Raw genomic sequence first — 82,642 nt, 5'->3', positions numbered from 1 at the left:
GCATAATTTTTTGATGTGATTACTCTAAAAGGGCATCAACTGATGCCCTTTTTGTACGTTGTTTATAAGAACCTATCTCATCAATAGTTGTTTTTAATTATTGGTGAGATAGGCTCTGATACAACGAATTGGCTATATATCTCTCAGATATACAATGTCATACTGAATTATGGTGCCAAGTCAGATACAATCACTCAAATTTTTTGGTTCGGTCTGATTTGTTTTGCTCTTGCGAGGCAAGCTGGCTATCTATTTAAATCATAGTTACAGGTTGGTTTATGAGTGCGAATAGCGATGCTCAAGAAAGCAGGCGCGGTCTTGAGGTAATGAAATGGCTATTAGTGGCAGCTTTATTAACAGTTGCTATCGTTGGTAACTACCTTTATCGGGAGTATAGCCTTCCTTTGCGCGCGATAGCGGTTGTTGTTATTGTTGCTCTTGCGGGAGCGGTTGCGCTCTGGACAGCGAAAGGTAAAACCACACTGGCCTTTGCTCGTGAAGCCCGCGTTGAAATGCGCAAAGTCATTTGGCCAACTCGCCAGGAAACGTTGCACACAACTTTGATTGTGGCAGCCGTGACTGCATTGATGTCTTTGATCCTCTGGGGTCTTGACGGCATCCTGGTGCGTTTAGTTTCATTTATTACAGGCCTGAGGTTCTAAGATGTCAGATTCCCCAAAAAAACGTTGGTATGTCATACAGGCATTCTCCGGGTTTGAAGGTCGTGTTGCACAATCTTTACGTGAACATATCAAACTACATGATATGGAAGATTCTTTTGGCGAAGTGATGGTGCCAACAGAGGAAGTTGTTGAGATTCGTAGCGGCCAGCGTCGCAAAAGTGAACGCAAATTCTTCCCTGGGTATGTGCTGGTACAAATGATTATGAACGATGCAACATGGCATCTTGTTCGCAGCGTACCACGTGTCATGGGTTTTATCGGTGGCACATCTGACCGTCCGGCACCAATCAGTGATAAAGAAGTTGATGCAATTATGAATCGCCTTCAGCAGGTTGGTGATAAACCGCGGCCAAAAACATTGTTCGAACCAGGCGAGATGGTCCGTGTCAGCGATGGCCCATTTGCAGACTTCAATGGTGTTGTGGAAGAAGTCGACTACGAGAAAAGCCGCCTGAAGGTATCGGTTTCTATCTTTGGTCGTGCAACACCTGTTGAGCTGGATTTCAGTCAGGTAGAGAAAGCTTAATTTTTAGGCGTATCTTTTGCCGGCTTGCAATAGGCGTGAAATTAACATACAATTTCGCGCCTTTTGTTTTTAGTGGCTTGGCCTGAAAAGGCGGGGCTGGAATAACAGGGAAGCCTTTTAAATAGGCGATATCACCCACATAGAGGAAATTATCAATGGCTAAGAAAGTACAAGCCTATGTCAAGTTGCAGGTTGCAGCTGGTATGGCTAACCCAAGCCCTCCAGTAGGTCCTGCTCTGGGTCAGCAGGGTGTTAACATCATGGAATTCTGTAAGGCGTTCAATGCTAAAACTGATAGCATTGAAAAAGGTCTGCCAATTCCTGTTGTGATCACTGTTTATTCTGATCGCTCTTTCACTTTCGTGACTAAAACCCCACCAGCCGCTGTTCTGTTGAAAAAAGCTGCGGGTGTTAAATCGGGTTCCGGCAAACCGAATAAAGAGAAAGTTGGTAAAGTAACCAGCGCTCAGATTCGTGAAATTGCTGAAACTAAAGCTGCGGATATGACGGGTGCTGACGTTGACGCAATGATGCGTTCAATCGAAGGTACTGCTCGTTCCATGGGCCTGGTAGTGGAGGATTAATCGATGACTAAACTGACCAAGCGCATGCGCACAATCCGTGAAAAAGTTGATGCAACTAAACAGTATGACATTAACGAAGCCGTTGTTCTTCTGAAAGAGCTGGCAACTGCTAAATTCGTAGAAAGCGTTGACGTTGCTGTTAATCTCGGCATCGACGCTCGTAAATCTGACCAGAACGTACGTGGTGCAACCGTACTGCCTCACGGTACTGGCCGTTCCGTTCGCGTAGCTGTATTTACCCAAGGTGCAAACGCTGAAGCTGCTAAAGCGGCTGGCGCAGAACTGGTAGGTATGGAAGACCTGGCTGAACAGGTTAAAAAAGGCGAAATGGACTTTGACGTTGTTATCGCATCTCCAGATGCAATGCGCGTTGTTGGCCAATTAGGTCAAATCCTGGGCCCACGTGGCCTGATGCCAAACCCTAAAGTGGGTACTGTAACGCCTAACGTTGCTGAAGCTGTTCAGAATGCTAAAGCGGGTCAGGTTCGTTACCGTAACGATAAAAACGGTATTATCCACACCACCATTGGTAAAGTTGACTTCGACGCTGACAAACTGAAAGAAAACCTGGAAGCTCTGCTGGTTGCATTGAAAAAAGCAAAACCATCTTCTGCTAAAGGTATTTTCATCAAGAAAGTTAGCTTGTCCACGACTATGGGCGCAGGTGTAGCGATTGACCAGTCTGGTCTGAGCGCTTCAGTTTAATTTGAACTGAATGTGATTACCGCTTTACCTTGGCGTCAGATTTGTCTAAAATTTGGCGCCTTATGTTTGGTTGGTAGATTATTTATTGGCTAAACAAACAATTTTCGGTTGGAGCTTGGCCTAATCCAAGCCCCGTCCAAGACCGCAGGTGTAAGTAATTACTTAATATCCCTGCGTAGACGGTGACAGAGCCAAATGAAATTTATTTCTGGATTCTGCTCACCGTGTTTTAGAGCTCAGACACCGTTGGTGTTGTGAGTGATGTGAGTTCCGGGTACTTCCCGGTTAATCCAGGAGCAAGAAGCTAATGGCACTAAATCTTCAAGACAAACAAGCGATTGTTGCTGAAGTCAGCGAAGTAGCCAAAGGTGCGCTGTCTGCGGTTGTTGCGGATTCTCGTGGCGTTACTGTAGATAAAATGACTGAACTGCGTAAAGCAGGTCGCGAAGCTGGCGTTTATATCCGTGTTGTTCGTAACACACTGATCCGCCGTGCTGTTGAAGGTACTGAATATGAGTGCCTGAAAGAAGCGTTTGTTGGTCCAACCTTGATTGCTTTCTCTAACGAACATCCGGGCGCAGCTGCTCGTCTGTTCAAAGAGTTCGCGAAAGCGAATCCAGCATTCGAGATTAAAGCAGCAGCCTTTGAAGGTGAGTTTATCCCTGCGGACAATATTGACCGTTTGGCAACACTCCCAACTTACGAAGAAGCAATCGCACGCCTGATGTCAACCATGAAAGAAGCCGTTGCCGGCAAACTGGTTCGTACTCTGGCTGCGTTACGCGAGTCACGCGAGCAGAAAGAAGTAGCTTAATTGCCGATTTCCTTTGTTGCTTTTTAACGTATAAATTATTTCTGAATTTTAGGAACACTTGTTATGTCTATCAATAAAGAACAAATTCTGGACGCAGTTGCAAGCATGTCCGTTATGGACGTTGTTGAACTGATCACTGCAATGGAAGACAAATTCGGCGTTTCTGCGGCTGCGGCTGTAGCTGTAGCAGTAGCTGCTGAAGCTGTTGAAGAAAAAACTGAGTTTGACGTTGTGCTGTCTGCGATTGGCGGCAACAAAGTTGCTGTTATCAAAGCAGTACGTGGCGCAACTGGCCTGGGTCTGAAAGAAGCGAAAGATCTGGTTGAAAGCGCTCCAGCAGTACTGAAAGAAGCTATCAGCAAAGATGATGCTGAAACACTGAAAAAATCTCTGGAAGAAGCAGGCGCTTCTGTTGAGATCAAGTAAGTTCAGCGTTAAGTTAGCAGCCTGACTTTAGAGGCTGACGGCTGGTGATTAAAAAATCACCAGCCTTTTTGCGCTGTAGGGCATTAGTCGCATTTCCACTGTTTGGCTACTAATTAACCCCTAAATACTTTTTCCTATTGACGACTTAATATACTGCGTTCTCAGCTACGATCCACTCGGGTAGCTCGGTAGTAAGGTAGCGCAATGAAATGATTTAAGAGTAATAGCAATGAGTACTACGGAAAATAATTCAATTTTCTGTTCGAAAAAACAGTGTCGTAAAGAGCTGTCCTTTAGGGCGGACAGAGTGGGTCACTGATCAGCGAGCTGAGGAACCCTATGGTTTACTCCTATACCGAGAAAAAACGTATTCGTAAGGATTTTGGTAAACGTCCACAAGTTTTGGATATACCTTATCTCCTTTCTATCCAACTTGACTCGTTCCAGAAGTTTATCGAGCAAGATCCAGAAGGCCAGAATGGTTTAGAAGCGGCATTCCGTTCTGTATTCCCAATTCAGAGCTACAGTGGCAGTTCGGAGCTGCAATACGTTAGCTACCGTCTTGGTGAGCCAGTGTTTGATGTGAAAGAGTGCCAGATTCGTGGTGTCACTTATTCTGCACCTCTGCGCGTTAAACTGCGTCTGGTCATCTATGAACGCGAAGCACCGGAAGGCACAGTCAAAGACATCAAAGAACAAGAAGTCTACATGGGTGAAATTCCACTCATGACTGACAACGGTACTTTTGTTATCAATGGTACTGAGAGGGTTATTGTCTCCCAGTTACATCGTAGTCCTGGTGTATTCTTTGACAGCGATAAGGGTAAAACTCATTCATCCGGTAAGGTGCTGTATAACGCGCGTATTATCCCTTACCGTGGTTCTTGGTTAGATTTCGAATTCGATCCAAAAGATAACCTGTTTGTACGCATTGACCGTCGCCGTAAATTGCCGGCAACTATTATTCTGCGTGCAATGGATTACAGCACTGAAAACATCCTGAATCTGTTCTTTAGTAAGACTGTTTTCGCAATTCGTGACAACAAACTCCAGATGACACTGGTGCCAGAGCGTCTGCGTGGTGAAACAGCTTCTTTTGATATTGAAGCAAACGGCAAAGTTTATGTTGAAAAAGGCCGTCGTATTACCGCACGTCATATCCGCCAGTTAGAAAAAGACGAAGTGAACCGCATTGAGGTTCCTGTTGAATACATTGCGGGTAAAGTTGTTGCAAGAGACTACATTGATACCAATACAGGTGAAATTATCTGTGCGGCTAACATGGAACTCTCTTTAGATCTGTTGGCACGCTTAAGCCAGGCTGGTCATAAATCTATCGAAACCCTATTTACCAACGATTTGGATCACGGTGCATATATCTCCGAGACTCTTCGTGTTGACCCAACCAATGATCGTTTGAGCGCTTTGGTTGAGATTTATCGCATGATGCGTCCTGGTGAGCCGCCAACTCGTGAAGCAGCAGAAAATCTGTTTGAAAATCTGTTCTTCTCAGAAGATCGTTATGATCTTTCTGCGGTTGGTCGTATGAAATTCAACCGTTCACTGAGCCGGGAAGAAGTTGAAGGCTCTGGTATTCTGAGTAAAAATGACATCACTGATGTTATGAAGAAACTCATTGATATCCGTAACGGTAAAGGCGAAGTCGACGATATTGACCACTTGGGTAACCGTCGTATCCGCTCCGTAGGCGAAATGGCAGAAAACCAGTTCCGTGTTGGTCTGGTACGTGTTGAGCGTGCGGTTAAAGAGCGTCTGTCTTTGGGTGATCTGGATACCCTGATGCCTCAGGACATGATCAACGCTAAACCGATTTCAGCCGCAGTGAAAGAATTCTTTGGTTCCAGCCAGCTGTCTCAGTTTATGGACCAAAACAACCCGCTTTCTGAAATCACTCACAAACGCCGTATTTCTGCGTTGGGCCCGGGTGGTTTGACCCGTGAGCGTGCAGGCTTCGAAGTGCGTGACGTACATCCAACTCACTATGGTCGTGTATGTCCAATCGAAACTCCGGAAGGTCCGAACATCGGTCTGATTAACTCATTGTCTGTTTATGCGCAGACTAACGAGTATGGTTTCCTTGAAACCCCATACCGTCTGGTTCGTGATGGTGTTGTGACTGATGAAATCCATTACCTGTCTGCGATTGAAGAAGGTAACTTCGTTATCGCACAGGCAAACACCGTATTGGATGATGAAGGTCACTTCGTTGAAGATCTGATAACCTGCCGTAACTATGGCGAATCCAGCTTATTCAACCGTGAACAGGTTGAATATATGGACGTTTCCACTCAACAGGTGGTTTCCGTCGGTGCTTCCTTGATCCCATTCCTGGAACACGATGACGCAAACCGTGCATTGATGGGTGCAAACATGCAACGTCAGGCTGTTCCTACTCTGCGCGCTGATAAGCCGCTGGTAGGTACAGGTATGGAACGTGCTGTAGCGGTTGACTCAGGTGTAACTTCTGTTGCTAAACGCGGTGGTGTGGTTCAGTACGTTGATGCATCCCGTATCGTTATCAAAGTAAACGAAGACGAAATGTATCCGGGTGAAGCGGGTATTGATATCTATAACCTGACTAAATACACCCGTTCTAACCAGAACACCTGTATTAACCAAATGCCATGTGTTTCTCTGGGAGAACCTGTGGAACGCGGTGACGTACTGGCTGACGGTCCATCCACTGATTTGGGTGAGTTGGCGCTGGGTCAGAACATGCGCGTAGCGTTCATGCCGTGGAATGGTTATAACTTCGAGGACTCCATCTTAGTTTCTGAGCGTGTTGTTCAGGAAGATCGCTTTACAACTATTCACATCCAGGAACTGGCTTGTGTATCTCGTGATACCAAATTAGGGCCTGAAGAGATCACCGCTGACATTCCTAACGTGGGTGAAGCCGCGCTCTCCAAACTGGATGAATCCGGTATCGTTTATATTGGTGCAGAAGTTACCGGCGGTGACATTCTGGTTGGTAAAGTGACACCTAAAGGTGAAACTCAGCTGACGCCGGAAGAAAAACTGCTGCGTGCTATCTTCGGTGAGAAAGCGTCTGATGTGAAAGACTCTTCTCTGCGCGTACCAAATGGCGTATCCGGTACGGTTATTGACGTACAGGTATTTACCCGTGATGGCGTCGAAAAAGACAAACGTGCCCTGGAAATCGAAGAGATGCAGCTGCGTCAGGCTAAGAAAGACCTGACAGAAGAGTTGCGGATCTTTGAAGCTGGCTTGTTCGCCCGTATCCGTTCTGTCCTGATTTCTGGCGGCATCGAAGCTGAGAAATTGGATAAGCTGCCTCGTGAACGTTGGTTAGAGCTGGGTCTGGCGGATGAAGAAAAACAGAATCAGTTGGAACAGTTGGCTGAACAGTATGACGAACTGAAAACTGAGTTCGAGAAAAAACTGGACGCTAAACGTCGTAAGATCACTCAGGGCGATGACTTAGCACCGGGTGTGCTGAAAATCGTTAAAGTTTATCTGGCGGTTAAGCGTCAGATTCAGCCTGGTGATAAAATGGCGGGCCGCCACGGTAACAAGGGTGTTATCTCTAAGATCAACCCGATTGAAGATATGCCTTACGATGAAAACGGTACTCCGGTAGATATCGTACTGAACCCACTGGGCGTACCATCACGTATGAACATTGGTCAGATCCTGGAAACTCACTTGGGGATGGCTGCAAAAGGCATTGGTGACAAGATCAATGCGATGCTGAAACAGCAGCAGGAAGCAGCCAAACTGCGTGAATTTATCCAGAAAGCTTATGACCTAGGTGATGAAACCCGTCAAAAAGTTGATCTGAACACTTTCTCTGATGAAGAAGTTATGCGTCTGGCAGAAAACCTGAAAAAAGGGATGCCAATTGCAACACCAGTATTTGATGGTGCGAAAGAGAAAGAAATTAAAGAACTGCTGAAACTGGGTGACTTGCCAACTTCTGGGCAAATTACTCTGTTTGATGGTCGTACTGGTGAGCAATTCGAACGTCAGGTTACCGTTGGCTACATGTATATGCTGAAACTGAACCACCTGGTGGATGACAAAATGCATGCTCGTTCAACCGGTTCGTACAGCTTGGTTACTCAGCAACCGCTGGGTGGTAAGGCGCAGTTCGGTGGTCAACGCTTCGGTGAGATGGAAGTGTGGGCATTGGAAGCATATGGTGCTGCATACACCTTGCAGGAAATGCTCACCGTCAAGTCCGACGATGTTAACGGCCGTACCAAGATGTATAAAAACATCGTGGATGGTAACCACCAGATGGAACCTGGTATGCCGGAGTCCTTCAACGTATTGTTGAAAGAGATCCGCTCTCTGGGGATTAACATCGAGCTGGAAGACGAATAAACCGTATTCCCGCTGGTACTGCCCTGAATGGATATGACGGGCAGTTTACCAGCCAGTGGTTGCACTGGTCATAGGGGAGAGTGGCATGGGCCATTTTCCTGACAGGTCTAACTCCGACAGGAGCCATTTCGTGAAAGACTTATTGAAGTTTCTGAAAGCGCAAACTAAGACCGAAGAGTTTGATGCGATCAAAATTGCTCTGGCCTCACCAGATATGATCCGTTCGTGGTCATTCGGTGAAGTGAAAAAGCCGGAAACTATTAACTACCGTACGTTCAAACCTGAGCGTGACGGCCTTTTCTGTGCCCGTATTTTCGGACCGGTGAAAGACTATGAGTGTTTGTGTGGTAAATACAAACGCTTAAAACACCGTGGTGTAATTTGTGAGAAGTGTGGCGTAGAAGTTACCCAGACTAAAGTTCGTCGTGAGCGTATGGGTCACATTGAACTGGCTTCTCCAACGGCACACATCTGGTTCCTGAAATCATTGCCATCCCGCATCGGTTTGTTGCTGGATATGCCACTGCGTGATATTGAGCGCGTACTGTACTTCGAATCCTATGTGGTTGTAGAAGGCGGTATGACCAGCCTGGAGCGCAGTCAAATCCTGACAGAAGAACAATACCTGGATGCACTGGAAGAGTTCGGTGATGAATTCGATGCGAAGATGGGCGCGGAAGCTATCCAGTCTTTGTTGAAAAATCTCGATCTGGAAAATGAGTGTGAAACTCTGCGTGAAGAGTTAAATGAAACTAACTCTGAAACCAAACGTAAGAAGTTGACCAAGCGTATTAAGTTGTTGGAAGCATTTATTCAATCTGGTAACAAACCAGAATGGATGGTTCTGACCGTTCTGCCAGTTCTACCGCCTGATTTACGTCCACTGGTTCCATTGGATGGCGGCCGTTTTGCCACGTCGGATCTGAACGATCTGTATCGTCGTGTTATTAACCGTAACAACCGTTTGAAACGCCTGCTGGATCTGGCTGCGCCGGATATCATCGTTCGCAACGAAAAACGTATGTTGCAAGAAGCGGTCGATGCCCTGTTGGATAACGGTCGTCGCGGTCGTGCAATTACCGGTTCTAACAAACGTCCTCTGAAATCCCTGGCTGACATGATCAAGGGTAAACAAGGTCGTTTCCGTCAGAACCTGCTGGGTAAACGAGTTGACTACTCTGGTCGTTCTGTAATCACTGTAGGCCCTTACCTGCGTCTGCATCAGTGTGGTCTCCCTAAGAAGATGGCACTGGAACTATTCAAGCCATTCATCTATGGCAAGCTGGAACTACGTGGTTTAGCGACGACGATTAAAGCAGCCAAAAAGATGGTTGAGCGTGAAGAAGCGGTGGTATGGGATATCCTGGATGAAGTGATCCGTGAACACCCGGTTCTGCTGAACCGTGCACCAACACTCCACCGTTTGGGTATTCAGGCATTCGAACCAGTTCTGATCGAAGGTAAAGCGATTCAGTTGCACCCACTGGTGTGTGCGGCATATAACGCCGACTTCGACGGTGACCAGATGGCTGTTCACGTACCGCTGACACTGGAAGCCCAGCTGGAAGCGCGTGCATTGATGATGTCCACCAACAACATTCTGTCTCCTGCGAGTGGTGAGCCAATCATCGTGCCATCTCAGGACGTTGTTCTGGGTCTGTACTACATGACCCGTGACTGTGTTAATGCTAAAGGCGAAGGCATGGTACTGACCGGGCCTAAAGAAGCAGAACGCGTATACCGCGCAGGTCTGGCTTCTCTGCATGCCCGTGTTAAGGTTCGTATCTCAGAAGAAGTGAGAGACGGCGAGGGTAATATCACCACTAGCACTGGTTTGGTTGATACTACCGTTGGGCGTGCAATCCTGTGGATGATCGTCCCAAGAGGTCTGCCTTACTCACTGGTTAACCAACCATTGGGTAAAAAAGCGATCTCCAGAATGCTCAACACTTGCTACCGTGTGATGGGCCTGAAACCAACCGTTATCTTTGCTGACCAGATCATGTACACCGGGTTTGCCTACGCTGCACGTTCAGGTGCATCTGTTGGTATTGATGACATGGTTATCCCAGAGAAAAAAGCGGGGATCATTACAGAAGCAGAAGCAGAAGTTGCTGAAATTCAGGAACAGTTCCAGTCTGGTCTGGTAACAGCTGGCGAACGTTATAACAAGGTTATCGATATCTGGGCCGCAGCAAACGAGCGTGTTGCTAAGGCGATGATGGAAAACCTGTCCACTGAGACAGTCATTAACCGTAACGGTGAAGAGGAGCAACAAGTCTCCTTCAACAGCATCTTTATGATGGCTGACTCCGGTGCGCGTGGTTCTGCTGCTCAGATCCGTCAGTTGGCGGGGATGCGTGGCCTGATGGCTAAACCAGACGGTTCCATTATCGAAACACCAATCACTGCGAACTTCCGTGAAGGCTTGAACGTACTCCAGTACTTCATCTCAACCCACGGTGCTCGTAAGGGTTTGGCGGATACCGCACTGAAAACGGCAAACTCCGGTTACCTGACCCGTCGTTTGGTTGACGTTGCGCAGGATCTAGTTGTTACAGAAGACGACTGTGGTACTCACGACGGTATTCTGATGACGCCGGTTATTGAAGGTGGTGATGTTAAAGAGCCACTGCGTGAGCGTGTACTAGGTCGTGTAACGGCAGAAGATGTTCTGAAACCAGGTACCGCAGATATTCTGGTTCCACGTAACACATTGCTGAATGAAAAATGGTGTGATCTGTTAGAAGAAAGCTCCGTTGACAGCATTAAAGTGCGTTCCGTTGTAAGTTGTGAAACTGACTTCGGTGTTTGTGCGAACTGCTATGGTCGTGACCTTGCCCGCGGACACATCATCAATAAAGGTGAAGCGGTTGGTGTTATTGCGGCGCAGTCAATCGGTGAGCCGGGTACACAGTTGACGATGCGTACGTTCCACATCGGTGGTGCGGCATCCCGTGCGGCAGCGGAATCCAGCATTCAGGTTCGTAACAAAGGTAGCCTGAAACTGTTTAACGCGAAATCCGTTACCAATTCCGCAGGTAAGTTGGTGATTACTTCCCGTAACACCGAACTGTGCCTGATTGACGAATTCGGCCGTACTAAAGAAAGCTATAAAGTGCCTTACGGTGCAGTATTGGGTAAAGGTGATAGTGAAGCAGTTAATGGCGGCGAAACCGTTGCTAACTGGGATCCACATACCATGCCAGTGGTCAGTGAAGTCTCCGGTATCATCCGTTTCGCTGACATGGTAGATGGTCAGACCATTACCCGTCAGACGGATGAGCTGACAGGTTTGTCTTCACTGGTTGTTCTGGATAGTGCAGAGCGTACTGGTAGTGGTAAAGACTTGCGTCCGGCACTGAAAATCGTTGATGCCAAGGGTGACGATGTATTGATCCCAGGTACTGATATGCCTGCTCAATATTTCTTGCCAGGCAAAGCAATTGTTCAGTTAGACGATGGTGTCAGCATCTCTGCGGGTGATACGTTAGCACGTATTCCTCAGGAATCCGGCGGTACGAAAGATATTACCGGTGGTCTGCCACGCGTAGCCGACCTGTTCGAAGCACGTCGTCCGAAAGAGCCTGCAATCCTGGCTGAAGTTAGTGGTATTGTCTCCTTCGGTAAAGAAACCAAAGGTAAACGCCGTCTGGTTATCTCCCCGTTAGATGGTGGTGATGCTTACGAAGAGATGATCCCTAAATGGCGTCAGCTCAACGTATTCGAAGGTGAAGTTGTTGAGCGCGGTGATGTGATCTCCGATGGTCCAGAGTCTCCACATGACATCTTGCGTCTGCGTGGTGTTCATGCGGTTACCCGTTACATCACCAACGAAGTTCAGGAAGTTTACCGTCTGCAAGGGGTTAAGATTAACGATAAACACATTGAGGTTATCGTTCGTCAGATGCTGCGTAAAGCAACCATCGAAAGTGCAGGCAGTTCCGAATTCCTGGAAGGCGAACAGGTTGAATATGCCCGGGTTAAAGTGGCAAACCGTAAGCTGGAACAGGAAGGTAAAGTCCCTGCAATTTATGGACGTGATCTGTTGGGTATCACCAAAGCGTCTCTGGCGACTGAATCCTTCATCTCTGCGGCATCGTTCCAGGAAACGACCCGCGTGTTGACAGAAGCGGCGGTTGCGGGTAAACGTGATGAATTGCGTGGCTTGAAAGAGAACGTCATCGTAGGTCGTCTGATCCCAGCCGGTACGGGTTATGCTTACCATCAGGATCGTATGCGTCGTCGTCAGTTGAATGAACCGTCAGAAGCACCGCAAGTGAGTGTCGATGAAGCAACTGCAAACCTGGCAGAACTGCTGAATGCCGGTTTTGGTAGCGATAAGAAGTAATTCTGTAGAGCAGCACCATAGCTAATTAAATGCCCTCCTTTTCGGAGGGCATTTTCAGATTGTTGACCAAGTACTGGTTTTTATCCGGTATTTTGTTTTAATCAAATTCCGTTCACCATGTTAAAAACACTCTCTCCCCAAACTTTTCCTCCTGAAAAAAGTGCGCTTGAAGAGCGTGTTTCTCACAAGAGCAGTTGCCCTGATATTATGGATTATTTTGAGTCTGTTATAAGCTATAAATAGCAGGAATAAATCTCTATGCGTTTATTTTACATTTACCTAACCTGTCATAACCATTTAAAAACGAAAATAGAGGGAGATTAAAGATTTTATATAAAAGCGGATTTAACTTAATAAATGTACTTTTCAGATAGATCGTGAATTGCGTTTTATCGAAGTCCATTAAACATTAGCAGAGAGTTGAAAAGAAATCAGTATGTGAAAGAATATGATTTTAATAGGCCGATTTTAAGGTGTTTTCTCGCTGTTATTTTACGAAGAAATCTATAGAAAATACTGCAATAAAAAAGTGATAAAACGGTTAATTTTTCAGGATTTAAGCGATGAAAAAGATATTGATTATCCGAAAAAACAAAGGGTGGCGATTTATTAAAACTGCTTAGGATTGCCGGTAAAACAGCGTCAGTAAAGATAGAAAGTGGATATGGTTAACGTTGGTTAAACATAAAACACGATATTCTATAATGATTAAACTTAATAAAAAGCAGATGTTAAAAGTGGTAAAAAAAACCGTTAAAACTCTATATTGATTAAAACCATAACTTTTAATCACAGTTTAAAACCTGCTCATTATAAAGCTTATCAGTGAAAAATAATAAACAAAAACTGGTTTTATTAATGTTTATTTATAACCGATGGAAAAAGGGTAAATAAAAAATGAATTGGTTAATCAGATAATCTATTTTGCAAAATAAACGGTTTTAATAATTTTTCAACTGGGGAATGAATTTTTTCATAAACCAACTAAATCATCAATTGTGAAAAGTTGAAAAAAAGACATCCCCGAATAAATGATTTAACAGAATGCAAAATGAGTTATTTTAAACATTATTATGTTGCATTTTTTATGCAAAACCATGATGCTTTAAATACTCCTGTTTAAACTTGATTTACATTGCTTTAATCCGTTTAATAGCGTTGCTTTTCTACGGTTTGATTTAAACCATTCCTCTTTTTATACCTTTAATGTGATTTAATGATAAAATCAATTTATATCGTTATTTTTTCACGCTATTTTCGCGTTCTGTTAACACTTAAATACCTGTCCAACCGTTATTCCCTTTCTGGCTGATTAATCTGCCAGACCTTTTATCATCGTTGATGCAATCAGGCGTTAATGCCCTCCTTTTCGGAGGACATCTATTTTGCGTTAAACAAACTAATAGTACATTTAGTACATTTACCATAGCCAACATAGGTAAATGGTTTATCCCTTGTTTTTGAGACTGTTGATAAACGTTTCTCGTGCAGTTGAGGATCCAAGGCGTTCCGCTTCCTCAAGCAGATTCAACGCTTTATCAATATTGCCGTTATTAATTTCCTTTTTAATTGCATCACTGAAATAACGTTCTGTGTCGCTCAGGACAGGTTTGGTTTTCAGTGGTATGCGCTGGGTTGCGGTAGCTTGTGTTGACCCAACAACGACTGGCTCCGGTGCCGGGCCTGATAAGACTTGACCAATAGTGATGTTGCCGGCATTTTGTTCCGATTTCACTTTCAGCTTCAACGTACCGGTTTCTGTATGACGAGCAACGGGATCTGGAATGGCAGGAACGGCGTTGCCGACTCCTTGAGCGTAAGCTTTGGCTGGATCAATCATTTGTGTCGATTTTTGCAAATCGGTACGAGTGGTGTAGACCAGTACATAAATTTGCTGCTGCCCCAATGCTGGCGTCAGCTTTAATGTGCCTTCCAACCGATCTGTGGACATCACCCCTGGACGTTCATACGGAAAATAGTCACTTGGATAAAATGCAGCGGGGTGTAATCCCTGATCAAGCACCAGAACATTCGGTGCGTAAACTTGTTTATCTTGTACTAAACTGCTCAGCATAATGTCCAGTGAGCCCCGGTTTGCCGGAATTGCGAATGCAGCTATCGGCCCTTGGATATTTCCTTCATTAAGGTGCTGGGATGTGGCATTAAGGATAATGGTCTGTGTACCGCCGGCGCTAATCGGCTGCCAGTTTAGTTTTTGCAGTGCTGCTGTTGAGAGGGAAGGTGCAACAATATCTTGAGTTGTGGTTGCCTTAGTTGTTGTAGTGATAGGTGTTGCGTAGCTTATCAGAGGAGCTGTGCTACAGAGTAAGGCACTAAGACAAAATGAGATAAGTTTGGTTTTCATTTCTTACCCTTGTTCGGTTGAAAAAAAGAGACTGATATCCACGGGCAAAAGGCATATCAGTCCAAGGCGCTAAAAGTGGCTAAATAATCCGGTTGATCTAAAACCAGCAGTTTTTAATAGCATTACCACCAGGCTTCGAATTGTGCACCAAAGGTGAATTCATCATCGTTGCCACGGCTGAATTTATGTGTTGCTGTATCGCTGTAAGCCATGCCATCAATGTAGCCGTCGTTTTTATTCGCGTTTTTATTCGCATTACCCCATTTTTCATCCCATTTGGCATAGGTGACGAACAGACGGATAGCCGGACGAGACCAAATGCTATCACCAGCCTGCCATTGTTGGGCTAGGGTGATTTTGTATTGATCGTTAGTGTCATTGGTACGCTGGGATTTGACGTTATCATAGCCAATGTCCATCAGGGTGCTCATCGTTGGTGTCCATTTGTACATTGGACGCACACCAACGGTATACCATGTGTTGCCGTTGTTGTTATCACGGTCAGTATCCTGATACATCGCCACATACATGAGATCCCATTTTTCTGCGAGATTAATCGCACCATGATTCAGGATCCGTAGCATATGACCATCATTGTTTACGCTGGCACCTTCAGAGCGACCACTGTTGGAGGAGGTCATGGAATCGGTTGCATACTGAACGACAAATTTGTTAAATCCTCCTAATATGCTCTGTATATGCTCGGCGGTAAACATGAAACCATCTTTGGAAGCATTACGGTCAAGATGGTAGTGGTCTCGTGCATTGGCGCGCCCATAGTCAAAACCAAGCTCCAGGCTACCGCCTGGGTTAACTTCCAAGCCAGATAGACGTATATCGAAGACATCATTGGAAGTGGAGATTTCGTCACGCTGACCAGCAATCCAGCCATGAGAACCACCAGATTCGGTATTGCGGGTAACAGCCAGAGAGAGCTTACTAAAGCCGAGGTCGATATCTTGCAGGCCAGCGCCCGGACCAGAGATATCCCAATAGTAGAAATCGATCATATGCACGTCATGGCGCTGGTAGAAGCGTTTACCTGCCCACAATGTTGAGCCGGGTAACCAGTCGATGACGTTCTTCGCCTGGACATTGACTTCACGGAAAGCAGGATCGGTGGATTCCCAATCTTTTTCTTGCGCCACGGAATAGGCTACGTTGGTATCGAGGTAGAAGCGCTTATCGCCGTCTTTCCATAGCTCCTGACCCAATTTAAGTTCAGCATAGGTTTCACATTCATTACCTAAACGATATTTGCTCTGTGCACCGGTGCTTTGGAAACACTGTTGCTCGCCACCGCTGCCGGTCCAGCCAATACCAGAACGGGCATAGCCGTGGAATTCTACGGCTGACGCTTGCATGGACAGTAATCCAGCCATAACCGTTAATGATATAGGTAATATACGCATTGATTTCATCAATTATTCTCCTGTTGTTTTTTAATTGGCTCAGGCTCAAACACCGGGTTCTTTATGCAAACGCTGGCATGCTGTTCCATCTTCCCGGAATAAATGGCAGCGGTGGGGAGGTAATCCGATGGTGAAGGAGGCCCCTTCTTCCACGAGCACAACATCAGGCTGGCGATAAACCAGATTTTGACGAATAGCCGGGATTTCAATGTGAACTTGGGTTTCATTTCCCAGTTGTTCAACAACCTGAACTATGCCTTCCAGCGTGACATCTGCGATATCACTCGGAAGGAGGTGTTCTGGGCGTATTCCCAGAGATACATTGCTGCCTACTTTTACCCCTTGGCTTTCTACGGGCAGCCAGATTTGCTGGCGATTGGGTAGAGTAATTTGCACCTGATCGACGGCGGTGGCTGTTACTTTAACCGGCAAGAAATTCATTTTGGGTGAGCCAATAAAGCTGGCAACAAAACGATTAACGGGATAGTGGTAAAGCTCAAGTGGTTTACCGATCTGGGCAACATCCCCGCCATCCAACACCACGATTCTGTCGGCCAGCGTCATTGCTTCAACCTGATCGTGGGTGACATAAATCATTGTACGTTGCAGGCGTTTGTGCAGGCGTGAAATTTCAATGCGCATTTGGACGCGCAGTGCAGCGTCCAGATTGGAGAGTGGTTCATCCAATAGAAAAACATTTGGTTCAGCGACCAGAGTACGGCCAATGGCGACACGCTGGCGCTGCCCACCTGATAGTGCTTTAGGGCGGCGATCAAGCAGATGAGCGAGTTGAAGCATCTCCGCAACTTGCTTCACGCGCTGCTGAATGTCACTTTTTTTGGCACCGGCCAGCTTCATACCAAACGACATATTGTCTGCAACAGACAGGTGGGGGTACAGTGCATAGGACTGAAAAACCATCCCAACGCCACGTTTGGCGGGTGGTACATCGTTTATACGTATATTGTTGATCAGCAAATCACCAGAAGTGATATCTTCCAGACCTGCAATCATCCTTAATATTGTCGATTTTCCACATCCTGATGGACCGACAAAAACCACGAATTCTCCTTCTTGTATCTCAAGGTTGATGTTCTTAGAAATAATAGTTTCACCATAAGCCTTAGATACATTACGTAGTGTGACGCTCGACATGTGTTCCCCCGGACTATCACCGCAATCCGCGGTGAAAAACAATAAGCCAGAGTGTGTTTAAGATAGTGGGTGAGTAAATCCTCCATACCCAAGTTTTTTATGGGGGAGGAGTCAGGAGGATGAGATAAGAGTTGTTGAGGCGGTTAGGTATGAGCTGCTGGATAAAGTGTGATCTTTACTACAAAAAAAGATGTCTCTTTTTGTGGTCAACAACACGGTTCCTCTGTTTTTGCAATGCAGATCACACCCATCTCAGTTGGGGCGTAGAGCGGGGGAGGATGAGTATTTCTATTGTCGGTTGCACACTAACTTCGCACTCTCTGCCAATGTAACAAAACAGTTCACCCTGAACCTATTCAAACTATAAGTAAAGGACGGAATGATGACAAAAACAAACTTGAAAATGGGTGCCCGCACCCTGGCGCTTTCTGTTTTAGCCACTCTTGTGCTTTCTGCCTCTGCTTTGGCAAAAATTGAGGAAGGTAAGCTGGTTATCTGGATCAACGGCGACAAAGGCTACAATGGCCTGGCGCAAGTCGGTGAGAAATTTGAAAAAGATACGGGTGTCAATGTGACTGTTGAACATCCAAACAAGTTTGAAGAGAAGTATTCACAAGTCGCAGCAACTGGTGATGGGCCAGATATTATTTTCTGGGCCCATGACCGCTTTGGGGGTTATGCACAGTCTGGTCTGGTGGCGGAAATTACGCCGGATCAAAACTTTAAGGACAAACTGTTTCCGTTCACCTGGGATGCTGTGCGCTATGACGGTAAATTGGTGGGTTATCCTATTGCGGTTGAAGCCCTCTCCCTTATTTACAATAAAGACCTTGTGAAGACACCGCCCAAAACTTGGGAAGAGATCCCGGCTCTGGATAAGGAACTGAAGAGTAAGGGCAAAAGCGCCATTATGTTTAATTTGCAAGAGCCTTATTTCTCTTGGCCGCTGATTGCTGCTGATGGGGGATATGCTTTCAAGATGGAAAACGGCTCATATAACGTGAGAAATGCCGGAGTCAATAATGCTGGCTCTAAAGCAGGACTGAATTTTATTATAGATTTGGTAAAAAATAAGCATCTGAGCGTGGATACTGATTATTCTATTGCCGAATCAGCGTTCAACAAAGGTGAAACGGCTATGACTATTAATGGTCCGTGGGCGTGGGCTAACATCGACAAAAGTAAGATAAATTACGGTGTGGCGTTGTTACCAACCTTTAAAGGTAATCCGTCTAAGCCGTTTGTCGGCGTATTGACGGCAGGTATCAATGCTGCCAGCCCGAATAAAGAGCTGGCGAAGGAGTTCCTGGAAAACTATTTGCTGACCAATGATGGTCTGGATATGGTGAATAAGGATAAACCGTTGGGAGCCGTGGCGCTGAAATCCTATCAGGATATTCTGGCCAAGGATCCCCGCATTTCTGCCACTATGGAAAATGCTCAAAAAGGCGAAATCATGCCGAACATCTCACAGATGAGCAGTTTTTGGTACGCCATGCGCAGTGCCGTTGTTAATGCGTTGGCTGGCCGTCAGACCGTTGATGCTGCACTTAGTGACGCAGAAACCCGTATGACCAAATAACTTGTAGACTCTCTTCTTCCGAAGGGAGTTCTTTCCAGCAACAGTAAGGATGCTTGTTTGCAGGAAGATTGATCAAACTATCCGCAAGCTGTTACAGCCGCAGTAAAAAAAGAAGAACATTATGTCAGCGACGCTCAAAGAAACATCATGGTGGCAGAGTTCTGCTCTGAAATGGTTTGCAGTGAGCCTGTGTATACTCTTTACCGGTTATTTGGTGGTATTGATGTATTCTCAGGGAGAGTATCTGTTTGCAATGCTGACACTGGTATTGTTGGGAACGGGGATTTACGTTTTCGCTAACCGTAATACTTATGCTTGGCGCTATGTTTATCCAGGTATAGCGGGAATGGGGCTGTTTGTGTTGTTTCCGCTCATTTGCACCATTGCCATTGCCTTTACCAACTATAGCAGTACTAATCAACTGACTTTTGATCGTGCGCAATCTGTCCTGATGAGCCGTCAGTATCAGTCAGGGCAAACATTCACTTTCAGGCTCTATCCAAAATCCGATCTATGGATTCTGGCATTGGATGCGCCGGGTCAGACTAAGCAACTGGTATCGGAGCCGTTTTCTCTGTCAGTAACGGAAGAAACGACTTTACGTTTGTATGAACAGGATACCGCTCAGAGCGGTGAAGCGGCGACATTGCGTATTATTACCCAGAATCGACAAGCGCTGAATCAGTTGGTTGCTGTTTTACCGGATGGTCAGTTACTGAGAATGAGTTCGCTTCGTCAATTCTCTGGTGTACATCCTCAATACTCTCTTGGGGAAGATGGCAAGGCTCTTACTAACAATCAAACAGGCACGCTTTACCGTCCTAATACCGATACCGGTTTCTATCAGTCTGTTAATGCTGAGGGACAATGGGGAAATGAGACGTTAACGCCGGGATTTACTGTTTCCATTGGCTGGAAAAATTTCCTGCGTGTGATACAGGATGAAGGTATTCAGAAGCCGTTTCTCTCTATTTTTGTTTGGACGGTTGTGTTTGCTCTGTTCACTGTGGTGTTGACTGTTGCTGTCGGCATGGTTCTGGCCTGTATCGTGCAGTGGGAAGCATTGAAGGGCCGTGCTGTTTATCGCGTGCTGTTAATCTTGCCGTATGCCGTGCCATCGTTTATTTCTATTTTGATTTTCAAAGGGTTATTTAACCAGAGTTTTGGTGAGATCAACCTGTTGCTTAACGGTTTGTTCGGTCTTAAGCCCGCTTGGTTTACCGATCCGACATTGGCGCGAACCATGCTGATTGTGGTGAATACCTGGTTGGGGTATCCCTATATGATGATTCTCTGCATGGGGTTGTTGAAAGCAATACCGGATGATCTGTATGAAGCATCAGCGATGGATGGTGCAGGCCCGTTTCAGAACTTTTTTAAGATTACCTTCCCGCTGCTGATTAAACCGTTGATGCCGCTGATGATTGCCAGTTTCGCTTTTAACTTCAACAACTTTGTTCTGATTCAGTTGTTGACTTATGGCCGGCCGGATCACATTGGCACTACGACGCCGGCGGGCTATACCGATTTACTAGTGAGCTATACCTATCGTATTGCTTTCGAAGGGGGGGGTGGTCAGGATTTTGGCCTGGCTGCAGCGATTGCCACCATTATCTTTTTGCTGGTTGGCGCACTGGCCATTATTAATCTAAAAACCACCCGCATTAAATTTGACTAAGGAGGGAATACAATGGCGATGATTCAATCCAAATCGCAGAAATGGCGTTTGTTGGCGACACATTTGTTGATGTTAACCTTTATTGCCATAATTTTGTTCCCGATGCTGATGGTTATTACCATCTCCCTGCGGCCAGGGAATTTTGCCACTGGTAGTCTGATCCCGGAAAGTATCTCTTGGGAGCACTGGAAATTGTCGCTCGGCTACAGTGTGGTATCACCGGATGGTCGTGTCACTCCGCCACCTTTCCCGGTTTTGCTATGGCTTTGGAACTCTATTAAGGTTGCCTTTATTACCGCTGTAGGTATCGTTACGTTATCGACCACCTGCGCTTATGCCTTTGCCCGTATGCGTTTTCGCGGTAAAAGTGCTTTACTGAAAGGCATGTTGATTTTTCAGATGTTCCCGGCGGTTCTTTCCTTAGTGGCGTTATATGCCTTGTTTGACCGGTTGGGGGAGTACTTACCGTTTATGGGCCTCAATACCCACGGCGGCGTTATCTTTGCTTATCTAGGTGGCATTGCGTTGCATGTCTGGACGATTAAAGGTTACTTCGAAACCATTGACGGCTCTCTGGAAGAGGCTGCTGCGCTTGATGGTGCGACACCATGGCAGGCGTTCCGTATGGTATTGCTACCGCTCTCTGTACCGATTCTGGCCGTCGTGTTCATTCTTTCCTTCATTGGTGTGATTACGGAAGTGCCGGTTGCTTCACTGCTTCTTAGAGATGTGAACAATTACACTTTGGCTGTGGGGATGCAACAATACCTTAACCCACAGAACTATCTCTGGGGCGATTTTGCCGCCGCTGCGGTACTCTCAGCGCTCCCGATTACCATAGTCTTCCTGGTTGCTCAGCGTTGGCTGGTCAGTGGTTTGACAGCGGGAGGAGTAAAAGGCTGATAATGCCTGCCGCCTGGACCTTGTATTCCACAAACGTTTGTAGTTGCCGCCACGCCAACGGTGCAATCTTGCCCTGAGTCGTTTTCCGGCTTTTATTCGCGCTCGAATATGGGTCAGATTTTCGAGAACGATTATCCCCACTCCGGCTTCGGTGACGGCGGCTACGATAGCTTTACTCGTTTCATGATTTATCTGTTTTACCCGTCTCATCTCCTTGCCAGAGACCTGCCGCAGCTTTTGTTTTGCACTTTGGCTGCCATTGGTGGGCAAGGTGACGGGCGCGCTGTTCTCGCAGTTGCTCGCCGCCAAAAACCCTGCCCAGACTGTGGGTAGCGAGATTATTTTCCCCGACATCAACACCCAGTGTTTTGTCGGAAACAACGGGCGAGCATTCTGTCTGTTCAACAACGAGGTTGAAAAACCAGACACCTTTACGGCAGATCAGTTCAGCTTCTTTGGGCTGACCGGCGTCCAGAATGCGGCGCTGATGTGCCCCGAATATCATCGGGATATGAGCGCGACCGTTAAGTGAGCAGTCACTTGAATAATCAAATTACTCTCGAAAACTGTCGCTGGCGGACCTGCTGGCGCAGGTAAATATCAAAGCACATACAGATGTTACGGATAAGCAACCGGCCCCGTGGTGTCACCCGGATCTGTTTTTCATCCATTTCCACTAGCCCATCGTCAACCAATGGTGCCAATAATTGCAAATCTTCCGCGAAATACTTGGTAAAACTCAGATTATATTGTTGCTCAATATCAGCAAAATTTAGCCGGAAATTACAGATCAGCGCTTTAATCACATCACGACGGATACAATCATCCTGAGACAGGGTTAAACCACGCCACAGGGCATGCCCCTGTTTTTCGACCTGCGCATAGTAGGTTTTTAACTCTTTCTGGTTCTGAGAATAGCTATCGGCCAACATGCTGATAGCAGAAACGCCTATTCCCAGAAGATCACACTCTTCCTGAGTGGTATAACCCTGAAAATTGCGGTGCAACCTCCCTTCCCTCTGAGCTACCGCCAATTCATCATCCGGGCGCGCAAAATGGTCCATGCCAATAAACTGGTAACCATTTCCCGTCAGTGTTGCAATGGTTTCTTGCAAAATATCTAACTTTTGTTCGGCACTTGGTAAATCATGCTCTTTAATTTTACGTTGGGCGGCAAACAAATTCGGTAAATGAGCATAATTGAAAACACTCATTCTGTCCGGTGATAACGCTAATACTCGTTTCAAAGTGAAAGCAAAACTTTCAGGTGTCTGTTTCGGCAAGCCATAAATCAGGTCAATACTGGTGGAATTGAAACCGGTTTCACGGGCTCGTGTTACCAGAGCAAAGATAACACCTTCATCCTGTTCTCGATTAACCAGATGCTGTACTTCTTTATTAAAATCCTGCACTCCCATGCTCAGACGGTTAAAACCTTCACTGCGCAGGTGATTAATCACATCCAGTTCAATTTCACGCGGATCGATTTCAATAGAAATTTCAGCATCCGGTAAAAAATTAAAATGGTGACGCAACATTCCCATCAATTTACTGATTTGGTTTTTATCAAGATAGGTTGGCGTACCACCACCCCAATGCATCTGGCTAACGTTGCGGCCAAAAAACAGTTTCGAACGCTCACGGATTTCACGTTCAAGCAATTGCAAATATTCATCTGCTTTATGCTTCTGGCGAGTCACCAATTTATTGCAACCACAGAAATAACAGAGTTTATGGCAAAATGGGATATGGACGTAGAGAGAAAGCGATCGTTCAGGGTAACAGGCAGCCGCCTGTATAAATGCTGCATTATCATACTGTTGATTGAATTCCAACGCCGTAGGGTATGAAGTATAACGGGGGCCGGAGTAATTGTATTTCTGGATCAAAGGCAGATCCCAAACTATGGCTTGCTCAGACATTCTTATTCCTTCCGATGTTCCTGTCTACCAAAACGCAACGCTTGCAATTGTTTGATATGTTGCGCCGTGGTGACTCCGCGCAGCCGGGTTTTACGCCGCGACAATCGCCATAGTTTACCCAATAACCACAGCAGATAACATACTAACAGTGTGGTTATAAGGGTTAATCCGCCTTTGATCATGGAGGATTAAATTAATTGCCTTTCAGCAGTTGCATAATGTCATCTGGTTTCTCTTCTTCGCCTTCTTCCTCACCTGGATCAATCCCCAGCTCTTCCATCAGGGCATCAATGCGATCTAGTGTAGCGTCAACATAAACATTATCTTCTTCAGACAGTTTTTCGCCATTTTCCAGACGTTCCAACAATGCATCCAAACGGTCATCATTTTCCAGCATTGCCAGCTCTTCCTGTGGCGACAGACGCGGTTTTGTCTCAGCTTTAGCTTTGACCGCCACGGGTTTCACCGATGTCTCTCCGACAATCAGTGGAACAAGCACTTTACTGCCAAGACGTGGATCACGCTGCTCCCTGCCTGCTTGATGTTTGTCGCTGCTTTGTTCCTTATGACGGCTACCTGCCGGATTACCACTGTGCTTTTTCTGGCGCTTACGCTCACGCCCTTCCGCATTCAATTCTTCGCGGCTCTTTCTTTTCTGTTTACCAGCAGATGCTTTCGCCGGTGCTTTTTTCTTTAACTGGTTCATAGCCCGTTACTCAGTTTAGTTTATCAGGGGATTGCTGCGGCGGAATCTAGCAGAAACCACACGTATAGAAAAGCGCCACAGATAATTCTTTCTCTTTAAAAATCTAGCCAAAGTCCTTTATTATTCATGATTGGTTTAACCATCAGCGAATATTCTATTAATCTTGGCTTTCAATAAGTGATGAATTGATATGCTTTTTTCTGATACCTCTTCCTACAAGCCCGTCTATTTATGGGTAATTAGTTATGCTTTGTTGTGGATTATCGTGGGTTATTCATTTGATCCAACTGTCCCCTATGATGCCGTAGAAGCATTGAACTGGGGTAAAAACGGAGAATGGGGATCACCTAAAAATCCGTGGCTGGTGGGCGCAATGATGCTGCCTGCTATCCATATAAGCGGTATTTCATTAAGTTTTTACTGGTACTTCATACACTTTATCGCTATCGCTGTTGGTATGCTGGGTGTATGGCATCTGGCGTTCCGGCTGACAGGGAAAAAAGAGCTGGCATGGCTTGCCATGCTGATATTGAACCTATCCGGTATTATTAATTTTGATATTATTCCTTACAATGATAATTATCTACTGATCATGCTATGGCCGTGGACTATGCTGTTCTTTTTGCGGGCAGTGTATGACAACCCATACTGGTGGATAGCATTTGCACTCAGTTCCGGGCTGGCAACGATGGGGAAATACTCCTCCCTGGCACTGGTTGGTTCGGTTTTTCTACTGACATTGTTTGTACCCAAAGTTCGTCAATGTTACCGCCAACCGGCTCTCTATATCGCCCTGGTTATCTGGTTTATGCTGGTGCTGCCTAATGTTTGGTGGTTGTGGAACAATGATTTTGCTGCCTTCAAATGGATAGATTCACAGATTGATCGCGGTTTTAATCTGCATACTACCAGATCGTTATTATCCGTGTTTTATCCACTGATTATTGTTGGCATCATTATCTACACTCTTGGAGGCCGTATTGGCTGGCCAAAAGAGCAACCGAGCCGACTGGCAAACATGGTTATTCTGTTGCCATTACTGATTATCTATTGCTGGTTCTCATTCAATGAGGGCGGAAGAATGACTGAATGGTTGCAGCCCTTTATGTCTGTTTCGTCAGCGCTGTTTGTCGGTTCTATCACCCGTTTTCCACAAAAATCATTACTCAGCACCCTGCGCGGATTGGCAGTCACCGCCGTATTGGTTTTGATGGGATATGTTTTTGTTATGGCCGCTAATGTCCGTGGTGCCGGACATGAATTTGAAGGTATCAAAGATTTTTCCTGGCAACTGGATCAACGCTGGCATGAGCTCTATTCAACACCTTTACATTATGTCGGGGGCGAATACTTGCATCAGTGGCTAACTTTCTACGCACCAAGTCAACCAGATACGATCCAACCTTGGACGTTGGAAGGGCAAGCGCCAAATGTCTATAACCGCCATGTTAAAGCAAGTGATATTGTACGCGACGGCGCTATTTTGATCGGAGGAAAAGGTAAAACCTGTGAACAGGAAGATTTTCACAGCGTTTTACAAGACTGGCCCAAACTGAAAATAAACAGCACTGAAGAGTTTCTTTTCCAGCCTGAACCTGAAACGAAACCAATACTGATCTGCGTAGGTTTTGTGTCACCGGAAAAATATCAGTAGTTTTCTCTGAAATTTGAAAGCCTGATTTAACAGGCTTTCAACATTTCATACGCCTTTAACATAATGGCAATATACAGTATTGTCTACAGAGTTATATGTAATGTTGTTCTTTGTCGGAAAACCTTACTCAACGCTGCTGTCTGTAAGAATGCCAAATCGTTGTTGAAGTATTGGCCCAATCTCTTTAAGTGGGCCTTCACTTAACATACTATCGTGGGAACAATTAATATCATACAAGGCGATGTTTCCTTCAACATACTCCCCCCATAAGTGCGGATCGTAATTAACATTATCGGCTTCGCTATGGCTTTGTAGTGCCCTAAAGAATACGAGGTCACCTTGGAACTGGCTGGGTGAAAATTCGCTGAGTAAATGCGGTGCATCTCGGAACTCGGCAAGAATACGTTCGAAAATATTCTGATCAAGGCTTGCTAATGGATGCTCGATCTCAGACAGCCGTTTTTTCAAGCCAGCCACGCTAAACTGCTGCTCGTTTTCAGGTGCCGAACCGGTAAATGCCTCAAACATTGCACGCAGGCTTTCCCGATCGGTGCGTACCATGTCTCTGTAAGTCTTCCACAATGGATAACCATCCATAAAGATCAGGACATTGACCGCTTTATTATCCTTTTGCAGCAAGGTGGCTATTTCATGCGCGAGATGGCAACCGAAAGACCAGCCCAGCAATGAATAAGGCCCCTCTGGCTGGATCTTATAAATATCTGCCAGATAATTTTTCGCCATGTCATAAATCGATGTTGGTACAAGGCCGGTGCTCAACCTGCGTGCCTGAATGCCATAAAGAGGTTGCTGCTCGCCCAGATACGGGATCAGCCCCGCATAAGACCAACTCAATCCTCCCCCGGGGTGTAAACAGAACAACGGCGTTTTTTCGCCAGCCGGTTGCAATGGCAGCATGACGTCCAGAATATTGCCACACGAGTTGCTTTCAAGACGCCGCGCCAGCAGTGCAACAGTGGGCGATTCAAACAGGTCACGAATAGTCAGCTTCTCATCCAATTCTTTTTCGATACGCGCAATCAGCCGTGCTGCCAGCAGTGAATGCCCTCCCAGTGCGAAGAAGCTGTCATCAATGCTGATGTGTCCAACACTCAATAGCTCGCAGAACTGCGCGTAAAGCCATTTCTCGCTTTCAGTCTGTGGTTGGCGTCCTTGCCGCGAACCGAAGTTTAGGTGTGGCAACGCGACAATATCCAACTTGCCGTTGGCGTTTAATGGCAGTTCTGTCAGCAGCATGACCACAGTAGGCACCATAAAATCAGGTAAATACTCACGCGCATGCTGTTGCAGTAACACCGGTAGATCTTCGTGGCTTGCAAAGGGCACCACATAAGCGACCAATTGTTTATTGCCCGAATGATCCTCACGCGGAATGACCACCGCTTGCTGCACGGCGGTGTGCTGTTTCAGCACGACTTCAATTTCCCCAGGTTCAATACGAAAACCACGAATTTTCACCTGCTGATCGCGGCGGCTAACAAAGTTGAGCACGCCATCACGCCGCCATTTCACCAGGTCCCCGGTGCGGTACATGCGGCTGCCCGCAGGCCCGAAGGGATCGGCGATAAAGTGTGCCGCACTTTGCCCCGGACGCTTAAGATAGCCACGCGCCAAGCCACGGCCGGCAATGTATAGTTCTCCTGGTGCGCCAACGGGTACCGGCTGTAAAAATTCATCTAATACATAGAGGCTGGTATTATCCAAAGCGGTGCCAATAGGAACGTCCAGATAAGGAGCATCTGTTTTGGTGATGGGGTAATCCGTGGCATAGGTAGTGGTTTCCGTTGGGCCATAGATATTCATCAATTCAAGATTGGGCCAATGTTCCCGCACCGCCTGCACCGCGCTGGCAGATATCTTTTCACCACCGGTGAATACCTTCTGCAAAGAACCTAGGCATTGCGGATGTTCTTCCGCAATCAGCCTAAATAACCCTGATGTCAGAAATGCGGCGGTTACCTGTTGCTCAACGATGGTCGATGTCAACAGATCCAGATCGAGATCGTCGTCCGGTACGATGACGGCCTGATGGCCGTTAAGCAGAGTGGCCCACAGCTCATAGGTTGAGGCATCAAATGCGTAGGGGGAATGCAACAGAACACGCTGGTGATGTTCGCTGCGCCAGCGCCGATCGAGAGCCAGGGTAATGACGTTATCTTGCGTGGTGGCGATCCCTTTGGGCTGCCCCGTGGAGCCTGAGGTAAACATCACGTAGGCCAGATTCTGGGCGCTTACCGGCTCGCTGACCCACGCAACAGTGTTCTGGGTACTGGCGTTGCCTACGGTTTCCACCTGTAAACCAGCTGGCAAAACCACATGGCTATGTGCATCATCCACCAACGCAACCTGTACCCCGACTTGATCCACTATATGCTGCCAGCGTTCCAATGGATCGCTGGTACGCAGCGGCACATAGAACCCTCCGGCCTTAATTACCGCCAATATGGCGATCGCGAGCGACGGCGAGCGCTCCATCAGCAATGCAACGCCATGTTCCGCTTTCACGCCAAGCTGTCGCAGGCGTTGTGCCAAATCATTTGCGCACGCGTTCAGTTGTGCATAGGTAAGTTGCTTATCACCACAGCTCAGAGCAATATGTTCTGGTGCCGCTGCCGCCTGTTTTTCAAACAAGCTGGCCAGCGACGCTATCGGCACTTTCTGTTCCGTGGCATTCCACTCGGTTACCATTTTGCATTTCTGCTCGGCTGTTAACAGTGGAATATTCGCCACTGGTGTGTCTGGTTCTTCTGCAATGAACGACAGCAATCGAACAAGGTATTGCGCAAGCGCCGCCACCGTACCGCGATCAAACAAATCGACGGCATACTCAATCTGGGCATTGAGTGCACACACCTCGCCATCATCACTATAGACTTCATCAAAATTGAACGTCAGATCGAATTTGGCAGGGACAAAACCAACCGGTTGCGGCTTTGCCTGCAAATTGGCAAATTGTCGGGTGTTGTCGCCGTTATTTTGCAATACCAACATTACCTGGAACAACGGATGTCGTGAGGCAGAACGCTCAGGGTTAAGCGCTTCTACCACCCGATCAAAGGGCACATCCTGATTTGCATAAGCAGAAAGCATGAACTCACGCACGCTAGCAATCAACTGATTAAATTCAGGGTTACCCGCGCAATTTACTCTCAGCACCAGCGTATTGACAAAGAAACCAATCAAATTGGCCATGGCCTCTTCGGCTCGCCCAGCAACGCCTGTGCCCAACGTAATATCATCACCAGCCCCCATCCGACTAAGCATGACGGCGACCCCGGTTTGTAGCAACATAAATGGCGTTACGCCCTCATCACGCGCCAGTTTTTTCAGACGGCCATAAAGCGCTTGGTCAATCGCATAGCTGACCCGAGCACCTTGTTGGCTCGGTACGGATGGACGCGGGCGATCGGTAGGTAGATAAGTTTCCTGGGGCAATCCTGCCAATGCGCTACGCCAAAATTCGATTTGTTGTGCGCCGCGTGTGGAGGCATCCTGCACATCTTCCAATAGTTGGCGCTGCCATAACGCATAGTCGGCGTATTGCACGGTTAATGGCGCCCACTTTACTTCCTGACCCGCACAGCGCGCTTGATAGGCCAAAGATAGATCGTGCAGCATTGGCCCTAACGAACCGCCGTCACAGGCAATGTGGTGAATGACCAGCAGCAGCACATGTTCGTTCTGGGCCGGTAAGTGGAACAGCCACCCACGCAGCGGTAAATCATTTGCCAGATCGAACTGCCAGGCGGCGGCCTTGTCGATGCTTTCCGGCAGCTCTTCCTGCGTCACATTGCCGATGATCAGAGACGGCACCACGCTATCAGGCACTAGAATATGCTGATAAGGCTGATCAAGATGCAGAGGATATAGCGTACGCAGAACTTCATGGCGCTGTACCAGATCGCCCAATGCCTGGCGCAATGCTTCATCATTGAGCGGCCCATTCAGCTTCAGAGCAAGCGGCATATTATACGCTGCATGATCGTTGCCAATGTTATCCAACAGCCACATTCGCTGCTGGGCAAAGGAGAGGGGTAAATATTCCTCGCGAGCCTGGCGCGTGAGCATTTCACGGCGTTGAGTGCCCTTTATCGCCAACTGCTCGGCAAACTGTGCCACGGTTGGGTAATCAAACAGTGTGCGGATCGGCAACTCAATGGCTAATGTGCTGGATACGCGGCTAATCAGGCGCATCACTAACAGCGAGTGGCCGCCCAACGCAAAGAAGTTGTCGTCCATGCTTACCGTTTCTAGCCCCAGCACCTCGGCAAACAACCCTACCAGAATTTCTTCCTGCGCCGTGCGCGGCTGGCGCCGTCTGCCACCATGGTTGAAGTCTGGTGCCGGTAATGCGCGTTTATCCAGTTTCCCATTGACCGTCAAAGGGAAACACTCAATCTGAAGGATGGCCGTAGGTACCATATAGTCAGGGAGTTTTGCCGCCACGCGGTGGTACAGTGCCGCCGTGTCAATAGAGGCGTCACTATCGCTGGTGATATACCCCACCAATTGTGGATTGCCAGGCTGATCTTTACGCATTAGCACCACGGCTTGGGTGACCTGCGGGTCATCCGCCAGAGCCGCTTCAATTTCCCCCAGCTCAATGCGGAAACCTCGTAGTTTCACCTGCTGATCGGCTCGACCTATATAAATCAGCCCGCCTTCTGGTGATCTGAAGGCCAAATCTCCCGAACGGTACATACGGGAACCCGGTTCACCATACGGGTCGGCGACAAAGCGCTCGGCACTTAACCCCGAGCGGTTCAAGTAACCGCGTGCCAGCCCGGCACCAGCAATGTACATTTCCCCTTCAACACCTATAGGAACGTGGCGTAAAGCGTTATCCAACACATAGATACGCAGATCGGTGATCCCAACGCCAATCGGGCTGCCGGATTGGTTGCGCATCATTGCCGGGGTCAGCGCCTGATAGCTGACGTGCACGGTTGTTTCGGTAATGCCATACATGTTGATTAATTCAGGCGCTGCCGAATCGTGGCGTTGGTACCAACGTTCAAGCTGGCTAAGATCTAGCGCTTCCCCACCGAATACCACTTTGCGCAGCGCCAGTGGATATTTCTTCTCGCGATCGTTTTGATCCGCTTCTATCAATTGATAGAAGGCAGAGGGCGTCTGGTTTAATACCGTGACTTTCTCTTCGCTCAGTAGTTTGAGGAATGCTTGAGGATCGCGGCTCACCATAAACGGTACGATGACCAGCCGGCCACCATATAACAATGGTCCCCAGATTTCCCACACTGAAAAATCAAAAGCATACGAATGGAACAGGGTCCAGATGTCATTACGGCCGAAATTGAACCACGATTGCGTTGCTGTAAAGAGCCGTAACACGTTTTCGTGCGGGATCAGCCCCCCTTTCGGGTTCCCCGTAGAGCCAGAGGTGTAAATGATATAGGCCAGGTTTGCCGTACTAACTGGGCGTAAAAGTTCATCGGGTTGAAGGTCCCGTTTGCTGAACGGCGCCAGACGCTGCTGATATTCAGGCATATCAACCACCAAATCAGACGTGGAGCCGCTTAACGTGCCGGCATTTTCTGCGTTGGTGATGATAAGCGTCGGTTTGGCATCTGACACGATAAAACTAAGCCGTTCGGCAGGGTTATGGAGATCCAAAGGTAGATATGCAGCGCCAGTTTTTAATACGGCTAACAGCGCAATCAGTGTATCCATCGAACGTGGCAACGCCAATGCCACGATATCCTCCGCACCAATGCCGCAGTTCACCAGATAACGAGCCAACTGATTGGCCCGCTGATTAAGTTCGCTATAGCTCAGGCGATCGTTGCCTAAGCTCAGTGCAATCGCATCTGGCGTTTCGCACGCGCGTTTTTCAAACATTCCGTGGAGTGTATCGGCTGGCAATGATGCCAGCACAGGGTAAGGTTGAACCATGGCCTGAACTTCTTGCGCCAACAGCAGCGGTACGCTGCCAATAATCGTCTGCGGATCGTCAATAATGGCATGCAGTATCAGCATAAAGCGCTCAGCCAGATTTGCCACCGTTTGATCGTCAAACAAGTCTGGCAATGAGCTGAAGCGCAGGGCTAGCGTTTCACCCGGAACCGCCACCAACCCAAGCGGGTAATGCGAGGCATCCCCGCCATGGTGCACCGTTAGCGAGATGTTCAGCGCGGTATCAGATTGCCCACTGCTGCCTTCTATGAGCGGGTAGTTCTCGAACACCATCAAGGTATCAAACAGCTCGCCGTAACCGGCATCCGACTGGATGGTTGTCAGGTCAAGATATTGGTAATCAAGCAGCCGGGTTTGCTCTGCCTGTAAACGCTGCAAAAGCGCAGTAAACGTCTCCGCCAGGCTGAACGTCAGGCGTAATGGCACGGTATTGATTAGCAGCCCAACGATGCTTTCCACGCCGGGTAATTCACCCGGCCGGCCGGAAACCGTGACGCCGAACACCACATCGTTACGCCCTGTCATCCCGCCCAGCAGTACGCCCCATGCGGCTTGGATCAGTGTATTTGCCGTCACGCCAAGCTGTTTGACGCGTAAGTTCAGCCGCTGCGTGTATACCGCATCCAGATGTTTATGCAACAGATTCGGTTGCAGATTTTCCGTAGTGCGCCCCTTTGCCAAGCAAGTTGGTGCCACCAGGCCACTTAGCGTTTCGCGCCACACGGCTCGCATTTCATCAACATCACGCGCCATAATCCATTGCAGATAGTTGCGATAGGGAGTGATCGCCGGCAAGGTGCTGCCTTGCACATCGCCCAGATACAGAGTGCATAACTCTTGCAGCAGAATAGGAATTGACCAGCCATCCAGCAACAGGTGATGGTTGGTAAAGACCAGATAATGCTGCTGCACTGCCAATTTGACCAGGGTGAATCGCAGCAACGGCGGATCGTGTGGATCAAAGCGCTCATCATAATCGGCCTGTAACAGCGCGGCGAATGCCGGCTGTTGCTGCTCTGGTGATAGATGACTCACGTCTACCTCACGCCACGGCAACGGTAACCCCGCCAGGATCAGTTGTACCGGCGTTTCTACGTCTTCGTACTCAAACCCCGCGCACAAGTGCGGGTGACGTTGCAGTAAGGTTGTGACGGCCTGTTTCAGCTTTTGGCTATCTAAAACGCCAGCAAGCTGGAAAACCTGCTGCACCTGATATGCATCGCTGCCTTGGGTATCGTACAGCATATGGAACAACAGACCTTTCTGTAATGGCGATAATGGTAGTATTTCTTTAATTTCCATATTTATTTTTTCTTCTTCCACTTAGCTTGAAGTTTTTCCAAGCTATTCTGTTTAAGCGATAGCATCGTGATGTCCGATGGTGTGAATCCCCCCGCGTCAGGCACCGTAGAAAGCTGTGACATTGCTTTTAGCCAACGGAACCAATGGTTACCCAACACGCTAATGCGCTCTTCAGTGTGCAGCGCTCTGGCCCATGACCAGTTGGAGACCAGAACCGGCCCTTCCGACCGCTCTTCTACCAACGCATTGAGTGAAAGCGCATGAGGAAGCGCAAAATTGTTGTCAGCCGTTGTATCCAGCAGATTCGCCTCCGCGGCCACCTGCCAGTCGCGATCGCCGCCCACAGCCATGCGGCCCAGATAGTTGAAGCCAATCTGGGCCTGCTGCTGCTGTGACAAAACCTGCTGTGTTTGCGGATTCAGATAGCGTAGCAACCCATATCCAAGGCCGTTCGCGGGCACCTGGCGCAACTGCTCTTTAATGCGTTTTAGCGCATGACCTAATGAATAAGGGTCTGCCTGCTGCGTAGCACCCGGTTCGAGCCGCACAGGGTACATGTTGGTGAACCAGCCAACAGTGCGCGACAGCTCCGTGCCGGGAAGTTCTTCACGCCCGTGCCCTTCAAGATCCAGCAGGACATCCGTCTGTGAAGTTTGCCGCCAGTCATTAACGGCCAGAGCAAAGGCGCAGAGTAGCACGTCGTTGATACCGGCATGGAAGAGCGCCGGTATTGTCCCCAGCAACGGTTGGGTAAACGCCGCCGGTAACTCGAGCCGCAGTGAATCGCTGGCCGCAACGGTGTCTTGCGTCCCGTCTAACGGGCGGGAAGTCAGCAACGTATCCGGCTTCGCCAGCACCGTTAGCCAGTAATTCAGTTCGTTACGCCGCGCATTGGCCTCTTGCTGCAATTGATACGCCCACGCACGGAAAGAGGTACCAACCGGCAACAGCTCCGGCGTTTTACCCGCACTCATGGCTGCCCAGATGTTTTGCAAATCCGGCGCTAAAATACGCCAAGAGACACCGTCCACCACCAAGTGGTGAAGTACCAACATCAGCCGGCCCGGCTGCCCGGCTGATGCACGGAACCAAACCGCCTGTAGCATTTTGCCCGCAGCCGGATCGAGGCGCTGTTTTGCACGTTGGCTTTCTGCCTTGATGCAGCGTTGCAGTTCCGCCAGCGTGAACGCCTGGCAATCCACAATGCTCAATGCACCATCCACGATGTCTGCCATCATTGGTGGAATGGTCAGCAGGACATCACCGCTCGTGGCGCGATTCGCCACCAAGCGCAAGGCATCGTGCTGCTCTAACAGCAGCGTCAGCATCTGCCTAAGTTGTTTCTCATCCAGATGCTCCGGCGTTTGCAGCAACGTTGCCTGGCTGAACCCGTTGATGTTGCCGGGGTTTTCCATCAACCAATGGATAATTGGTGTAACGGGTAATTCACCTACCGCGCTAACCCGAGTTTCAGCAACCGTGGTAATGTTCGCCTGCATTTTTCTGGCCAGGGAGGCAACGGTTTTGTGCTCAAAGACCTGACGTGGTGTGAATATCCAACCAGCCTGGCGCGCACGCGCGACCAGCTGTATCGCGGTGATACTATCGCCCCCCATTTCGAAGAAGCTGCCGTCAATATCAACCTGTTCCACGCCCAATAAATCGGCAAAGAGCGTGCAAAGCAGTTGCTCTTGCGTATTACGCGGGCCACGGTGATGGGGCTGATAGAAATCAGGCTGCGGCAATGCACGCCGATCGACTTTACCGTTCGGCGTAACCGGAATTGCCGGCAGCATGACGATGGCTACAGGCACCATATATTCCGGCAGGTGGATACGCAGATATTCGCGTAGTTCTGCGGTATTAACGTCCCCTTCATTCACCACGACGTAAGCAACCAGTTGGCGAAGCCCCGGCTTATCTTCACGCACGATCACCGTGGCCTGGCTCAGTTGAGGATGCCTCAGCAGCAGGGATTCAATTTCACCCAGTTCAATACGGAAACCTCTGATCTTGACCTGATGATCCACACGCCCAGCAAACATCAGCTCACCATTGGCTTGCCAATAGGCGACATCGCCGGTGCGATACATTCGGCTACCTGCCACGCCAAACGGGTTCGCCACAAAGCGTTCCGCTGTTAAATCCGGGCGCCGCACGTAGCCACGGGCCAGGCTTTCACCTGCAATATACAGCTCGCCTTTTACCCCTGGCGCGACCGGCTGCAAACGCTCATCCAGAACATAAACCTGCATGTTGACGATTGGCGTGCCGATAGGCGGCGCTTTTCTAGCCACCAACGGTTGGCTCATGGTGGCGCAGACCGTGGACTCACTGGGCCCGTAGGCATTGATCATCCGGCGCCCTTGGCCCCAATAGTCGATCAGCTCCGGCTGGCAGGCTTCGCCCGCCACCACCAACGTTTCTAACGCAGGCAATGGATTACGTGGCATAACCGCCAACCCCACTGGCGGCAGCGTGGCGTGCGTCACGCCTTGGGCCAACATCAGCTCATACAGCGGCTCCCCCGGTGACAACGCATCACGGCCTGCAACGACCAGCGCCGCACCGCTTAACAGTCCCATATTGATATCCCAGAACGAGGCATCGAAGCTCGGTGAAGCAAACTGCAACACGCGGCTTTGCTGCGTGACATGTAATCGCTCGACCATGCTGGCAACCAGGTTGCTGATACCCCGGTGCGTCACCAGAACACCTTTAGGCAAACCGGTAGAACCAGAGGTATAGATAATGTAGGCCGCATTATCGATGCTCAACTTCCTTGGCAAAGTGATGCTTTCCGCTTGCTGTTGGGCCAATTGCGTATGTAGCGCCGGTTGGTCAATCTGCAAGCTGGAATACTGCGCCCCCAGTCTTTGCACGAACGCAGAATCCGTGATGACCAGCGCAGGCTGCGAGTGTTCCAACATATAATTCAGGCGTTCCTGAGGATAATCAGGATCAAGCGGTAAATATGCTGCGCCAGTTTTCAGCGTAGCAATCAGCGCGATGATCAGATCAACCGAGTGCGGTAGTGCGATGGCAATGATGTTTTCTGTGCCGATGCCCCTTTCCATCATCAGATTCGCCAACCGGTTAGCCCGTTGATCCAACTGGCTATAGGTCAGCCGTTCGCTTTCCCCTAGCAGGGCAGGCGCATCCGGCGTTGCTTTGGCAAAGGCTTCGAATTGCTCGGCAAACGTCTTGGCTGGCAATTGCCGAGTGGTGTTATTCCATTCGTTGACAATCTGCTGGCGTTCGCGCGCGCTAAATAGCTCCAGCTCGTTGATATTACAGCATGTATTGCAACTGATGGCCGCCAGCAAATTGGCGAAATAGCCCGCCAGGCGTTCAGCGGTTTCGCCGTCAAACAGGTCGGTAGCATATTCAAAGATGCCGTTTAATGAGGTTGGCGTTTCTTCAAAGTTGAAGGTCAAATCAAACTTCGCCACCGGTAGCAGCGGTGTGCTAACGCGGGTGTTCAGTCCATCAAAATGGACCTCGCCACAGGCGTTGTTTTGCAATACCAACATCACCTGGAACAGCGGATGACGCGCCAAGGAACGCTCTGGGTTCAGCGTTTCCACCAGGTTTTCAAACGGCAGATCCTGATGTTCATATGCCTGCAATGCGCTATCGCGCACGCGCGCCAGCAATTGATCAAAGGTCGGATTTCCAGAAACATCGGTGCGCAACACCAATGTATTGGTGAAAAAGCCGATTAGAGGCTCCAACGCTTCATCGGTACGGCCAGCAATAGCCACACCCAGTGGAATGTCAAGACCAGCGCCTAACCGGCTCAACAACACCGCCAAGGCCGCCTGCAACACCATAAACAGGCTCGCATTCTGCTGCCTTGCTAGCTCAAGCAAGCGTGCATAGACCTCTGGATCAACTTCAAAACACCATTGCCCGCCTTGATAGCTTGAACTTTGTGGCCGTGGCCTGTCGGTTGGCAACTGCAACTCTTCCGGCAGTCCATGCAGCACTTCACTCCAATACGCCAACTGGTGACTTTGCAGGCTGCCCGTATCACGGGGATCGCCCAACAGTTCGTGTTGCCACAGAGTGTAATCAGCATACTGCACCTGAAGTGGCGCCCAGTTCGGCGCTTGTCCCTGCAACCGAGCATGATACGCCAGCGCCAGATCACGCAGCAGAGGAACAAGCGATGCCCCGTCGCTGGCGATGTGGTGCATCAGGAATAAAAGCACATGATGATTCGGTTCAACATGGAACAGCAAGGCCCGGCAGGGGTTTTCATTCGCTAAATCAAAGATATATTCTGATGCTGCCAGCACCTCTTCATCTAAATTCTCAGCAAGGACGTGGTGCAGCGTCAGTTCGCACTGTGCGTCTTCCCCGTAGGCAATCTGCTGATAAACGTTACCATCCGATAGCTCCTGCAAACGTGTGCGCAGGCTTTCATGGCGCGCCACCACATCATTCAACGCTGCTGCCATGGCAGGAACGCTCAATTCCCCCTGCAACTCCAGCGTCAACGGCATGTTATAAAGGGATTTACCCCCTTCAATGCGGTCAACCATCCATAGCCGGGACTGGGCCGCAGACAACGGCAGGCGTTCTGGCCTTGGTTTCACCTGCAACGCTGGGCGCAGTGTGCTCCCTTGCCCCAGGCGCTGCACAAACTGCGCTACTGTTGGTGCTTCAAACAAATCGCGGATGCTGAGGTTCACCTTTAGCGCTTTGCGAACATGGCTGATAAAGCGCGATGCCAACAGGGAATGACCACCCAGATCGAAGAAATTATCGTCGATGCCAACCTGGGACAAACCGAGGACCTCGGCAAACAAGTGGCACAGTTTGCTTTCCTGCTCATTGCGTGCGGTTCGTGCGTGGTCAACGTTGAATTCTGGAACGGGTAATACGCGCATATCGACTTTCCCGTTGGTAGTCAACGGGAATCTCTCTACTACACTCACAACTGCCGGCACCATAAAGTCTGGCAACCGGGCGCTCAACATTTGTCGCAGCAATGTTGGTTCACACTGTCCAGTTTTTTCGGCAATGACATACGCAGCCAGCTGTTTATTTCCTTTTTGCGGTTCGAAAATGCACACGAGCGCCTGGGCAACGCCTTCCCACTCCAGCAATGCCGCCTCTATCTCGGCAAGTTCGATGCGGAAACCGCGTATTTTAACCTGCTGATCGCCGCGGTTTAGGTACTCCAGAACCCCTTCCTGCCGCCAACGAACCCAATCGCCAGAACGGTACATGCGATCGCCACTGCTGCCGAAAGGGTTAGCGATAAAGTGTGATGCCGTCAGGCTAGGCTGGTTAAGGTAGCCGCGCGCAAGCCCAGTACCAGCGATATACAACTCGCCAGAAACGCCGACAGGCACGGGTTGCAGGTAGGTATCAAGCACATACACTTGCATATTGTCCAACGGCATACCGATAGGCACCGAAGCGCTGCCCGGTACGCTATGCATAGCATAAGTTGTTGCAAAGGTGGTGGTTTCGGTTGGCCCGTAGCCGTTCATTATTACCAGCCCCGGGCAGTGTCGCATAACGGTTTCGATAGCGGATTTTGGCAATACATCGCCACCGGCGAGTAACAGGCGCACACTGGTCAGGGAAGAGGCGTGGTCTTCCGCCATCAGCCGGAACAGGCCAACCGTTAGCCACAGAGCAGTTATTTTTTCATTGGCGATGGTCTGCGCCAGCACATCGATATCCAACTCACCCTTTGGCGCCACCACTAATTGCCCACCGCACAATAGCGGCACCCAAAACTCATAGGTCGAGGCATCAAACGCAGCGGGGGAATGCAGCAGCACACGCTGATGATCTTCCGGCAACCATCGGCGATCGCAGGCTAGCGCTATAACGCTTTCCTGGTTTACTGCAATGCCTTTCGGTTTACCGGTTGACCCAGAGGTATACATAATATAAGCAAGGCTGGAAGGTCCGGCGTTGGTTGCAGGGTTGATTTTTGGCCAGCGTTTCCCAGCAGAATCGGCCACGTTGCATATCACAAAACGCGCCGTTGGCAGGTGGTGATCGACATCGGTAATCAATACCGCTGCACCTGCGTCATCCAGCATCATTTGCTGCCGTTCCAGAGGATCGCTGACACGCAATGGCAGATAGGCCGCCCCAGCCTTGATCACCGCCAACGTGGCAATGACCTGATCGATCGAATGCGCCATGAGCAACCCGACACAAAATGTTTCCGCCCCAGTGAGTTCGCGTAACCGATGTGCAAGGCGATTGGCCGCGATATTCAACTGAGCATAGGTTAACGTTTTGCTGCCTTCGCTAACAGCGATAGCGTTTGGTGAACGGGCAGCCTGCTGTTCAAACAGTACTCCCAACGACAGGTTTGGCAATTCTACGAGCGTATTGTTCCAAGTTTTGAGCAGTTGTTGACGTTCAAACGGATTTAACAGGCAAATTTCACTAATTTTTTCAGTGGGCCTGTTTGCCATAATGTTCAATACACTGAATAAGCGGTCTACAAATCCCGCAACGGTTTGCGTATCGTATAGGTCAGTCGCAAATTCAATATGTCCTTTTAAAAGGCCTTGTTGTGCATCCTCTTTGAAAACAAACAGGAGATCGAACTTTGCCGTTTTAGTCAATAATTCCTGTTGCTCAATACGTAACGGCAAAAAGATATTGCCCAACGAAAATTCCTCCTCCAGTACCATCATAACTTGAAATAATGGGTGCTTAGACGCGGAACGATGTGGGGTTAAAAACTCGACAATTTGCTCAAAAGGCAAATCCTGATGCATATAAGCATCAAGTACTGTTTTACGAACCTGTGCTATCAGGGAGACAAAATCAGGATTATCAGAAAGGTTGGTACGTAATACCAATGTATTGGAAAAAAGCCCAATTAGTGGCATTTGAGCTTCATCTGTACGGCCCAAAACGGGAGTGCCTACCGATATATCATCACCGGCCCCCATTCGATGAAGCAGCACAGCAAGAGCTGTTTTTAGAACCATGAACAGACTGGCTTCCGCTTGTAAAGCCAGACGTTTTAGACCCTGATATATATCCGGAGGAACTGAGAATTTATAGCAATCACCTTTGCTACTTGGTTTCGTGGGTCTAGGTTGCACACTAGCTATTGTTACCTCTTCTGGTAATAACGCTAGCTGGTTACACCAATAATGCATTTGTTCCGCATACAAACCTACCGATTTTTGCTCATCAGATAGTAATATATGTTGCCATAATGTGTAATCTGCATATTGCACTGGCAAAGGCGGCAGTGAAGAATTTTCTCCTTTCAAGTGAGCCTGATAGTAATGGCTCAAATCATGTAGTAGGGGGGAGATAGAACCACCATCTCCCGCTGTGTGATGGATTAATAGCAAGAATATATGCTGCTCGGGTTTTATCCGATACAACCAAGCTTTAATAGGCAATTCTTTATCAAGCCTGAAAATATAACCAGCCTGCTGAGTTAACTCTTTTGTAATTTGAGACTCATCCAACTCGTGAACATGCAATGAGAACGAGATTTCTTCCATCGATACAATATATTGGCATGGTATATCATCCTGTAGGGTCAGATAAGTACGCAAACTTTCGTGCCGTTTCACTACATCAGACAGCGCTGCTGAAAGTGCGATGGTATCCAATTCACCATAGATGCGTAATGCCATAGGCATATTATATGCACTGCTCTCATTAATCTGTCCCTGTAACCACAGACGTTGTTGGGCAAATGACATTGGCAAGATATTTGGTCGCGGCTGAGGAGTCAGTTTTTCTCGTAGAGAATATTGTTTGTCTGTGTCAGCTATAACCTTGGAAAGCTCTTTAACCGTTGGAGATTCAAAAATAGCCTTTAGAGGTAATTCAATATTTAACTGAATGCGTAAACGAATAAGTAACTGTATTGCTAGTAGAGAATTTCCACCAAGCTTGAAGAAGCTATCATTAATACCTATCGACTCAAATCCTAAAACCTCCTCAAAGATTTTGCATAAGATTTTTTCCTGGGATGATTCCGGTAAAACTCGCTCACCTGACTTGAATATCGGTGCTAGCAAAGCGTGGCGGTCTATTTTACCATTCGGCATCAGTGGAAAACTATCCACTATCATAATAACTGCTGGCAGCATATAGTCAGGTAGATGTTTTCTCAGCCATTTATTTAATTCTTCCGACGAGCAAGAATTGGGTTTGCGCAAAACAACATAAGCTACTAAATATTTGTTGCTGATACTTTCTTTTCCGTACGCAATTACTAGCGCACTCTTTATTAGTGGTGATTTCAGGAATGTATTTTCAATTTCTCCCAACTCAATTCGATAACCACGAATTTTTACTTGATTATCGACACGCCCCAAGAAATTGACATTCATGTCACTTCCCCAGCAAGCCAGATCGCCAGTACGATACATACGCTGCCCTGCGGTTCCAAAAGGATTTGCGACAAATCGCTCACTGGTCATCGCGGGGAGGTCTAAATAGCCAAGAGCCAATCCATCACCTGCTATATATAGTTCTCCGGGATATCCTACAGGCACAGGCTGAAGAGCCGTATCAAGGATATAGATCTGCGTATTTAGTATGGGTAAACCAATAGAATTTGGCTGCACAGACTTTACCGTCAGTTCATGTAAAGTAGACCAAATGGTGGTTTCAGTAGGACCATAAACTTGAATGACTCTATGTGCTAGAGACACCATACGTTCAGCCAGATTTTTAGGCAACGAATCACCACCAACAATTGCGGTGAGGTTACTCAGTGAGTTCGGCTGATACTCAACCAATCCTTGCCACAAAGCGGGCGTGCCTTGCAAATGAGTTATGTTATTTCGGACGATTTCCGATGCCAATAGATTAGGATCCCGTGTAGTGTCATGAGACGCTAACGCTATTGAAGCGCCATTAACTAATGGTAAGAATATTTCCAAACCTGCGATGTCAAAACCAATCGTTGTAACAGCGAGTATTCGGTTGCTAGGTTTTATTTGCAGTGACATTTGCATTGCGTAAAGAAAATTAGTAAGCGAATGGTGTGTAATCACTACTCCCTTAGGATTCCCTGTCGATCCTGATGTAAACAAGATATACGCAGCTTGATTAGCCGTAGTGACTACTCTAATAGGGTTGTGAATTGATTGAGAATTGACTAATAAGGAGATATTGACATCATCTAACTGTATCCGAAGAGCATCTAAACAAAAGTTAAAATTAACATTAATTGACGTCAATACAATTTTCGGTTTTGCGGTTTCAATAATATATTTCAATCGTTCTTCAGGATAATCAGGATCTAACGGTATATATGTTGCACCTATCTTCGATATAGCTAACAATGCTACAATTAAATCAACGGTCCGAGGTAATAGTAACGCTACGGTGTCATTAGGGAGAAAATGTTGACTTAATAAATAATGACCTAGCTTGTTTGATTTTTCATTAAGTTGAGCGTAAGTTAAAGAAATATCACCACAATATAACGCTGATTTATCTGGGGATTTTTTTACTTGATCTTCAAAGTGATCAGCAAGTGTTAACGAAGGGATTGATGCCAGAGTTTTATTATTAATAATCTCTAAATTTCTATATTCATTATCATTTAGCAATAACAACGAACCAATGGTAGCATCTTGATTTGTTAACAAATCATAAAAAACTTTCAACATCCGAGAGGTATGTTCAGACAACTGTTCTGGAGAATACAACTCACTATTTGCATCAAATCCAAGGGTCAAAGGAACTTCTTTATTATAATCAAAGAAAAAAATGTTGAGATCAGAAACAGGTCCATTTGCAATATTACAAGGTAGTATTTTACTTTGATGAAAATATCCACCATTATCAAAGCTTTCAACGTTTATACTTATTCGATATAATGATTCACCACTATTAATTATTTTTAAATCACGACACAAATCTTCATATCTATATTTTTGATGACGTAAGACCGTCATGATTTGTCTCGCTGCTCTGGCTAAAACCGTCTTCAAATTCAAATCTGGCGATAGTATTAATCGCATTGGAAGTATATTTGCCATCAATCCTGGTATAATACGTTCTTTCCTTCCAAGCCTTCCTGTTACTGGTAAACCGACTATGACCTCAGAAAGTCCCGTCATGCGATGCAAGTAAACGCAAGTTATGGCAATAAGCAAGTTAGGTAATGTGCAATTCATTTCTTTTGATTTTGCATGCAGCAGGTCAGTTAATTCATAACCCAAACTCACACGATGACGTATTATAGTTCTTAAAGGAGGAGCTATTCGATTCGCTAAGCTAGCAGGGGTAGGAATATCAGCAAATAGATTTAACCAGTAATCACGGTCACAAATAAATCTTGAAGAATTATGATAATCAATATCACCATCAATAAGTTCCTTAAATTTACCAAATGGTGAAGGAGGAGGAGAACCATCAATAAAAGAAGCGTTATATAAACTTATGATACGCTGAATAATGAGTGATGCCCCCAAACCATCCATAACTATATGATGATAACAGTGAAAATATAAAAATTTATTTTCTGCTATTTTTATTAGTGATATTTCGAATGGAAGCTTCTCACAAATATCAAAATATTGCTCCGTTCTTGTCATTAAGAATTTTTTAGCTTTCTGGAGTGCAATCTCCTCTCGAAAATCGCTATAATCAATAATTTTTGGTTCATAGTTATTTATAGAGAAAAACTTCTGTTTAATACAATTATCAAATTTATAAAAACGAGAGTGTAAAGCCTCAGCTTCTTCTACTGTTTTTCTAACCGACTCAGAAAAATATTCAAAATTTATATCACCATCAATTATAAAATATTCGCTTATATTATTTATTGACTTATTTTCTATAATTTCGTTGAATGACCAAATCCCGAACTGCGCAGATGTTAAATTACAATACCCATCCTTATTCATATATAGTTCTGCCTTAGCTACAAATGTTGTAGGGATAATGTTTTTGTTTGGTGGTTTCGCATAGTAAGCGCAACATAATTAAGCTACGAGTAAACAAGTTCATATCCCTTTAAATAGTCCATTTAGGTTTTTGTCACCATGAGTCTTTCGGGGACGATTATTTAATTCTAAACCGTTATCAAACGTCATTGTTTTAGCCATTTGTTTTAACAGGTATAAAGCCGTCACTGTGTCTTCAGCTACTTCTGATGCTTTTTTCTGTTCAGTTTGATAATGATTATATAGAGTGTCTTACGTTCAACCAGCGTTGATAATACATTTTTTTATCTTTTCCTATTATCGTATCACCTTCCCAATCACCAATTCGTGCTTTTTTATCAACGATTTCTAGGCGTTCATTAATACTGACTTTGTTTTTAATTTTTCCCCTTCTTTCATAACAGCCATACCGTTTACTGGCAACTCTGAGATATTGCCATAAGTCACCTCTGTCCATTTGATCTTTATAAATCAATCTATAAATGGTCTCATGATGCAAGGATGTCCCTTCATACTTCCTTAGATAATCAACCACCTGTTCAGGACTTAAATCTTGGCAAATTAGCCGCTTTATCCATTTTTTTATTTCTTTGGTCATTTTTGTGGCTTTCTTTGTAAAATGACGGCGAAAAACCCCCTGAAGATGAGCCTGTTTCGGACAATATTTTTTTACTTTCTGATTTTTTTTCAACTCTCCGCTACTGGTTGATGGGCTTCGACTGAGTGATTGAGCAATGAAACGTTGTGAAAAACCCACTTTTTTAAAACTGAAAATCGGGTATCTTTCTGCTTCGGTCAGTTGTTTATAGGTCATAGTGCATTTTCCTGTGGCAGGAAAGATGCCTATTATAGTAACTGACCGCCCTTCTGAAAAATTGCACTTATTAGTCGAATCCGCCTTTTCCAATTTATTTCACTGCAAACTTTTTAGCCTCATATCTTTCCAGTTACTCTCTACAAAACCCAAACAATTCTCACGTTTTTCTGGTCCGTAGATAACTTGCCAACCAGCAGGTACTGCGATGAATACAGGCCATAATGAGTGTTGATCTTCATCATTTATTAATACAAAGAAATCAAGAGATTGATTTTCAAATGGATTGCTCAAAACATAAATCCTCAGTTTGGTTCATGATTTAAAAAATATTATGTATTAACTTTGACAAGTCAATAAAAAATATTTTTTTCGTGACAAAAGCCACATTTATGATTATTTTATATTTTAAGAAAGTTGAAATACACAATGAAATAACACACTCACTGCAAAGACAAATATTGAATAACATATTATTTGTATCATATAATCTAGTGATTAATTTTATCTTTTATGATTAATTGGATTAAGGAGAGCATAAAAAAACGTGGGGTATTATTCTATGCTGTAATCGCTGCGGTTAGATGGTTTTTTGTTTCTTCTCCCAATTTTACTCCCAGATACCAACACTCAAATTGTGCCTCTAGCTCACCGTTTAATACGGCCGTTCGCGTTGGCAATAAATAATGAGCGCCTTATTAACTCCATTGCATTACCGGCTAAACAAAATAGGGATTTGATGACAGACGTGTTGAGTCGGTTATTTTATCGCCAATCGGTAAAGTGCCCCACACTTTTTTAGGTTCATCAGGTGCAGAACTCATTGAGGTGTGGGCATCCTTGCCCATAGAGACGCCGGATAGATTTAAGCAAACCCACTATTAATCAAAATCAGGGTTGCAAAAACGGGAGTGACCATATATTTTATGCTCTCGTCTTAATCATGTTCGATAACAATCAACTAAAATATCGAATATTTCTGTAAATCCAGAAGGGTGTAAATATAATAATTAATAATAAGATTCCTAATTTATTATAATATTTTATAAGTTAATCATCGCCATATTATTCAAAAAAATTATTATTCTGTCACTTCAACAAATATTTCTTATTTTCAAAAAACCCTCTATTTATCTTAATAATTTCATTATTGTTTACATTTCAGAGTGAAAATATACCTCAATAATATAAAATCAGACAAAATAAATTAACATTAAAAATCTCCCTATAATTAGAATAGGGAGATTATGCGGTAAATACAAATCATTAAATAAAGAAAGAGTTAATATTGGGGAGCCAAAATTAATTTTTCCTTCCGCCAAAAACGGAAAATAGACATTTTCCTACGTTGCAGAGAGAAACGGCGAACAATATAGTTTGCTGTCAATTCCAGCGTCAGACACATCACAAAATAAATCAACGCGACAAATAAAAAGACTTCTGTCGGATACACCATACTGCGGTTATTCACTTGAGTTGCCAGGAATGACAGCTCTGCCACGCCAACAATATAGGCCAGAGAAGTGTCTTTTATCAGAGCAATCCACTGATTAATAAAGGAAGGCACCATCATGCGTAATGCCTGTGGCAAAACAATGTACCAAAGTACCTGCCAACGGTTGAAACCTAATGATAACCCGGCCTGCCACTGGCCCGCACCAATCGCAATAATTCCCGCTTTCACCCCATGAGCCAGATAAGCAGAGGTGATCAACGCCAGAGCACAAACCACTGTAGTAATTTCAGGAATTTCCATGCCAAGCATCACAGGCAACAGGAAGTAAGTCCAAAAAATCAGCATAATGACTGGAATTGCACGGAAAAAGCCCAATACTGCGGCTAACAGGTTAACCCAGAAGCCTTTCAGCATTGCCAAAGCAACACCTGCAACTGTACCCAATACAATAGAAATCACACCAGCCATCAGGCTGATGACCAATGTCAACGCCGCCCCTTCAAGGGGGCCATCAGGGAAGGTCCCTAACAGTAGGTAGCGCCAGTTTTCTGTAATGACTGAAAAATCCATTTTAATGTCCTCTTGCTATAGCTTGTTGTTGACGCCATTGTCCCCAACCTTCCATGACCGCAATCGTGGCGATATACAACACCGTCGCAACACCAAATGCTTCAAATGTTCTCAGTGTCTCAGTCTCCACCTGACGGGAAGCGTATGACAGTTCAGCTACACCAATCGCCATTGTCAGCGACGAGTTTTTCACAATATTCATGTACTGCCCCAATAATGGCGGCATTGCTATCTTCAACGCCTGCGGCAGTACGACATAACGCATTGCCTGCCAGCCGGTCAGCCCCAATGCATGAGCCGCATATTTCTGCCCACGCCCTACGCCCTGGATACCTGCCCGTAATTCTTCCGCGACAAATGGAGCTGAATAGAGGGTTAAACCGATAAATCCAGCCAGAAATTCAAATGAAGGCCATGCCAATGATAGGACTAACAGATTGATTTCATGAGGTGTATTCAGCCAGAACATCACCTCTTGCGGCAATATTTGCCCTGATGCAAAGTACCAGAAAAACAGTTGCACCAGCAGAGGCGTATTGCGAAACAAGGTGGTATAAGCCGTCACCGGCCAACGGAGAATTTTTAGTTGGCTGTCACGGGCAGCAGCCAGAACAAAACCCAGCAATGTGGAAGCCACAACGGTACAAGCAGATATCCATAGCGTAATCAGGAAACCCTGCCAAAGCCACGCCAGGTATTGGGGAGCAAGCAAGTGTTCTGTAACAAATAACTCAAACATATCTTACGATTACCAAACATTACCAATGATAAAACCCCGCAACACAAGGCGCTGGGCTGATTACCAAGGTTTGTCACTCATCAGGACTTGGCTTGCTGCTCCAAAGGCGCAAACTTAAAGTCACCTCGCGGCTGAGACGACTTGGTCTCCGGGCCAAACCAACGGTTATAAATTTTCTCTGCTTCACCCTCTTTTTCCAGTTTCAGCAGCGTTTGGTTCACCGCTTCAACCAAGCGTTCTTGCCCTTTTACCGCAGCCACAGCCTGATATTCACGGGTGATGCTGAAAGGAGAGATCTCAAACTCCGCTTTTTGTGCTGCCGGTACGTTAGCCAACAGACCAACCAGTTTAGCGTCATCCTGAGTGATTGCTTGTACATTGCCGTTACGCAGCGCAGCAAATGCCAGAGGCGTATCGTCATAAGAGATGACTTTTGCTGTCGGATAATGCTCACGCAGAGTGATTTCCTGTACTGTTCCCTTATCAGCACCGATACGTAAGTTTTTAATGTCATCCGGAGATTTCAGAACGCCTTTACGGGCAATAAATTTTTGCCCAGTGGCAAAATAAGGGATTGAAAAATCAACTTGTTTAGCACGCTCATCCGTTACCGTAAAGTTGGCGGCAATCAGATCAATTTTCTTTGATACCAACAGGGGTAAACGGTTTGCCGGGTTAGTCGGACGCAGTTCCAGTTTAACACCAAGGTCATTTGCAATCGCGTTTGCGATATCCACATCATAACCCGCCAGCTTTTTAGTTTGCGGGTCAATAAAACCAAACGGGGGATTACTGTCAAAAACAGCGATCCGCACTGTGCCGGCTTTTTTAATATCATCCAGTTTATCGGCCTTCGCAACACCAGTAACCAGTGCTAGCCCAGCCAGCAACGCCGTGACAAGAACGCGGGATTTCATTGAAAACTCCTGACGGTAATTAAATGTTTATTAATCGCCACAAGCTATCAATTTCACTATAGTGCAGGAAATAATATAAAAAACTATATTTATAACTATTAAGAATTATAAGGTAACACAATGCTGGCAAAAAAATGCCAGCATTGTCAGCGAGTTACTTGTTATCTTTAGTCAGCAACTTTTCCAATTCATCACCACCGACATGCCGAAAATCCTGTCCTTTGACATAGTAGAAAATGAATTCACAGATGTTTTGACAACGATCGCCAATTCGTTCAATAGAACGCGCACAGAGCAAGGCCGTCAGCACACTTGGAATGGTTCTGGGATCTTCCATCATATAAGTCATTAGTTGGCGGACAATGCCTTCATACTCTTTATCCACCTTTTTATCTTCGTGATAGATACGAATAGCTTCTTCCAGATCCATGCGAGCAAAAGCATCTAAAACATCATGCAGCATCTGAATGGTATGGCGGCCAAGCGATTCCAAACTCACCAACAGTGGCTGATGCTGATGTGAAAATTTCTCAAGTGCCGTCTGGCAAATTTTCTTTGCCACATCTCCGATTCTTTCCAGTTCAGCAATGGTTTTCGAGATTGACATAATCAGCCGCAGATCACTGGCCGTCGGCTGGCGCTTGGCAATAATGCGAACACATGCTTCATCAATAGCGACTTCCATCATATTGACTTTATGATCGTCCTCAATCACTTCATGCGCCAGTTCCGCATCCTGATTATGCATTGAGGTAATCGCTTTGGAGAGCTGTTCCTCCACCAGCCCGCCCATCACCATCAGTTCAGTACGGATATGCTCCAGTTCAGCATTAAACTGACCAGAAATATGTTTATTGAGATTCAGATTGTCCATGTTACGCCCCGTAATCAACCATAACGACCGGTAATATAGTCTTCAGTTTGTTTCATTTTTGGTGTGGTAAACAATGTGTCTGTGTCACTGAATTCAATCAATTCACCAAGGTACATAAACGCAGTATGATCTGAGCAACGCGCGGCCTGCTGCATATTGTGAGTCACAATCACCACAGTATATTCAGATTTCAATTCGCTGATCAGCTCCTCAATACGACCGGTAGAAATCGGGTCAAGTGCGGAGCAAGGCTCATCCAATAATAGAACGTCCGGACGGATCGCAATTCCGCGAGCAATACATAAACGCTGTTGCTGACCACCAGACAGACTGTATCCACTCTGATGCAATTTATCCCTGGTTTCATTCCACAATGCGGCTTTGGTCAAAGCCCACTGAACGCGTTCATCCATTTCTGCTCTTGAGAGTTTCTCAAACAGGCGGACACCAAAAGCAATATTGTCATAAATAGACATCGGGAATGGAGTCGGCTTCTGGAATACCATTCCCACTTTGGCACGCAGCAACGCCACATCCTGTTTGTCCGTCAGGATATTATTGCCATCCAGCAAAATTTCTCCTTCTGCCCGCTGCTCACCATACAATTCATACATTTTATTGAAAGTCCGTAACAGCGTAGACTTACCACAGCCAGACGGACCGATAAAAGCCGTTACTTTATTCTTTGCAATATTCAACGTAATGTTTTTCAGCGCGTGAAATTTGCCGTAATAAAAGTTCAGATCACGTACCTGAATTTTACTGCCAGCGATATCATTAGCCATGTTCATTTACTTCTCTCTGTTGAAAATATCAGTCAGTGCTTTTTCTTGGCAAACAGCACACGCGCTACAATGTTAATCAGCAATACACACAGGGTTATCAATAATACGCCTGCCCACGCCAGTTGCTGCCATTCGGAAAATGGACTCATCGCAAATTTAAAAATAGTGACCGGTAAGTTGGCAATTGGCTGACTCAAATCAGTACTCCAGAACTGATTCGAGAGAGAGGTGAACAGCAGCGGCGCTGTTTCCCCGGCAATTCGGGCAATTGCCAGCAATACACCGGTGATAATGCCGGATACTGAGGCTTTCAGCGTGATGGCCGAAATCATCTTCCATTTAGGCGTTCCCAAGGCATAGGCTGCTTCACGTAAGCTATCAGGAACCAGTTTCAACATGTTTTCAGTGGTCCTGATGACAATCGGCACTTGCAACAACGCTAAGGCAATCACCCCTGCCCAACCGGAAAAGTGCTGCATTTTCGTTACAACGACAGTGTAAACAAACAAGCCGACGACAATCGAAGGCGCTGACAGCAAGATATCGTTGATAAAGCGGATCACCTCTGCCAACCATGAACGGCGGCCATACTCGGCCAGATAGATACCCGCCATGATCCCCAACGGAGTACCGATAATCGTCGCCCATAAAATCAACAACCCACTACCAACAATGGCATTTGCCAAGCCACCACCTTCCGTATTCGGTGGCGGTGTCATTTCTGTGAACAACGCCAGCGACATACCATCAAGGCCTTTGGTGACTGTGGAGAACAAAATCCACACCAGCCAGAACAGACCAAACAACATGGTTGCCATTGATAACAGCAGAGCGAGGCGGTTTTTCTGACGGCGCCATGCCTGCTTACGGCTGCGTGCATTTGCATCAATAGGCTTTTGCCCATCCATTGTTGCCATATCAACGCCCCTCATTCTTCGCCAGACGCATTATCATTAATTTTGACAACGCCAGCACAATAAAGGTGATCACAAACAGAACCAGGCCAAGCTCCATCAATGCTGAGGTATGTAAGCCAGATTCAGCTTCAGCGAATTCGTTTGCCAGCGCAGAAGTAATACTGTTGCCCGGCATAAACAATGAGAAACTGTCGAGCTGGTAAGTATTACCGATGATAAAAGTCACTGCCATCGTCTCCCCCAGCGCACGGCCAAGGCCCAGCATGACACCACCAATCACGCCATTGCGGGTGTAAGGCAATACAATGTGCCAGATAACTTCCCAGGTAGTACAACCGATACCATAAGCGGATTCTTTCATCATGACCGGTGTTTGTTCGAACACATCACGTATAACCGAGGCGATATAAGGGATAATCATGATAGCGAGAATGACACCAGCCGCCAGAATGCCGATACCAAAGGCCGGACCGGAGAACAGTTCACCCACAATTGGCATACCGGAAAGGATATTGCCGACCGGCTGCTGAAAATAGGTGGCAAACAGAGGTGAAAAAACAAATAACCCCCACATACCATAAACAATACTTGGAATTGCGGCCAGCAACTCAATTGCTACCCCAAGCGGACGTTTCAACCAGTTAGGCGCCAGTTCCGTCAGAAACAGTGCAATCCCGAAACTGACAGGCACCGCAATGATCAAAGCAATCAACGAAGTGACCAACGTACCGTAAATAGGCACCAATGCACCAAATTGTTCTGCCGGGGCATCCCACTCTTTATGCCAGAGGAAAGAGATGCCGAACTGCTGGATACTGGGCCAGGAGGCGATAATCAACGAGATAATGATGCCTCCCAGCAAAAACAAAGTCATCAGCGCAGCTAGCCGAACCAGTGCACTGAAAATAATATCGCCGTTTTTACTGGGTGCTTTTATTGCCGTTTTCTGTTCGGCCATAGAGCTTATTCTCATCCGGTTTAACTCCCCCTTAAACGGGGGAGAAATCAAAACTACAAATTTAATCGATACTTCAAACCGTTGCCATCAACACGATTTAGTACAGAACCTTGCCGTTGCTATCCTTCACATGGGTTTTCCAGGCCGCACGAACTTGCTCAACCACTTCTTTTGGCAGGGTTGCATAATCCAGATCATTCGCTTGTTTACTGCCTTTCTCGTAAGCCCAGTCAAAGAATTTCAGTATTTCGGCCCCCTTGGCGGCGTCTTTTTGCTGTTTGTGAACCAGAATAAAGGTGGTGGAAGTAATCGGCCACGCGTTTTCACCTTGTTGGTGAGTCAAATCCTGAGCAAACGTTTTGTGCCATTCCGCGTTCTTTGCTGCGGCGCTGAAACTCTCTTCTGTCGGGCTGACAACATTGCCATCAGCAGAGACCAGTTTGGTATAAGCCAAATGATTCTGTTTAGCGTAGGCATATTCAACATAACCAATGGACCCCGTCAGGCGCTGAACGAATGCGGCAATGCCATCATTGCCTTTACCACCTAACCCAACAGGCCAACTTACCGTGGAACCTGCACCGACTTTTACTTTCCACTCGCTATTCACTTTAGAGAGATAACGGGTAAACACAAAAGAGGTGCCGGAGCCATCCGCACGACGTACCACTGCAATATCCTGCTCTGGCAGTTTTACCCCCGGATTTAATTTAGTAATCGCCGGATCATTCCACTTTTTCACTTTACCTAAATAAATATCACCCAACGTTTTACCATCCAGTGTTAATTCACCAGATTTAATTCCAGGAATATTCACCGCCAGTACGACTCCACCGATGACCGTCGGGAATTGAAACAAGCCATCAGCCGCTAATTTTTCATCGGATAAGGGCGCATCGGAAGCACCGAAATCAACGGTATTTGCCAGAATTTGTTTTACGCCACCGGAAGAACCGATGCCTTGATAATTGACTTTATTACCGGTCTCTTTTTGATAAGAATCTGCCCACTTGGCATACACCGGGGCGGGAAATGTCGCACCTGCCCCCGTCAAGCTGGAAGCAGCGAATACAGACAGGGTTGTCAAAGAAAATGTCGCTGCCATTATGCCGGCTACGGTGATACGCATTAGTTTCATAACCCCTCCTAATGGGATATTGAGAATCAACAAAGAAATGTGTTCGTCAGATTAAAAAAGGTGTAGAAGGGAAAATAGGTCAATTTAGTTACAGCAAAATGTCTTAATTATGACATTTTTATGACAGCACAATGCAAACTCAGCCTGATGCTGACATAAAACTGTCATTTCCACAGGCCTTGAAATTAAAGCCGGAGATTATCATCAGGCCATTAAAAATTATCTTCCACAACAGGAATACAGGCACGAATAGATAATCCCCCTCTTGGGCTGGTGCCAATTTCAATTTTCCCGTCATGAGCATCAATAATCCGCTGAACAATAGCCAAACCTAACCCCGTTCCACTGTTGCTGCGCGCTCTTTCGCCCCGAACAAATGGCTGAAATAACTGCGGCAAATCTTCCGGCTTAATTCCTGCGCCATCGTCTTCCACCTGAAACCAGGCAAATTCATGTGTCTGACCACTGCTGACTTTAATCCAGCCATTACCATAACGATTGGCATTGACCAGCATATTAGCCAATGCCCGTTTAATGGAAATCGGGTTCGCGTTAACGGTTATTGGGGGAAGAGACAGATTATTTTCAATATCCTGCTCGTAGCCATTCTCTGCGGAAATAACCTCTTTGAGAATAGAATTAAGCTCACAGAATTCCATTGGCATTTCCTGCCCGGTACGGAGATAATCAATAAATTGCGCAATAATGGCATTGCATTCTTCAATATCTTTATTGATAGATTCAGACAAATAAGCATCTTCCTTGCTCATCATTTCTGTTGCCAAGCGGATACGTGTCAGTGGAGTACGCAAATCATGACTTACCCCGGCAATTAATATCGTCCGATCACTTTCCAATAACTTTATTCCTGCGGACATTTGGTTAAATGCACGAATAGAAGCGCGAACTTCCAGCGACCCTGCCTCCCGCACCGTAGGCATCATAATACCTTTACCTGTCTGTCTGGCAGCATACTCCATTTCCAGCAAGGGCCGGTTCTGAAAACGGATATAAAGCCAGATACAGCCAAACGTCAGTAATAAAATTGCCAATGTATAACGGAAAATGGGTGAGAATTGATTTTGCTCGATCTCAGTCAGAGGAACCCTGACCCAAATATCGGGGGCCAAATAAGAATTAAGCCAAAGTATAGGGCTCTCTTTGTTTATCTCCAGACGCAGATCAGCTTTGCCACCAAGGTATTGACTCATCTTCTCACTCAGGAAATCATAATGCCTGGCCCAACGTAAACCTTGTATCTCCGCGTCAGACTCAGAATACAGCGTAATACCCAACTCCTGATAAATCTCCCGGCGCACTACCGGTGAGATCACCAGAAAAGATCCGTCCTCCAGCTTCAATCTTTCAGCCATTAAAGTACGAACTTCATACGCTAATACTTTATTAAACTGCTGCAAGCTTGGCATGATAACGAAATTCACAACGACCAGGTAACTGGTTACTAGACTGATAAACAGCATAGCCATGACCAAGAATAAAGTACGGGTAAAAGTGCTGCGAGGGGAAAATCGCAATCGCTTCATACACGGCTCCCATCAGGCACAAAAACATAGCCCAGCCCCCAGATGGTCTGGATATAGCGCGGGTGTGCAGGATCTTCTTCAATCACACGGCGCAGACGTGAAACCAAAACATCAATAGATCGCTTCATAGTGCTGTATTCCCGGCCGAGGGCTAAACCCATTAGCTTATTACGGGACAGCGGTACACCAGGATAAGAAACCAACACTTTTAATATGGCAAACTCACCACTGGTCAGTACTATATGTTCATCTCCCTGAAACATTTCCCGAGTACTCAGATTAAGACTGAACTTACCAAAATTAATAATTGCATCATCCTCAGCGGGTATGCCCAGTAATTTATTGGCCTGACGACGTAATACCGCCCGGATACGTGCCAATAACTCACGAGGATTAAATGGCTTAGGAATATAATCATCAGCGCCAATCTCCAACCCAACAATGCGGTCTACTTCTTCCCCTCTTGCCGTCACCATAATAATCGGCACCGGATTATTTTGTTTTCTCAGTCTTTGGCAAACAGAAAGCCCATCTTCTCCAGGTAACATTAAATCCAATACAATTAAGCTAACGGATTCCCGTGTCAATAAGCGGTCCATCTGCTCCGCATTAGCAGCACTACGTACCTGAAAACCTTGTTCTGTCAGATAACGCTCTAATAACGTTCGTAAACGCATGTCATCATCCACCACAAGGATTTTGTTACCTTCTTGCATTATTGAACTCCAAATAAATACTACATGCTTTGCTAAATTTATCATTATGAAGAAGATTAAACCAAAGATAGAAACCAGATATATATATTTTAAGATAATTTCTTATAGGACTTATTTTCATACGTTATTAATCTGAATGTTAATTCAATGGTAAGCCACTGACTGCCAAAACCCTATAACCTGCTGTTATTAATTGATTTTTTACGATAATTTCAGCACCAGCTGGTTTACTCATCAATATCCTGGCTACCGGCGAATTAACCGAAATCCACCAGCTAACTGCATCAAATTCATCAGACAGGCTAAACGAACAATGCTTTCCGCTTCATATCATCTTCCCATCAGATCCACGCGCCAGCATAAACCTTTCCTTCCTGACGAGGATCTGGATCGACCATTTTCAATACATCCCAATATTTGGACAAGAAACTACCCGGATAGGTTTCTCTTAATCTTTTCTTACCATAATAAACAATTTAGTTCGCTTTTTCTCCGATTGAACCCTCTGACCTGTTTTTCATTATTAGTAAAGCAGGAAGCGCGTCACATTTTCTGTCATGCAACCAATACAATTCTTCAACGCTGATACAAATAAATTTACCCAGACAACTGAATAGCTACTCACTTTTTCGCTGGCAGTGGCCAGAAGGAACGACGATGCCTTGATCACCCAAATGTAGCCAATGCGCTGACCTTACAAAATGGGAAAGATTTAGACTCACAATTTCGGAGCGAAAACTTTACTCTTTAGTGGTTAAAAGACACAAATATAATTTACACGCTATGTCACAGATGACAAATTATGGCTACTATCAGTAAATATGAAAAATAATACAGGGATCACCCAGCCAGAATAAAAACATGATTACTTTTATAATAAATCAAATTGTTATGTCATTTTTTTGCTTGACAATGAAAAGTCGACATAATCGCAATGACATAGAGTGTTCCTTTTCGTCTTCAAGGGTTACGATATGAAACAATTACAAAAAGTAATATCTCTTACTCCATATCAACAAGATATCTTTTTTGAAAATCAGCGCAACCCACAAAGCGCTCAATACACTTTGGCACAGATACGGTACCTTTCCGGGGATATTAATCTTGATAAGCTCGTTATAGCGGCAAATAATGTTCTTAATCAGGAAATCATCGGCAAAATACAAATTTTAGAAGAAAATGAGTTATTAACCCAGCGTATCAATCATTGTATGGCTGAGGTTAAAGTCGAGATAATCAACAGCGAATATTTACAATCACAATCTCAAACTGGTGAAGACTTTATTGCGGCATGGCCGGCTAAAGTATTCAGTTTAACCGGTGTTCCTCTGTTAGAAGTCGCCATTGTTACCCCGAACCAAGCTAATTATGTTGCCCTTTTGTTACGTACTCATCATATTGTTTGCGATGGCTGGGGGATGAATTTACTCAGCACAAAAATCCTCCAGCAATATCAAAGTTCAGAACCAGCCCCAGAATATGCCTTTAACACGCAAAAAGAGTATTTGGCGGCTATTACCCAATCGTTAGAACATCTAAAACACCCTTCCACGGTGAATGAAGTTTCTGCGCTGGCGAAAACTATCGAAGGGGTTGAACCCGTTTTATTTACCCGTCAGAAGTCAACCGGAAATACCCAATTTATAAAACAGCAGATGACATTAACCCGTTATCAGGTTGAAAGTGCACTAACTACTGGAATGTCCCCTCTTTTAGTTATGACCACAGCACTTGCTGTTTTATTAACACGGATACACAACAATTCTCATATCACTATCGGTATCCCGCTATTTAACCGTCAGGAAAGTAATATCAATACCATTGGTGAATGGGCCAATACGCTACCAATTTCCGTGACCGTTGACTCCGCGATGAGTTTGCGGGTATTAACCCAGCAAATTAAGCAAAAAATTAAATTTCTGAAACAATATGAACATGTTCCTCTGAGCCAACTGATAAAAACACACAATAGGGCCGGTAATATTTCCCGCCTGCTATTTGATGTTACAGTTTCCTATCTTCAATTACAGAAGATTCCTGCGTTCGAAAAGATTGAACACCATACAAATTCTTACGCCAATGGTCATGAAACAGATGTTTTAGCCATTCATATGATTACCAATGGTGACAACAATGATGTCGCCATCAATTTCCGGGGTGCCGCTGATGTTTTCAATACTGACTATTCATTTGAACAGTTTACCGCATCACTTTCCCAAATAATTTTACAAATCATCACAGCACCGGACAGTGGGATTTCACATATTGATATTTTTCCGACAGAGAAGGAGCAACAACTGCAATCCTTTGAACAAGGGCCAAATATCGCTTTCTCTGACAGAGAAACCATTTCTACCTTATTTGAAAAACAGGCTGCTTTATATCCTGAGGCAATTGCCATTAAATCGGCAAAACACGCTTCACAATCCTGGAACTATCAACAATTACAGGCTCATACCGATAATATCGCATCCATGCTGGTCGGGCATGGAGTGCAATCCGGGGATGTTGTTGCCGTTATGATGGAACGTAGCGAAGAAATGCTGGCTGCCATTTTTGCCACTCTGAAAGTGGGGGCAACTTACCTGCCCATTGATATTTCTTATCCTGCGGAAAGAATAGAGTATATTCTGCAAGACAGTGGTGTTTCTGTCATTCTGACAGAACGCTCAATAAATGGAACATTTGCTGAACACTATCAAGTGTTAAACAGCCGGGATGCATCTGATACCGTAACATTACCGTTACTTAACCGTTCTGACCCCAATTCATTGGCTTATATCATTTATACCTCAGGTTCCACCGGGTGGCCGAAAGGTGTGATGATTGAACACAGATCAGTTGTTAATCGGCTGGAATGGATGCAGGAAAAATATCCGTTAAATGAAACCGATGTTATTTTGCAAAAAACACCCATCTCGTTTGACGTTTCCATATGGGAACTATTCTGGTGGTCAATCACTGGCGCCTCTGTCGCTTTACTACCACCCGGGGCACAAAAAGATCCTTTAGAGATCATTAAAGCGATTAAAGAACATGATGTTACGACCGTGCACTTTGTTCCTTCGATGCTGTTTCCTTTCCTTAATACACTAGAAACGCAACCTGAGCTGATAACTCAAATTAGCAGTTTGCGCAGAATTTTCACCAGTGGCGAAGCATTATCCCCCGCTCGGGTAAATCAATTTAAGAGGATATTTACGCAGTTTGGCAAAAACATGCCGTTATTAGTTAATCTGTACGGGCCAACCGAAGCAACAGTCGATGTCTCCTATTATGAGATCCCGACCAGTTCGACGGACGAGATTACCCGGGTGCCAATTGGTTATCCTATCAATAATACCGCACTGCGTATTATGTCGCTTCACAACACCCGGCAGCCGATTGGTGTAGCAGGGGAATTACAAATTGGTGGCGTGGGCCTGGCGCGTGGATATCTTAACAAGCCTGAATTAACTGATGAGAAGTTTATCCGTGACATATCCGGTTTAACAACAGAGCGTTGGTACCGCACTGGGGACCTGACCAGATGGTTGCCTGATGGTAGTATCGAATATCTTGGACGTATTGACAATCAGGTGAAAATCCGTGGAAACAGGATCGAACTGGGCGAAATCCAGAATACGCTGGAGAGAATGTCGGGCATTACCCGTGCAGAAGTCCTGCCTGAGCATAATGAACAATGTGGCACCTATCTCTGCGCCTATTATGTCGCCAGTAAAAATTATACCGCTGATACGCTACGTGACCGCCTGTTAGACTCCTTACCTGAATTTATGGTACCCACAAAATTTATTGCTGTACCCTTTATACCCCTGACACCGAATGGTAAGGCGGATCGCAATGCGCTGAGTCAGCTAACGCAGGATAAAGTTCTTGCAACGGCACATAGGCCCTCAACCGAACTTGAAAAAACCCTGGTTAAAATATGGCAAAGCGTTCTGAACATCAGCAATATTGGTATCAAGGATAGTTTCTACTCTATCGGTGGTGATTCAATCCTGATGCTGAAAATCCGTTCCGAAGCTGAAAAAGCCGGCATCAAAGTCACTCTGTCACAGTTGACGCAATATCTGACAATTTCTGCGTTGAGCCAACAGGTTGAACTCTCACAACCTATCACAGACACGTTGGATCTGTTGCCATTTGCCCTGATTGATGAAGCAGAAAAGGCCAGATTATCTGGTTTTGCAGATGCTTATCCGGCGACACAGCTGCAATTGGGTTTGATCTATCATAGCCAGCAGGCCAATGATTCAGCAAAGTACAAAGATGTTTTCCGCTATACCCTTCAAGCCAAGTGGGAACCCAATCACTTCAGGAAAAGTGCAGTGGTATTAATTCAAAGGCACCCAGCCCTACGTTCACACTTTAATCTGGCTGACTTTAAAGAACCCCTGCAAATCGTGAATGAATCTATCAATATTGATTCAGCCGTTACAATTACTGATCTCAGTGAAATTGATATTATCCGCGCTGAATATCAAATTATCCAATATATGCATCAGCAGACGCACCATCATTATCTCTTCGATCAGGCACCACTATTTAACATCAGATTATTTAAAACAGCAGAAGCGCTTGAACTGATTCTGAGTTTTCACCATGCAATCCTGGATGGCAACAGTGTAGCTAACTTAATACGCGAATTACTGCATCACTACATTGATAATGATGGAAAGGGTATTACTGATATCCGTCTGCCGTCACCCGCATTATCTGTACAGAATGAGCTACTATCGTTGACATCTGTAGAGGACAAAATCTATTGGCAGAATGAACTTTCCGGATTATCCCGAACACAGGTCACAGGCTATAGGCTCTATGATGTTCCATCTGATGAAGTTTTAATATCGAAATCAGTATCAATACCCGATGATATAGAAGAACGGCTAAAAGACTGGGTACAACAACAACGTGTATCAACTAAATCCGTATTTTTCGCTGCACATTGCGCCACAATTGCCTTATTTGCCGAACAGGATGAAATTGTAACGGGCTTAATCACTCATAGCCGGCCTGAGGTACAGAACTCAGAATATTTATTGGGGTTATTCCTTAATACATTACCGGTTCGTTTTTCAGCAACAGGTAAAACCTGGATAGAGTGTGTCAATGACGTCTTTATCACAGAGCAACGTCATTCACCACATAGAAAATACCCTCTGAATGCTATCCAGCAAGCTGCGGGTGATGGAGCAAAAATCAGTACCGCTTTTAACTATGTCTATTTCCATGCGTTAGCAGCAGTCTTTAATTCTCCCGATTTGCGTTTGATTTCATTCATTCCCTGGGAAGAAACCAATTTTGAAATCCTGGTTAACGTTATGACAGATTTTGCTACCGGCCGTAACGTATTACGCTGTGACTTTGATGGTACGGTGTTCTCATCGGTTCAGGCTGATATGTTTATTGATGCTTACTTAACTATTCTCAGAAATATTGTCAGCCGGAGTGACGAAAAAGCCTCACTTAGCACAATACCCAAAATATCCACTCATGCTATTACTCCTTCTTCAACTTTCACATCGGTTATTGATGCAATCAATTGGGCTGTCAGCCAGTATAAGTCGGCAATCGCGCTGAAATATGGCAATGAAAAATGGCGATTTGATGAACTTTGGCATAAATCGGCACTGATCGCTGATGCTTTAGTAAAATGGGGCGTTCGCGCAGAAACGCCAATAGGAATTGCTCTGAAGCGTTCCCCGGAATTGATTGCAACCTTGATCGGTGTATTACGTGCAGGGGGAATCTGTTTTCCGCTGGATTTAAGTTATCCAGCCCAACGCGTTGAAGCAATGATTGGACAGGTAAAACCATTGCTCATTATTACCAATAGAGCACAGCAGCCCGCCAGCCCCCAACCTCCCGCCACTCCATTAATTGATGTGAATGAACTGCTTCAAGGACCAGACTCATTAATACAACCTACTGCCGCTACTATTGCTCCTGAGCAGATAGCCTATTTACTCTTCACTTCCGGCTCTACCGGTATACCAAAAGGCGTTGCCATGCCGCATCGAAGTCTGGCTAATTTAGTGAAATGGCAAAACTCAACAGCCAGTGGAATCAGGGCATCATCGACACTGCAATATGCACCACTGAGTTTTGATGTTTCGTTCCAGGAAATTTTCTCCACATTGGCTTCAGGCGGAACATTACATCTTATCAGCGATGAGCAGCGCAAAGATCCGGCTAACCTGCTCCGATTGCTTCATCAGCACCAAATCGAGCGCATTTATCTGCCCTATGTTGCCCTGCAACAATTGGCAGAAACAGCGGATACATTGAATATTTACCCTGAAAAGCTAAAAGTGGTGATTTCATCAGGAGAGCAGTTACGCGTTACGGATGAAATCAGGAAGTTCATTGGCAAGCTCGAAGATGGGCTCCTTGAAAACCAGTACGGACCAACGGAAACACACGTTATTACCTCATTTACCATGAGCGGCAATACTGAAACCTTCCCGGCATTGCCGCCTATCGGAACCGCGATTAACAATGCTAACGTATTGATCCTGGATGATAAACTACAGGAAGTTTTTCCTGGAGTACGTGGTGAGATTTATGTCAGTGGCCCCTTATTAGCCTTGGGATATTACAATCAACCGGAACTGAGCGCTGAACGTTTTATCACACTCACAAACTCTCCGGGGAAATGGTATCGTACCGGCGATCTGGGCATCAAATTGAATAATGGCGTGATATTGTGCCTGGGACGCAAAGACTCCCAAGTTAAAGTACGTGGTTACCGGGTCGAGCTGGCAGAAGTGGAACTCGCTATTGCCAGTACACCAGGTACAGATCAATTCATCAAAGACATCGCTGTTGTTATTCAGCAACATAACACCAATGACCGTTTCCTGGTGGCATTTCTGGTGGGAGAAAAGAGTGACAATATAGTTGATAAGGTATCTGAGCATCTGCTTGCCACTCTACCGCAATATATGATCCCCAGCCATATCGAATGGTTGGATTCCCTGCCTAAAACACCGAGTGGCAAAAGGGATGACCGTCAATTAAGCCAAACCGTTATCACCCGGCACCATACCGACAGTCATGATGGGAAACCTAACGATAGCTATGAACGTACATTATGCGAACTGGCCGCCGATTTATTAAAGATCCCATCGATTTCTGTACATCAGAATCTGTTTGATATGGGAGGAACCTCTCTGACAGCCATGCGTTTGGTGGTGCTGGTTGAAAAACATTTTGGCGTCAATATTCCGCTATCGGTATTTGTCAGTGATCCAACAATTGCTCAGTTGGCGCTGCGGGTTCGCCACAGTGATGCACAAGCGCACTTTAGCCCACTGGTGCCGATGCGTACCACCGGTAAACGCCGCCCGCTATTCTTCGTCCATCCCATGGGCGGTAACGTTCTGTCTTATCTGCGTTTAGTGAAACACTTGCCGGCTGACCAGCCATTTTATGCATTGCAGGCTCATGGTGTTGACGCGGGATCAACACCTCTCGCCACGGTACAACAACAGGCAGCTAACTATATTCAAACTATCCGGCAAATACAGCCACAAGGGCCTTATTCACTGGGCGGCTGGTCATATGGCGGCTTTGTCGCTTTTGAAATGGCCCGGCAACTGAAAGAGTCAGGCGAGAAAATAGCTGACCTCTTTGTGCTGGATACGATGACACTGAATGCACAATCACGGTGGAAAACAGATGATGACGCCTTGCTGAATTGGTTCTTCTGGGAACTGCTATGGCTTAACCAAGGAGCGAGTTTACCTGAACAGATTGTTCCTAAACACATAACTACCTTGCAAGAACGTTTTGAATATATCACCGAACACGCCATCGTTACCGGAGCCATTCCACAAGCGAGTTCAAGAGCTGTGGTGCAGCGACTGTTTGAAGTCTACAAGACTAACTGGCAGGCTGCGGCGGATTATTCAACGCATAATATTGCCAATGTTGATATGACATTGTTGCATGCGACCCGGCCTTTACCCAACATATTACGTTCGATGCATGACGCTGTTTGCAGTGAATATCGTGATCCCAAAAATGGCTGGGGCAATAAGACTACAGGTAAGCTAAATGTCATTGATGTCCCTGGCGATCATCTGGAAATAATGGAAGAGCCCTACGTTGCCGAGGTAGCAAAAGTAATTTTGAATGAAATGCGTATCTCCTCCTCTCTAACCACAACATCAATTAAGAGCATAAAATGAACAAACCATTGAAAGTCATTATTATAGGTGCAGGGATTGGTGGATTGACAACCGCAGTCGCTCTGCAACACATCGGTTGCACCGTCGAGATCTACGAACAAGCACCAGAGCTGAGAACCAGTGGTTCTGGGTTATCCGTGATGTCTAATGCTTTAGCTGCGCTTGGCACCTTGGGTATCAATCTTAATTTGGAGCACTTCGGTGCTCCCGTCAAAACCTTTGAAATACGTACCGCTGGTGATCGTTTATTAAGACGACTACCTCTGACAGAGGTTTCCGCAGAAAATGGCGCTGCCAGCGTATGTATCTCACGTAAGGCATTACAACAGGCACTATTGCAACAGTTACCTGATATTGAAGTCAAAACGTCTGCTAAGGTGATTGCAGTTAATCAATCTGCCACTGGTGTGTTTGTAAAGTTTGCTGATGACCGTGAAGCCCAGGGAGACATACTCATCGGTGCCGATGGCATTTACTCTACCGTACGGAATCTAATTCATGGCTCGGAACCTACCCGCCCTGCTGATTATATTTGCTGGCTGGCTATCACTCGTTACCGGCACCCGCAAATTACGCCAGGTTATATCGTGCATTATTGGGGAGCCGGTAAACGGATTGGTTTAATTGACATTGGCGGGGGAGAAGTCTATTGGTGGGGAACGTCCAATATGAAAGACAAACAAGCTCGAACATGGCAAGGTTCCAACCAAGACGTTGCCGATTTCTACCAGGGCTGGCCAAATATTGTCTCAGATATCATCTTAAAAACGCCTTCGACAGACATTATCGCCGTTCCCGCTCAGGATCGCCCTTTTTCTCCACATTGGGGAAAAGACCGCATCACATTATTAGGTGATGCCGCACACCCGATGCTGGCCAGCTTAGGGCAAGGTGCCGGAATGGCAATGGAGGATGCAGCCGTTCTGGCTCACGCTATCAGGCAGAAAGCTGATCCTATAGCTGCATTGCGCCTTTATGAAAAAACACGTATTCCAAGAACGGAAACGATGGTCAATGCCTCAAGATCGATGAGTGATATTGAGCAAGAGGATCGTTTTTTCCCTCGACTGAAACGAAATCTGGCCTTGCGCTTGGCACCTGAGTCCGCATTAAAACAGAATATTAAAAGTTCCCTGATATTTACCATGGATAGTTGAGACATTATAAAATGGCAATTCAATCTCCGTCACCGAATCCAGTGCATACCGGTTCAGACTACCATTGAGATGCCTATCGGATCATCGAGGAGAGCGTTCAGAATTCTGTGTCACATTAATTTAGCCGTAACACATTATCTAAACGCCCTTCAAAGTAAATATTAGAGTTGCGACAACGTTAGATTCCAGCTCTAGATTGGCATTGTCCATTTTTCCTGTGCATTGAAAAGCCCCAGATAAAGCAGTTTCATCAGATTTCATTCGGGAACGCCCCTTTGGTTTTTGTCAGTTTCCTGAACTGACGGTGTACAGCTTCTTATGCTTTAACTCAATTCCTTGCGTTGCCGGTAAATCTGCGGCGCTTCACTTATCTGGCAGCATTGCTGATAAAAGTTCCTCCATAAAGCTAACTGCCCTAACCGGGTTATCCTGCGCCACCAGTAGCGATATACTTAACCTCATTATTCCTGTCCGCTTGTGTTCATCCGTTGATATTTATGTTTTAACTCTCCGAACACTTCACCTGCTGCCAGACCTTCTCCACTTTCAATGCCGGCACTCACCGCTGCACGTAGCTTTGCTAGCTTCTGCGCCTTCCAACATGCGGTAACCCAGCCCGGGAACTTCACTGACATTGTTGTAACGTCCGCTGTTGATTTACTCACGAATAAACCCCTCGAAGTGAGGACTTAAAGCAACACTTAATGACCTGAACGAGTAGATAGTTAAAACTTTTAAAGCCCACTTATAAGAGTTGCCATAATTACTTATAATGATATTTATCAATACAACTCACTATATCTACAATATAAAATGAAGACTAAGCTTATAACCCGCGAAGGTTACAACAAACTAAAGGAAGAATTAGATTATCTATGGCGTGAAGAACGCCCGGAAGTCACTAAAAAAGTCACTTGGGCGGCAAGTCTCGGAGACAGGAGCGAAAACGCAGATTATCAATATAACAAGAAGAGACTACGGGAGATTGATCGAAGAGTCAGATACCTGACCAAGAGTCTGGAAGAATTACGGTGTGTTGATTACTCCCCTCAACAAGATGGGCGTGTATTCTTCGGTGCATGGGTAGAAATCGAAAATGATCAAGGGGAGATTAAACGTTTCCGTATTGTTGGGTACGATGAGATTTTTGGTCGCAAAGACTACATATCAATTGATTCTCCAATGGCCCGGGCTTTATTGAAAAAAGAGGCCGGAGACAGTGCAACCGTTCACACACCAATAGGAAAAGTCTTATGGTACGTAAATGAGATTGAATATATGAAATAGCCTATATACTGTTTCAACATGATATAATTAAACTTCAACTCTATTTAGGTTTGATAATATTCACGCATATAAATAAAAAATAAAATCACAAATACCGGATGTATTTTAAAGTTTACACAACCGAAATATAAAGAAATAAAAAATAATGTTTACCCCTTGATTTGAACAGGACTTATGTTAGAAATATAAGCGAACAATTATTTCAATGGAGAAAGATTAGATTCATAATAAATTTTACCAATATGTAACCCACTTGTTTATATTTCTTGGAAATATAACTTCTAATTATTTCAAATATAACTCTGTGCTGTACAGAGTAGAAATTTAATTTCATTTTTTTACTAAAATACTAGAAAAACAGAATTTTTAAGATATTTATCTAGAGGATGCGTTAAATGAAAATAGCAGGCATAGCAGGATCACTTCCATCACGGCTTGTTACAAATGAGGAAATTGTTAATTTAGTTGAGCAACATTCAAAAGAAACCTTTCAGGGAGATTTACCTAAGACATTAAAATCAATAGGAAAATTACTCAATAAAAGTGGTATAGAAACCCGATATTGGCTGGCAGAGGGTGAAAAGCCCATGCAACTCATGGAAGCAACGTTCGATCGCGCTTTAGCACAAGCTAATATAAACAAAGCAGAAATCGATCTGTTGATCTACCCCAGTGTCACTCGTGGCTTCACTGAGCCGGCCAATAGTACTTTTATTTCCAAAGCGCTGGGACTCAATTGCAGAAATTACGATGTCATAGACGCCTGTAACGGCTGGGTGACAGCAATGGATATTATCAATAGTAAAATGAAAGCAGGTGAAATACGCCATGCTGCTATTGTTAATATGGAGTTTGGTATGTCCGATGGTGGACCTATCTTCCCACAGAACTTTTCTTTGCATTCTTCATCAGAGCTGGCTTATAAATTTCCAAGTTTTACGATAGGTGAAGCAACAACTGTCACCATACTGAGTCATGAATCACCCGATAACTTCAAATTTTCTTATATCAATAGACCAGATTTAGGCGATCTATCTACCATTTCCTTACCTAATTGGGAACTGTTTTGTAACGATTCTGATGTTGAACGCATTTCACCTCTTGGGGGACAATGTCGGTTTAATTCATACGCAGCGCTACTACATGAATATGGCCGGGAAGGAACAATAGGGGTATTTAATAAGCACCAAGTTTCCAACAATGATATTCACAAAATCTTTATTCACACTGGTTCACCAAAAATGTGGCACGAATTTGGACAGTCAATCGATGTTGAGAACAAGATGCATCATGTTGGACATAAAACAGGTAACATTGTTACTGCATCTATTCCTTTTGGAATCATTGATGCTGTTCACCAAGGTCTGCTGGAGAAAGAGCAGTTCTGTATGGGATGGGCGGGAAGCGGTGGAATGGTTTTTGCTGCAATGTCGTTCAAATTTTAGTTCACAATTTTATTGAGTCAATCAAGGCAGGTAGCAGGGTACATACAATCAAAAATATATCACCAAAGCGAATTGATATTACTATCCCAGTTTGATATATATTGAAACATTAATATTATCACAATGGGCTAAAGCTGAGATATGCACCTGCGCTGCTAATGATAAAGAAACCGATCTGTCAGATTAAAGATACAATAAGTAAACTCCTATCCACATTGGCCTGGAGTGGATACTCATCTAGATAGAGCATCAATAAAGCCGGAAGACCGCAAAGTCTTCTGGCCTGAATTAATAAAAAAATCCAATTACTCTGAACTCATATTTCATTTTAAATTTCTTTAATTGAATTATCTCCATTAATCCTAAATAACCCAAATATCGCCAATCGCCTGGAGCCATACGCTATTCACGGCAGGGCGCGAGCATACTTTTTTAAAACCTATTGAATGAAGACTAATAGCATGATCTCATTAGCCTTATTTTCCTGCTAATCACTCACCAATGAACCTGATTGAACATTTATCCGTTGTGAAAGAAACCCGCTCTGATATCAATCGTCAGTACGAGCTGGTTGATGTTATTTTCCTTGTCGTCAGTGCCATTATGGCGGGAGCCGAAGGCTGGCAAGACATTGAAACTTATGGTCATGCCAAAATTAAGTGGCTGAAAGAATACCGCCCCTTTCTCCAGGGGATACCCTGCCGACATACGATGGCGAGAATACTGCGCACCATCGAGCTGGATTCATTACTGGAGGCCTTACTCAACTGGGTCAATGAACAACGTGAACAGGTCGGAAAACCGGTTATCGCCTTTGACGGAAAAGTCCTGCGACGGGCTTACCGGAATGAAAAGAAAAACGCCGTCCAACTGGTCACCGCGTATGATACTGAGCGCGGATTAGTGTTGAGCCAGAAAGCCACGACCACGAAAAACGGTGAAATCAGTATCGTCCGTCAAATGCTGGATATCCTCAACCTGAAAGGCAGCATTGTGACGCTTGATGCCCTGCATTGTCAGCGTGAAATCCTGCAAAAAATCAGTGAGAAGAAAGCCCACGTCGTGGTTCAGGTGAAGAAAAACCAACCCCGTCTGTGGGAAGCCGTGCAGTCTCAGTTTCAGCAGGTGTTTGATGCAGGAAAAGAAAAAATTATTACGGAAATCAAACAAGAAGCGCATGGCCGCCGGGAAGAACGTTATGTATTTCAACTCAAGCCCCAATTTCCCCCTGATATCGCGGAAAGATGGCCGACAATCCGCAGTATTATTGCCGTTGAACGGCACCGGACAGAAAATGGCAAGGGTACGGTGGATACGGCTGACTATATTAGTTCCCTCTCTCCCCGGCATAAATTATTGGGGCACTATATTCGCCAGCATTGGCGCATTGAGAATAGCCAACATTATATTCTTGATGTCGTTTTTAAAGAGGATGATCCACGTATTGTATTGGACGGAGCCATTGAAAATTTGGCGTTATTCCGGCGTATCATGTTGAACATGGTCAAACAATGTGATTGTGGTGCACCAAGCCAACGAAATAAACTCAAAAAAGCCGGCTGGAATGATGATTATCGTGCGCGAGTTTTCTTCGGGTGAAGAGTAATCAAAGTATGCTCGCGCCCTGCGGCCATCCCTGCGCGATCTGAATGATATAGTGAAAAGCGGCTAAAGAAGTCTCGCCTGATAGTCTGAATCGGTGCCAGACCATAGGACTGATACCCCGAAGGGCGACTTTCACGATATAAGTTTTCATGGCGAGCTACCTGAGAAAAATAGGCTTAATTGCTCATTCTATTGCCGACTGAACAGAGTGCCCCACACTTTTTTATGCTCTCGTTTTGATACGGTTAAAGACGGGCGTAGCATTGTTGCTTTACATTTCACATTTAAGGAAGACAACCAAATAAAAATGGATATTTAACAAAAATTATTAAAGAAAAATATAAGGTCAACATATTTATTTGGTTTTATATTTCTTTTTAAAAATAGTTCAGTGTGATATTTTAGTAATTTACATTATAAAATTTACTATAAATAACTAGGATGGTACTTTTATGTCACATGTAATTTATTTATCTCTGAGTGGTAAAAAACAAGGTTTAATCTCTGCTGGGTGTTCAACGCTTGATTCGATAGGAAACAGATACCAAAAAGGGCATGAAGATCAAATACAGGTACTTAGTTTGAATCATACGATGACAAGAGAACAAAATGTAAGTCATCACCCAATACAATTCATCAAACCTATAGACAAATCGTCTCCATTATTAGCTATGTCGATAGATTCAAACGAATCACTCGATGGTAGTTTTATTTTCTATAGAACCAGCCCAGCTGGGAGTTTAGAACTTTTTTATGAAGTAAAATTCACAGAAGCAACAATTTCTGATATTTCTTGTACTTACCCTAATTCTATTGATAGTAATGAACTTATTCCATATGAAAAAATATATCTCAAGTATAAATCCATTACATGGAGTCATATAACTGCTGGCACATCAGCATATAGCATATGGAATGATAGGGTTTTTTAATAAAAAAAGGCTAAGAAAATCTCTTAGCCTTTTTTTTTGCTACTCAAGTATGCTGATACAAAATAAACAACTGTTATAATTAAACTCCCTATAGAAAAAACAGTATCCCATGAATCAAAAAAGAAACTTACGGATACAATACCCCATATTGTAATAGCAACTACAAGAATATTTGACCAAAAAAAATCTTCAATCAATCCGCTAAATAACCCTTTTTTTCTTTTTTTGTTACTCATATACTATAACCTCAATTATCTATAATATCTGCGAGTACACGAGCAACCTTTTCTTCGTAATAACGCCCTTTTCTATCATCTATTGTCGTTGTACTTAACAAATAAACAGCCCATTTAAGTTTGGGTTCAACTATGAAATATAACATTTCTACTTTATTAAAATACAAAACCCAATAAAGTTTAGGGCAGATTATTTTAAGATTATTCGCTGCTATTGATGCTTTTTCAAAATTTCCATATCCTTGAAGTACGGATAATATTGCATTTATTGCCATCCTTCCTAATCTCTGCACTACAACGCTTCTTATTACATTTAAATATATCGCTTCTGTTATTACCATAGTAATACCAGTCTTGACTGACTGCCCCGTTGAATATTTAGCGGAAATTTTTATCATATTAGCATATATTCTTTTTTGTGCCTCTTCATCATTACCATCAAATACTTCCTTAACAATTAAATCTATTATTCTTTTAATGAAGTTAACATTTTTTTTTAGCTCACCTAAATTTAAATACATCCTTTCATCTTCTTTTTTTATTTTATCATGTACATCCTCGTAACCTTCAAAATATGGGGAAAGCCTATAATACAGTTCTCTTCTCATACCTAAACCAATCGTTTCAGCGATGTCAACCGCCATATCAGCAACATCGCTTACTGAACGCTTTACTGCTGAAGCGCTTACCCGATGAGCTTCTTGCACTCTCATATCAAAATCATTTTTTTGTTCAAATGCTCTTCGTAATTCATTTTCAATATCAAATCCCATATATACCTCTAATCAATGTGTAATCGAATTTTCTTCAAATTTTAGTGTTAATTGTAGCGGCTCGCAATCGAAATCCCTCCGGTTCGCAATCAGCGCCAGTTTCGGCTCACATTAACTGCAAATGAAAAACACCACCGGCTCACATTACGTGATAATGGGCTCGCATTTATCCTGCCCGGCTCGCAATCCAGTCCGCCGGGCTCACAATAACGAGAGCATAAAAAAGTGTGGGGCATTTATGCAGCAACCGTTTCTGTCCAATAATGCTCCGTTTCGTCACCTAATTTTATGCCCGGATACCAATGCTCAAATTGGGTTTTCAAATCATCATTAAGTACCGCTGTGCGTGTCTGAAGTAAGTAATGCGCTCCTTGTTGACTCCATTGCATTTGCTGCTTTTTCACCATCCGTTTAGCGATAACTTCATTGATCGTCGATTCAACAAATGATGAAGAAATTGGTTCGCCATATCGGTACATTTCACCGTAATTCGGGATCATCATGCTGTTATTTTCAATATAGGTATACATTTCATCGAGATGTTTTAACAATGATTTATTGTTACCATAATGCGATATGTCCTCATCACACATCGCAGCACAATCATCCAGGTGTTCTAATGCCTTAATCACATTTCCATGCCAGATAGACCATTTTGTACTGGTTAAAGAGTCCAATAATTCTGCACCGAGTTCCGGCGCGTTTTTAGATACCCCTTTGGCATATTGTTTTAGTACGGTCAGGCGCATCGTGATATGAAACCAGTCGAGCACGTGCTGGGATTCAGGGTACAAATTAAATTGCAGATCCCTGAGATTATCAGCGCCATCTGATAAGAAAGTAATTTGTTGATTAGCCTGCATTCCCTGTGAAGATAACTGAGCCATAAGTTTTCTTCGGGCATGATTTTCCAGACATTGCACAAAACCAAAGCGTTTGGTTGGGACATGAGTAGCGAATGATTTTCCGGCGATGACTTCGAAATGATGTTTTCTATCGTCCCGATTTCTGACGTAGCCACCATCAATGCCAACCGTCATCGGTTTTCCCGGTTTGGGTAATTTTTCCCATTCTCTGGGATCACCGGGGAGAAAATCAGGCAACCCCTCTAATTCGGCCTCTTGTCTCTTGGCCGTCTGGCAGAGATGATTTCTGACTGTGGCGGCATTACAGCATTCTCCCACCGGCAGAATATCTTTGAGCAGACTGGCGGTCAATCCATAAGACATCAGTGAAGCACACCGGTAAACCCGAAATCCCTCCACGGGGATAATGCCAAACAAGGTTCGATACTGAATTGTCTGTTTGCCTTTTATCCGTCGATTTCGTTGACAATGAGGACAAGCACGACGTTCATTCAGGTATTCAACCGCCTGTTTCTGGATCACCGATTGCTGGATAGCGTTCAAAAGCAATTTGGATTCAGACAAGGAAAGCCCAATGTCATTTTGTTTTTGCCTCCGACCAAGTAAGCCACATAACGTTGCAGGATATTGTCATTGATGGGTGCGCTACGCTCGGTGCCTGATAAACCGAATGTTTAAATCTGTTTTCCTGTATGCCACTATAAAAAACGGAAAGACTATAATTCCATGGAATGGGTAAGTATTAAAAATTTAAACCAAAAACTAGTTAAAGGAAAGGGGTATAACATGAGCCATATTTCAGCATTGAGAAAAGTCAATAATTTAAAGCAACAATTTGATTTAATAGAAGAAATTTGGTCACCAAAGGTGATAGCTCAAACAAACGAATATAAGATAATCATATTGCTCGCTGAGGGTGATTTTATATGGCACACACATGAAGATGAAGACAAGGTGTTTATGGTTATTGAAGGTGAACTTCGTATAGATTTTAAAAATGATCACGTAATAATAAAGCAAGGTGAGTTTTTTGTGGTACCTAAAGGGGAAGAAAGTAAGCCTTCGTCCAAGGAATTAACCAAGCTACTATTAATAGAACCATATATAGTCGCGAATTCAGATAATTAAGTGCTACGTGTGATTTGAGATGGAGGTAGGGGGAGCGACTGATTAGCTCTCCCTACTCCTACAACCTACAAGTCGGCGCGGTCAATGCTGATTTTTTAGAAGTATACTTTCACACCGATACCCACTTCACGCGGTTCCAGCATGTTTCCTGAAGACCCAGCCGCACGATCATGGTATTTGTATGTCGGCACACGTCTGTCAAAGACGTTATTTCCGTAAGCAAAGAGTTCCAGATTGTTGGTCGGATTATATGATAAACGGAGGTTGGAAACTAAATAAGAACTGACTCGTAACTCAGGATCGTTCTGGTCATTTGAGAAGTAACGATCCACGTAACGAAGATCGCCACTCAAACGAACTTTTTCGGTGATGTTCCAGTCAGCACCAACGTTAAACATGTAACCAGGCGCTTTAGCGAATTGTTTTCCTTCAAACAAGTTGCCTCGATAATCGGCGAATTTTTTGATTTCGGTATGAAGCAATCCAAGCCCACCGCGTAGGCGAAGATTGTCCAGCGCACGATAATCTACCCCCAGCTCAAGTCCATAGGTTACCGCCTTATCGGCGTTGACAAGGATAGAACCGTTAGGTCTGTCTTTCGTGTAATCCTGTACAGAACTCTGGAAGCTCTTATAATCTGTATAAAAGATATTACCGGTTACCAGCAATCGGTTATTAAGCGCGTTACCACGCGCAAACAACTCGTAATTCCAAGCCTTCTCCGGAGCGAAGGTGTAATAGGAATGCCCAGAGAAATTCACACCTGTACCACCCGGCGCATAGCCTTTGCTTATCAGAGTACCGACGGTTATATCGTCAGTAACGTCATAGGCGAGAGAAACTTTCGGCAGAATAGCATGGAACCCTTTGCTATATTCATGATAGACGCCGGGCACATAGCTGGTGACCCCTTCATGCTTGACCTGGTCATATTGATAACGCAAACCGCCAGTCAGAGCCCATTTTTCCGCGAAACGCCGAGTAGTCTCTGAGAAAATACCGACACTGGTGCTGGTTAGATCGGCGTCTGCCTTGCCCAACTGATTATCAAGCACATTCGTGGCCTTATCACGCGAGTAATAGAGCCCTGTCACTCCACTCCAGGTTGAATATTCATCACCGAAGTTCAAACGCGTTTCGTTGGTAATATTGTTCGAATCGCGGTTTGCAATACCTGGAAACATCTTCGTGAAAGTGTAATGGTACTTCGATGCAGAATATTGGAGCTGGTTGGAGAGCACCATATCGTTTTCGAACTCATATTGAAGATCTAAGATACCGACATCACTGTTAGTCTTGGCTCTGTTGGTGTTTAGAGTCGAGTTCTTCAAATCACTGTAGGGCAATGAAGCCGACTCACTGTCAAGGTTTTTTGCTGTCATATGGGAGTAGGTCAGTTTGACCAACCAAGGGCTATCCAGCGGTTGCCAAAGTGCCTTAACTCGGGCATCCAGATTTTCGAAGTCTTTGTTCATATCAGAATCAAAGAAACCGGGATTGGTATATTTGATGAACGTATTTCTGCCGCTGTAATCCATAGCGAGGCGTACTGCGAAATTTTCTGTCAATGGGCTGTTGACGGTAAAGGAAGCGCGTTTCTTTTGGTGGCTTCCATACAAAATCTGCCCATCGAATTCGGGGGTAAAAGTAGGATCGTTAGTCTTGACAATCACCGCACCGGAGATGCTATTTGCCCCCTGTGTCGTGGTTTGTGGACCACGGAATACTTCCACTGAATTCACGTCCCAAACAGGCCCTCGCCCCAGACTAAATTCTGCGGAGCTAATATAACGTCCATCAACACTGATGGTCGCTCGCGGTATGGGTTTGGCAAGAAAAGCATTCCCTCCTACGAGAGGCCCGTTTGTCTCAATACCGCGAATACTCGGCGCACCTGTACTGCTAGTGTAAAGCACATTGGGTGTACCCTGCAAAATATCAGCGATGGTTGTCGCCTCAGGCTTACTCTGTATCTTCTGCCCGGAGATAACCGTGACTGAACTTGACGTTCTCTGTAGAGATCTTTCTGTTTTTTCACCCGTTACCGTGATGACATCGGCGTCATCGCTCCCCGTTTTGTTTTTCTCTGCTTGAGTCAAAGCGGTAGCTTGGCCCCCCAAGGACGATAAGGAAAACAAAATCGCACTGCTAAGTAACACTTTTCTGCGCGCAAAAATCAGATTCCCCATCTTTATGCCAATAGGCGTGACTGTTTTTATGGATATCATTCTCATTATCATTATCATTCTCATTAATGTTCACTGGCTGCAAATATTATGTTAACCTCTATATTTGTCAATTGCATATTTGTCAGTTCGCTTCAAATACGGCAGCCACTGCAACGCACATCCTGCAAGCAGCATTAGCCCTCCTAATGTGGCATTTAATGGATATTGGCTCGTATTAATGCATTGTAAAAAACGACTGTTCAGTTTGATAAAATGAGAAAATCCATGTTGAATATTGATTCAGGAAAGTTATCGCACATATCCGTATCCCGTTATGAAGAACATCTCTGGCTACTACAGCAACAGAATCCCAACCGAATTCTCAAGCAGCTCTCAGCCTGGCGGCTTCATGACAATGTTAATATTTCAATGATGGTACATGCTATTCAGTCTGTTATTGAGGCAATACCGGATCTGAACGTACGCTATGAGTTAAATGATGACGGTGAGTTGCATAAAACCCGAGTCGTGGGCTGGCAGGCATGCCTTGAGTTTTTCCATGCCAGCTCACATACAGACATGATCAAGCAGATGCTAGCTGTGCAAGCATCTACTTGGGTTCCTGAACAACATCCACCCTTTAACATATTGATAATACAAAAAAATAATGAAATTGTTTTATCTCTTATTTTGCACGGGATATTGGCACAAACTTGTCATGAAAACGAGATACTCGAAATACTGATCCGCGCTTATGCCGGTCACTGGGTAGAGCCCCCATCCCTAAAACGCGTCTCCTTACTACCTTTCGATGGAAAAGCGACTTCTCTCGTATCCTGGCTGCGCTGTTGCAATAGTGAGAATACCATCATCCACTCCTCTTTTGATGTAACAGCCGACCTGAGTAAAGATCGACTCGCACTGCGTTGGAAAACAGGACTTAAAATTAATGAACTGAAAACGTCCCTTCCTCGCGACAGACTGCCCCACTGTGTGTCGGCTATGATTTCAGCCAAATTCGCCCAGTTCATTGGCCTGCTCGACGGTCAAGAAAAGATTGCACTTTGTCTGTTACAGTCGGACGGTTTCCGCCGCATTATTATCGAGTGTGGCATGGCGGAAACACAGATCATCAAATCCGTCATGGATAGGCTTCAGGCGCAACCAAACGAAGACAATCTTCTCTCCGGTGCTCCCGTAACAGGGAGTGATGAGTCCTGGATATATGTTCGGTTGCTATCTCATCCGAACGGCCCAGTTGAACAACAGAGCCTACTAAGTCAGCCCATCCTGTTGCCAACCTATGAAATGCGGCCCGATTTTGAACTGGCAATAGAGTGTGAAGGTACAGAAGAAATTAGCCTTATATTAACAACCGGCCAGGCGATTTCCGGTCATACCGGCGAGTTCCTGCTAAATCGTTTTGTGTCATTCCTTAAAAGTGGTGAAGATGCCATTGCGGGTTTAGTCGCGAACGCTGTGTCTGGCACTGCTGTGCATTCTGCTCACAACATCCCCGGCAAGGAGATCTCCGCTGGTACTGATGAAATAGCAGCGATCATATTGTCAGAGTTCCGTGAAACTTTGGCCGTTACAGATATGACGCTGGATGATGATTTTTTTGACTGTGGCGGTCATTCTCTGCTGGCAACGCGCATTATCGGTAAACTGCTTGGCACGCACGGGCTGGAAGTGCACTTCGGTGATTTCTTTAGCCACCCTTCAGCCGCCGCCTTGGCATCGCGCGCAGTGATAACAAATCAGAGTAAGGACGCGGAGCCTTTGGCGCAGACGCAAAACGATCGTTTGACGGCACCCTTGGCACTCGCACAAACCTCTCTTTGGAATGCTTATAACGCTTATGAATTTGGCACCATCTTCAACCTGCCATTCGCGCTGGATTTTCTTGATGAGGTTGACGAAACGCTCCTTGAGCAGGCTTTCTCTGATCTTATCGAGCGTCATTCCAGCCTGCGCACTCTATTCCATGTTCAAAATGGTGAGGCCTGTCAGCAGATTGTCGCCATGTCGGACGTGACTAATGATAAGTGGTTCTGGCACAGTCACGAAAGCAAAGGTGTACATCTTGATGACGAAGCTGCTTATAAGTTCGATCTTTCCCGCGAATTGCCAATCAGAATACGGTTGATCCGCAATCCAGAAACCGGACGTCAAATATTGTCATTCCTCGTTCATCATATGGCTATTGATGAATGGTCGTTGAACGTCCTGATGGAGGAACTTGCCCAAGCTTATTTATCGCGTTCTACAGGTATGGCTCCTGTCTGGAAAAAACCCGCATTGTCATTCCATAAGTTTGCTCTGCAACAGCAGGCAGACGGCTTTAATCAAAAGCATCTCGATTACTGGACTAACATGTTGCGTGATGCGACACGCGGGTTAGAACTCGCCTTATCTGACAACCGGAAAGCTATCGCAGCGCATGAAAGTTCGTTAGAAGCCGGCTGGATCGAGTACAAACCTAAACCTGAAATCACTCATCGTCTTTATTCCTTTGCTCGGCAAAATAATGCTTCCCTATTCAGTGTCGTCTACGCTGCAATTGCGCTTTCTCTGCACAAGCTTGGCAACCTAAAGGATATCGTGATCGGCACCTCTGCGTCGGGTCGTACTGATCCCGATACCTATGAAACAGTAGGTTATTTTACCACCATGGTTGCTCATCGGCTGCAGTTCTATCCAGAGAAACCCGTCGGTGCACTGATCGAAGACACCAGAGACACTATCAATAATTCAATGCCGTATGCGGATGTACCGCTCGATCTTATTCAACAATCGTTGGGGATGACACCTGAGGATGACCTAATCTTCGACGTTTATATTCAGATTCATGCCAATAATGCGCTGAATGGTACCCTTAAAACCTCGTCTGGTAACAATATACGCTACCGACAAATCGATCCCGATAAAAAAGAATCCATGTTCGGTCTTCAATTCGAGATCATGGAAGATGTCATTGATGGAGAAAGAATAATGCGATTGGTGATAACTTACCGAGCGGATCGTTACCCTGAAGAACACGTCCAACGCATCCGTGAAACAATAGATAAAGTTTTCGCATTCTTCACAACACCTGAGGTCTCAAGTCTCCCCCTTGCTCAAATTCCTGTGTGATGTCGATGGGGGGTGAACCAACCATTACGTATGTGTGGTTCGGTCAGGGGCGGTTTGTTGCCTGACCGAGCCATATAATCCTACTCCGCTCTGAATCTGAAAGAGAAAACGTTATGCGATCTGCTATTACTGTCATATTACTATGCTTGATAGGGACATCGGCCTTTGCCGCAACGCGGCAGGTCACGGATACTATGGGACGGGAAGTCATTATTCCTGAGGAGCCACAACGTATTGTGGTGATGAGTGAGCCAGCTATCGGTCTGCCCCTAATGGAGCTGGGCGTTCAACCGGTCGGCAGTTATGGCCGTTCGGAAGATGGCACCTATCAGTTTGGTGCAGATTTCATCGATATTGTGCTCGGTGAAGGGTATACAAAACCACAAGGCATCAGTGCTGGCCGGGAAATCGACCTGGAAAAACTTTATGCGCTTAAACCCGACCTCATTATTGGAACAGAATTCGATATCGACAAGGTAAAACAGCTTTCAACGGTCGCTCCTGTCTATCTGCAAAATTTCCTTTCTGGAAAATTCCATAATTTCAATATTGAAGAAAATCTGGCCAGACTTACCGGACGTGAGCAGAAATTTCAAAAACGGCGGGATATATATTTACAACGCGTAGCGGCAACGCGCGCCCTTTTGCCGGAAAATCCGGCTAATAAGACCTACCTGCCAATCATTGTAACAGATCAGATCAACGTCGTCGGAGAAGCAACCGGTTTCACTCAAGCATTAGAAGATCTTGGTTTCACCCGCCTGAATCTCTCGGCACAAGGCGGCCCTTCTGTCACCTCATCTCAACTGCTTTTACAGTTGAGTGCCGACAAATTAGGCGAACTCAATCCGGACGTTCTGGTAGTACTCAACAGTTGGGGCAGCAAGGAGCACGATGAGAACGCTATTCGCTCCGCACTTGATCGGATTGTGCCTGGCTGGGCTCACTATATGAAACCCGTTCGCGAAAAACGGATTGTTTTTCTTAACGCAGGCGAAGTTTTTACCCCCACGTTTGCCAGTGCGGAACATACTCTCAGAGCCGTGGGAGAATGGGCTAAGACAAAACAATAAAATGATCTCGTCCGCCAGAGGCTGTGTGAATCCAACTTATTTTTATACTTGCTCCTATTAATCAGGATTTTTCAACCACGTGAATAAACTATGAGAGAATTAACGTCAATGCAGGCAGCCTGCTGGGTCGGGCGTAACGTTCAGACCAATTTGGGAGGCGTTGCCGCGCATCTTTATGCTGAGTTCGACGGCTATGACATTGAGGTAGAACGATTTAAACAGGCTCTGGAACGCGTTTGTTCTCTGCACCCCATGCTAAGACTCTGTGTCAACGCTGAAGGGCTTCAGTCTGTTATTCCATCCGGTGAGTCGTTGTTGCTAGAGATTGAGGATTTTAGGGGATTACCAGAACAAGAGGAAGCAAGATTACTTCTCGTTAAACGCGTGGAGTGGACTCATCAGAAGCTTGATCTTTCTTCTGGTCAGGCGTCCCGTTTTTCGCTCAGTCTGCGAGATGGCGGAAAATTTCGCCTGCATATCGATACGGATATGATAGCTATCGATCCTTCGAGTTTCAGGGTATTAATGGAGGATCTAGCGATATTTTATGATAACCCGGAGCAACCGGCTCCGGTAATCGCGTCGTATTTCGACTGGTGCGACCAGGTGCGCACCGATCCCTATCTAAAAGCTGCCCGTGAAAGAGACAGAATCTGGTGGCGCTCACGTATTCCGCACATTCCGCCTGCCCCCATGTTGCCTATTAACAAAACTTTGCCCAATCAGGCTCGCAGCCATCGGCTGGCGGCATGGCTCCAGCCAGACGAGCGTCAGGCGTTGAAAAGACTTGCCCGAACACACAGGATAACCATGTCAAGCCTGATGCTGGGACTTTTCTCTATCGTTCTTGGAAGACATACCGGAGATAAATGTTTTCGGCTCAATGTGCCGATGTTCTGGCGTTCCCCCCTTGTGGGTGACGTGGAGAGGATCGTCGGCGATTTCTCCAATGTGCTCATCCTCGGCGTGGCTATCAATGAAGCAGAAAGCCCTGCTGACCTTTGTCAACGGCTTAGCAGGCAACTGACAGATTTGCTCGCCCATTCGGCTTATCCGGGTGTGAATCTGATGCGTGATCTTTCTCGGCATCATGGCGCAACGCAATTGACTCCTGTCGTCTTCACCGCAGCACTGGATATACCGGGAGGAGAGCTTCTCTCAGATCGTGTCAGGCACGCATTTGGTCCCATGAACTGGGTTATCTCACAAGGTCCGCAAGTTGCGCTCGACGTACAAGTTGCTTCCGCCGACGGTGGTATTTTCATCAACTGGGACATTCGTCTGGATATACTGCCAGAAGAATGGATAACCCCAATATTCGACAGTTTTGTCAATTTCGTCCGTGAAGTCGCCACATATCCGCAACGCTTCGATGAAGCAATACATTCACCCGCTGAAATGGCAGCCCCATCACCGATAGCCAGAATCAGAACCACTGACTCTACTGTAAAAATCGGCCAGAAGAACAACACGGAAAGACCATTAACCTCCCTGCAACTGGCATATCTGCTTGGGCGGCAAGCAGAATTACCGCTTGGTGGCGTTGCGATGCAAGAATTTCGCGAGTACCGCGGACGCATGGAATTGACACATCTGCGAAATCACCTAGCGGATATGATTCAGCGTCATGAAAGTTTGCGCACCCGAATAGATGCAAAGCGACTCGTCCAATATGTTAGCGCAGAAGCGGATATCAATTTACAGCAAATCGACCTGAGCGCTATGTCACGGGAAGAGGCACTCCGTCATGTGGAAAACCACCGTGAAGAATTTGCACATGCGCTTTTCGACTTGGACCGCTCTCCGTGGGACATCACGCTGTTCCGTTTGCCGGAGAATAAACCGGAAGAGGATGATCTGATCGCGTTTGTTCGTTTCGACGCACTGATCCTTGATGGATGGTCGATAGCCGCCCTGATGGTAGAGCTTTTCGAGGGCAAAGTATCAATCGTGGCGGATACTGATGCCCCCTTGGATGGGGAAGATATCTCTGAAAGGCGCAAGATGGATGAAGCGTATTGGAAAACAAAGCTTGAGACAGTCAGCGGTCCATTACGATTTCCGTGGACAAAGCCACTGGCACAAATAGGCACTTCCCTCTATGCACGGCAAAGCCTGATTGTAGCACGGGAAGATTATAGCGCAGTGTCGAAAGCCGGTGCCAAACAAATGCTTTTCAAGAATTCTACCATCATGACGCTGGTACTTGAGGTTATATCCCATTGGTTCGAAGAGAGGCGTTTGTTCATCGGCATTCCCGTCGCGCCGCAAGTATCCGGTGTTTTGTGCAATCGTTCAAGTTTTATTGTGGTCAACTGGAATGCTGAACAGGGCCACTTTTCTGAGCGAGCCAACACTCTACAGAACGATGTGCTGGAAGGGCTTGAACATCTTGCGTTTTCAGGTATAGACATTACCCGGCTTCTGGTTGAAAAGCATGGTGCTGGCCCTGTTTTACCTGTGGTGATTACCAACGGACTTTCGTGGCCGGTATCAGGTCAGGACAGTTGTATGCAGTTGCATAGTGGGCTGACGCAGACACCACAAGTCGCGATGGATATTCGTTTTTCGATCAATGCAGACAAAGCGCTAGTCTTTGACATCGATTATGCCACTGCGGCGATTGAATCGGCTCTCGTTCGAGACATTTTAAGAGCTATAGGCAAGGCAATGCAGGCCATCGCAGCTTCAGGCGTATTCGCAATTTCGGCGCAGGATATTATCGATACGAACCACTATCGATTGAACAGTATTGAAACTGATTTTCACTGCGGGCGATTTCTCAGCCGGATAGCCACCAATATCTTCGACAGCAAAAACACCAAAACGGCACTCATCAGTGGCGACAGGCATGTCAGCTATGCCGAACTGGGACGTAATGTGCGTCGAATAATGGGAGCTTTCATGGAGAAAGGGCTTTCCAAGGGGAGTGTCGTTGCCCTCTGTATGCACCGTGGGCCTGAGCACACGGCTGTGACCCTATCCTGTGCGTTGACGGGAGTGATCTGGGTTCCGATAGACGCAGATTCGCCCTCAGAGCGACTGCACTATCTCCTTGAAAACTGCCATCCAGACCTTGTGGTAACTGCAAAAAGAGAAGGGATTGAACATCCAGCAGAAACGCCTGAAAAACTCTTGTCTGCCGAGCCCTTGGCAGAACTCCCGCTTACGCTTGACGCTCTCTCATCAAGCGAAGCGCCA

The 82,642-nt window shown here is 45.7% G+C and carries 47 protein-coding genes and 3 pseudogenes (1 of these 50 running past the window's edge); 22 read left to right on the top strand and 28 right to left on the bottom strand.

All coding sequences use genetic code 11. The features are described from left to right. Positions 1-278 precede the first annotated feature (278 nt). The 8 genes from secE to rpoC all read left to right on the top strand — a co-directional run bounded on the left by secE (position 279) and on the right by rpoC (position 12,457). A complete protein-coding gene (gene secE / locus ACGF7G_RS05635; RefSeq protein WP_387464083.1) occupies positions 279-662 on the top strand; it encodes a preprotein translocase subunit SecE in 384 nt (127 codons plus the stop codon). A gap of 1 nt (position 663) precedes the next feature. Continuing rightward, the gene (gene nusG / locus ACGF7G_RS05630) at positions 664-1,209 is read left to right on the top strand and encodes a transcription termination/antitermination protein NusG (RefSeq protein WP_011144820.1); all 546 of its coding nucleotides are present in this window, start codon (positions 664-666) and stop codon (positions 1,207-1,209) included. A gap of 155 nt (positions 1,210-1,364) precedes the next feature. Beyond that, entirely contained in the window at positions 1,365-1,793 is a 429-nt protein-coding gene (rplK, locus tag ACGF7G_RS05625; protein ID WP_133814335.1) for a 50S ribosomal protein L11, read from the top strand. Between the two features lie 3 nt (positions 1,794-1,796). Continuing rightward, positions 1,797-2,498: a 50S ribosomal protein L1 gene (gene rplA / locus ACGF7G_RS05620; RefSeq protein ID WP_133814336.1), complete on the top strand. Its 702-nt coding sequence runs from the start codon at positions 1,797-1,799 to the stop codon at positions 2,496-2,498. Between the two features lie 307 nt (positions 2,499-2,805). Beyond that, the gene (rplJ, locus tag ACGF7G_RS05615) at positions 2,806-3,312 is read left to right on the top strand and encodes a 50S ribosomal protein L10 (RefSeq protein WP_133814337.1); all 507 of its coding nucleotides are present in this window, start codon (positions 2,806-2,808) and stop codon (positions 3,310-3,312) included. Positions 3,313-3,375: 63 nt separating this feature from the next. Next, positions 3,376-3,738, top strand: coding sequence for a 50S ribosomal protein L7/L12 (rplL, locus tag ACGF7G_RS05610; RefSeq protein WP_387464082.1), 363 nt, complete (start codon positions 3,376-3,378; stop codon positions 3,736-3,738). A 339-nt stretch (positions 3,739-4,077) separates the two neighbouring features. Further along, positions 4,078-8,106, top strand: coding sequence for a DNA-directed RNA polymerase subunit beta (rpoB, locus tag ACGF7G_RS05605; protein WP_133814339.1), 4,029 nt, complete (start codon positions 4,078-4,080; stop codon positions 8,104-8,106). Positions 8,107-8,236: 130 nt separating this feature from the next. Further along, positions 8,237-12,457 carry a DNA-directed RNA polymerase subunit beta' gene (gene rpoC / locus ACGF7G_RS05600; RefSeq protein ID WP_133814340.1) on the top strand — a complete coding sequence of 1,407 codons (4,221 nt, stop codon included), beginning with the start codon at positions 8,237-8,239 and terminating at the stop codon, positions 12,455-12,457. A 1,447-nt stretch (positions 12,458-13,904) separates the two neighbouring features. On the opposite strand, the gene malM is transcribed toward rpoC, so the two are convergent. From malM to malK, 3 genes are all read right to left on the bottom strand, one after another. After that, positions 13,905-14,822 (bottom strand): maltose operon protein MalM, encoded by a 918-nt coding sequence (gene malM / locus ACGF7G_RS05595; protein ID WP_387464080.1) that lies wholly within the window; start codon positions 14,820-14,822, stop codon positions 13,905-13,907. Positions 14,823-14,944: 122 nt separating this feature from the next. After that, on the bottom strand, positions 14,945-16,243 hold the full coding sequence (locus ACGF7G_RS05590; RefSeq protein WP_387464078.1) for a maltoporin: 1,299 nt from the start codon (positions 16,241-16,243) through the stop codon (positions 14,945-14,947). Between the two features lie 36 nt (positions 16,244-16,279). Continuing rightward, a complete protein-coding gene (gene malK, locus ACGF7G_RS05585) occupies positions 16,280-17,389 on the bottom strand; it encodes a maltose/maltodextrin ABC transporter ATP-binding protein MalK (RefSeq protein ID WP_387464076.1) in 1,110 nt (369 codons plus the stop codon). A gap of 382 nt (positions 17,390-17,771) precedes the next feature. Here malK and malE point away from each other — a divergent pair, with 382 nt between their 5' ends. The 3 genes from malE to malG all read left to right on the top strand — a co-directional run bounded on the left by malE (position 17,772) and on the right by malG (position 21,552). Further along, complete coding sequence (gene malE / locus ACGF7G_RS05580; protein WP_133814344.1) at positions 17,772-18,971, top strand: maltose/maltodextrin ABC transporter substrate-binding protein MalE; 1,200 nt, start codon at positions 17,772-17,774, stop codon at positions 18,969-18,971. Between the two features lie 121 nt (positions 18,972-19,092). Further along, the gene (gene malF / locus ACGF7G_RS05575; RefSeq protein ID WP_387464075.1) at positions 19,093-20,649 is read left to right on the top strand and encodes a maltose ABC transporter permease MalF; all 1,557 of its coding nucleotides are present in this window, start codon (positions 19,093-19,095) and stop codon (positions 20,647-20,649) included. A gap of 12 nt (positions 20,650-20,661) precedes the next feature. Further along, complete coding sequence (malG, locus tag ACGF7G_RS05570) at positions 20,662-21,552, top strand: maltose ABC transporter permease MalG (RefSeq protein ID WP_133814346.1); 891 nt, start codon at positions 20,662-20,664, stop codon at positions 21,550-21,552. On the opposite strand, the gene ACGF7G_RS05565 is transcribed toward malG, so the two are convergent. The 4 genes from ACGF7G_RS05565 to yihI form a co-directional block, all read right to left on the bottom strand. Next, positions 21,469-21,762, bottom strand: coding sequence for an IS200/IS605 family accessory protein TnpB-related protein (locus ACGF7G_RS05565; RefSeq protein WP_387464074.1), 294 nt, complete (start codon positions 21,760-21,762; stop codon positions 21,469-21,471). The genes malG and ACGF7G_RS05565 overlap by 84 nt on opposite strands. Continuing rightward, positions 21,734-22,057 carry a hypothetical protein gene (locus tag ACGF7G_RS05560; protein ID WP_387464073.1) on the bottom strand — a complete coding sequence of 108 codons (324 nt, stop codon included), beginning with the start codon at positions 22,055-22,057 and terminating at the stop codon, positions 21,734-21,736. The genes ACGF7G_RS05565 and ACGF7G_RS05560 overlap by 29 nt, the downstream gene beginning before the upstream one ends. A gap of 43 nt (positions 22,058-22,100) precedes the next feature. Further along, complete coding sequence (hemN, locus tag ACGF7G_RS05555) at positions 22,101-23,474, bottom strand: oxygen-independent coproporphyrinogen III oxidase (protein WP_387464071.1); 1,374 nt, start codon at positions 23,472-23,474, stop codon at positions 22,101-22,103. A 193-nt stretch (positions 23,475-23,667) separates the two neighbouring features. Next, positions 23,668-24,180, bottom strand: a complete 513-nt coding sequence (yihI, locus tag ACGF7G_RS05550) for a Der GTPase-activating protein YihI (protein WP_387464069.1) — start codon at positions 24,178-24,180, stop codon at positions 23,668-23,670. 190 nt (positions 24,181-24,370) lie between these two features. Between yihI and ACGF7G_RS05545 the strand changes: the two genes are divergently transcribed. Then, a complete protein-coding gene (locus ACGF7G_RS05545) occupies positions 24,371-25,834 on the top strand; it encodes an ArnT family glycosyltransferase (RefSeq protein WP_387464068.1) in 1,464 nt (487 codons plus the stop codon). A gap of 123 nt (positions 25,835-25,957) precedes the next feature. Here ACGF7G_RS05545 and pttC read toward each other — a convergent pair whose 3' ends face one another. The 14 genes and pseudogenes from pttC to ompR all read right to left on the bottom strand — a co-directional run bounded on the left by pttC (position 25,958) and on the right by ompR (position 55,438). Continuing rightward, on the bottom strand, positions 25,958-33,112 hold the full coding sequence (gene pttC, locus ACGF7G_RS05540) for a phototemtide A non-ribosomal peptide synthetase PttC (protein ID WP_387464067.1): 7,155 nt from the start codon (positions 33,110-33,112) through the stop codon (positions 25,958-25,960). After that, a complete protein-coding gene (gene pttB, locus ACGF7G_RS05535) occupies positions 33,094-43,971 on the bottom strand; it encodes a phototemtide A non-ribosomal peptide synthetase PttB (RefSeq protein ID WP_387464065.1) in 10,878 nt (3,625 codons plus the stop codon). Before pttB ends, pttC begins: the two co-directional genes overlap by 19 nt. 99 nt (positions 43,972-44,070) lie before the next feature. Next, positions 44,071-44,824: pseudogene (locus ACGF7G_RS05530) on the bottom strand (IS30 family transposase). 99 nt (positions 44,825-44,923) lie between these two features. Then, a complete protein-coding gene (pttA, locus tag ACGF7G_RS05525) occupies positions 44,924-45,127 on the bottom strand; it encodes a phototemtide A NRPS accessory protein PttA (protein ID WP_339959283.1) in 204 nt (67 codons plus the stop codon). Between the two features lie 979 nt (positions 45,128-46,106). Continuing rightward, positions 46,107-46,850, bottom strand: coding sequence for an amino acid ABC transporter permease (locus ACGF7G_RS05520; RefSeq protein WP_133814357.1), 744 nt, complete (start codon positions 46,848-46,850; stop codon positions 46,107-46,109). 1 nt (position 46,851) lies between these two features. Beyond that, on the bottom strand, positions 46,852-47,589 hold the full coding sequence (locus ACGF7G_RS05515; protein ID WP_387464063.1) for an amino acid ABC transporter permease: 738 nt from the start codon (positions 47,587-47,589) through the stop codon (positions 46,852-46,854). Positions 47,590-47,669: 80 nt separating this feature from the next. Next, positions 47,670-48,506, bottom strand: a complete 837-nt coding sequence (locus tag ACGF7G_RS05510; RefSeq protein WP_387464061.1) for an ABC transporter substrate-binding protein — start codon at positions 48,504-48,506, stop codon at positions 47,670-47,672. A gap of 154 nt (positions 48,507-48,660) precedes the next feature. Beyond that, positions 48,661-49,380, bottom strand: coding sequence for a phosphate signaling complex protein PhoU (gene phoU, locus ACGF7G_RS05505; RefSeq protein WP_387464059.1), 720 nt, complete (start codon positions 49,378-49,380; stop codon positions 48,661-48,663). Positions 49,381-49,394: 14 nt separating this feature from the next. Next, the gene (pstB, locus tag ACGF7G_RS05500; protein WP_387464088.1) at positions 49,395-50,165 is read right to left on the bottom strand and encodes a phosphate ABC transporter ATP-binding protein PstB; all 771 of its coding nucleotides are present in this window, start codon (positions 50,163-50,165) and stop codon (positions 49,395-49,397) included. A gap of 32 nt (positions 50,166-50,197) precedes the next feature. Next, positions 50,198-51,082 (bottom strand): phosphate ABC transporter permease PstA, encoded by an 885-nt coding sequence (gene pstA / locus ACGF7G_RS05495; RefSeq protein WP_387464057.1) that lies wholly within the window; start codon positions 51,080-51,082, stop codon positions 50,198-50,200. Between the two features lies 1 nt (position 51,083). Next, positions 51,084-52,040 carry a phosphate ABC transporter permease PstC gene (pstC, locus tag ACGF7G_RS05490; protein ID WP_387464087.1) on the bottom strand — a complete coding sequence of 319 codons (957 nt, stop codon included), beginning with the start codon at positions 52,038-52,040 and terminating at the stop codon, positions 51,084-51,086. 97 nt (positions 52,041-52,137) lie between these two features. Next, complete coding sequence (gene pstS / locus ACGF7G_RS05485) at positions 52,138-53,178, bottom strand: phosphate ABC transporter substrate-binding protein PstS (protein WP_387464055.1); 1,041 nt, start codon at positions 53,176-53,178, stop codon at positions 52,138-52,140. A 212-nt stretch (positions 53,179-53,390) separates the two neighbouring features. Next, entirely contained in the window at positions 53,391-54,722 is a 1,332-nt protein-coding gene (envZ, locus tag ACGF7G_RS05480; protein ID WP_387464054.1) for a two-component system sensor histidine kinase EnvZ, read from the bottom strand. Beyond that, complete coding sequence (ompR, locus tag ACGF7G_RS05475; RefSeq protein WP_133814365.1) at positions 54,719-55,438, bottom strand: two-component system response regulator OmpR; 720 nt, start codon at positions 55,436-55,438, stop codon at positions 54,719-54,721. The genes envZ and ompR overlap by 4 nt, the downstream gene beginning before the upstream one ends. A gap of 974 nt (positions 55,439-56,412) precedes the next feature. Here ompR and ACGF7G_RS05470 point away from each other — a divergent pair. Beyond that, positions 56,413-63,636 carry an amino acid adenylation domain-containing protein gene (locus tag ACGF7G_RS05470; RefSeq protein ID WP_387464053.1) on the top strand — a complete coding sequence of 2,408 codons (7,224 nt, stop codon included), beginning with the start codon at positions 56,413-56,415 and terminating at the stop codon, positions 63,634-63,636. Then, positions 63,633-64,793 carry an FAD-dependent monooxygenase gene (locus tag ACGF7G_RS05465; RefSeq protein ID WP_387464051.1) on the top strand — a complete coding sequence of 387 codons (1,161 nt, stop codon included), beginning with the start codon at positions 63,633-63,635 and terminating at the stop codon, positions 64,791-64,793. Before ACGF7G_RS05470 ends, ACGF7G_RS05465 begins: the two co-directional genes overlap by 4 nt. 115 nt (positions 64,794-64,908) lie before the next feature. Here the strand turns inward: ACGF7G_RS05465 and ACGF7G_RS05460 are convergent. Then, positions 64,909-65,109: pseudogene (locus tag ACGF7G_RS05460) on the bottom strand (IS256 family transposase); the annotation flags it as partial. Positions 65,110-65,254: 145 nt separating this feature from the next. Next, entirely contained in the window at positions 65,255-65,428 is a 174-nt protein-coding gene (locus ACGF7G_RS05455; RefSeq protein WP_387464050.1) for a hypothetical protein, read from the bottom strand. A gap of 178 nt (positions 65,429-65,606) precedes the next feature. On the opposite strand from ACGF7G_RS05455, the gene greB reads away from it, so the two are divergent. The 3 genes from greB to ACGF7G_RS05440 all read left to right on the top strand — a co-directional run bounded on the left by greB (position 65,607) and on the right by ACGF7G_RS05440 (position 69,124). Then, complete coding sequence (greB, locus tag ACGF7G_RS05450; RefSeq protein WP_387464049.1) at positions 65,607-66,080, top strand: transcription elongation factor GreB; 474 nt, start codon at positions 65,607-65,609, stop codon at positions 66,078-66,080. Positions 66,081-66,475: 395 nt separating this feature from the next. Beyond that, entirely contained in the window at positions 66,476-67,525 is a 1,050-nt protein-coding gene (locus ACGF7G_RS05445; protein ID WP_387464047.1) for a 3-oxoacyl-[acyl-carrier-protein] synthase III C-terminal domain-containing protein, read from the top strand. 501 nt (positions 67,526-68,026) lie between these two features. After that, positions 68,027-69,124, top strand: coding sequence for an ISAs1 family transposase (locus ACGF7G_RS05440; protein WP_387464045.1), 1,098 nt, complete (start codon positions 68,027-68,029; stop codon positions 69,122-69,124). Between the two features lie 7 nt (positions 69,125-69,131). On the opposite strand, the gene ACGF7G_RS05435 is transcribed toward ACGF7G_RS05440, so the two are convergent. Next, entirely contained in the window at positions 69,132-69,281 is a 150-nt protein-coding gene (locus ACGF7G_RS05435) for a hypothetical protein (protein WP_387464043.1), read from the bottom strand. Between the two features lie 301 nt (positions 69,282-69,582). On the opposite strand from ACGF7G_RS05435, the gene ACGF7G_RS05430 reads away from it, so the two are divergent. Next, positions 69,583-70,062 carry an Hcp family type VI secretion system effector gene (locus ACGF7G_RS05430; protein ID WP_387464041.1) on the top strand — a complete coding sequence of 160 codons (480 nt, stop codon included), beginning with the start codon at positions 69,583-69,585 and terminating at the stop codon, positions 70,060-70,062. Between the two features lie 23 nt (positions 70,063-70,085). Here the strand turns inward: ACGF7G_RS05430 and ACGF7G_RS05425 are convergent, their stop codons facing one another. From ACGF7G_RS05425 to ACGF7G_RS05415, 3 genes and pseudogenes are all read right to left on the bottom strand, one after another. Continuing rightward, positions 70,086-70,298 (bottom strand): hypothetical protein, encoded by a 213-nt coding sequence (locus ACGF7G_RS05425; protein ID WP_387464040.1) that lies wholly within the window; start codon positions 70,296-70,298, stop codon positions 70,086-70,088. A gap of 11 nt (positions 70,299-70,309) precedes the next feature. Beyond that, positions 70,310-71,071: a hypothetical protein gene (locus ACGF7G_RS05420; RefSeq protein WP_387464039.1), complete on the bottom strand. Its 762-nt coding sequence runs from the start codon at positions 71,069-71,071 to the stop codon at positions 70,310-70,312. Positions 71,072-71,307: 236 nt separating this feature from the next. Next, a pseudogene (locus ACGF7G_RS05415) lies at positions 71,308-72,519 on the bottom strand (ISKra4 family transposase); the annotation flags it as partial. Positions 72,520-72,723: 204 nt separating this feature from the next. On the opposite strand from ACGF7G_RS05415, the gene ACGF7G_RS05410 reads away from it, so the two are divergent. Continuing rightward, positions 72,724-73,065 (top strand): cupin domain-containing protein, encoded by a 342-nt coding sequence (locus ACGF7G_RS05410; RefSeq protein WP_387464037.1) that lies wholly within the window; start codon positions 72,724-72,726, stop codon positions 73,063-73,065. Positions 73,066-73,160: 95 nt separating this feature from the next. Here ACGF7G_RS05410 and ACGF7G_RS05405 read toward each other — a convergent pair whose 3' ends face one another. Beyond that, positions 73,161-75,254 carry a TonB-dependent receptor gene (locus tag ACGF7G_RS05405; RefSeq protein WP_387464035.1) on the bottom strand — a complete coding sequence of 698 codons (2,094 nt, stop codon included), beginning with the start codon at positions 75,252-75,254 and terminating at the stop codon, positions 73,161-73,163. 264 nt (positions 75,255-75,518) lie between these two features. Between ACGF7G_RS05405 and ACGF7G_RS05400 the strand changes: the two genes are divergently transcribed. The 3 genes from ACGF7G_RS05400 to ACGF7G_RS05390 form a co-directional block, all read left to right on the top strand. Then, positions 75,519-78,368 (top strand): condensation domain-containing protein, encoded by a 2,850-nt coding sequence (locus tag ACGF7G_RS05400; RefSeq protein ID WP_387464034.1) that lies wholly within the window; start codon positions 75,519-75,521, stop codon positions 78,366-78,368. A gap of 113 nt (positions 78,369-78,481) precedes the next feature. Then, positions 78,482-79,441: an ABC transporter substrate-binding protein gene (locus tag ACGF7G_RS05395; protein ID WP_387464033.1), complete on the top strand. Its 960-nt coding sequence runs from the start codon at positions 78,482-78,484 to the stop codon at positions 79,439-79,441. 90 nt (positions 79,442-79,531) lie between these two features. Continuing rightward, positions 79,532-82,642, top strand: partial view of an amino acid adenylation domain-containing protein gene (locus ACGF7G_RS05390; RefSeq protein WP_387464031.1) — the 5' portion only. The gene runs 1,371 nt beyond the window's last position; 3,111 of the gene's 4,482 nt are visible here — the first part of the coding sequence; the start codon lies at positions 79,532-79,534; its stop codon lies beyond the right edge, outside the window.

The sequence above is a fragment of the Photorhabdus sp. RM323S genome (genome assembly GCF_042879375.1).
Lineage (GTDB): Bacteria > Pseudomonadota > Gammaproteobacteria > Enterobacterales > Enterobacteriaceae > Photorhabdus > Photorhabdus tasmaniensis.
This window is presented reverse-complemented; position numbering and strand designations above follow the sequence as displayed.

Bases quoted from the DNA above. Each gene is read 5' to 3' on its own strand.
- ACGF7G_RS05520 (WP_133814357.1), bottom strand. From the start codon at position 46,850: ATGGATTTTTCAGTCATTACAGAAAACTGGCGCTACCTACTGTTAGGG.
- ACGF7G_RS05405 (WP_387464035.1), bottom strand. From the start codon at position 75,254: ATGGGGAATCTGATTTTTGCGCGCAGAAAAGTGTTACTTAGCAGTGCG.
- ACGF7G_RS05565 (WP_387464074.1), bottom strand. From the start codon at position 21,762: ATGAGACGGGTAAAACAGATAAATCATGAAACGAGTAAAGCTATCGTA.
- malE (WP_133814344.1), top strand. From the start codon at position 17,772: ATGACAAAAACAAACTTGAAAATGGGTGCCCGCACCCTGGCGCTTTCT.
- secE (WP_387464083.1), top strand. From the start codon at position 279: ATGAGTGCGAATAGCGATGCTCAAGAAAGCAGGCGCGGTCTTGAGGTA.
- rplK (WP_133814335.1), top strand. From the start codon at position 1,365: ATGGCTAAGAAAGTACAAGCCTATGTCAAGTTGCAGGTTGCAGCTGGT.
- pstS (WP_387464055.1), bottom strand. From the start codon at position 53,178: ATGAAACTAATGCGTATCACCGTAGCCGGCATAATGGCAGCGACATTT.
- ACGF7G_RS05455 (WP_387464050.1), bottom strand. From the start codon at position 65,428: ATGTCAGTGAAGTTCCCGGGCTGGGTTACCGCATGTTGGAAGGCGCAG.
- ACGF7G_RS05440 (WP_387464045.1), top strand. From the start codon at position 68,027: ATGAACCTGATTGAACATTTATCCGTTGTGAAAGAAACCCGCTCTGAT.
- ompR (WP_133814365.1), bottom strand. From the start codon at position 55,438: ATGCAAGAAGGTAACAAAATCCTTGTGGTGGATGATGACATGCGTTTA.
- pstC (WP_387464087.1), bottom strand. From the start codon at position 52,040: ATGGCCGAACAGAAAACGGCAATAAAAGCACCCAGTAAAAACGGCGAT.
- greB (WP_387464049.1), top strand. From the start codon at position 65,607: ATGAAGACTAAGCTTATAACCCGCGAAGGTTACAACAAACTAAAGGAA.
- ACGF7G_RS05510 (WP_387464061.1), bottom strand. From the start codon at position 48,506: ATGAAATCCCGCGTTCTTGTCACGGCGTTGCTGGCTGGGCTAGCACTG.
- pstB (WP_387464088.1), bottom strand. From the start codon at position 50,165: ATGGCTAATGATATCGCTGGCAGTAAAATTCAGGTACGTGATCTGAAC.
- malG (WP_133814346.1), top strand. From the start codon at position 20,662: ATGGCGATGATTCAATCCAAATCGCAGAAATGGCGTTTGTTGGCGACA.
- malM (WP_387464080.1), bottom strand. From the start codon at position 14,822: ATGAAAACCAAACTTATCTCATTTTGTCTTAGTGCCTTACTCTGTAGC.
- rpoB (WP_133814339.1), top strand. From the start codon at position 4,078: ATGGTTTACTCCTATACCGAGAAAAAACGTATTCGTAAGGATTTTGGT.
- ACGF7G_RS05400 (WP_387464034.1), top strand. From the start codon at position 75,519: ATGTTGAATATTGATTCAGGAAAGTTATCGCACATATCCGTATCCCGT.
- hemN (WP_387464071.1), bottom strand. From the start codon at position 23,474: ATGTCTGAGCAAGCCATAGTTTGGGATCTGCCTTTGATCCAGAAATAC.
- ACGF7G_RS05445 (WP_387464047.1), top strand. From the start codon at position 66,476: ATGAAAATAGCAGGCATAGCAGGATCACTTCCATCACGGCTTGTTACA.
- ACGF7G_RS05395 (WP_387464033.1), top strand. From the start codon at position 78,482: ATGCGATCTGCTATTACTGTCATATTACTATGCTTGATAGGGACATCG.
- pttB (WP_387464065.1), bottom strand. From the start codon at position 43,971: ATGAATAAGGATGGGTATTGTAATTTAACATCTGCGCAGTTCGGGATT.
- ACGF7G_RS05590 (WP_387464078.1), bottom strand. From the start codon at position 16,243: ATGAAATCAATGCGTATATTACCTATATCATTAACGGTTATGGCTGGA.
- rplL (WP_387464082.1), top strand. From the start codon at position 3,376: ATGTCTATCAATAAAGAACAAATTCTGGACGCAGTTGCAAGCATGTCC.
- ACGF7G_RS05420 (WP_387464039.1), bottom strand. From the start codon at position 71,071: ATGGGATTTGATATTGAAAATGAATTACGAAGAGCATTTGAACAAAAA.
- ACGF7G_RS05470 (WP_387464053.1), top strand. From the start codon at position 56,413: ATGAAACAATTACAAAAAGTAATATCTCTTACTCCATATCAACAAGAT.
- yihI (WP_387464069.1), bottom strand. From the start codon at position 24,180: ATGAACCAGTTAAAGAAAAAAGCACCGGCGAAAGCATCTGCTGGTAAA.
- malK (WP_387464076.1), bottom strand. From the start codon at position 17,389: ATGTCGAGCGTCACACTACGTAATGTATCTAAGGCTTATGGTGAAACT.
- envZ (WP_387464054.1), bottom strand. From the start codon at position 54,722: ATGAAGCGATTGCGATTTTCCCCTCGCAGCACTTTTACCCGTACTTTA.
- ACGF7G_RS05545 (WP_387464068.1), top strand. From the start codon at position 24,371: ATGCTTTTTTCTGATACCTCTTCCTACAAGCCCGTCTATTTATGGGTA.
- ACGF7G_RS05430 (WP_387464041.1), top strand. From the start codon at position 69,583: ATGTCACATGTAATTTATTTATCTCTGAGTGGTAAAAAACAAGGTTTA.
- ACGF7G_RS05560 (WP_387464073.1), bottom strand. From the start codon at position 22,057: ATGATATTCGGGGCACATCAGCGCCGCATTCTGGACGCCGGTCAGCCC.
- rplJ (WP_133814337.1), top strand. From the start codon at position 2,806: ATGGCACTAAATCTTCAAGACAAACAAGCGATTGTTGCTGAAGTCAGC.
- nusG (WP_011144820.1), top strand. From the start codon at position 664: ATGTCAGATTCCCCAAAAAAACGTTGGTATGTCATACAGGCATTCTCC.
- ACGF7G_RS05465 (WP_387464051.1), top strand. From the start codon at position 63,633: ATGAACAAACCATTGAAAGTCATTATTATAGGTGCAGGGATTGGTGGA.
- ACGF7G_RS05410 (WP_387464037.1), top strand. From the start codon at position 72,724: ATGAGCCATATTTCAGCATTGAGAAAAGTCAATAATTTAAAGCAACAA.
- pstA (WP_387464057.1), bottom strand. From the start codon at position 51,082: ATGGCAACAATGGATGGGCAAAAGCCTATTGATGCAAATGCACGCAGC.
- rplA (WP_133814336.1), top strand. From the start codon at position 1,797: ATGACTAAACTGACCAAGCGCATGCGCACAATCCGTGAAAAAGTTGAT.
- ACGF7G_RS05435 (WP_387464043.1), bottom strand. From the start codon at position 69,281: ATGAAAACTTATATCGTGAAAGTCGCCCTTCGGGGTATCAGTCCTATG.
- ACGF7G_RS05515 (WP_387464063.1), bottom strand. From the start codon at position 47,589: ATGTTTGAGTTATTTGTTACAGAACACTTGCTTGCTCCCCAATACCTG.
- phoU (WP_387464059.1), bottom strand. From the start codon at position 49,380: ATGGACAATCTGAATCTCAATAAACATATTTCTGGTCAGTTTAATGCT.
- ACGF7G_RS05425 (WP_387464040.1), bottom strand. From the start codon at position 70,298: ATGAGTAACAAAAAAAGAAAAAAAGGGTTATTTAGCGGATTGATTGAA.
- malF (WP_387464075.1), top strand. From the start codon at position 19,093: ATGTCAGCGACGCTCAAAGAAACATCATGGTGGCAGAGTTCTGCTCTG.